General features: G+C 64.5%; 105 protein-coding genes (2 of these 105 running past the window's edge). 29 read left to right on the top strand and 76 right to left on the bottom strand.

Annotated features, from left to right (window positions below; translation table 11 throughout):
- The 14 genes from AB1384_00895 to AB1384_00830 all read right to left on the bottom strand — a co-directional run.
- Positions 1 to 550: the 5' portion of a 3-isopropylmalate dehydrogenase gene (locus AB1384_00895; protein ID MEW6552830.1), read on the bottom strand. The gene continues 509 nt to the left of window position 1, outside the view; only the first 550 of its 1,059 coding nucleotides appear in the window; its start codon is at positions 548 to 550; its stop codon lies off the left edge, out of view.
- An 82-nt stretch (positions 551 to 632) separates the two neighbouring features.
- Positions 633 to 1,133, bottom strand: a complete 501-nt coding sequence (locus tag AB1384_00890; protein MEW6552829.1) for a 3-isopropylmalate dehydratase small subunit — start codon at positions 1,131 to 1,133, stop codon at positions 633 to 635.
- A gap of 5 nt (positions 1,134 to 1,138) precedes the next feature.
- Entirely contained in the window at positions 1,139 to 2,407 is a 1,269-nt protein-coding gene (leuC, locus tag AB1384_00885; GenBank protein ID MEW6552828.1) for a 3-isopropylmalate dehydratase large subunit, read from the bottom strand.
- Between the two features lie 21 nt (positions 2,408 to 2,428).
- A complete protein-coding gene (locus tag AB1384_00880; protein ID MEW6552827.1) occupies positions 2,429 to 4,048 on the bottom strand; it encodes a 2-isopropylmalate synthase in 1,620 nt (539 codons plus the stop codon).
- Between the two features lie 73 nt (positions 4,049 to 4,121).
- Positions 4,122 to 5,702 carry a phosphoglycerate dehydrogenase gene (serA, locus tag AB1384_00875; GenBank protein MEW6552826.1) on the bottom strand — a complete coding sequence of 527 codons (1,581 nt, stop codon included), beginning with the start codon at positions 5,700 to 5,702 and terminating at the stop codon, positions 4,122 to 4,124.
- A 105-nt stretch (positions 5,703 to 5,807) separates the two neighbouring features.
- Positions 5,808 to 6,977, bottom strand: a complete 1,170-nt coding sequence (locus AB1384_00870) for an alanine--glyoxylate aminotransferase family protein (protein MEW6552825.1) — start codon at positions 6,975 to 6,977, stop codon at positions 5,808 to 5,810.
- A gap of 164 nt (positions 6,978 to 7,141) precedes the next feature.
- Complete coding sequence (gene ilvC / locus AB1384_00865; GenBank protein ID MEW6552824.1) at positions 7,142 to 8,137, bottom strand: ketol-acid reductoisomerase; 996 nt, start codon at positions 8,135 to 8,137, stop codon at positions 7,142 to 7,144.
- 152 nt (positions 8,138 to 8,289) lie between these two features.
- Positions 8,290 to 8,766 carry an acetolactate synthase small subunit gene (gene ilvN / locus AB1384_00860; protein MEW6552823.1) on the bottom strand — a complete coding sequence of 159 codons (477 nt, stop codon included), beginning with the start codon at positions 8,764 to 8,766 and terminating at the stop codon, positions 8,290 to 8,292.
- A 12-nt stretch (positions 8,767 to 8,778) separates the two neighbouring features.
- On the bottom strand, positions 8,779 to 10,536 hold the full coding sequence (gene ilvB / locus AB1384_00855; protein ID MEW6552822.1) for a biosynthetic-type acetolactate synthase large subunit: 1,758 nt from the start codon (positions 10,534 to 10,536) through the stop codon (positions 8,779 to 8,781).
- A gap of 10 nt (positions 10,537 to 10,546) precedes the next feature.
- Complete coding sequence (gene ilvD, locus AB1384_00850; protein MEW6552821.1) at positions 10,547 to 12,235, bottom strand: dihydroxy-acid dehydratase; 1,689 nt, start codon at positions 12,233 to 12,235, stop codon at positions 10,547 to 10,549.
- A 373-nt stretch (positions 12,236 to 12,608) separates the two neighbouring features.
- Entirely contained in the window at positions 12,609 to 15,614 is a 3,006-nt protein-coding gene (locus AB1384_00845) for a hypothetical protein (GenBank protein MEW6552820.1), read from the bottom strand.
- Positions 15,615 to 15,889: 275 nt separating this feature from the next.
- On the bottom strand, positions 15,890 to 16,891 hold the full coding sequence (locus tag AB1384_00840) for an isocitrate/isopropylmalate dehydrogenase family protein (protein ID MEW6552819.1): 1,002 nt from the start codon (positions 16,889 to 16,891) through the stop codon (positions 15,890 to 15,892).
- Positions 16,888 to 17,385: a 3-isopropylmalate dehydratase small subunit gene (locus AB1384_00835; GenBank protein MEW6552818.1), complete on the bottom strand. Its 498-nt coding sequence runs from the start codon at positions 17,383 to 17,385 to the stop codon at positions 16,888 to 16,890. The genes AB1384_00840 and AB1384_00835 overlap by 4 nt, the downstream gene beginning before the upstream one ends.
- 35 nt (positions 17,386 to 17,420) lie before the next feature.
- On the bottom strand, positions 17,421 to 18,674 hold the full coding sequence (locus tag AB1384_00830) for a 3-isopropylmalate dehydratase large subunit (GenBank protein MEW6552817.1): 1,254 nt from the start codon (positions 18,672 to 18,674) through the stop codon (positions 17,421 to 17,423).
- A 648-nt stretch (positions 18,675 to 19,322) separates the two neighbouring features.
- Between AB1384_00830 and lpdA the strand changes: the two genes are divergently transcribed.
- Complete coding sequence (gene lpdA, locus AB1384_00825) at positions 19,323 to 20,732, top strand: dihydrolipoyl dehydrogenase (GenBank protein ID MEW6552816.1); 1,410 nt, start codon at positions 19,323 to 19,325, stop codon at positions 20,730 to 20,732.
- Between the two features lie 74 nt (positions 20,733 to 20,806).
- Positions 20,807 to 21,187, top strand: coding sequence for a glycine cleavage system protein GcvH (gcvH, locus tag AB1384_00820; GenBank protein ID MEW6552815.1), 381 nt, complete (start codon positions 20,807 to 20,809; stop codon positions 21,185 to 21,187).
- A gap of 146 nt (positions 21,188 to 21,333) precedes the next feature.
- Here gcvH and AB1384_00815 read toward each other — a convergent pair whose 3' ends face one another.
- Genes AB1384_00815 through ligA form a run of 6 tightly spaced genes read right to left on the bottom strand, consistent with a single transcriptional unit; the run spans position 21,334 to position 28,303 of the window.
- Entirely contained in the window at positions 21,334 to 22,341 is a 1,008-nt protein-coding gene (locus AB1384_00815; protein MEW6552814.1) for a zinc ribbon domain-containing protein, read from the bottom strand.
- Positions 22,342 to 22,374: 33 nt separating this feature from the next.
- On the bottom strand, positions 22,375 to 23,832 hold the full coding sequence (gene gatB, locus AB1384_00810) for an Asp-tRNA(Asn)/Glu-tRNA(Gln) amidotransferase subunit GatB (protein ID MEW6552813.1): 1,458 nt from the start codon (positions 23,830 to 23,832) through the stop codon (positions 22,375 to 22,377).
- Positions 23,829 to 25,271, bottom strand: a complete 1,443-nt coding sequence (gatA, locus tag AB1384_00805; protein ID MEW6552812.1) for an Asp-tRNA(Asn)/Glu-tRNA(Gln) amidotransferase subunit GatA — start codon at positions 25,269 to 25,271, stop codon at positions 23,829 to 23,831. Before gatA ends, gatB begins: the two co-directional genes overlap by 4 nt.
- A 32-nt stretch (positions 25,272 to 25,303) precedes the next feature.
- A complete protein-coding gene (locus tag AB1384_00800; GenBank protein ID MEW6552811.1) occupies positions 25,304 to 25,981 on the bottom strand; it encodes a hypothetical protein in 678 nt (225 codons plus the stop codon).
- Between the two features lie 19 nt (positions 25,982 to 26,000).
- A complete protein-coding gene (gatC, locus tag AB1384_00795) occupies positions 26,001 to 26,282 on the bottom strand; it encodes an Asp-tRNA(Asn)/Glu-tRNA(Gln) amidotransferase subunit GatC (protein ID MEW6552810.1) in 282 nt (93 codons plus the stop codon).
- Positions 26,279 to 28,303 carry an NAD-dependent DNA ligase LigA gene (gene ligA / locus AB1384_00790; protein ID MEW6552809.1) on the bottom strand — a complete coding sequence of 675 codons (2,025 nt, stop codon included), beginning with the start codon at positions 28,301 to 28,303 and terminating at the stop codon, positions 26,279 to 26,281. Before ligA ends, gatC begins: the two co-directional genes overlap by 4 nt.
- A 351-nt stretch (positions 28,304 to 28,654) precedes the next feature.
- Here ligA and AB1384_00785 point away from each other — a divergent pair, with 351 nt between their 5' ends.
- Positions 28,655 to 29,992, top strand: coding sequence for a GAF domain-containing sensor histidine kinase (locus AB1384_00785; protein MEW6552808.1), 1,338 nt, complete (start codon positions 28,655 to 28,657; stop codon positions 29,990 to 29,992).
- Entirely contained in the window at positions 29,985 to 30,371 is a 387-nt protein-coding gene (locus AB1384_00780) for a response regulator (GenBank protein ID MEW6552807.1), read from the top strand. The genes AB1384_00785 and AB1384_00780 overlap by 8 nt, the downstream gene beginning before the upstream one ends.
- A gap of 217 nt (positions 30,372 to 30,588) precedes the next feature.
- Here the strand turns inward: AB1384_00780 and AB1384_00775 are convergent, their stop codons facing one another.
- The 34 genes from AB1384_00775 to AB1384_00610 all read right to left on the bottom strand — a co-directional run bounded on the left by AB1384_00775 (position 30,589) and on the right by AB1384_00610 (position 68,346).
- Complete coding sequence (locus tag AB1384_00775) at positions 30,589 to 31,320, bottom strand: UPF0280 family protein (protein MEW6552806.1); 732 nt, start codon at positions 31,318 to 31,320, stop codon at positions 30,589 to 30,591.
- 13 nt (positions 31,321 to 31,333) lie between these two features.
- Positions 31,334 to 31,798: a hypothetical protein gene (locus tag AB1384_00770; GenBank protein ID MEW6552805.1), complete on the bottom strand. Its 465-nt coding sequence runs from the start codon at positions 31,796 to 31,798 to the stop codon at positions 31,334 to 31,336.
- Positions 31,799 to 31,834: 36 nt separating this feature from the next.
- Positions 31,835 to 32,071, bottom strand: coding sequence for a hypothetical protein (locus tag AB1384_00765; GenBank protein ID MEW6552804.1), 237 nt, complete (start codon positions 32,069 to 32,071; stop codon positions 31,835 to 31,837).
- 60 nt (positions 32,072 to 32,131) lie between these two features.
- Complete coding sequence (locus AB1384_00760; GenBank protein ID MEW6552803.1) at positions 32,132 to 32,644, bottom strand: hypothetical protein; 513 nt, start codon at positions 32,642 to 32,644, stop codon at positions 32,132 to 32,134.
- Between the two features lie 90 nt (positions 32,645 to 32,734).
- Positions 32,735 to 34,873, bottom strand: coding sequence for a complex I subunit 5 family protein (locus AB1384_00755; GenBank protein ID MEW6552802.1), 2,139 nt, complete (start codon positions 34,871 to 34,873; stop codon positions 32,735 to 32,737).
- Positions 34,874 to 34,891: 18 nt separating this feature from the next.
- Positions 34,892 to 36,700, bottom strand: a complete 1,809-nt coding sequence (locus AB1384_00750; protein ID MEW6552801.1) for a proton-conducting transporter membrane subunit — start codon at positions 36,698 to 36,700, stop codon at positions 34,892 to 34,894.
- Between the two features lie 19 nt (positions 36,701 to 36,719).
- Positions 36,720 to 38,204, bottom strand: coding sequence for a monovalent cation/H+ antiporter subunit D family protein (locus AB1384_00745; protein ID MEW6552800.1), 1,485 nt, complete (start codon positions 38,202 to 38,204; stop codon positions 36,720 to 36,722).
- Positions 38,205 to 38,594, bottom strand: a complete 390-nt coding sequence (locus AB1384_00740) for a cation:proton antiporter subunit C (GenBank protein ID MEW6552799.1) — start codon at positions 38,592 to 38,594, stop codon at positions 38,205 to 38,207.
- A complete protein-coding gene (mbhE, locus tag AB1384_00735; GenBank protein MEW6552798.1) occupies positions 38,578 to 39,330 on the bottom strand; it encodes a hydrogen gas-evolving membrane-bound hydrogenase subunit E in 753 nt (250 codons plus the stop codon). Before mbhE ends, AB1384_00740 begins: the two co-directional genes overlap by 17 nt.
- Positions 39,327 to 39,581, bottom strand: a complete 255-nt coding sequence (locus AB1384_00730; protein MEW6552797.1) for a hydrogenase subunit MbhD domain-containing protein — start codon at positions 39,579 to 39,581, stop codon at positions 39,327 to 39,329. The genes mbhE and AB1384_00730 overlap by 4 nt, the downstream gene beginning before the upstream one ends.
- Entirely contained in the window at positions 39,565 to 39,894 is a 330-nt protein-coding gene (mnhG, locus tag AB1384_00725; protein ID MEW6552796.1) for a monovalent cation/H(+) antiporter subunit G, read from the bottom strand. The genes AB1384_00730 and mnhG overlap by 17 nt, the downstream gene beginning before the upstream one ends.
- Positions 39,895 to 40,167: a monovalent cation/H+ antiporter complex subunit F gene (locus AB1384_00720; protein ID MEW6552795.1), complete on the bottom strand. Its 273-nt coding sequence runs from the start codon at positions 40,165 to 40,167 to the stop codon at positions 39,895 to 39,897.
- On the bottom strand, positions 40,160 to 40,660 hold the full coding sequence (locus tag AB1384_00715; GenBank protein ID MEW6552794.1) for a Na+/H+ antiporter subunit E: 501 nt from the start codon (positions 40,658 to 40,660) through the stop codon (positions 40,160 to 40,162). The genes AB1384_00720 and AB1384_00715 overlap by 8 nt, the downstream gene beginning before the upstream one ends.
- Before the next feature lie 117 nt (positions 40,661 to 40,777).
- Positions 40,778 to 41,437: a DedA family protein gene (locus AB1384_00710; protein MEW6552793.1), complete on the bottom strand. Its 660-nt coding sequence runs from the start codon at positions 41,435 to 41,437 to the stop codon at positions 40,778 to 40,780.
- 21 nt (positions 41,438 to 41,458) lie between these two features.
- Positions 41,459 to 42,970, bottom strand: a complete 1,512-nt coding sequence (locus AB1384_00705; protein ID MEW6552792.1) for a long-chain fatty acid--CoA ligase — start codon at positions 42,968 to 42,970, stop codon at positions 41,459 to 41,461.
- A gap of 163 nt (positions 42,971 to 43,133) precedes the next feature.
- Positions 43,134 to 45,866, bottom strand: a complete 2,733-nt coding sequence (gene fdhF, locus AB1384_00700) for a formate dehydrogenase subunit alpha (protein MEW6552791.1) — start codon at positions 45,864 to 45,866, stop codon at positions 43,134 to 43,136.
- A 10-nt stretch (positions 45,867 to 45,876) separates the two neighbouring features.
- Positions 45,877 to 47,661 carry an NADH-quinone oxidoreductase subunit NuoF gene (gene nuoF, locus AB1384_00695; protein MEW6552790.1) on the bottom strand — a complete coding sequence of 595 codons (1,785 nt, stop codon included), beginning with the start codon at positions 47,659 to 47,661 and terminating at the stop codon, positions 45,877 to 45,879.
- Complete coding sequence (gene nuoE / locus AB1384_00690) at positions 47,658 to 48,179, bottom strand: NADH-quinone oxidoreductase subunit NuoE (protein MEW6552789.1); 522 nt, start codon at positions 48,177 to 48,179, stop codon at positions 47,658 to 47,660. The genes nuoF and nuoE overlap by 4 nt, the downstream gene beginning before the upstream one ends.
- 447 nt (positions 48,180 to 48,626) lie before the next feature.
- Positions 48,627 to 49,511, bottom strand: a complete 885-nt coding sequence (locus tag AB1384_00685) for a dihydropteroate synthase (GenBank protein ID MEW6552788.1) — start codon at positions 49,509 to 49,511, stop codon at positions 48,627 to 48,629.
- Positions 49,512 to 49,563: 52 nt separating this feature from the next.
- Entirely contained in the window at positions 49,564 to 50,460 is an 897-nt protein-coding gene (gene lipA, locus AB1384_00680; protein ID MEW6552787.1) for a lipoyl synthase, read from the bottom strand.
- A 30-nt stretch (positions 50,461 to 50,490) separates the two neighbouring features.
- A complete protein-coding gene (locus tag AB1384_00675) occupies positions 50,491 to 51,525 on the bottom strand; it encodes a methionine synthase (GenBank protein ID MEW6552786.1) in 1,035 nt (344 codons plus the stop codon).
- 285 nt (positions 51,526 to 51,810) lie between these two features.
- Positions 51,811 to 52,728 carry a methylenetetrahydrofolate reductase gene (locus AB1384_00670; GenBank protein MEW6552785.1) on the bottom strand — a complete coding sequence of 306 codons (918 nt, stop codon included), beginning with the start codon at positions 52,726 to 52,728 and terminating at the stop codon, positions 51,811 to 51,813.
- A 13-nt stretch (positions 52,729 to 52,741) separates the two neighbouring features.
- Positions 52,742 to 53,407 carry a methylenetetrahydrofolate reductase C-terminal domain-containing protein gene (locus AB1384_00665; protein ID MEW6552784.1) on the bottom strand — a complete coding sequence of 222 codons (666 nt, stop codon included), beginning with the start codon at positions 53,405 to 53,407 and terminating at the stop codon, positions 52,742 to 52,744.
- A gap of 125 nt (positions 53,408 to 53,532) precedes the next feature.
- The gene (gene acsC, locus AB1384_00660; GenBank protein ID MEW6552783.1) at positions 53,533 to 54,882 is read right to left on the bottom strand and encodes an acetyl-CoA decarbonylase/synthase complex subunit gamma; all 1,350 of its coding nucleotides are present in this window, start codon (positions 54,880 to 54,882) and stop codon (positions 53,533 to 53,535) included.
- 131 nt (positions 54,883 to 55,013) lie between these two features.
- Positions 55,014 to 57,197 carry an acetyl-CoA decarbonylase/synthase complex subunit alpha/beta gene (gene acsB / locus AB1384_00655; GenBank protein MEW6552782.1) on the bottom strand — a complete coding sequence of 728 codons (2,184 nt, stop codon included), beginning with the start codon at positions 57,195 to 57,197 and terminating at the stop codon, positions 55,014 to 55,016.
- The gene (cooS, locus tag AB1384_00650; protein MEW6552781.1) at positions 57,197 to 59,134 is read right to left on the bottom strand and encodes an anaerobic carbon-monoxide dehydrogenase catalytic subunit; all 1,938 of its coding nucleotides are present in this window, start codon (positions 59,132 to 59,134) and stop codon (positions 57,197 to 57,199) included. The genes acsB and cooS overlap by 1 nt, the downstream gene beginning before the upstream one ends.
- 64 nt (positions 59,135 to 59,198) lie before the next feature.
- Positions 59,199 to 60,140, bottom strand: a complete 942-nt coding sequence (locus AB1384_00645) for an acetyl-CoA decarbonylase/synthase complex subunit delta (protein ID MEW6552780.1) — start codon at positions 60,138 to 60,140, stop codon at positions 59,199 to 59,201.
- 78 nt (positions 60,141 to 60,218) lie between these two features.
- Complete coding sequence (locus AB1384_00640) at positions 60,219 to 61,157, bottom strand: tetrahydrofolate dehydrogenase/cyclohydrolase catalytic domain-containing protein (GenBank protein ID MEW6552779.1); 939 nt, start codon at positions 61,155 to 61,157, stop codon at positions 60,219 to 60,221.
- Between the two features lie 228 nt (positions 61,158 to 61,385).
- Positions 61,386 to 62,012 (bottom strand): cyclodeaminase/cyclohydrolase family protein, encoded by a 627-nt coding sequence (locus AB1384_00635; GenBank protein ID MEW6552778.1) that lies wholly within the window; start codon positions 62,010 to 62,012, stop codon positions 61,386 to 61,388.
- Positions 62,013 to 62,096: 84 nt separating this feature from the next.
- Entirely contained in the window at positions 62,097 to 62,870 is a 774-nt protein-coding gene (locus AB1384_00630) for an AAA family ATPase (GenBank protein ID MEW6552777.1), read from the bottom strand.
- A gap of 1 nt (position 62,871) precedes the next feature.
- Positions 62,872 to 64,860: an ASKHA domain-containing protein gene (locus tag AB1384_00625; protein ID MEW6552776.1), complete on the bottom strand. Its 1,989-nt coding sequence runs from the start codon at positions 64,858 to 64,860 to the stop codon at positions 62,872 to 62,874.
- Positions 64,861 to 64,962: 102 nt separating this feature from the next.
- Positions 64,963 to 66,666 carry a formate--tetrahydrofolate ligase gene (locus tag AB1384_00620; GenBank protein ID MEW6552775.1) on the bottom strand — a complete coding sequence of 568 codons (1,704 nt, stop codon included), beginning with the start codon at positions 66,664 to 66,666 and terminating at the stop codon, positions 64,963 to 64,965.
- 301 nt (positions 66,667 to 66,967) lie between these two features.
- Positions 66,968 to 67,246: a DUF2267 domain-containing protein gene (locus AB1384_00615; GenBank protein MEW6552774.1), complete on the bottom strand. Its 279-nt coding sequence runs from the start codon at positions 67,244 to 67,246 to the stop codon at positions 66,968 to 66,970.
- 455 nt (positions 67,247 to 67,701) lie between these two features.
- Positions 67,702 to 68,346 (bottom strand): alpha/beta fold hydrolase, encoded by a 645-nt coding sequence (locus tag AB1384_00610; protein ID MEW6552773.1) that lies wholly within the window; start codon positions 68,344 to 68,346, stop codon positions 67,702 to 67,704.
- A 277-nt stretch (positions 68,347 to 68,623) separates the two neighbouring features.
- Here AB1384_00610 and AB1384_00605 point away from each other — a divergent pair, with 277 nt between their 5' ends.
- The 8 genes from AB1384_00605 to AB1384_00570 all read left to right on the top strand — a co-directional run bounded on the left by AB1384_00605 (position 68,624) and on the right by AB1384_00570 (position 77,287).
- Positions 68,624 to 69,946, top strand: a complete 1,323-nt coding sequence (locus AB1384_00605; GenBank protein ID MEW6552772.1) for an NAD(P)/FAD-dependent oxidoreductase — start codon at positions 68,624 to 68,626, stop codon at positions 69,944 to 69,946.
- Between the two features lie 18 nt (positions 69,947 to 69,964).
- Positions 69,965 to 70,522, top strand: a complete 558-nt coding sequence (locus tag AB1384_00600) for a hydrolase (protein MEW6552771.1) — start codon at positions 69,965 to 69,967, stop codon at positions 70,520 to 70,522.
- Positions 70,519 to 70,683, top strand: coding sequence for a hypothetical protein (locus tag AB1384_00595; GenBank protein MEW6552770.1), 165 nt, complete (start codon positions 70,519 to 70,521; stop codon positions 70,681 to 70,683). The genes AB1384_00600 and AB1384_00595 overlap by 4 nt, the downstream gene beginning before the upstream one ends.
- A 13-nt stretch (positions 70,684 to 70,696) precedes the next feature.
- The gene (locus AB1384_00590; GenBank protein ID MEW6552769.1) at positions 70,697 to 71,506 is read left to right on the top strand and encodes a class I SAM-dependent methyltransferase; all 810 of its coding nucleotides are present in this window, start codon (positions 70,697 to 70,699) and stop codon (positions 71,504 to 71,506) included.
- A gap of 1 nt (position 71,507) precedes the next feature.
- Complete coding sequence (locus AB1384_00585) at positions 71,508 to 73,040, top strand: 1,4-alpha-glucan branching protein domain-containing protein (protein ID MEW6552768.1); 1,533 nt, start codon at positions 71,508 to 71,510, stop codon at positions 73,038 to 73,040.
- Positions 73,041 to 73,150: 110 nt separating this feature from the next.
- Positions 73,151 to 74,080 carry a class I SAM-dependent methyltransferase gene (locus AB1384_00580; GenBank protein ID MEW6552767.1) on the top strand — a complete coding sequence of 310 codons (930 nt, stop codon included), beginning with the start codon at positions 73,151 to 73,153 and terminating at the stop codon, positions 74,078 to 74,080.
- Between the two features lie 227 nt (positions 74,081 to 74,307).
- A complete protein-coding gene (locus AB1384_00575; GenBank protein ID MEW6552766.1) occupies positions 74,308 to 75,555 on the top strand; it encodes a glycosyltransferase family 4 protein in 1,248 nt (415 codons plus the stop codon).
- Between the two features lie 301 nt (positions 75,556 to 75,856).
- Positions 75,857 to 77,287 (top strand): CoA-binding protein, encoded by a 1,431-nt coding sequence (locus AB1384_00570; GenBank protein MEW6552765.1) that lies wholly within the window; start codon positions 75,857 to 75,859, stop codon positions 77,285 to 77,287.
- A 4-nt stretch (positions 77,288 to 77,291) separates the two neighbouring features.
- Here the strand turns inward: AB1384_00570 and AB1384_00565 are convergent, their stop codons facing one another.
- The 4 genes from AB1384_00565 to AB1384_00550 all read right to left on the bottom strand — a co-directional run bounded on the left by AB1384_00565 (position 77,292) and on the right by AB1384_00550 (position 81,748).
- On the bottom strand, positions 77,292 to 78,947 hold the full coding sequence (locus AB1384_00565) for an MFS transporter (GenBank protein MEW6552764.1): 1,656 nt from the start codon (positions 78,945 to 78,947) through the stop codon (positions 77,292 to 77,294).
- Positions 78,944 to 79,960, bottom strand: a complete 1,017-nt coding sequence (locus AB1384_00560) for a hypothetical protein (GenBank protein ID MEW6552763.1) — start codon at positions 79,958 to 79,960, stop codon at positions 78,944 to 78,946. Before AB1384_00560 ends, AB1384_00565 begins: the two co-directional genes overlap by 4 nt.
- Before the next feature lie 18 nt (positions 79,961 to 79,978).
- Positions 79,979 to 80,659 (bottom strand): acyltransferase, encoded by a 681-nt coding sequence (locus AB1384_00555; GenBank protein ID MEW6552762.1) that lies wholly within the window; start codon positions 80,657 to 80,659, stop codon positions 79,979 to 79,981.
- A gap of 177 nt (positions 80,660 to 80,836) precedes the next feature.
- Complete coding sequence (locus AB1384_00550; protein MEW6552761.1) at positions 80,837 to 81,748, bottom strand: methyltransferase domain-containing protein; 912 nt, start codon at positions 81,746 to 81,748, stop codon at positions 80,837 to 80,839.
- Positions 81,749 to 81,868: 120 nt separating this feature from the next.
- Here AB1384_00550 and AB1384_00545 point away from each other — a divergent pair, with 120 nt between their 5' ends.
- From AB1384_00545 to AB1384_00525, 5 genes are read left to right on the top strand one after another with little or no spacing between them, the layout of a single operon-like run.
- Positions 81,869 to 82,309, top strand: a complete 441-nt coding sequence (locus AB1384_00545) for a NusG domain II-containing protein (GenBank protein MEW6552760.1) — start codon at positions 81,869 to 81,871, stop codon at positions 82,307 to 82,309.
- Positions 82,293 to 82,859, top strand: a complete 567-nt coding sequence (locus AB1384_00540; protein MEW6552759.1) for a Gx transporter family protein — start codon at positions 82,293 to 82,295, stop codon at positions 82,857 to 82,859. Before AB1384_00545 ends, AB1384_00540 begins: the two co-directional genes overlap by 17 nt.
- 28 nt (positions 82,860 to 82,887) lie before the next feature.
- Positions 82,888 to 83,712, top strand: a complete 825-nt coding sequence (locus AB1384_00535) for an ATP-binding cassette domain-containing protein (protein MEW6552758.1) — start codon at positions 82,888 to 82,890, stop codon at positions 83,710 to 83,712.
- Entirely contained in the window at positions 83,697 to 84,551 is an 855-nt protein-coding gene (locus AB1384_00530) for an ATP-binding cassette domain-containing protein (GenBank protein ID MEW6552757.1), read from the top strand. The genes AB1384_00535 and AB1384_00530 overlap by 16 nt, the downstream gene beginning before the upstream one ends.
- Entirely contained in the window at positions 84,548 to 85,348 is an 801-nt protein-coding gene (locus tag AB1384_00525; protein MEW6552756.1) for an energy-coupling factor transporter transmembrane component T, read from the top strand. The genes AB1384_00530 and AB1384_00525 overlap by 4 nt, the downstream gene beginning before the upstream one ends.
- On the opposite strand, the gene AB1384_00520 is transcribed toward AB1384_00525, so the two are convergent.
- Positions 85,345 to 85,998, bottom strand: coding sequence for a DUF4234 domain-containing protein (locus AB1384_00520; GenBank protein MEW6552755.1), 654 nt, complete (start codon positions 85,996 to 85,998; stop codon positions 85,345 to 85,347). The genes AB1384_00525 and AB1384_00520 overlap by 4 nt on opposite strands.
- A 40-nt stretch (positions 85,999 to 86,038) precedes the next feature.
- Positions 86,039 to 86,509 (bottom strand): DUF2752 domain-containing protein, encoded by a 471-nt coding sequence (locus AB1384_00515; GenBank protein ID MEW6552754.1) that lies wholly within the window; start codon positions 86,507 to 86,509, stop codon positions 86,039 to 86,041.
- A 133-nt stretch (positions 86,510 to 86,642) separates the two neighbouring features.
- Between AB1384_00515 and AB1384_00510 the strand changes: the two genes are divergently transcribed.
- On the top strand, positions 86,643 to 86,984 hold the full coding sequence (locus tag AB1384_00510) for a prepilin-type N-terminal cleavage/methylation domain-containing protein (GenBank protein ID MEW6552753.1): 342 nt from the start codon (positions 86,643 to 86,645) through the stop codon (positions 86,982 to 86,984).
- Between the two features lie 26 nt (positions 86,985 to 87,010).
- Complete coding sequence (locus tag AB1384_00505) at positions 87,011 to 87,802, top strand: GGDEF domain-containing protein (GenBank protein ID MEW6552752.1); 792 nt, start codon at positions 87,011 to 87,013, stop codon at positions 87,800 to 87,802.
- Here the strand turns inward: AB1384_00505 and AB1384_00500 are convergent, their stop codons facing one another.
- Complete coding sequence (locus tag AB1384_00500; GenBank protein ID MEW6552751.1) at positions 87,803 to 88,252, bottom strand: SoxR reducing system RseC family protein; 450 nt, start codon at positions 88,250 to 88,252, stop codon at positions 87,803 to 87,805.
- A 177-nt stretch (positions 88,253 to 88,429) separates the two neighbouring features.
- Between AB1384_00500 and rsxC the strand changes: the two genes are divergently transcribed.
- The 6 genes from rsxC to AB1384_00470 are packed head-to-tail and all read left to right on the top strand — an operon-like array spanning position 88,430 to position 93,620.
- Positions 88,430 to 89,830, top strand: a complete 1,401-nt coding sequence (gene rsxC, locus AB1384_00495; protein ID MEW6552750.1) for an electron transport complex subunit RsxC — start codon at positions 88,430 to 88,432, stop codon at positions 89,828 to 89,830.
- Positions 89,820 to 90,881, top strand: a complete 1,062-nt coding sequence (locus AB1384_00490) for an RnfABCDGE type electron transport complex subunit D (protein MEW6552749.1) — start codon at positions 89,820 to 89,822, stop codon at positions 90,879 to 90,881. The genes rsxC and AB1384_00490 overlap by 11 nt, the downstream gene beginning before the upstream one ends.
- Complete coding sequence (locus AB1384_00485; protein MEW6552748.1) at positions 90,878 to 91,432, top strand: FMN-binding protein; 555 nt, start codon at positions 90,878 to 90,880, stop codon at positions 91,430 to 91,432. Before AB1384_00490 ends, AB1384_00485 begins: the two co-directional genes overlap by 4 nt.
- Before the next feature lie 19 nt (positions 91,433 to 91,451).
- On the top strand, positions 91,452 to 92,087 hold the full coding sequence (rsxE, locus tag AB1384_00480) for an electron transport complex subunit RsxE (GenBank protein ID MEW6552747.1): 636 nt from the start codon (positions 91,452 to 91,454) through the stop codon (positions 92,085 to 92,087).
- Positions 92,084 to 92,707 carry an Rnf-Nqr domain containing protein gene (locus tag AB1384_00475; protein MEW6552746.1) on the top strand — a complete coding sequence of 208 codons (624 nt, stop codon included), beginning with the start codon at positions 92,084 to 92,086 and terminating at the stop codon, positions 92,705 to 92,707. The genes rsxE and AB1384_00475 overlap by 4 nt, the downstream gene beginning before the upstream one ends.
- Positions 92,708 to 92,717: 10 nt before the next feature.
- The gene (locus tag AB1384_00470) at positions 92,718 to 93,620 is read left to right on the top strand and encodes an RnfABCDGE type electron transport complex subunit B (GenBank protein MEW6552745.1); all 903 of its coding nucleotides are present in this window, start codon (positions 92,718 to 92,720) and stop codon (positions 93,618 to 93,620) included.
- Positions 93,621 to 93,716: 96 nt separating this feature from the next.
- On the opposite strand, the gene AB1384_00465 is transcribed toward AB1384_00470, so the two are convergent.
- Positions 93,717 to 94,985 (bottom strand): hypothetical protein, encoded by a 1,269-nt coding sequence (locus AB1384_00465; protein MEW6552744.1) that lies wholly within the window; start codon positions 94,983 to 94,985, stop codon positions 93,717 to 93,719.
- A 91-nt stretch (positions 94,986 to 95,076) separates the two neighbouring features.
- Between AB1384_00465 and AB1384_00460 the strand changes: the two genes are divergently transcribed.
- Complete coding sequence (locus tag AB1384_00460) at positions 95,077 to 96,162, top strand: NAD(P)-binding protein (protein ID MEW6552743.1); 1,086 nt, start codon at positions 95,077 to 95,079, stop codon at positions 96,160 to 96,162.
- Between the two features lie 122 nt (positions 96,163 to 96,284).
- On the opposite strand, the gene AB1384_00455 is transcribed toward AB1384_00460, so the two are convergent.
- The 4 genes from AB1384_00455 to AB1384_00440 form a co-directional block, all read right to left on the bottom strand.
- Positions 96,285 to 97,085: a hypothetical protein gene (locus AB1384_00455; protein ID MEW6552742.1), complete on the bottom strand. Its 801-nt coding sequence runs from the start codon at positions 97,083 to 97,085 to the stop codon at positions 96,285 to 96,287.
- Between the two features lie 14 nt (positions 97,086 to 97,099).
- Positions 97,100 to 98,050, bottom strand: coding sequence for a glycyl-radical enzyme activating protein (locus AB1384_00450; GenBank protein ID MEW6552741.1), 951 nt, complete (start codon positions 98,048 to 98,050; stop codon positions 97,100 to 97,102).
- On the bottom strand, positions 98,040 to 100,439 hold the full coding sequence (locus AB1384_00445; GenBank protein ID MEW6552740.1) for a pyruvate formate lyase family protein: 2,400 nt from the start codon (positions 100,437 to 100,439) through the stop codon (positions 98,040 to 98,042). The genes AB1384_00450 and AB1384_00445 overlap by 11 nt, the downstream gene beginning before the upstream one ends.
- Positions 100,440 to 100,562: 123 nt before the next feature.
- Positions 100,563 to 101,639 (bottom strand): acyl-CoA dehydrogenase family protein, encoded by a 1,077-nt coding sequence (locus AB1384_00440; protein ID MEW6552739.1) that lies wholly within the window; start codon positions 101,637 to 101,639, stop codon positions 100,563 to 100,565.
- A 228-nt stretch (positions 101,640 to 101,867) separates the two neighbouring features.
- Here AB1384_00440 and AB1384_00435 point away from each other — a divergent pair, with 228 nt between their 5' ends.
- Positions 101,868 to 102,623, top strand: coding sequence for a hypothetical protein (locus AB1384_00435; protein MEW6552738.1), 756 nt, complete (start codon positions 101,868 to 101,870; stop codon positions 102,621 to 102,623).
- Between the two features lie 12 nt (positions 102,624 to 102,635).
- Here AB1384_00435 and AB1384_00430 read toward each other — a convergent pair whose 3' ends face one another.
- The 8 genes from AB1384_00430 to AB1384_00395 form a co-directional block, all read right to left on the bottom strand.
- Positions 102,636 to 104,120: a radical SAM protein gene (locus AB1384_00430; protein MEW6552737.1), complete on the bottom strand. Its 1,485-nt coding sequence runs from the start codon at positions 104,118 to 104,120 to the stop codon at positions 102,636 to 102,638.
- 30 nt (positions 104,121 to 104,150) lie between these two features.
- Positions 104,151 to 105,524, bottom strand: a complete 1,374-nt coding sequence (locus AB1384_00425; GenBank protein ID MEW6552736.1) for an FAD-dependent oxidoreductase — start codon at positions 105,522 to 105,524, stop codon at positions 104,151 to 104,153.
- Positions 105,525 to 105,649: 125 nt separating this feature from the next.
- A complete protein-coding gene (locus AB1384_00420; protein MEW6552735.1) occupies positions 105,650 to 105,928 on the bottom strand; it encodes a hypothetical protein in 279 nt (92 codons plus the stop codon).
- Between the two features lie 8 nt (positions 105,929 to 105,936).
- Positions 105,937 to 107,091: an acyl-CoA dehydrogenase family protein gene (locus tag AB1384_00415; GenBank protein ID MEW6552734.1), complete on the bottom strand. Its 1,155-nt coding sequence runs from the start codon at positions 107,089 to 107,091 to the stop codon at positions 105,937 to 105,939.
- 100 nt (positions 107,092 to 107,191) lie between these two features.
- Positions 107,192 to 108,334 (bottom strand): acyl-CoA dehydrogenase family protein, encoded by a 1,143-nt coding sequence (locus tag AB1384_00410; protein ID MEW6552733.1) that lies wholly within the window; start codon positions 108,332 to 108,334, stop codon positions 107,192 to 107,194.
- A 70-nt stretch (positions 108,335 to 108,404) separates the two neighbouring features.
- Positions 108,405 to 109,187, bottom strand: a complete 783-nt coding sequence (locus AB1384_00405; GenBank protein MEW6552732.1) for an enoyl-CoA hydratase-related protein — start codon at positions 109,185 to 109,187, stop codon at positions 108,405 to 108,407.
- Between the two features lie 59 nt (positions 109,188 to 109,246).
- Positions 109,247 to 110,185 carry an enoyl-CoA hydratase/isomerase family protein gene (locus AB1384_00400; protein ID MEW6552731.1) on the bottom strand — a complete coding sequence of 313 codons (939 nt, stop codon included), beginning with the start codon at positions 110,183 to 110,185 and terminating at the stop codon, positions 109,247 to 109,249.
- A gap of 33 nt (positions 110,186 to 110,218) precedes the next feature.
- Entirely contained in the window at positions 110,219 to 111,103 is an 885-nt protein-coding gene (locus AB1384_00395; protein MEW6552730.1) for a 3-hydroxyacyl-CoA dehydrogenase family protein, read from the bottom strand.
- A gap of 164 nt (positions 111,104 to 111,267) precedes the next feature.
- Here AB1384_00395 and AB1384_00390 point away from each other — a divergent pair, with 164 nt between their 5' ends.
- The gene (locus tag AB1384_00390) at positions 111,268 to 111,591 is read left to right on the top strand and encodes a hypothetical protein (protein MEW6552729.1); all 324 of its coding nucleotides are present in this window, start codon (positions 111,268 to 111,270) and stop codon (positions 111,589 to 111,591) included.
- Positions 111,592 to 111,596: 5 nt separating this feature from the next.
- Here the strand turns inward: AB1384_00390 and ade are convergent, their stop codons facing one another.
- Together ade and AB1384_00380 are read right to left on the bottom strand one after the other, a co-directional pair.
- Complete coding sequence (gene ade, locus AB1384_00385) at positions 111,597 to 113,297, bottom strand: adenine deaminase (protein ID MEW6552728.1); 1,701 nt, start codon at positions 113,295 to 113,297, stop codon at positions 111,597 to 111,599.
- Positions 113,298 to 113,334: 37 nt separating this feature from the next.
- Entirely contained in the window at positions 113,335 to 114,357 is a 1,023-nt protein-coding gene (locus tag AB1384_00380) for an alcohol dehydrogenase catalytic domain-containing protein (GenBank protein MEW6552727.1), read from the bottom strand.
- 190 nt (positions 114,358 to 114,547) lie between these two features.
- Here AB1384_00380 and AB1384_00375 point away from each other — a divergent pair, with 190 nt between their 5' ends.
- A protein-coding gene (locus AB1384_00375) for an amidohydrolase family protein (protein ID MEW6552726.1) crosses the window boundary here: on the top strand, positions 114,548 to 114,774 show its start. 706 nt of this gene lie beyond the right edge of the window; 227 of the gene's 933 nt are visible here — the first part of the coding sequence; the start codon lies at positions 114,548 to 114,550; its stop codon lies off the right edge, out of view.

The following is a 114,774-nucleotide window of genomic DNA, read 5'->3' as shown; positions in this document are numbered from 1 at the left end:
GGGTGAGCTTGCGCTCGCGGTCGCGGCGCCGGCAGTACTCGTAGGCGAAGCGCAGGCAACGCTCGACCCCCTTGCGCGTGTTTACGCTCTCCTGCACCGCCACCTCCTCAGGCGTTCCCTTGCGCAGGAACCCTCCGGTGCCGGCATAGAGGCCCTCGGTGTTCTCGCGAACCACCACGAAGTCGATGTCCTCCGGCCCCTTGTCCTTGAGGGGGGTGTCAACCCCGGGATATAGCTTCACCGGTCTCAGGTTGATGTACTGGTCCAGTGCGAAACGTATGTTGAGCAGGATGCCCTGCTCCAGGATGCCCGGCTTGACGTCGGGGTGGCCGATGGCGCCCAGGAAGATGGCGTCGAAGTCGCGCAGGCCGTCGAGCTCCTCGTCGGCGAGGACCATGCCCGTCTTCAGGTAACGGTCGCCGCCGTAATCGAAGAACTTCAAGTCGTAGTCGAACCCGGCCACATCCGCCACGGCCTCCAGGGCCTTTACGCCCTCCCTGGCCACCTCGGGCCCCGTGCCGTCGCCGGGGATTACCGCTATCTTGTACATCGTCTCACCTCGCGTCCCTCGTTTTATCGGTCTCTCTCCTGGCCCGCCCGGCCCGTGGACACCCTCACCCGCGCCGCCCTCATCAACCCTTGTTCTCCAGCCGCTCCCTCACGTAATCGACCAGCCCGCCCAGGGCGATTATCTCTCGCATGAACTCCGGAAAGGGCTGGGCCTCGAAGACCCTGCCGGTGGAGAGGTTCTCCACCGTGCCCCTCTCCAGGTCCACGCGCAGGCGATGCCCTTTTCCGATATCCCTCACCGCCTCCGGGCATTCCAGGATGGGCAGGCCAACGTTGATGGCGTTGCGGTAGAAGATCCTGGCGAAGGAGGAGGCGATGACGCACGACACCCCGCACCCCTTGATGGCCAGGGGAGCATGCTCCCGCGAGGAGCCGGAACCGAAGTTCTCCTCCGCCACGATGAAGTCTCCCGCCTTTACCCGTCCCGCGAACTTGGGATCCAGGTCTTCCAGGCAATGGGCGCCGAGCTCGGCGGGGTCGGTGAGGGTGAGGTAGCGGGCGGGGATGATCACGTCGGTGTCGACGTCGCGCCCGTAGCGCCAGGCCTTTCCCTCCAGGACCATGTCCGTCATCCTCCCATCACCTCCCTGGGGTCGGTGAGGCGCCCGGTCACCGCGGACGCCGCCGCCACGGCCGGGCCGCTGAGATACACCTCGCCCTCCTTGTGCCCCATGCGTCCCACGAAATTGCGGTTGGTGGTGGAGACCGCCCTCTCGCCCGCGGCGATGACTCCCATGTGGCCGCCCAGGCAAGGGCCGCAGGTGGGGGTGCTGACCACCGCCCCGGCCCTGATGAAGGTCTCCATCCAGCCGCGGCGGATCATCTCCAGCTTGATCTTCGGCGTGCCCGGGAAGATGATCGTCCTGACATGGGGATGCACCTCCCTGCCCTCAAGGATGCGGGCTGCGGTCTCTATGTCCTCCAGCCACCCGTTGGTACAGGAGCCGATGACCACCTGGTCGATCTTTACCTCTCCGGCCCGCGAGATGGGGCGCACGTTGGAAGGCAGGTGCGGGAAGGCCACCTGTGGCTCGAGGCGCTCAACGTCGAAGCATAGCTCCTGCGCGTACGCGGCGTCGGGGTCGCTCGCGAAGGCGCGGTAGTCGCGGCGCGCCCGCTTCTCCAACCAGGCGCGGGTCTTGGAGTCCACGGCGAAGATTCCGTTCTTGGCCCCCGCCTCCACGGCCATGTTTGCCATGGTGAACCTCCCCTCCATCGACAGCGAATCGATGGCCGGGCCGGTGAACTCCATGGCCCGGTAGCGCGCGCCGTCCACCCCGATGCTGCCGATGGTATGCAGGATGAGGTCTTTTCCGCCCACCCAGGGCTTGAGTTCTCCGGTGTAGGTCAGGCGCATGCTCTCGGGTACCCGCAGCCAGACCTCCCCCAGGGCCATGGCCATGGCCAGGTCCGTGGAGCCCATGCCGGTGGAGAAAGCCCCCAGCGCGCCGTAGGTGCAGGTATGTGAATCGGCACCCACGATGAGCTCGCCCGGGAGCACCAGGCCTTCCTCGGGCAGCAACACGTGCTCTATGCCTACCCTGCCCACCTCGTAGTAGTGCTCCAGCCCCTGCCGCCGCGCGAACTCCCTGATCCTGGCGCAGTTCTCGGCGGCGAGGATGTCCCTGGCCGGTGCGAAATGGTCGGGTACCAGCACCACCCTGGCGGTATCGAACACGCGCTCCGCCCCCATCTCGCGGAAGGCATCCAGGGCCAGGGGCGCGGTGATATCGTTGGCCAGGGCGAGGTCAACACGTGCGTTTATCAGCTCGCCGGGAAACACTTCGTCGCGCCCGGCGTGCCACGCGAGTATCTTCTCGGTGATGGTCTGTCCCATGTGGATCCACCCGGAAACGGTCTAGCCCTTGGCCCGCTTGGCGGCGGCCTTCTTGGCCGGGGCTTTCCTGGCTGGGGCTTTCTTGGCCGCACCGGAGGACTTGGCCTGCCGGGCCAGCTTCTTCTTCTCCATCAGGCCCTTCTGCACCGCCCGGTTGATGGCGTTGATGTAGGCGCGGGCGCTGGCCTCGATGATATCCGGGCTGACGCCGCGCCCCACCACCTCGTCTCCCTCTATCTCCAGCTTGACGGTTACGTCGCCCATGGCGTCCAGCCCCTTGGTGATGGCCTGCACCTGATAGGCCTTGAGTTTGGCCTTGATCTTGGTGGCCTTGAGGATGGCCCGGCATACGGCATCTACCTGTCCGTCGCCGGTGGAGGTGGCCTCGAAGCTCTTGCCCTCGCGCGACAGTTTAACCGCCGCGATGGGAACCGCCCCCGTGCCCGAGGAGGACTGCATGTACTCGAGCTGGAAGAGTTCCTCCAGGGTGCGGATCTCGTCAAGGGCGATGGCCTCCAGGTCCTTGACCGCCACCTCCTTCTTCTTGCCCGCCAGCTCCTTGAAGCGGATGAACGCCCGCTCCAGGCCCTTGTCGTCGAGGTAGAAGCCCATCTCCTCCAGCTTGGTCTTGAGGGCGTGCCGGCCGGAGTGCTTGCCCAGGTAGATCTCCGATTCCACCAAGCCCACGTCCTCGGGCTGCATGATCTCGTAGGTCTCGCGGTGCTTGAGCACCCCGTCCTGGTGGATGCCCGACTCGTGCGCGAAGGCGTTGTCCCCAACCACCGCCTTGTTGGGCTGGACGCTGTAGCCGGTGAGCATGGACACCAGGCGCGAGGCCTGGTAGATCTCCCGCGTCTTCACGCCGGTGGTCATGTCGGTGGCGTCCTTGCGGGTGTTGATGATCATCACGATCTCCTCGAGTGAGCAGTTGCCGGCGCGCTCCCCAAGGCCGTTGATGGCGCATTCTATCTGGCGCGCGCCCACGCGGGCCGCCGCCATGGAGTTGGCCACCGCAAGTCCCAGGTCGTTATGGCAGTGCACGCTGACGATGACATCCTCCGCCCCGGGGACGTTCTCGATGACCCCCCGCACCAGCGCGGCGAACTCGTCGGGTATGGCGTACCCCACAGTGTCCGGTATATTGATGGCCGTGGCCCCCGCCTTGATGGCCGCGGCGTACACCTCGTACAGGAACCGGGGATCGGAGCGGGTGGCGTCCATGGCCGAGAACTCCACGTTCTCCACGTACTTGCGGGCATAGGCGACGGCGTCCCTGGCCATCTCCAGCACCTGTTTCGGGCCCTTCTTGAGCTGGTACTTCATGTGGTACTCGGAGGTCGATACGAAGGTGTGGATGAGGGGGCGCTCCGCGAACATCAGGGCTTCCCAGGCCCAGTCGATGTCGTTGCGGTCGGTGCGGGCCAGGGCGCAGATGATGGGGCCCTTGACGTTCTTGGCGATGGACTTTACCGCCTCGAAGTCGGACGGGCTGGAGACGGGGAACCCGGCCTCGATGGCGTCCACCTCGAGGCGGGCCAGTTGCTCGGCGATCTCGACCTTCTCGCGCTGGTTCAGGCTGATCCCGGGCGCCTGCTCGCCGTCCCGCAGTGTGGTATCGAAGATGTATATCCTCTGCGTCATCGCTCCGTCCTTTCCGTATGGCTTCTTAACGCCGACCTGTCCCTGATTATACTGCCGTAAGCCCCCAAATCCCTTACCACAGGGTGATGAACCTGCTGTCGTTGACGTCGGGGATGGCGCGGATTTCCTCCATAACCTCTTCAGGAATGGGTATATCCACGTTGATGCCCATGACCGCCTCTCCGCCTATCTTGCGCCTGCCCACCTGCATGTGGGCGATGTTGATGCCGTTGTCCCCGAGGATGGTCCCGACTTTGCCGATCATGCCGGGGATATCGGCGTAACGGAAGAAGGCCATGTACTGCGAGGGGCCGAGGTCGATGTCGTACTCGTAGACGTGTACGAAGCGCTCCGCGTTGGAGAGGCCCACCAGGGTGCCCCCCACCGCCACCTCGTCGCCATCGCGGCGCCCGCGCACCATGATCAGGTTGACGTAATCGCGCGTCTGTTCGGACTTGGTCTCGCGCACGGCGATGCCCCGTTCCTTGGCGAAGAGAGGGGCGTTTACATAATTGACCGGCTCGAAGACGATCTTCTCGAAGAAGCCCTTGAGCACGGCCACTGTGAGCACTCCGGTCTCGTAGCCCGCCAGCCCCCCCAGGTACTCCACCTCTATCTCGCTCACGTGACCCTCAACCAGGTGGGTCAAGAGCAGGCCCAGCTTCTCCGCCAGCGGCATGAACATGCGCACCGATTCGTCCACCTCCGCCGGCACCGGCAGGTTGACCACGTTGGCTACGAAACCGCCCCTGAGGGCCTCGCTCACGAACTCGGCGATCATGGTCCCCGCGCGGTCCTGGGCCTCCTGGGTGGAGGCCCCCAGGTGGGGCGTGGCGATGACCTTGGGATGCCCGATGAGGGGGCACTCCGTCGCCGGTTCCTTCTCGAACACGTCCAGGGCGGCCGCGGCAACCTTGCCACCGTCCAGGGCCGCGTAGAGGGCGTCTTCGTCTACGATACCGCCCCGCGCCACGTTGAGCACTCGCACCCCGTCCTTCATCCTTGCGAACTCGGCCTCCCCCAGGAGGTGGTGGGTCTCCGGGGTCTTGGGCAGGTGGACGGTGATGAAATCCGCCTGGCCAAGCAGCTCGTCCATGGAGACCAGCTCTATCCCCAGTTTCTTCCCCTTTTCCTCGGAGACATACGGGTCGTAGGCGATGACCTGCATGCCGAAGGCCTGGCAGCGGTGGGCCACCAGGGTTCCGATGCGGCCCAGGCCGACGATGCCCATGACCTTGTGGAAGAGCTCCACGCCCTCGAACTGCTTGCGGTCCCAGCACTTCTCCCGCAGGGAAATCACGGCGTCGGGAATGTTGCGGCACATGGCCATGAGCAGGGCCATGGTCTGTTCAGCCGCGGAGATGATGTTGCTCTGGGGGGCGTTGATGACCATGATCCCGCGCTTGGTCGCGGCCTCGACGTCGATGTTGTCCACCCCCACCCCGGCGCGCCCGATCACCTTCATCCTGCTGGCGGCCGCTATGGCTTCGGCGTCGACCTTGGTGGCCGAGCGCACGATCAGTCCCTCATATTCGCCCAGGCGCCCCAGCATCTCCTCCCGGGACATTTCCGGAAGGAAATCCACCTCGAAATCCCTGCGCAGCAGCTCCACGCCGGCCGCCGCGATCTTCTCTTTCACCAGGATCCTGGCCAATTCCTCTTCCCCCCGTTCCCGTCGTTGCTTGTATACATATCCTAAACGGATGCGCAGCGGCGGCCCTTCCCTTCCACCGCCGCGGCGCCCGCCGCCTTCCGGTGCTCACTCCCCCGCTGAGGACGTCATCTCCAAGTATACCTTCTCCGCAGCCGCCACGCCCGAGCCCAGCTGGAAAGAAAAACCCAGGTCAGCCAGGGTCATCTCCAGGGCGGTTATGGCTACGGCCATGTCCAGGAAGTTGTAGTACCCCACGTGGCCGATGCGGAAGATCTTGCCTTTGAGTCTGTCCTGCCCCCCGGCGATGATCACGCCGTGCACGCGGTTCATGTGCTTGACGATGTCCCCCCCGCTGATGCCCTGCGGCGCCTTCACCGCCGTCACCGCATAGGCGCGCTCCAGTTCCTTGGGAAAGAGCTCCAACCCCATGGCATGCACCGCGGCCCGGGTGCACATGGCCAGGACACGGTGTCTCTCCCAGGCCTCCTCCAGGCCCTCCTCGAGCAGCAAGTCGACGGCAGTGGACATGGCCTTGACCAGGCTGACGGGCGGGGTGTAGGGCGACTCCGGGTTGTCGGAATCATACTTCTTACGCGCCTTCAGGAAGCAGAAGTAGTACGCCGGCGACTCGGCCTTTTTCACCAGTTCCCACGCCTTGGGGCTTACCGCGGCCACCGCCAGGCCGGGCGGGGTCATTAGGGCCTTCTGGGAGCCGGTGACCAGGACGTCGACGTTCCAGGCGTCGGTGCGCAGCTCCAGGGCGCCCGCGCCGCTGATGGAATCGACCACCAGGATGGCCGGCGTGTCTTTGACCACCTCTCCAATGGCCGCGATGTCGTTGACCACGCCGGTGGAGGTTTCGCTGTGGGTCACGAACACCCCCTTGATGTCCGGCTTCTCCTCCAGGTAACGCGCTATGACCGCCGGGTCGGCCGCTTCATCCCAGGGGTAATCGTAGGACTCCACCTCCAGCTTGAAGACCTTGGCTATCTCGCCGAAGCGCTGGCCGAATTTGCCTCCCGCCGCCACCAGTACGCGATCGCCGGGGCTGAAGCAGTTGGAGACCGCGCCCTCCATGGCCCCGGTCCCCGAGGCCGCGAAGGTGAGCACATCGCCTTCGGTCAAGAGGACCTTCTTCATCCCCTCCACCATGCGCACGAACAGCTCGGTATAGGCCGGAGTGCGGTGGTGGATGATGGGCTCGGCCTGGACCAGGCTCACCTGGTGTGGGATGGGCGTTGGTCCTGGCGTCATCAGGTATTCCTTGCGTATCATCAAGTACCTCCCTCCAGGAACCCTGCCGTTTTCAGAGTAACCTTCACCGCAATCGTCCTTTTCCTGGTAATCAGTACCGGCTATACAACGGCCGCGGGACACTCCGGTCCCCGCAACCTTAAACTACCACAAATCCGTGACGATTTCTCCCCCGCGGTTGGCGTTTACTCCTGCGGGAGCCAGCTCATCATGGAGCGCAGCTCGCGCCCCACCGACTCGATGAGGTGCTCAGCGTCCCGGCGGCGCAGGGCGTTGTAGGCCGGGCGCCCCGCCTGGTTTTCCAGGATCCATTCGCCCGCGAACTTCCCGCTCACGATCTCCTCGAGGATGTTGCGCATCTCCTGGCGCGTCTCCTCCGTTATGATGCGTCGGCCACGCGTGAGGTCGCCGTACTCGGCCGTGTCGCTGATGGAGTAGCGCATGTACGAGATGCCCCTCTCGTAGATGAGGTCCACGATGAGCTTGAGTTCGTGCAGGCACTCGAAGTAGGCGATCTCCGGCTGGTATCCCGCTTCGACCAGGGTGTCGAAACCGGCACGGACGAGTTCGGTGACCCCCCCGCAGAGCACGCACTGCTCGCCGAAAAGGTCGGTCTCCGTCTCCTCCTCGAAGGTGGTCCTGATCACGCCGGCACGGGTAGCCCCCAGGCCCCTGGCGTAGGCGAGGCCGGTGGCCAGCGCATTCCCCGTGTAGTCCTGGTGCACGGCTACCAGCGAGGGCACGCCGCTCCCTTCCTCGTACATGCGCCGCACGATGTGTCCGGGACCCTTGGGGGCGACCATGATCACGTCGATGTCGGAAGGCGGGATGATCTGGTTGAAGTGGATGTTGAAGCCGTGGGCGAAGAAGAGGGCGTTCCCCTTCGCGAGGCCCGGCCTGACGCTGTTTTCGTAGACCTCCTTCTGGAACTGGTCCGGCACCAGCATGACCACGATGTCTCCCGCCGCGGCGGCCTCGGCCAGCCCCAGCACCTCGAAACCGGCCTCCTTCGCCTTGGCGACGTCGGGGTCCGCCTCGCGCAGGCCTACAACCACCTTGACGCCGGAATCCCTCAGGTTGAGGGCATGGGCGTGTCCCTGGCTGCCATATCCGATCACGGCCACCGTCTTCCCGTTCAGCAGGGAGAGGTCCGCGTCTTTCTCGTAATATATCTCCGCCATTTCCATCTCCTCCTTTGATGAAGCCTCGGGGTCAGGCCCGGCTTCAGGCCTGAGCCACACATACGACAATATCAACTCGTCCAGGCAAACCTCTTTGCTTCCTTATCTCCTGCTTCCCTGCATCTACCCGGGCCTGAAGACGGGCCTGACCCCTATTTCCCCCGTGGAAGGGCCACCTTGCCCGTCCGCACCAGCTCCTTGATACCGTATGGTTTGACCAGGTCCTCGAAGGCCGCCAGTTTCGAGGCGTTGCCGGTGACCTCCACGGTGATGCTCTCACGCGATACATCGACTATGTTTCCCCGGAATATGTCCACGATCTCGATGACCTCGGATCGGTTCTCCGGGTCGGCCTTGATCTTGGCCATGATCATCTCCCTCGCCACCGAACTCTCGGGGTCGAGGTCGACGATCTCGATGACGTTGATGAGCTTATGCAGCTGCTTGCGCACCTGCTCCAGGGAGTGCTCCTCCACGTCCACCACGATGGTCATGCGCGAGATGTCCGGCCTCTGGGTGGTCCCCACCGCCAGGCTCTCGATGTTGAACCCCCGGCGGGAGAAGAGCTCCGCCACCCTCGCCAGCACTCCGGGCTTGTTCTCGACCAGAACCGAAAGCGTGTGTTTCATTCTCCATACCCCCTAGAGGAACGGCTCTTCGGCCTTCTCGGGGTGGATCTTCTCCACCGGGTAGAGCATGTCTCCGATCATGTCGTAGAGGGGAGCGCCCGGTGCGACCATGGGATAGACGTTCTCCTCCGGGTCCACGCGGAAGTCGATGAGCACCGGGCAGTCGCTCTCGATGGCCTCCACGACGGCCGCCTCCACCAGGGCAGGATCGGTCACCCGGATCCCCTTGGCCCCAAAGGCCTCCGCCAGGGCCACGAAATCCGGGCTCTCCTCTTCTCGCTCCAGGCAGGAGCAGGAATAGGTGCGGTTGTAGAACAGCTGCTGCCACTGGCGGACCATGCCCAGGTAACCGTTGTTGAGGATTGCCACCTTCACCGGCGTGCCCTCGAGCACCGCCGTGGCCATCTCCTGCATGGTCATCATGAAGCTGCCGTCCCCGGCGATGTCGAAGACCATGTCTTTGGGCCGTCCCATCTGGGCGCCGATGGAAGCGGGAAAACCGAACCCCATTGTCCCCAATCCCCCCGAGGTGACGAAGCGCCGCGGCTTCTCCATGGGGTAGTACTGCGCCGCCCACATCTGGTTCTGGCCCACCTCGGTGCAGATGATGGCGTCGCCCCCGGTCACCTCGTGGATCTTCTCCACCACGTACTGGGGTTTGAGGCCAGTATTGCGGTCGTAGGTCAGGGGGTACTTCTTCTTCCAGTCGTCCACCAGGGCGTTCCATTCGCGCCGGTCCGGTGTTTGCACCTCGGAGCCCATCTCGGTGATGGCCGCCTCCAGTTCCTTCAGTATCTGTTTCGCGTCGCCCACGATGGGGATGTGGGCGCGCACGTTCTTGCTTATCTCGGCGGGGTCTATATCGATATGGACCACCGTCGCCTTGGGGGCGAATTCCGAGAGTTTGCCGGTGATGCGGTCGTCGAAACGGGCTCCTACGGCGATGATGAGGTCGGTATCGCAGATGGCGTAGTTGGCGCAGCGGGTGCCGTGCATGCCCAGCATGCCCAGGGAGAGGCGGTGGCTCTCCGGGAAGGCGCCCTTGCCCATGAGGGTGTGGGTCACGTAGATCTTGTTGGACGTGGCCAGTCTCTTAAGCTCCGCCGTGGCCCCGGCGGTTATGGCGCCACCGCCCACGTAGATGACCGGACTGTGCGACTCGAGCACGGCGCGGGCGGCCATCTTGATCTGCTTCTTGTGCCCCTTGTAAGTCGGTTTGTACCCGCGCAGTTCGGGATGCTCGCGGCGCCGGTAATCCAGCTCGCCGCGGGAGACGTCCACCGGGAGGTCGATGACCACCGGTCCAGGCCTCCCGGTGCGCGCGATATAGAAGGCCTCCTGCACCACGTCGGGGATGTCGGCCGGGTCCTTGACCAGGTAGTTGTGCTTGGCTATGGGCAGGGTGATGCCGGTGGTGTCCGCCTCCTGAAAAGCGTCAGTGCCGATGAGGTTGGTGGCCACCTGTCCGGTTATGGCCACCATGGGCACGGAGTCCATGTAGGCGTTGGCGATGCCGGTCACCAGGTTGGTGGCGCCGGGGCCGGACGTGGACATGCATACCCCCACGCGGCCGGTGACCCGGGCATAGCCGTCGGCGGCATGGGCCGCTCCCTGTTCGTGGCGGGTGAGCACCTTGCGTATCTTGCTGGCCGCAAGCTCATCGAATACCGGTAGCATAACGCCCCCGGGGATGCCGAAGAGTATCTCCACGCCCTCGTCCTCGAGGCTCTTGACCAGCGCCCTCGCTCCCGTGACTTTCACCCTCACCACCTTCTCTTCCTTACTGACATTCCTCCAGCCTCAGCCGTACCGCCCCCCGGCTGGCGCTGGAGACGCGCAGCGCGTACTCCGCCAGCGCGCCCTCCGTCACCTTGGGGGCGGGCCGCTCCCATCCTTCCGCCCGGCGGCGCATCTCCGCCTCGTCCACCTCGAGCTCGATGCGCCGGCCCGGGATATCCAGTTCTATGGTGTCCCCCTCCCGGACCAGGGCGATGGGGCCGCCCTGCGCCGCCTCGGGGGAGATATGCCCTACCGCCGCCCCGCGCGAGCCTCCCGAGAAGCGGCCGTCGGTGATCAGCGCCACCTCGCCTGACATCCCCATGCCGGCCAGGGTTGCGGTGGGGTTGAGCATCTCGCGCATGCCGGGGCCGCCCCGCGGCCCCTCGTAGCGCACCACTATGACGTCGCCCGCGTTTATACGCCCAGCCAGCATGGCCTCCACCGCTTCCTCCTCGCCGTCGAAGACGCGTGCCGGGCCGCGGTGTCGCAGCAGGTTGTCCGGCACCGCGGACTGCTTGACCACCGCCCCCTCGGGGGCCAGGTTGCCCGCGAGGATGGCAAGCCCACCCGTGGGCATGTAGGGGTCGTCAACCGGCCGCAGCACCTCGGGGTCGAGGGTGGCCCTGCCCGCGATGATGTCCCCGATGCGGTCCGCTCCCACGCAGGGGGCGTCCAGGTCGATCAGCCCTTTCCGGGACAGCTCCCCCATTACCGCCGGTATGCCCCCGGCCTCGTGGAGGTCCTGCATGTGATGGCGCCCCTCCCCCGCGGGACTGATGCGCGCCAGGTTTGGCGTGGCGTCGCATATCTCCTGCATGGTCTCCAGGTCCAGCTCCAGGCCCGCCTCATAGGCGATGGCCAGGAGGTGGAGGACGGTGTTGGAGGAGCCGCCGATGGCCATGTCCACCGCGAGGGCGTTGCGCAGGGAGGCGGGGGTGATGATATCCCGCGGCCTGCGCCCCAGGCGCAGCATCTCCATGACCGCCATGCCCGCCTGCTTGGCCAGGCGCAGCCGCGCGGCGTGCACGGCGGGGATGGTGCCGTTGCCGGGAAGGCCCATGCCGATGGCCTCGGTGAGGCAGTTCATGGAGTTGGCGGTGAAGAGTCCGGCGCAGCTGCCGCAGCCGGGGCAGCCCTCGTCCTCGAGCTCGGCCAGCTCCTCCGGCTCCATGCGGCCCGCCTCCACCGCGCCCTGGGCCTCCATGACGGTGATGAAGTCCACGTCGCGGCCGCGGTGCCTGCCCGCGAGCATGGGCCCGCCGCTCACCACCACCGCCGGTATGTTCACCCGCGCCGCCGCCATGAGCATGCCGGGGTCGATCTTGTCGCAGTTGGTCACCAGTACCAGGGCGTCGAAGGCCTGGGCCCGGGCCATCATCTCCACGCTGTCCGCTATGTTCTCGCGCGAGGGCAGCGAGTAATGCATGCCCGCATGGCCCATGGCGATGCCGTCGCAGATGCCGATGACCCCGAACTGCATGGGGGTGCCGCCCGCCATGTACACGCCAGCTTTCACCGCGTCCGCGACCTGCTGCAGGTGGGTATGGCCGGGTATGACCTCATTGGCGGCGCAGGCGATCCCCACCCAGGGTTGCGCGATCTCGTGGTCGGTATAGCCGATGCCCTTGAGCAGGGAGCGGTGAGGGGCCCTCGCCAGGCCTTTCTTAGCGGAATCACTGATAAGTTCCATATTTTTCCTCCGGTATGACAAAGCAAACGATCGAAACCGCAGTTATAGACTGTATTATTTAGATTATATGGGTAACCGTCAAGCGAAAGTGGCGAAAATATCCTGGTAGATAGGGTTCCCTCCGGCCACCTGCCCGGGGAACTACCAGGTCGGTAATCGCGCATATTCACCCTGATGGAACGATGACCATGTCCGGGTGTCGCCTATATATAAACCCCCGCCCGAGACCCCGGGGATGGTCGGAGCGCTTCCATCTGCGCTGCTACCAGCCCGGCGAGCAAGGTGCTCGGAGGAGCTTGCGACGACGACGAGCCTTGTCGCCGGGCCTATGAAGCACTAGTGGAGCGAGGACCTCATACCCCGGGTCTCGGGCCTACGGCGCGTAGCCCACGACGTCGTGCCCGCCGGTCCAGCCGTAGGAGTCGAAGTACATGGGGCGCTCGCAGACCACCGGCTGGGTGGAGGTGACCTTGGCGGAGATGCTGAGGCCCGGTCCGGCACCGTACCCCTCCAGCCCGTTAACGTAGACGCTGGCGCGGGTGCTGGCTGCCACGCTGAAGGGGCCCCTCACGATGGGATCGGCGCCCATGGTGTAGTAGGTTATGGTGACGTCGGCCGCCTTCGTGCCCGGGTTCTGGATGCAGATCCACTCCTCGAAGCCGTCCCCGGTGTAGCCTTCGGCGAAGAACCAGGTGTCCGCGCCGGCGGTGGCCCCGATGACGCAGTGCCCCCCGGTCCAGGCGTGCGCGCCCATGCCGGAGTAGTCGAAGTACATGGGGCGCTCGGCGAGGAAGGTCTCGGAGCAGGTGAGCCGCACCGAGACGTCCACGCCGGGACCCACCCCGGCGGGCGCTGGGGCGTTCACGTACACCGTCGTCCGCCCTTCCGCGGGAACGGTGTAGGAGGCGCTCACTGGGCCTCCCTGCTCCGGGCCCAGCTGGTAGGTGGCCTGGACCGTGATGTCCGAGCCGTTCGGGTTCTGGATGGTCAGGTACTCGTCGAAGCCCGCCCCGGTGTAGCCCTCGGCGAAGAAGTACTCCGTCGCCAGCTCGGGTGCTCCCATGACGCAGTGGCCGCCGTTCCATCCCGGGGCGCCGTAGCCGGTGTAGTTGAAGTACATGGGTCTCTCCGCCACCACCGGGACGGTGGACTCCAGCTTGAGGGAGGTCTCGTAGCCCTCGCCCAGGAGCGTATTCGCAAGGAAGGTCTCGCGGGAGTGGGCGGGGACGGTGAGACCGTCCCTCACTATCTCCCCGGTCTGGGTCTGGAAGCGGAAGGTGAGGCCGGCGTCGGTGCCCCCGGGGTTGAGCACGCAGATGTACTCGTCGAAGCCCGCCCCGGTGTAGCCCTCGGCGAAGTACCAGGTGTCCGAGGGAGCGGTGGCCCCCACCACGTCGTGGCCACCCGTCCAGCGCTCACCCGCGCCGGTGTAGTCGAAGTACATGGGACGCTCGGCCACGAAGGGCGATCCCGAGGTACACCTGATGGAGACCTCCCGGCCCTGGCCCACCGCGCTGTTAACGCTTATGGTAACGCGGGAGCGCGCGGGCACGCCGTAGTTCTCGTCCTGGGTGGTGCCGTCCTTGAACATGTAGGTCACGTCGATGTCCACGAAATCGTCACCGGGGTTGCCCAGGCACAGGTATTCTATGAAGTCCGTCCCGGTGTAGCCCTCTGCGAAATAGAAGGTATATTCCTCCACGGTGAAGCCGGAGGCAAGTCTCCCTTCCTGGCCGTCCTGGTTCTGGACCACCACGTCCCAGGCGCCGGGCACGGCGCCGGTGAGGTCGAGGTCGCAGGTGATCCTGGCGTCCGATGCCACGCTCACGCCCGTGGCCGTGATGTCCGGCTGGCCGCTCCTCTCCAGACGCACCTCGGGCGCTCCCCCCACGTCGCTGAACCAGGCGCCCGCGAGGTCGCTCACGTGCACCGTCGTATCCCCCGTACCGCTCGCGGGGGTGATGCTTCCGACCACCGGGGCGGGGTTGGAGACCCGCTGGGCGTAGATGTCGAAGTCCGTCCCCGAGCGGGCGTCCTCCCAGGCGATGATGGCCCCTCCCGTGCCGTCACCGGCTACCTGGGGGGTCACCTGGTCGTTCGCCGCCGTGCTCACGGGCAGGCCGCCCACCGTCCAACGCGGCGTGCCCGTGGAGTCGATCCTCTGGGTGTAGACGTCGTAAAAACTCGCCGAACGCATGTCATCCCAGGTAAAGATAGCCCCGCCGGAACCGTCCGCGGTAATCTGGGGGTTCTCCTGGTTATTCGCCGCGGTGGATACGCCTTCGCCATTGACCGTCCACTGCGGCACGCCCGCGGAGTTCACCCTCTGGGCATAGACGTCGGTGCTGGTCGCCGGGCGGGAATCCTCCCAGGCGATGACGGCCCCGCCGGAACCGTCCGCGGTGATCTGGGGATCATCCTGGTCGTTCGCGGCGGTACACACAGCCACGCCGTCCGCCGTCCACTGCGGCGTGCCGGAGCCGTTTAATCTCTGGGCGTAAATATCGTCGAAAAAGCCGGAGCGTTTGTCATACCAGGTGATGATGGCTCCGTCCGAGCCGTCCGTTGTTATCTGGGGAGATTGCTGAAAATCCGCCGCCGTGCTCACGGCCACGCCGTCCGCCGTCCACTGCGGCGTTCCGGATGAGTTTATCCTGCGGGCGTAGATGTCGACGTTCCCCGCGCGCTGGTCAGCCCAGGTGATGATGGCCCCGCCAGCGCCGTCCGGGATCAGCTGGGGGTCATTCTGCCCGTTCGCCGCCGTGCATAAGGCCACGCCGTCCGCCGTCCATTGCGGCGTGCCGGAGGAGTTTATCCTGCGGGCGTAGATGTCATAACCGCCCGAGCGTGGGTCTTGCCAGGTGATGATGGCCCCGCCGGATCCGTCCGAGGTGATCTGGGGGTTATACTGGTCACCCGTGGCGCTGCACAAAGCCACTCCGTCCGCCGTCCACTGTGGCGTGCCGGAGGAGTCGAGCCGCTGGGCGTAGATGTCGTAGTTGCCTAAGCGTCTATCCATCCAGGTGATGATGGCCCCGCCCGAGCCGTCCGAGGTCAGCTGGGGGTTATTCTGGGTGTCTGTCGCGGTGCATGCGGCTACGCCTCCCGGCGTCCACCGCGGCACGCCGGAGACGTTCACCTTACGGGCGTAGATATCTCCCCCGGCTCCCGAGCGCAGATCCTCCCAGACGATGATAGCCCCGCCCGAGCCGTCGGGGATCACCTGGGGAGATTCCTGGAAGTCCGCTGCCGTACATACGGCCACGCCATTGGCGGTCCATCTGACCCCGGCGAGGCACAGCGGTGTGGCCAGCAGCAAAACCAGCAGTACGACCGCTGAGACACTGCTGGACCGGCGGACTCTACGTGACACCCTCATCGTCTTCTCCTTTCAAAGGATAGACCCTTCCTATCGTCTTCCCCGCTGTGGATGGTCTGATAGGATCCGGTAGCGTCATCTGGTTACGGTTCTCCGGACAGTGAAACGTCTCGTGGGTACGATCAGTGGCTCAACCATCCATATTGCTCCCAATGCTCTCAGGGTTAGATTATACATCCGATCAACGTGTCTGTGAGCAACCTGTTTCCCGGCTGTAACCTGCCCGCCCGGTTGCCGCCGGATCAGATGCCTTCGCGAGGACCAGAGGGTGGTTCTCAGGACTGGAGCCTGGCGATGATGGCGTCGGCCATCTCCGAGGTGCCGGCCTCGCCCCCCAGGTCGTAGGTGACCGTCTTCTTCTCCGCGATCACCGCCGTGGTGGCGTCGTAGATGCGCCGCGCCGCCTCCTCCTCCCCGATGTGGTGCAGCATGAGCACGCCGGTGAGGATCTGGGCGGTGGGGTTGACCTTGTTCATGCCGGTGTACTTGGGGGCGCTGCCGTGCACCGGTTCGAAGACCTGTATCCCCTCGCCGATATTGGCGCTGGGTGCGACCCCCAGGCCTCCCACCAGGCCGGCGCAGAGGTCGGAGATGATGTCGCCGTAGAGGTTGGGGAGCACCAGCACGTCGTAGATGTGGGGTTTCTGCACCAGCTGCATGGCCATGTTGTCCACGATGCGGTCCTCGAACTCGATGTCCGGGTAGTCGGTGGCGACGTAGCGCGCTACCTCCAGGAAGAGCCCGTCGGTGAACTTGAGGATGTTGGCCTTGTGCACCGCCGTGACCTTGTGCCTGCCCTCCCTGCGGGCATACTCGAAGGCGAAGCGGCATATGCGCTCGGAGGCCCCGCGGGTGATGAGCTTGATGCTCTCCGCGGTGTCCGCGTCCACCTGCCTCTCGATGCCGGCGTATAGGTCCTCGGTGTTCTCCCTCACCACCACCAGGTCGATATCCCGGTACGGCGACTTGACCCCCTCGATGCTCCTGGCGGGGCGCAGGTTGGCGTAGAGGTCCAGTTCCTTGCGCAGCGCCACGTTGATGCTGCGGAAACCAGAGCCCACGGGGGTGGTTATGGGGCCTTTCATGGCCACCCTGTTGGCGCGGATGGAGTCCAGCACGTGGGTGGGGAGAGGGGTGCCGTACTTCTCCATCACGCCGGCGCCCGCGTCCTGCACGTCCCAGGCGATCTCCACCCCCGCCGCCTCGATGATCCTGCGGCAGGCCTCGACGATATCCGGCCCTATGCCGTCGCCGGGTATCAGGGTGACAGTTCTCATAGCTCGAATCCTCCATGTCTCTTGAGGTACTCGGTAAGCCCGCCCTCGGTGAGGATGTCCATCATCACCGCGGGCAGCGGGGTTATCGCCATCTCCGTGCCCCGGGTCAGGTTGGCGACCCTGCCGCTGGCCAGGTCCACCTCCAGCTCGTCGCCGGCCTCGATGCCGGAGGTGTCGCATTCCACCGCCGGCAGCCCCTTGTTGATGGCGTTGCGGAAGAAGATGCGCGCGAAGGAACGGGCCAGCACGGCGCTGACGCCGGCGTGCTTGATGACCAGGGGCGCTTGCTCCCGCGACGAGCCGCAGCCGAAATTCCCGCCGGCCACGATGAAGTCACCCGGCTGCACCCGGGTGCTGAAGTCCGGGTCCACGTCCTCCATGCAGTGGCAGGCCAGTTCGTCCATGTCCAGCGTCTTGAACTTGTATTTGCCGGAGATTATGTAATCGGTGTTAACGTCGTCGCCGAAGATGTGTGCCCTGCCCCTGAGTACCATACCCTCGTCCATGTGCTGCGTCCTCTTTCCCTTCACTACAACATGCGGCGTGGATCGGTTATCTTTCCGGCCACCGCGCTCGCCGCCACCGTTGCCGGGCTGGCCAGGTAGATGAAGGCCTCGGCATTGCCCATACGCCCCTTGAAGTTGCGGTTGGCGGTGGAGATCACCCTCTCGCCGTCCGAGGGCACACCGTTGTGGGTGCCCACGCAGGGCCCGCAGCCCGGCGTGACGAAGACCGCTCCCGCCTCGATGAGCTGCTTCACGATCCCCTTCTCCATGGCGTCCAGGAACACCCGGCAGGAGGCGGGCGCCACGATGAGGCGCACCTCCGGGCTCACCCTGCGCCCGGCCAGGATGCGCGCCGCCACCTCCAGGTCCTCCAGGCGTCCGTTGGTACAGGTGCCGATGACCGCCTCCTGGACGGGGGTGCCCTCCACCTCCTCCACCGGCCTCACGCTGTCCACGCGGTGGGGCTCGGCCACCTGCGGCACCAGGCCCGAGAGGTCGAACTCCTCGGTCTTCTCGTAGGCGGCGTCCTGGTCGGGTGCCGCGGGCGTGAAGGGGCGTGAGACGCGGCCGGACACCCACTCCATGGTCTTGGCGTCGGCCTCCATGAGACCCGCCTTGGCCCCCATCTCCACCGCCATGTTGGAGATGGTGAAGCGGGCCTCCACGCTCAGCGCGCTGATGACCTCGCCACCGTACTCCACCGCCAGGTAGGTGGCGCCGTCGGCGGTGAGCTGACCGGCGAGGAAGAGGGCCACGTCCTTGGAGTAGACCCCCTCCTGCAGCTGCCCATGCAGCTCCAGGCGCAGGGTGGGCGGGACCTTGAACCACAGTCTGCCGGTGAGCATGGCCGCGGCCAGGTCGGTGGAGCCCACCCCGGTCGAGAAGGCGTTGATGGCCCCGTAGGTGGTGGTATGGGAGTCGGCGCCGATGACGATGTCACCGGGCGCCACGTGCCCCCGCTCGGGCAGCAGGCAGTGGCAGACGCCGCACCCTATGTCGTAAATGCCGATTTCCTGCTCCGCCGCGAAGGCGCGCATCATGGCGTGCAGGTTGGAGACGCCCTCCAGGGGGCTGGGGGAGCTGTGGTCTATGACCAGGGCCACCCGCGCCGGGTCGTTCACTTTATCCCCGCCCAGTTCGCGGAAGGCCTTGATGGCCAGGGGGGAGGTGCCGTCCTGGCCCATCATGAAATCGACCTCGGCGACCACCAGTTCTCCTGCCCGCACCTCGCGGCCGCAGTGGCTGGAGAACACCTTCTCCGCAATGGTCATCCCCATCGCCGCTCTCCTCGTCAGTCCTGATCCTTTCGCAACGGCTATCATTATCAACCACAGAACGGTCTTCGTAAAGAGAACGTCTGACCTGGAAGAACGAGGCTGCTATAACGTTTGGGGGCCTGAAGATCCAACGCTGATTCCAGGTAATGGGTTCAAGTCGCGTGGTTTCAGCTTGACCTCCGCATCAAGAAGACTCCTGGGGCATGAAACTCGAGACGCTGACCCCACCCTACGGGGAAAAGGCGGGGCGGGAAGACCCCCGTCCGAGAACCGGGGGTCGGTCCGGGCGAAGCATCTGCGCTGCCACCCGCCCTGCAAACCACCAGGCCGGCCATGGACCAGGATCCGTGCATAGTGATGATGACAGGGGTTGAATCGCGGCGGGTGTCGCCTATACAAGAAACCCATCCGAGAACAGTGGATCGGTCCGAGCTGGGCATCTGCGCTACCACCTGCCCGAGAACTGCCAGGTCGGTCTCCGTGAGGCTTTGCGGGCGGGACCGTTACCTGGAGGCTCGGGCTGGTCCAGCAAAAGGGGCGAGGACCGTTACCCTCGGTTCTCGGATAATGATAAAATATGCTGGATGTTCAAGGCCATCACGGGCGGCAAGCCCGCTGGAATCGCAGAACCGTTCGAAGGAGGATGTCATGGCAGCAGATTCGCAGAAAGCCAAGCTCGTGGTTATCGGAGCCGGACCCGGCGGCTACGTGGCCGCCATCAGGGCTGCCCAGCTGGGGAGCGGCGTGGTGCTGGTGGAGAAGAACCTCCTGGGGGGTACCTGCCTCAACTGGGGATGCATACCGACGAAAGCCCTCCTCGCCTGCGCCGAGGCACTGGAGACCATAAAAGAGGCGGAGGAGTACGGCATCAAGGTCTCGGACCCGGTGCCCGACCTCAAAGCCATGGTGGAGCGCAAGGAGAAGATCAGCGCGCAGCTGCGTAACGGCATCGCACAACTGCTCAAGGCGAACAAGGTGGAGTACATCCAGGGGACCGCGAGCCTGGAGTCGCCGACCCGGGTGAAGGTGGAGACGGAGGAGGGGGAGAAGGTCATCGAGACGGAGAAGGTCATCCTGGCTACCGGCTCTGAGCCCGCCCGGCTGCCCACCTTCGACTTCGACCAGCCGGCCATCCTCACCTCCACCGAGGGACTGGAGCTGACCGAGATCCCCAAGACCATGATCATCGTGGGCAGCGGCGTAGTGGGGTCGGAGTTCGCCACCATCTACAACGCCCTTGGCACCAAGGTCACCATGGTGGAGCTCATGGCGCGTATCCTTCCCACCGAGGACGACCGCGTCTCCCAGCAGATGAAGCGGATCCTGAACAAGAAGGGCATCGAGATACTCACCGAGACCACCATCGACGAGATGGTAGAGTACCGCCCGGACGGCGTGAAGGCCAAGCTCTCCACGGGTGATGTGCTGGAGGCGGACAAGCTCCTGGTGTCCATAGGGAGGTCGCTCAACTCGGCCGGCCTCGGCCTGGACGGGGTGGGCGTGGAGCTGGGCAAGCGCGGCGAGATCGTGGTCAACGAGCGCATGGAGACCAGCGCGCCGGGCGTGTACGCCATCGGCGATGTGGTAGGAGGCATCCTCCTGGCCCACGTGGCCTCCTTCGAGGGCATATGCGCCGCGGAGAACGCCATGGGCATGGACTCGGTCATGAACTACAACGTCGTCCCCGCCTGCATCTTCACGGAGCCGGAGATCGCCAGCGTCGGCCTTACCCCGGCCAAGGCGGAAGAGCAGGGCATCGAGACCCGCATCGGCCGCTTCATGTTCGGCGGCCTGGGCAAGGCCCTGGCCATGGGCAAGGGACAGGGCTTCATCCAGTTGGTGGTGGACGCGTCCTCCGATAAGATCATCGGCTGCCAGATCATGAGCGCCCACGCCTCCGACCTCATCCACGAGCTGGCCCTGGCCATCCAGATGGGCATCACCGCCAGCCAGATCGGGAGCACGGTGCACGCCCACCCCAGCCTGGCGGAAGCGGTGATGGAGGCGGCGGAGGCGGCCCACGACCGCGCCATCCACGCCGCCCCGGCTCGCAAGTAGCGCCCTGTGGCGCGTGCCGGGCGGTTGCGATATTATGTCATAGTCGTAAACGAGCTACGTGGAGGTGAAAGTAGATGTACCCTGATGACCTCAAGTATCACGCGGAGCACTGCTGGGCCAGGATCGACGGCAACATGGCCACCCTGGGGATAACCTATTACGCCCAGGACCAGTTGGGGGAGATCGTCTTTCTCGAGCTCCCCGAGAAGGGGACGGAAGTAGGGGCGGGCAAACCCTATGCCGAGATCGAGTCCGTGAAGTCGGTGTCCGACGTTTACAGCCCGGTTAACGGGGCCATCGTCGAGACCAATCAGGAAGTGGTCGAGGCCCCCGAGATCATAAACGAGGACTGCTACGAGGCGGGTTGGATGGTCAAGGTGGAGCTGGCGGAAGACTCCGGCGTTGACGACCTCATGGATGCCGCCGCTTACGAGAAGCTGGTATCCGAGTCCTGAGAAAAGACTGGACAGGTACGAAGAGGCGGGGACCTCTGGCCCCGCCTCTTTTTTATTTTATTCCCCCGGCGCCTGTCCTCCCGGGGCATGTGAAGGGGCGGGGGAACGCTCCCCCGCCCGCCGTGGACCACGGTCGCTCAAACGCCTCAGGCGCTGCTGCCGCTCTCCTCCGGCTGCGGGAGGTCCTGCATGAGCTGCTCCAGCTCCTCCAGCATCTGCTCGAGCTCCTCCGGGCTCATGTCCATGAGCTCTTCGAGGTCCATGCCCTCGGGCAGGTACTGCTCAAGGTCCTCGAGGTTGAAGTCCTCGAGGTTGAAGTCCTCCAGGTCCTCCATATCCAGGTCCTCGAAGTCCTCCAGGTCCATATCCTCGAAGTCGTCCATGTCGAAGTCCATGTCGCTCCCCATGGTCGTGCCCATGGGGTTCTCGGTGAGATACCAGCGGCCGCCGTCCTTGACCATGTTGAACTCCAGGGGGTCATCGGCGAGGTCGACCTCCTCCTCCATGCCGAACACGGTCATACTCGCGGTCCCGGCGGTGGTCACCACCGTCGCCTCGTCGCCCTGCTGCGAGGACACCTCCAGCTCGACGTCCTCGAACCTCACCTCCATCATCTCGAAAGCCATCTGGGTGAATTCCCTGACGTCCTCCTCGGTGAGCCCCAGTTCCTCCAAGAAGGGGTTGTTCTGCATCTCTTCGATGAAAAAATCCTCCTGGAAACAGGCCATGTAGGCGTCTATATCGCCCTGCTCCAGGGAGTCCATGTACTTCTGCGCCAGGGCCAGGGGGTCCCCGGTCCCTCCTCCGCTGCCGTCCCTCCACACGGCCAGCCACAGCACCAGGACCACGATGCCCGCGGCCACCAGGACTCCGCCGCAGATCCCCACGATGAGGGCGGCCTTGTTCTTCTTCGGGGCAGGCCCGGCCGCGTATGCCGGCTGCACCACGGCGCCCTCCACCCCGGCGGCGGGAGGCACGGGCGGTACCGGCGGCGCGCCCTCCACGGGCGGCGCGGGCTCCGCCGGTCCCGGCGGCGTGGCCGCTGCAGCGGCCGCGGATGCGTCTACGGCGGCACCGCAACCGGTGCAGAACGCCGCGCCCTCCTTCAGTGGCTTGCCGCAGTTCGCGCAGGTCTTTTCCGCTTCGTTATCCATGGCATACCTCCGGTCCTTCTTCTCGGTCGGCCTCTATGCCTCCCTTTCCAGGCGGTCGCGGAGCATTCCGTTTACCGCCTGGGGATTGGCGCGGCCCCTGGTCTTGCGCATCACCTGTCCCACCAGGAATCCGAGGGCCTTCTCCTTGCCCCTGCGAAAGTCTTCGACGCTGGCTGGGTTTTCCCTTATCGCCTCCTCTATGTGTCTGGCCAGCTCCTCCTCGTCGCTGATCTGGGTGATGCCCCTCTCCCGTACGATGGCCTCCGCGTCCCTGCCGCTCTGCAGCATCTCCTCGAAGACCGACTTGGCTATCTTGCCGCTAATGACACCCTTGCCGATGAGGGCCAGCATCGCCGCCAGTTGGGCGGGTGACACCCGCACCTCATCGATCTCCATGTTTTGAGCGTTGAGGTGGGCGGAAAGTTCCCCCATCATCCAGTTGCTGGCTGCCTTGGGGTCCGCCCCGGCACGCACCGTGTCCTCGAAGTAATCGCCCAGGGCCTTTGAGGAGGTCAGCAGGGACGCGTCGTGCTCTGGCAGGCCGAGGTCCTCGCGGAAACGCCGCCTCCGCTGTGCCGGTAGCTCGGGGAGAGCGCTCTCCACTTCGCCCACGAAAGCCCGGTCCAGCTCCAGCGGCACCAGGTCCGGCTCGGGGAAGTAACGGTAGTCGAAGGCGTACTCCTTGGTGCGCAGGGGCGTGGTCACGCCAGCGTCCGCGTCCCAGTGCCGTGTCTCCTGCACCACCTCGCCGCCCTGCGCGAGCACGCCCTCCTGGCGGCCTATCTCGTAGTCCAGGGCTCGGTACAGGGCCCGGAAGGAGTTCATGTTCTTCACCTCCGCCTTCACCCCGAATCCGTCCGAGCCGCGTGCGCGAAGGGAGATGTTGGCGTCGCAGCGCAGGCTCCCCTCCTCCATCCTGCAATCGGATATCTCCAGGTGCTCCATGATGCTCTTCAGCTCCTGCAGGAAGGCGCGGGCCTGCTCGGGGGTGCGGATATCGGGCTCACTGACGATCTCCAGCAGCGGGACCCCGGCGCGGTTGAAATCCTCGAGGCTGTATTCCGAGCCGTGGATCCTGCCGCTCTCACCGACATGCACGGTCTTGCCGGTATCCTCCTCCAGGTGCACGCGGGTGATGCCCACACGCACCGTCCCGTCCTCCATCTCCAGGTCGAGGTGGCCCCCGACCCCCAGCGGGAGGTCGTACTGGGATATCTGGAAGTTCTTGGGCATGTCGGGATAGAAATAGTTCTTGCGGTGGAAGATGCTGCGGGTGGCGATCTCGCAATGCAGCGCCAGGGCCAGGCGGGTGGCCAGCTCCACCGCCCTGCGGTTGAGCACCGGAAGCACCCCCGGCAAGCCCAGGCAGACCGGGCAGGTGCGGGAATTGGGCTCGCCCCCGAAGGAGGCGTCGCAGGCGCAGAACATCTTGGAGAGGGTCTTGAGCTCCGCGTGGATCTCCAGGCCTATAACCGCCTCGTATGCGCTCACGGCCCCACCCCCCTATCCGCCCCCGGCCGCTCCCGGAAATCGAGAGCTTCCTCCATGGCCCGGGCAGCGCGCAGGACGGTGGCTTCGCCCAGCACCCTGCCCATGATCTGCAGGCCCAGGGGGAGGCCGTCTTCCAGACCACAGGGGATGCTGATGGCCGGGATGCCGGCCAGGTTCACCGGGATGGTGCACACGTCCGAGAGATACATGGCCAGGGGGTCGTCCACCTTTTCGCCCAGGCCGAAGGCCGGGGTGGGCGATGTCGGGCTGACCAGGACATCGAACCGCGAATACGCGGCCTGGAAGTCCCTGACGATGAGCGTCCGCACCTTCTGGGCCTGGCCGTAATAGGCGTCGTAGTAGCCAGCCGAGAGGGCGTAGGTGCCCAGCATGATGCGCCTCTTCACCTCGGGCCCGAAGCCGGCGGCACGGGTGCGGCCGTACATCTCCATCATGTCGCCGCCCTCGACGCGCAGCCCGTAGCGGACGCCGTCGAAGCGGGCCAGGTTGGAGCTGGCCTCGGCCGGGGCGATGATATAGTAGGCGGAGAGGGCGTAGTCCAGGTTGGGCAGGGTGGCCTCCTCAACCTCTGCGCCCATCTCACCGAAGAGTCCGAGACATCTCTCCACCGCCGCCCTCACCCCCGGCGTCAGCCCTTCCTGCATGAGTTCCCTGGGGACGCCGACCTTGAGCCCCTTTATGTCCCCCTCCATCTCCGCGAGATAATCGGGTACGGGGGCGGCCAGAGAGGTGGAGTCCAGCGGGTCGTGGCCGGCCAGCTGCGAGAGGAGCAGGGCGCAGTCCCTGACGTCACGGGTTATCGGCCCCACCTGGTCCAGGGAGGAGGCGAAGGCGACCAGCCCGTAGCGGGAGACCAGGCCATAGGTGGGCTTCATCCCCACCAGGCCGCAGAAGGACGCGGGCTGGCGGATTGAGCCCCCGGTGTCCGAGCCCAGGGCCCAGACGGCCTCCCCCGCCGCCACCGCCGCGGCCGAGCCGCCGCTGGAGCCGCCGGGTACCCTGTCCAGGTCCCACGGGTTTCGGGTGGGCCCAAAGGCCGAGTTCTCGGTGGAGGAGCCCATGGCGAACTCGTCCATGTTGGCCTTGCCCACCATGACCATGCCCTCGGCATATAGCCTGCCGAGCACGGTGGCGTCGTATACGGGCACGTAGCCCTCGAGTATGCGCGAGCCGCAGGTCGTAGTCACACCCCGGGTGCAGAAGACGTCTTTCACCGCCATGGGGACGCCGGCTACGGCGCCCGTCCGGCCGCTTCCGTCGACGGCTTCCGCCGCCGCTCGTGCCTCCCGCGGCGTGAGGGTGATATAGGACCTCACCCTCTCCTCCACCTGCTCCAACCGGCCGAGCACGGATTCCAGGACCTCGGCGGCCTTGACCTCTCCCGCGGCGATCATCTCGCGCAGTTGCCATGCCTTCATGTCGTAGTACGGTTCCAACTCCTCCTGCTCCTTTATCTCCTCGTGGACTTGAACACGATGGGACCGCGCAAAGCCCACAGCAGCATCAACAGCCCCAACAGATAGCCGAGATATACGGCGCTCGTGGCGTAGCTGGTCGCCGCGCTTGGAACGTTCCTGGCCGCGCCGGCCACGAAGAGCACGGCCATGGCGGCTATCATCATCAGCGTCCTGCTCTTCTCCTTATCGCGGCCCTCGCGCCGCAGGGTTAGGTAGAGTATCACCGCGTAGACCAGCGAGAGTATGCCGTAGAACCAACCCACGGCCATGACGCACATGGCGGCCGGGTTCCAGGTGCGCATGACCCAGATATCCGCGTTTGACTCGAACATGCTCTGCCAGTTCACCATGATCACCGCCATGCCGAACTGGAGCGGGACCGACCAGAAGAGGACCGTGTAATCCGCCCGGGCGCTGAAGGAGCGGGCAAAGAGAAAGAGCAGGAAGGTAACGACCAGAAAGAGGATGCGCGCGACGGCCGTAAAGGAGAGGCTCACCGTCGCATCCCCTATCCACATGCCCGCCGCGGCGAACATGGCCGTCGCGGCGCTGAAGACGAGCCACACCAGCAGGAGCCGCGCCGGCTCGTCATAGTCATGGCCAGCTTCCCATATCCAGATGGCGATGCCCAGGAGCACCAGGGACGTGGCCAGCGCAAGGTAGGGACTCAATCCCGCCTCCTCCACCTCCTCACAGGATCTTCGGCACCACGAAATAGCCGCCCTCGGCGCGCGGAGCGGCGGAGAGCGCTTCCTCCTGGGTGAGGCAGGGGCGCACCACGTCATCGCGCATGACGTTCTTGAGCGGGATGGGATGGGAGGTGGGCTCCACCTCCCCGGTGTCCAGGGACCTTATCTTCTCCGCGTGCTCGAGCACCTGCCCCAGTTGCCGGGTGAACCTCTGCTTCTCCTCTTCCGAGAGGTCCAGCCGGGCCAGCCAGGCCACGTACTCCACGTCCTTGCTCTCGATCATCTCTCTCCTTTCACCGCCCCTCGGGCCCGCCCTTGCAGCATGGTTTCAAGCTCGCTCTCACCAATGATATTAACACCCAGCTCGCGGGCTTTGTCGTATTTGCTCCCCGGGTCGGAACCCGCGACCACGTAATCGGTCTTGCGGCTCACGCTGGAGGACACCCGCCCCCCCATCTCCTCGATGGCCCGGCGCGCCTCCTCCCTGGTCATGGACTCCAGGGTGCCGGTGAGAACGAACGTCTGGCCTTCGAGGGGGCGCGGGCCCTCGCGCACCTCCTCCGCCATGTTCACCCCCGCCTCCTTGAGTCTCTGGATGAGACGCAGGTTGCGGGGCTCTGCGAAAAAGGCCGTGACGCTGGCGGCGATGGTCGGGCCGACCTCGGCGATCTCCCGCAGCTCCTCCTCGCCGGCGGCCAGGAGCGCGTCCATGGCGCGGTAGCGCCCTGCCAGCACCTCCGCCACGTGGGAACCGACATGGCGGATGCCCAGGGCGAAGAGCAGTCTCGACAGCGGCCGCCCCTTGCTGGCGGCGATGGACTGCATCATGTTGGCCACCGCCTTGTCCTTGAAACCGGTGAGGGCGTAGAGCTGCTCCTCGCCGAGATAGTAGATGTCCTCGACGTTGCGCACGTACCCCTTCTCCATCAGCTCCGCGATGGTCGCGGGGCCGAGGCCCTCGATGTCCATGGCGCCGCGCGAGCCGAAATGCAGTACGCTCTCGAAGAGGCGGGCGGGGCAATCCACGTTGATACACCTCGCCACCGCCTCGCCCTCGGGCCGGTAGACCCGCCCCCCGCAGGCGGGACACTGCGCGGGCATGATGAAATCCCTCTCGGTGCCGTCCCTCAGCTCGGTGATGGGTTTTATCACCTCGGGGATGACATCCCCGGCCTTGTGCACCAGTACCGTATCGCCGATCATGATGCCCTTACGCCTGACTTCGTCCTCGTTGTGCAGGGTCGCGCGGGAGACGGTGGACCCCCCCACGAATACGGGTTCCAGGACCGCCGTCGGGGTGAGGGCGCCGGTGCGCCCCACGTTGATCTCGATGTCCAGGAGGCGGGTGGTCTTCTCCTCGGCGGGGAACTTGTAGGCCACCGCCCAGCGCGGCGCCTTGCTGGTGGCGCCGAGACGTTCGCGCAGGTCCAGGCGGTTCACCTTGATAACGGCCCCGTCCACCTCGTAGGGCAGCTCATCGCGTTTCTCCATCCATTCGCGGCAGAAGCCCTCGATCTCCGCGGCGTTCGCGGCGGTCCTCCACTGCTCACTGACGTGAAAACCCCAGGCCGCGATCTGCTCGAGCACCTCGCGGTGCGTGGACAGTCTCTTCCCCTCCATGTAACCGATCTCGTAGCAGATAAGGTCGAGGTTGCGCGACGCGGTCACGTGGGGATCGAGCTGGCGCAGCGACCCCGCCGCCGCGTTGCGGGGATTGGCGAAGGCGGGTTGCCCCAGTTCGTCGCGCTGGCGGTTGAGCTCTCGGAAGGACTCCTTGGGCATGAAGACCTCGCCCCTTATCTCCAGGTAGGGCACGGATCTCTCGTGCAGGAGGCGCAGGGGTAGGGCCTTTACGGTCTTGAGGTTCGCGGTGACGTCCTCGCCGGTGATCCCGTCCCCCCGGGTGGCGCCGCGCACAAGCACTCCGTCCTCGTAGGTCAGGGCGATGCCGGCACCGTCGATCTTGAGTTCACAGACGTAATCCGTCTCCCCTACCGCGTTCTCCACCCGGCGGATGAAGCCGGCCAGCTCGTCCGGGTCGAAGACGTTGTCGAGGCTCATCATGCGCGCCCGGTGTGGCACGGGCTGGAAGGCTTCCCCCGGTGGCGCCCCCACCCTCCTGGTCGGGGAATCCGCCGTCACCAGCTCGGGGAACTCCTCCTCGATGCGCATGAGTTCGCGCATCATGGTGTCGTATTCCTCGTCCGAGACCACGGGGTCATCGAGGACGTAATAGCGGTACGCGTGATAGTTAAGCTCCTCGCGCAGGTTCTCCGCTGCCGCGCGCGCCTCTTCCACATCCATGAGCGTGCTCTCCCGCGGGACCGTCGGGTGGCGCCACCGTCTGCGGACGCCGTTTTCCTCCTGTAATATATCAGACCGCGTTGAGGCAGTGTACCACACCCACGTTCTATGGAATGCACCGCTGAAGTGGCAGCGCCGCGACGGTGCCTTGCATGGATTAGTCCAAGCATGATGCGCCCACTAAGCTGTTCTCAGGTAATGTGAAGTGGGGTCAGGATAAATCCTGACCCCATTGTCCCAGGCCTGGCACGGGTACGTCCGGAGTCCAGTGCTAGAGCCGGGCATTTGTATTAATATAAGATAATCGCTGGAGCGGGGCAGCTGTCTTCATACCACGGGCAAGGTGATCATTTGCGGCACGAGATCATTCGCGAGATCGCCCTGGCGGTCACCGCGGCGGGCGGCGCGGACAACATCGTCCGCGCCTTGGTCGAGGCTACATCCCGGGGCATGGGCGCCAAGGGCTGCTCGCTGCACACCCTCAGCGGAGACGGCAGGGTCCTGCTGCCCCGCTTCAGCTGCGGCATAGACGAGAGCTGGGTGCGCCAGGGGCAGATACTGGCTGACGCGTCACTGCACCATGTACTCAAGGGAACTCCGCTCTTCGTCCTGAATGCGGCCAGCGATCCGCGCCTGAACCACAGGGAAGAGCTGCGGAGGGAGGGGGTCGTCTCCATCGTTTTCCTCCCCTTCGGCGAACCGAGACAGGTCAGGGGCATCATGTGTCTCTTCTTCGCCGAGGCCATGAGTTTTGACCGTGAGGACCTGGAGTTCCTCGAGTCCATAGCCGAGCTGAGTGGGAGTATCCTGCAGAGCGCGGAGACACGCGACCGGCTGGAGAGCGATGCCGACCAAGCCCGCCGCGACCTGGCCCGCATCCACGACGAGCGCCGCAATTTCCTCAGCTTCCTGTCCATGGTCGCCCACGACCTCAAGTCGCCCCTGGTGGCTGTGGAGGGTTACCTCAAGCTGCTTCTGCGCAAGGGCGCCGACTGCCTGGACGAGCGTATGGTCAAGGGCATCCACCGCAGCATCGAGCGCATGGACGGGATGATGGAACTCATCAGCGACCTCCTGGAGTTATCGCGCCTGGAGAGCGGCCAGGTGATCAAGGAACTCAAGCCCGTCTCCTGGGAGGAAGTGCTGAGCGCGGCCGTGGAGATGGCGCACGAACTCGCCTCGCCCAAGAGCATCACCGTGAACACGGAGATCCACCGGCCCCTGCCGGAGGTGTTCGCCTCCGACATCCGCCTGCAGCAGCTCATCCTCAACCTGGTCTCCAACTCGGTGCGCCATACCCCGCGCGGCGGCAGGATCACCATCCGCGCGCGGCGGCAGGATGACACGGTGACCGTCGCCGTGGAGGATGACGGATCGGGGGTCGCGCCCGAGCACCTCCCCCACGTCTTCGAGGAGTTCTACAGGGGCGATCTTGAATCACCCGAGGGGACGGGCCTGGGCCTGTCCATCTGCAAACGCATCGTCGCCATGCACCACGGCGACATCTTCCTCGAGAGCCCGGTGCCTTCCACGGGAAAAGGGACGCGGGTCTCGTTCACCATCCCCGTTGGGGTGACCTGCCTGCTCGAGGAGCGCTGGATGCTGGACGGAGATAGCACCGTGCGTTTCAGCACGGCGGTCGAGGAGAGGAAAGCCGGTAGCGGAGCACTGGAGGTAGACCATGGGTAGAAAGATACTGCTCGCCGACGACGATCCCGATGTGATAGAGGTACTCTCCATGCTCTTGGAGGACGAGGGGTATGAGACGGTGACGGCAAGGGACGGCGGCGAAGCACTGGAGAAGCTGCGCAGCGAAGGGCCGGACCTGGTCATCCTCGACCTGCTCATGCCGAATGTGGACGGTTTTGAGTTCTTTACGGCGCTTCGCGATCCGGCCTACGAGCCATGGGCGAATACTCCGGTCATCGTCCTCACCTCGGTACGGGAGGAAGTCAGCAGGCGCCGGTACGAGCTGGAGACGGGCAAGGCCATGGGCTACTCCGCCTACCTGGAGAAACCGGCTGAGCCGGATCTCCTGCTCGACACGGTGGCGTCGCTGCTCGCGTGAGAGAACGTCGACCCTGGAAGAACGCGGTTGCTATAACGTTTGGGGGTCTAAAGATCCAGCGCTGATCTTATGTAATGGGAAACGGGGCCAGTATAAATGCTGGCCCGCACCCTACGGGGAAAAGGCGGGGCGTGGCGTGAAGACCGGCGGATAGAAGATCGAGGCGTAAGTCTTATGTGATGAGAAACGATTTACGCGATGCATACTGTCGGGCGATTCAGGTATTTTCGAGTTCGATATCGCCACGGACGCCAAGGTGGTCGCCGATGATTACCAGGCAAGCGGTCACCCCGGCGATGGAAGCGACGGAGGCCAGTGCCTCCTCGATATGGCCGGCGTCCTTGGCGCGGTTGCCCAGGGCACTGGCGGCCGCGTCCGCCAGTGCCGCGTCCTCCGCCACCACCAGGGCCGAGTCGGCGCCCCCGGCGCTGTAGGACGGCCCCACCGTGGCGGACGAGGTGCAGATCCCCACTCCCCCGGGTGGTGTAGGCGACATCCTTATGGAGAGGCGGCCGCTCAGGGGCGATTCCCCCGCGAAGACGCCGATGCTCCGCTCCCGCGCCGAGCGCAGGTGGATGTCCCCGCCGTTCTCCACGATCACCTCGGTGGAGAAAACCGAGAGGTCCTCCGCCACCAGGTCGGCCAGGGCCCCCGCCACCGCCGCCATGGGCCCCACCCCCACCTTCGTGGCCGCCTCCGCCATAGCCCTCACCACCGGGGACGAACCGGGTGGCACCTCGTAGGGCCTGAAAGAGGTGCGAAAACGCGGCTGGCGCGCGATGAACTCCTCGAGGTCGCCGCGGTGCCTGAGCAGCGAAGAGCGCGCCTCGGCGGCGAGGTCGCGCTCGGCGAATATGAAGAGGTCGCTCTCCTTCACCACTACCCGGAAGGAAACAAGGCCTTCCGCACGCATGTTGTCGCGATAGAAACGGTGCAGGTAGCCCCCCATGAGCCGGGAGGGATCAGAACCCCGTCGATGCGGGGTAAGCCTGCAGGCCCAGGAGCATCCAGGAGATAAAGGCAACGTAGAGGATGATCCCCAGGGAGAAGAAGCACGCCTGCGCCAGGGTGAAGGCATAGGCGGCGTTAAAGGCCGGCTTGGCCTTCTTCACCTCTACCTGCCCGGCCTCCTCTCCGTCCTCGCCCTCTTCCCCTTCGGACACCGGCGCGGGGGACTTTTCCTTCACCTTGGCCGGCGCCTTCTCGGACTCCAGCTCGGGCGGGCTGATCAGGTTGGTCATCCCGATGATCGCGGAGATGGCCAGGGTTATCCAGGACGCGAACAGGAGGTAGCGCGTCCACTGGTTCGTATCGAACTGGTAGTTCAGGCCCCAGACGCTCGAGACGAGGGCTATCACCGTCAACGGGATGAGGATGACGGCCAGCGCCGTGAGCCACCGGGATGCAACGTTCAGCTTCTCTTCCATGCAATACCACCTTTCCTCTCCGGCCGCGCCGGCTCCTTAACCTTCACGACTCTCCCTGTCCTCCTCCCCCGACCGCTTCCTGGTCACCACCACCACGGTGACGATGGCGGCGATTATCACCAGCCAGATGGCGGCGATGATAACGATGAGGCGGAGGCTGCTGCCCCCTCCGTCCCCGACGTCGTCACCCTCCTGCGCCAGGGCCGGAGCGAGATTTCCCAATAACAATAGCACGGCCACGGCGAACACCAAAAGAGGTACGGCTCTTCTCATATCTCCCCCTGTCGTCGCACTCCGCCCGCCTGCCCAGGCGGGCCGCCTTCACCGTATTTCCTAAAGCAGGCTCACCACCAGCAGCGCTACCAGCACTATGGCGATGGCCAGCGCCCCCAGGGCGACATCGCGGTTCAGCCTTCTGGCCGCGTCGGGCAGCACGGCCCGCGTCTGCTTGCGCATGCTCCTCCAGTCCCTCTTCACCCTGACCCCAGCCTGCTTTTTCACCTTGGCGTAACGCCAGCCACCTTCGGCGAGGAACACCTCGAACCTCCTCGCGGCCCGGGTATACCAGTAGTCCACGCGAGTCTCCTTGGGCGGCTTGACGGACAGCCAGGACCAGAACCTCCTCGCGGCCCGGGTATACCAGTACTCCACCCTCGTCTCCCTCGGCAGCTTCGCGGCGCGGGGATCGAACTTGAAGAGCTTCAGCTCGAAGAGATCGGAGGAGGCGGCGTAGATGAGCACCGCGATCCCGGCCAGCGCGGCGACCATCACTGCATAAAAGTCCCTGGTGAGGCCGCCATCCGCGGCCATCACCACCCTTGCTCCCAGTACATGGAACAAGTTCATTTCCTCCATGCTCTCCCGATGCGTCCTCTTCGTCGCATTGCCATTCCCTGCTCTTTCACCCCCGTAAACGCCCGCTCATGCGCGGTGATGTCAAAGCAGCCTCATGATAAGAAAGACGGTGAGCGACACCGCGAGGACGAGGGCCCCCACCGCGATATCGCCCTGGTACTCCCTGACCCTCGGCAGCAGTTTCTCCCTCGCTTCGCCGGCCAGGGCGAGCGTGCCGTCTCTTATCCTCACGTAGGGCCGTTCCGTGATGGCGGGCACGATCACGTCCCTGACGCCGTGTACCGTCCCGGACGCGCCGCGCTTGAGCACGCCTATAACCCACGCCTTGACGGGAGCATATGTCCTCTGTCCCGCGAAGAGCATGGCCAGGGAGCCCTTCGCGCCCCGCACGTACCAGTAATCGACGCCCAGCCAGCGCGGCAGCCGCACCTGAAAGAGGTCCGGGCCCCGCCGTTTTCTTCCGAAAAGGTCCGGCCATGCCCCCAGGGCGAACACGGTGACCCCGATGGCCAGGGGGACGAATATCTCCTTGAGGTTTTCCCAGACGAAGATAGGGACCTCCGATACGTGGGCGGCCATGTGGGCATCGAACCCCGGCACCGTCTGCACCGTGGGCCCCACGAGCCTGGCCAGGATCACGCCCGGAAAGAGGCCGTTGAACAACACCCCCGCCGCCAGCAGCCCCGTGCCGGCCAGCATCCAGGCCGGCGCCTCCTCGACGTGCCCGAGATGGTGGGCATGCTCCGGGTCGGGGCGTCGGAAGAAGGTGTAGTAGGTCATCTTGGTGATATAGGCGATGGTCCCGCCACTGGTGATGATGAACATGATCTCCGCGGCCTTGACCCAACCCGCCGTGGCCAGCCCGGCGTGCAGCGCCACCTCATGCGACTCCAGCACGGCGTGGTGCAGCAGGGTCTTGGAGACGAACCCTCCCCACAGCGGGATGCCCATGATGCCCAGGGCGGCTATGCACCAGAAAACGGTGGTCAGGGGCATACGTCTCCACAGGCCCCCCAGCTTGAACATGTCCAGCTCATGGGCGCGAAAGAGGATGGATCCCGCGGCGAGGAAGAAGCAGCCCTTGAAGAAGGCGTGGTTGATGATGTGGTAAAGACTTCCCGCCATGCCCATGGCGCCCTCCGCGCCCAGGTAGGTCATGCAGCCGATGCCGAAGAGGATATATCCCATCTGGCTCACGCTGGAGTAAGCAAGGGTTCGCTTGATGTCGTTCTGCACCAGTGCCAGGAGCATGCCCACGAACATGGTGGCCACCGCGATCCACAAGATGGTGAAACCCAGCGCGCGCACGTCTCCGGCTATCCCGGCCGCCGCGTGTGCCGCCCCCTCCGCTGCGTGGCCGCCGCTCACCGCCTCCGCCTCCATGGGGGGCTGCTGGAAAAAGGTGAGGGCGGTGCGCAGGATGCCGTAGGCCCCGGCCTTGATCATCACCCCGGAGAGCAGGGCGCTGGCGGGCGAAGGCGCGGCGGGGTGGGCGTCGGGCAGCCAGATATGCAGGGGCACCATGCCCGCCTTGACCCCGAACCCGGCGATGAGGAAGGCAAGCGCGGCCACCTGGAAGGGCCCGTTCAGCCAGGCGCTGCCCGCCTCGGGCTTGAAGGCGACGGTCCCCGCTCCGCCCAGGTAGAAGAGTATCCCCCCGATGAGGCTCAGGCCCCCCACCACGGTCATGCAGATGTATTTCGCGGCCGCCGAACGCGCCTTTTCCGTCTCGGAGTGGATGACCAGCACGTATGCGAGAAAGCCCATGGCCTCGAAGAAGAGGTAGAGGCTGAAGAAGTCCTGCACCATGAAGACGCCAAGGGTCGCGGACTCGGTGAGCAGCATGAAGAAGAAGAAACGCGTGCGGCGCTGCTCGTGCTCCATGTAGCGGAAGGCGTGCAGGGAGGCGGCGAACCAAAGTATGGCGGCGAAGAAGACGAAGAACGCCCCGATGGCGTCCACCTCGAGGTTGCAGATGTAGCGGTCGCCGATGGCCATGATGTCCAGGTTGAAGTAGAGGGGTCCGTCGGAGAGCACCCTTGTGAGTATGAGCACCGCCGCGAACAGCGTCACGGCGGTGGTCACCACCGCGGCCCAGTTGCGCAGGCGCGCCCGCCTCTCCCCCGCCGCCGCTGCGAAGGCCGCCCCCAGCACGGGTAAGGCCATGGCCAGCAAGGGCAGCGCGGAGAACGCCAGTATCGCTACCTTCGTCTCGTGCAAGCTCTTACCTCATCGCAGTCATGGTCGGACCAGCAATGGTTTCTCCACCTCCACGTCCTCTCCGGACGTCACCTCAACGTTTCTGACCGTCGCCGAGCTGGCCGCGGACGTGCCTTCCTCCCCGGCCTCGATCTCGTAGGTCCCCTCCTCGACCTGCTCGAACTCGTACCGGCCGTCCCCGTCGCTGACGGCGGTCTCCACGACCTCGTCATCCAGCACTAGCCGGACGGCCACGTCGTCCGCGGCCGGATCGCTCGAGTCATACCTGCCGTTCTCGTTCTCGTCCACATAGACATGTCCGGATACCCTGCTGCCGTAGATGTCCTCCACAACTGGGTTGACCAGCGAATACGGGAACCCGGGCACCGTCACCCAGATCCCCACGATGATGGCCAGTGAGGCCAGGATGACCACCGGCACCACCAGCTTGTGGTCCGCCTCCTTGCCGAAGACCAGCTTGGGGCGGTGCTTCTCTCCGTGGCCCTCCTCCTCGTCACCCTCCCAGCGGAAGAAGGCGATGTAGATGATGGGCAGGAAATAGGCCGCGTTGAGGAGGGCACTCACCAGCAGCACGACCACGTACACCGGCAGGCCCGCCTCCAGGGCCCCGCTCCCAAGCAGCCACTTGGTGATGAAGCCCACCGACGGCGGGGTGCCCATCATGGCCAGGGCGCATACCGAGAAGCAGATCATGGTTATCGGTAATCTGTACCCCACCCCCTTCATCTCGCTGATGTTCTTCTTACCCGTCTTCACCAGGATGATCCCGGCGCAGAGAAAGAGGCATCCCTTCATGATGGCGTGGTGGGTGAGGTGCATGACACCCCCCAGGGCGCCGTCCTGGGCCAGCATGGCCAGTCCCAGGATGATGTAGGAGACCTGGCCGATACTTGAGTAGGCCAGCCGGCGCTTGAGGTTGTCCTGGGTGAGGGCGAACACCGACGCCACCACGATGGTGATGCAGGCGAGTACGGCCATGACGATGAACACGTCCAGTTCCCGCATGAGGTCCACCCCGAAGACGTTGAAGACCACGCGGATGATGCCGAAAGCGCCCGCCTTGAGGATGACGCCGGAGAGCAGGGCGCTGGCGGGCGACGGCGCGGCGGGGTGGGCGTCGGGCACCCAGCCGTGCAGCGGCATAATGGCCGCTTTAACCCCGAACCCCGCCAGGTAGGTGAAGAAGATGGCCATGAGGGCGGCGCGGCTAGCGAACTCCAGGCTGAGCACCCCGTACTGCCCGAAGCCCAGCTGGCCGTCTCCCCAGAAGTAGTGGGCCACGATGGCGAAGAAGAGCACGGTGCCCGCCGCCACCGCGTACACCAGGTACTTGTAGCCGGCCCGTCGGGCCATGGCCGTCTCCTCGTGGATGATGAGGGGGTAGGAGCCGAAGGTCATCATCTCGTAGAAGATGAAGTAGGTGAACATGTTGGCGGAGAAGGCGCAGCCCAGGATGAAGGACTCGCACAGGGCCATGAAGGCGAAGAAGCGGTTCTCCTTGTGGTCGATATAGGAGATGGAATAGAGGGTGGAGAGCATCCACAGGAAAGTGAGGATGAGCGAGAAATAATACCCCAGGGTGTCCACGGTGAGGCGCATCTCCAGGCCCTCAACCACGCTGGCCAGCTTGATGGTGTAGGTGTTGCCGTCCAGGATGCCGGGCAGCAGGGACAGCACCACCCCGAAGGTGGCCAGGGTTCCCAGGAAACAGATGGTTAATCGCAGCTGCTTGTTCCGCTTGGGCATGGCCAGGATGGCCAGCAGCGAGACCCAGGGCAGCAGCATGGCCACCAGTGGTACTACCGAGAAGTTGCTCGAGTCCGACATCGACTACCCCCTTCGTTTCTCACAGCAAGAATTCCGCCGCCTTGAGCAGCGATGGTATCACCAGATAAGAGAACACGCCGAAGAAGAGCGTGCCCAGCGAGAGTATCCAGACCGGCGAGAGCATGGAGGGCGCGGCGTCCTTGAACTCCCCCTCCCAGGCCCCCTCCTTGCCGGGCAGGAAGAACATGTAGATGATGACCCGGAAGCAGTACACCGCCGCCAGAATGCTTCCCGCCAGCAGGATGACGACATAGAGGTAATTGCCCCCCTCGATGTTTCCCAGGATCAGGTACCATTTGCTGATGAACCCGGCCGTGGGCGGGATACCCACCACCGAGAGGGCGGCCAGGGCGAAGGCGAAACAGGTCCAGGGCATCTGCCTCCATGCCCCCTTGAGGTCCTCGATGCGCCGGTAGCCCTTGACATAGATGAAGCTGCCGGCACAGAGGAAGAGGCAGGCCTTGGCAAGGCCGTGGTCCAGCATATGGTACATGGCCCCGGTGATCCCCTCGGCGGTCATGGCCGTGATTCCCAGGAAGATATAGCCGATATGGCTGATGGTGGAATAGGCGATCATCATCTTCAGGTCCTTCTGCAGGACGGCCATGATCCCCCCGAAGAGCACCGCCGCGGCCGCGAAGATGCCCGCGGCGTCCATGGTCCCCCCGATTAGGTTTTCCGCGCCGCTGGTGAAGACGGAGAAGCTTATGCGCAGTATGGCGAAGGCGCTCACCTCCACCAGCAGGCCGGAGAGGAGGGCGCTTATGGGCGACGGCGCGATGGAGTGGGCGTCGGGGAGCCACATGTGCAGGGGGAAGAGGGCCGCCTTCACCCCGAAGCCGATGACGAAGAGGATATAGGAGACGATGAGTACCTCTGTATATCCCGACTCCGCGATGCGCCGCGAGAGGTCGGCCATGTTCAGGGTCCCGGTGGCGGAATAGAGGAACCCTATTGCCAGCAGCACCATGATGGACGATGGCGCCCCCATGAGCAGGTATTTGAAGGCGGCGCGCACCGCGTTGCGGTTGCCGGTGATGGCCACCAGCGCGTAGGAGGAGAGCGCCAGGATCTCCATGAACACGAAGAGGTTGAAGATGTCCCCCGTGGCCGTGAACCCCAGCATGGCTCCGGACATGAGCAGGAAGAGGGTGTAGTAGGCGGTCTGCCGTCCCTCCGAGACCTCCGCGGCGATATAGCGCCTTGAATAGACCATGGACAGGAGGGTGATGCCGCAGACTATCAGCATGAGAAAAAGACCCATGAAGTCCACTCGGATCTCGATCCCCCAGGGCGGCTCCCAGTTCCCCAGGTGATAGCCGAGGTAACCTTCCGCGGGTATCTTGCCGATGAGCAGGACGCCCAGCACGCTCGATGCGGCAAGTGGCAGCGCCGCCGTCCAGGGCACCCACTTCGCGCGCAGGTAACCCATGAGCGGCATGAACACCGCGCCCAGCAGCGGAAGGGTGATCATGAGGATGGGAAAGTGTCGGTAGGCGCCCATCTATGCGGCCTCTCCCTTCCCCTCGCCTGCTTCGGCTTCCCCCTCGTCCCGGAAGAGCCGGTCCACGTCCAGGGTGCCGTACTGGCGGTAGAGCAGGATGACCAGCGCCAGGGCCAGGGCGGTGACGCTCACCGCCACCACGATGCCGGTGAGGATGAGGGCCTGGGGTATGGGGTTGACCATGCGGGAGGGGTCGGCGCCACCTACGCGGATCGGCGCGATGCCCCCGTCCAGGTATCCCAGGGAGATGTAGAAGAAGAACACGGCCGTCTCCATGATGTTCAGGCCGATGAGCTTCTTGATGATGTTGCGGCGCATGATGACCGTATAGAGGCCGATGCAGAATAGCAGCATGGCCGCGACGTAATGGTAGTTACGGAGCAGCTGCAATCTCCTCCTCCTCCCGTATCATGCTGAACAGGATGGAGATAAGCACCATGGCTCCGCCGAGGCCTATCCCTATCTCGACCAGGATGGTGAGCCAGACCACCACGGCAGGCTGAAGGCTGGACGAGATGTCCGGCCAGGCATAGGTGAGGAAGTTGCCTCCGCCTATCAGCCCGAGCACCCCCACGACAAAGAAGGCGATCACCGCCGAGCCCTCCAGGGGGGCGCGCACCTTCTGGGGGATACGCTCGGACGATGCGAAAAGCCCGAAGATGGTGGTGAAGATGATCATGCTCGCCCCTACGATGGCACCTCCCTGGAAGCCGCCACCCGGAGATACCTCCCCGTGCAGGATGGTGTAGATGGAGAAGAGGATGATGAAGGGCACCAGGAATGCCACCATGGTCTTGACGATGACCGAAGGCGGCACCCCGGAACGGTCGGTGTAGGCGTAGATCTTTCCCCGCTTCTCCCTGCCCAGCACGGCCAGGACCGCAGCCAGTGCGCAGAAGATCACCGACACCTCCCCCATGGTGTCGTAGCCCCGGTAGTTGAGGATGATGCCGGTGATGACGTTTTCCGTGTGCGTCTCCTCCTCCGCCCCCTCGAGGTAACGCTTGATCACCTCGCTGGAGTTCGTGGGGTTGTCCGCGTCTCCCATGGTTGGCATGCTGGCCACCACGTAGAGGAGGAGCGCGAAGAGCGCCGCGATGAAGATGAGCGCGGTGACCTTCTTCAATCCTCCTCCTCCTCCTCCCTGCGGCGCGTCTTGAAGATGGCCACCACGAAGAGCACCGTGGTCACGCCGGCACCCACGGCGGCCTCGGTCAGGGCCAGGTCCGGGGCCTGCAGGCGTTGCCACATCAGGGCCATGATCAGGCTGTACACCGAGAAGATGATCACCGCGGCCAGCAGGTCGCGCGCGAAGACCGCCAGCAGGGCGGTGGCCACCAGGAGCGTGATGAAGACGACGTTAAGCGCCGTGCCCATCGTCCACCCCCCCGCCGTCTTTCTTCCAGTATTCGATGCCTCTCTTGAGGGCGGAACGCCCGATGGCATGGCCGCAGGTGGCGCTGGACAGCAGCAGAAAAGCCGCGATGAGGACGAGCTTGAACATGTCCCAGGACCATCCGGCGTACACGGCCATGCCTATGATCACCGAGCAGGCCCCGAGGGTGTCGCATTTCGTAGAAGGATGCAGACGGGTGAAGATGTCCGGCATGCGCAGCAGCCCCGTGGTCCCCAGCAGGAAGAAGAAGGTGCCGATGCAGCAGAAGGCGGCCGCCACGATGTTCCTGGCCATCTACCTCATCTCCTCCCACCCTTCCGCCTCCAGGTAACGCGACAGGGCCACGGTCACCACGAAGAGGAGCAGGGCATAGACGATGGCCACGTCCAGGAAGAAGCTCTCGGCCTGGATAAAGGTGATCAATACCACCACCACCAGGGTCTTGGTGCCCACGATGTTCACGCCCAGCACGCGGTCCTGGGTGGTGGGACCTATGGCCGCGCGATAGAGGCAGATAACGGCGTTGAGGCTGAGGATAACGGCGATGACGGTGAGGAAGCTATCCATCTTTTTTCACCCCGAACAGCCATGCCACCATCTCCTCCAGGCCGGACAACCCCTCCTCGTGATAGGGGCAGAGGCAGTGGACTTTGAGCACGTCTTCGTCGAGGTCCACGGTGACCGTGCCGGGAGTGAGGGTGATGGAATCGGAGAAGACCGTGCGGGGAAGGTCGCCGGGCAGGAAGGTATGGTATTCGACGATCCTGGGGTCCACGGGCAGCCTGGGATCTATTATTATCTTTGCCACATCGTAGTTGGCCTTGATTATCTCCCAGATGAGCCTGAGGATGAACCAGGGGAGCCGGAGCAGTACCGTGGGCGTGATGTCGGGGTCAAGGGCTCTCCCCAGCAGGGCGACGGTAAGGGCGGCCACGAAGGCCGAGCAGACCGCCCCCAGGACGAGGTCGTATAGGACCGCCGTCGCGGTCAGCACCACCCAGAAAGCGAAAAGGATGATGCTGAGCAGGAGCTTACCCTTGAACGTATAGCCTCCAGCCAATGGCATCTCTCCCGAGAACGGCTGCGCCTACCCCTGACGAACAGCCTGGATGATCCGGAATTAGCGTGATTCTAGCATATGGCCGGAAGCGAAGTAAATTCGCTGCCCCGAGGACGTTCATGTTGACCGGGCGTCTCCGTCTCGCCGGCCCGCCTGCTCCCTCTTGCGGGAGCGTCGCCTGAAGAGGATGAAGACCGTTACGACCATGGCTATGACCGCCAGGGAACCCCAGCCCAGCCATCCGATGACCTTGTCGATGGTCTCCCAGTGCTCCCCGAAGAAATAGCCAAGGGCGCAGAAGATGCCCGACCACAGCATCACCCCCGGGAAATCGTAGGCCATGTACTTCCAGTGCGGCATGCCGCTGGTGCCGGCGGTGAGCGGTATGAAGGCATCGACGCCCGAGACCATGCGACCGAAGAGGACGGTGACGCCGCCATACCGGGCGAAGAACCGCTGGCTGGCCTCCAGTCCCCGCGGCGGTCTCGGCTTCTCCCCGTAACGCTCCATCACCCGGCGGCCCATCCTGCGGCCGATGAAGTAGCCCACGTTGTCGCCGAGGAGAGCGGCCACGACGCTGGTCACCCAGATCATATAGATGTTCAGATCACCCTGGGAGGCAAAGAAGCCACCGATGAGGATGACCGTCGTGCCGGGGGCTATCCACCCGGTGAGGAAGATGCTCTCAAGGAAGACACCGGCGAACACGATGGGATAGCCCCAGTTGGAGAAGAGGGGCATGAGCCAGTCCAGCAGCCGGTCTATCACGGAAGCCATCGGGCGATGCTTCCGGTAACCCTATTCCTCTTCCTCGATGAGGTCTTTCAGGATCTGCCCCGAGGGGTCCTTCTTGAAGGACCTGACAAAGACGATGAACTTGGGCGTCTTGTAGTAAGGGAGTTTCTCCTCGCAGAACTCCAGCACCTGCTCCTCGGTGAGGTTGGACCCCGGCTTCTGTTTCACGTAGGCCTTCACTTCCTCGCCCAGGTACTTGTTGGGGATACCCACCACCGCCGCCTCGGAGATGAGGGGATGGGAGGTGAGGACCTCCTCGATCTCACGGGGATAGATATTGAAGCCTCCGCGGATGATGAGGTCCTTCTTGCGTCCCACGATGAAGATGAAGCCGTCCTCGTCGATATAGACCATGTCGCCGGTGTGGAGCCAGCCGTCGCGCAGGACCTTCTCCGTCTCCTCCGGCTTGTTGTAATAGCCCTTCATTACGTTGGGGCCGCGCACTATCAGCTCCCCCACTTCGCCGTGGGCCAGTTCCCTGGCCTCCTCGTCTATGACCCTCAGCTCGACGCCCTCGGGCGGGACTCCGATGGAGCCGATCTTGTATGGCCCGTCCAGGGGCTGCATGGCTACCAGCGGCGCGGCCTCGGTGAGTCCGTATCCCTCGTAGATCCTCGATCCCAACTCGTTGTTCCAGCGGTCCATGACCTCGCGCGGGAAGGGGGCGCCCCCGGTAAACCACAGCCGTACCGAACCCAGGTCGTACTGGTAGATCAGGGGGTGGTTGAGGATATATACGAACATGGTCGGTACCCCGAAGAAGACCGTCACCTGCTCGTGCTGCAAGGCCTTGAGGACCTCGCCGGGGATGAAGGACTCGTGCAGGACCAGGCTCGCTCCAGCCTTGATGGCCGTGTTCATCACGCAGCTCTGCCCGTAGACCGCGAAGAAGGGGAGCACCGCCATGATCACGTCGTCGCTGCCGAGGTCGCACTGCCTGGAGAAGGCCTCCGTGTTCCAGTCAAGGTTGCGGTGGGTGAGCATGCATCCCCTTACCACCTTTGACGAAGTGGGGGCATAGAGAATCGCCGCCACATCGTCCTCGGCGCGGTCCGCCGCGTCCAGCTTGTCGGACTGTCCCTCCACCACCTTCTCGTACTGGATCACGCCCTCGAGTTCGGGTGCGTCCTTGACGATGATCCGGCCTATCTGCGAGCACATGGACGACTGCAGGTCCTTCACGAGGTCGTCGAACTCGAAGTTGGTGATGAGCGTTTCCACCATAGAATCGCACACGATCTTCTCAACCTCCTCGGCCAGGCACATGTAACACAACGGCACCACCGTGCCGCCCAGGGCGAGGATGGCATAGTAGGAGATGACGAACTCGGGTACGTTGCGGAGGAGGATCGCCACCTTGGAGTCCCGTTCCACGCCCAGCCCGCGCAGGCCGTTGGCCAGGCGGTTGGTGCGGGCGAGGAGTTCCCCGTAGGATATGGTGTCATGCCCGAAGAAAAGGGCTGTAGCCTCGGGGTTCTTCTCCGCCGTCCTCACGAGATTCTGGTATAGATTCATATAGCATCTCTCCCGTTTCCGCGATCCGCTACGGCCCCTTTACGGAACCGGAACCAGCCGGTAATCAGATCATTAGCCTGCCGCGCCCCAGTCCGCTACTATTCTACCATCGAAACAATCGCAGGTCAGCAAGATAGCCCTATTTGATCGCCGCCTGCCGGACTCACATCGTGCTTGTAGTGTATTCCAGGGCAGACATGGATTTCCCAGTCAGGATACGCACCGCCGCCACCTTGAATTCCGGGATCTTCGCCACGGGGTCCAGGGCGGGATTGGTCAGGGCATTGGCGGGCGATTCACCGAAATGGAAGGGGACGAAGACCACGCCCTCCCCCACCTTTCCTGTCACTTTTGCCTCGAGCTTGATGGCGCCCCGTCGCGACTGCACGGCCACCTCCTGGCCCTCCACGATCCCGAGCCTCTCGGCGTCGGCGGGGTTCACCCAGACCTGGTTGCGCGGCGCCAGCTCGTCCAGGGCTTTGACGCGTCGGGTCATGGTCCCGGTGTGATAGTGGGTGAGCAGCCTGCCGGTGGTCAGCACCAGCGGAAACTCGTCATCGGCCACCTCCGCCGGCGGCCTGTACTCCACGGGCTTGAAGAGGCCTTTGCCCCTGGTGAATTTGCCTATATGAAGGATGGGGGTCCCGGGGTGCCCCGCGTCCGGACAGGGCCACCTCAGCTCGCCCAGCTCGTCCAGCCTGGCGTAGGAGATGCCAGCGTATGACGGGGTGAGGGAGGCGATCTCCTCCATCACCCGCGGAGCCGAGACGTCGCCCATGTCGTAACCCAGCCGGGAGGCGATCTGGGCGATTATCCATGCGTCTTCCCTTGCCTCTCCCGGGGGTTCCACCGCCTTGCGCACCCTCTGCACGCGGCGGTCGGTGTTGGTGAAGGTCCCCTCTTTTTCCGCGAAGGAGGCGGCCGGCAGCACCACGTCAGCGTAGCGGGCGGTCTCGGTGAGGAAGATATCCTGCACCACCAGGAAGTCCACCTTCTCCAGCGCTTCCTTCAGGTGCTCCACGTCGGGGTCGGAGATGACCGGGTTCTCCCCCATTATATACAGGACATCGATGTCCCCCTTGTGGGCGCCGTCCATCATCTCCATCAGCGTCAGGCCGGGGTTGCCGGGTAGGTAACCCACGCCCCAGGCGGCCTCGAACTTGTCCCTGACCGCGGCATCGGAGACGGACTGGTAGCCGGTGATGACGTTGGGGAGACCACCCACGTCGCAGGCCCCCTGCACGTTGTTCTGCCCACGCAGCGGGTTGACGCCACCGCCTTCCTTGCCCAGGTTGCCCGTGAGCATGGCCAGGTTGGCCAGGCTTAGCACGTTGTCCACGCCGGTGGTGTGTTGGGTGATGCCCATGGCGTAGACGATGGCTGCGCTGTCGGCGCCGGCGAAAGTGCGGGCGGCGCGGCGGATGTCCTCGGCATCGACACCGCAGATCTCAGCGGCCCGCTCCGGCGCGTACTCCTCCACCACCTTCTTGAACTCCTCGAAACCCTCGGTGCGCTCGCGGATGAATCCTTCGTCCGCGAGGCCCTCCGCGAGGATGACGTTCATCATGCCGTTGAGAAGGGCCACGTCGGTGCCGGGCCTCTGCTGGATCCACTGCTCGGCATAGTAACAGAGGCGGATGTGGCGCGGCTCGGCCACGATGAGGCTGCAGCCGTTCTGCATCACCGCCTTCTTTATGCGCAGGCCGACGATGGGGTGCCCCTCGGTGGTGTTGGAGCCGATCACCAGGATGCAACCCGCTTTCTCCAGGTCCTCCATGGAGTTGGTCATGGCCCCGCTCCCGAAAGCTGTCGCCAGACCGGCGACGGTGGAGCTGTGTCATAACCGGGCGCAGTGGTCTACGTTGTTGGTGCCGACCACCGCGCGGGCCAGTTTCTGCAGCAGGTAGTTCTCCTCGTTGGTGCAGCGGGCCGAGGTCAGGAAGGCCACGGAGTCGGGCCCCTTGCCGTCCATGGCCTTTTCGATATGCTTGGCCACCGCCCCCAGGGCCTCCTCCCAGGTGGAGGGGACGAGCTCCCCGTCTTTCCTCACCAGGGGCACGGTAAGGCGGTCCTCGTGATGGACGAAGGGATAGCCGTAACGCCCCTTGACGCAGAGGTTTCCCTGGCCCGGTCCCACCATCACCGGCGATGATACCTCGACGATCTCTCCGTCGCGCACGTGCAGGTCCAGCTGGCAGCCGCATCCGCAGTAGGCGCAGGTGGTCCTGACCTTCCGCACCTGCCAGGAACGTCCCTTGCCCCTGGAGAGAACGGAGGTTATGGCGCCGGTGGGACAGGTGGACACGCACTGGCCGCAGAACTCGCAGGGCGATTTCTCCATCCCCACGTTGTAGGGGATCCCGGGCACTCCCTCGAAGCCGCGGTTGACGAAGTCGTACACTCCCACGCCCTGTACCTCGCGGCAGATGCGGATGCAGCGGCCGCACAGGATGCACTTGTCGTAGTCGCGCTCGATGAGCGGGTTGTCCGTGAGCACCTCGTAGTGGTGCTCCTCGCCCTTGAAGCGGGCGTCCTTGACGCCGTACTCGTAGGCCAGGTCCTGCAGCTCGCAGTCGCCGGTGCTCTCGCAGGTCATGCAGTCCTTGGGGTGGTCGGAGAGGATCAGCTCGAGGATGGTCTTGCGTATCCTCACCAGCTCCTCGGTGGCTGTACGCACGACCATACCGTCGGTTACCGTTGAATAACAGGCCGGGAGCAGTCCCCTGGCCCCTTCCACCTCCACCAGGCAGATGCGGCACGCCCCGTAGGGCTCCATGCGCTGCTCGTAGCAGAGGCTGGGGATGCGTATGCCGTTCTCCCTCGCCGCCTCCAGGATGGTGCGGTCGGAGGTGGTCACGATGTCCTTGCCGTCGATGCTCAGGTGTACCTGTTCCATTCCTGCCACCTCATTCCGCGTAGATGGCCTCTTCCGGGCAGCGGGAGAGGCATAACTTGCAGCGAATACATTTATCGGGATCTATGGAATGGGGCTCTTTCTTCTCCCCCGCAATCGCCTCCACCGGGCATATCTTGGCGCAGGCGCCGCACCCGGTGCAGGTGTCCTCCCGGATGCGCAGTGTGATGAGCGCCGGGCACACCCCGGCGGTGCATTTCTTGTTGAAGATATGGTCCTCGTACTCGTTGCGGAAGTACTTCATGGTGGTGAGCACGGGGTTGGGGGCGGTGCCGCCCAGGGCGCACAGGCTGGCGGCCTTGATGTCCGCGGCCAGGGTGCTCAGACGCTCCAGGTCATCCGGCTCGCCTTCCCCGCCGCAGATACGCGTAAGTATCTCCAGCATGCGCTTGGTCCCGATGCGGCACGGCACGCACTTGCCGCAGCTCTCCTCCTGGGTGAAGGAGAGGAAATAGCGGGCCAGGTCCACCATGCAGGTGGAGGAGTCGGCCACGATCATGCCGCCGGAGCCCATGATGGCCCCGGTGGCGGTGATGGCGTCGTAGTCCACCAGGGTGTCCAGGAGGCTGGCGGGAAGGCACCCCCCCGAGGGCCCTCCCATCTGCACCGCCTTGAACTCTTTTCCCGCCTGCACGCCCCCCCCGACGTCGAAGATGACCTGGCGCAGGGTGTAGCCCATGGGGACCTCGGCCAGGCCGCTGCGTCGCACCTTGCCGGCCAGGCAGAAGACCTTGGTCCCCTTGCTCTTCTCAGTGCCCACGGAGGCGTAGCGGTCGCCGCCGTTGGCGATGATCCAGGGGATGGCCGCCAGGGTCTCCACGTTGTTGATATTGGTGGGTTTGCCCCACAGGCCTTCGTTGGCCGGGAAGGGCGGCCGCGGGCGGGGCATGCCCCGCTTGCCCTCGATGGAGGCAATGAGGGCCGTCTCTTCGCCGCACACGAAGGCGCCGGCACCCTTTTTGATCTTGATGTCGAAATCCCAGTCGGTGCCGAAGATGCCTTTGCCCAGGTACCCCCACTCGCGGCAGGCTGCCAGTGCGATCTCCAGCCGCTTCAGGGCCAGCGGATACTCGGCGCGGCAGTAGATGTAGGCCTGGGTGGCCCCGATGGCGTATCCGGCGATGATCATGCCCTCGATCACCGCATGGGGGTCGCCCTCGAGCACGCTGCGGTCCATGAAGGCGCCCGGGTCGCCCTCGTCGGCGTTGCATACCAGGTACTTCTGGTCCCCGGCCGCCTTGCGCGCGAAGCCCCACTTGGTGCCGGTGGGAAAGCCGGCGCCGCCGCGGCCGCGGATGCCCGACCTCGCCACCTCGTCGATGGTGTCCTCCGGGGACATTGAGGTCAAGGCCTTGCGGGCCGCCTCGTATCCGCCGGCGGCTATGTACTCCTCCATGCTCTCGGGGTTTATGTTGCCGCAATTGCGCAGTACTATGCGGTGCTGGTTGGAGAGGAAATCGCCCTCCGCGGCCTCGGCGTCGTCCGAGCGCTGCACCACCCAGTCATCTATGACCTCGCCCCCCGCCACCGCCTCGAGCATTTGCGGGACGCGCTTGGCGGTGAGGTCCCCGTAGACGATGGACAGGCCCTCCGGGGTGGTCACCTCCACCACGGGTTCCCGGAAACACACGCCCATGCATCCCGCGATATCCAGGTAGGCCTGGTACTTGCCCGTTGCCAGCTCGTTTTCCAGGGCTTCCTTGACCGCCGCGGCCCCGGCGGCGATGCCGCAGGTGCCGTAGCCCAGCACCAGCTTGGTCTTGCCGCCCGCGCTCATTCTTCCGCCTCCCCGCCATCGCCCCGGTACTTCTTGAGCACCCTGCGGATATTGGCCGGCTTCAGCTTGCCGTGGGTGTCCTCGTCCACGATCATGATGGGCGACAGGGAACAGGCCCCCACGCACATCACCGACTCCACCGTGAACTTCATGTCCGGGGTGGTCTGGCCGTCCTTGATGCCCAGGAGGTTGGCGATCTCTTCCGAGATCAGCTCCGCTCCCGCCACGTGGCATGCCGTGCCGTGACAGACGCGGATGAGGTGCTCGCCGATGGGCTCCAACCTGAACTGGGTGTAGAAGGTTGCCACGCCATAGACCTGGCTCAACTGGTATCCCGCCCCCCTGGCCAGGGCCCGCATCACCTTTTCGTCCAGGTAGCCGTAGGCCTCCTGCGCGTCCTGGAGCATGGGGATGAGCGCGCCCTTCTCCCCGCTGTACCTCTCCAGGATGACCTGCAGGGGGGCCAGGTCGTCCGGGTCCGCGAAGCGTTTGCTGCACTCACAGGCTGCGTCGTTCATCTTATTCTCCCGTTTCCTCCCACTACGGTCTTCCCGTTTCCGCTCGTCCTGTTCCCCGCGGGGTGGGGTCGGGCGTTATGTCGCGAGCCGCAGGCGAGCGGTTGAAGGCCTGACTCCCGTTTCCAATTACATATACTCACGCCTCGCCCCGTAACCTGTCGGTCCGCGCACTCCGCTCCGCCTTTCCCGTAGGGTGCGGGCAAGCACTTATACCGGCCCCGGTCGCCATTGCCTATAACCCACGTCCGTTCCTTTCCCCGCAGGATGGGGTCAGGCCCACGTTATACGCTGCAGGTACAGGGGACGGATTCCAACCCTGCTTCCCAGCACTCAAACCTATAATGTGTGCCAAGAACGCTGTGAGGCTTGACCCCATTTCCCATTACCTGCCTCTCTTGTCACGGACTGTGACCCGACGGTCCCCTCAGGACCGACGTTACTCTTCTCCTACAGCTCCAGATATGAATGCGCGTACAGGGTCTCCTCCGTGAGCACTTTCCATGTCTTGAGCAGCTTGATGGTGAGGGGATCGCTCTCGTCCACCGCTTCCCCCTTCACGATCTTCTCGACGATCTGGTACTCCTCGTTCTTGTTCATGATACCCATGAGCTCTTCGTCATTGGGATCGACGATGGCCGCCGTCAGTCCCTTGGCCATGAGCACCGCGAGGAGGGTGCGGTTGATAAGGCTGCACAGGGCCTCGTCAGGCACGCCGTTGGAGACGTTGGAGAGCCCTACCACCGTGCCCGGAGGCGGGTCGAACTCCGCGAACACGCCCTGCAGCATGTCCATGGAATCGACCAGCGCATGCGTCTGGTCCTGGGTCACGCTGATGGGGAGGACGATGGGGTCGATGAGGATCTTCTCCATGGGGATGCCGTACTCCTGCGCGGCCATGAGGATGTTATAGGCCACCTCCACCCTCTCATCGGCGTCGCGGGGCACATTGCCCTGGGCGTTGAGGGTCAGTCCGACCACCCAGGCGTTGTGCTCGACGGCCATGGGCATCAGTTTCTCGATGCGCTCGGGCCCGGAGGAGATGGAGTTGATCATCACTTCTCCCTTGACCACCTCAAGGCCGGCCTTCATGGCATCGATGTTCATGGTGTCCAGGGCCAGGGGCAGGTTGGTGACCTCCTGCACCGCCTCTACCACGAACCGCATCTTCTCGGGGCCTTCCTTGGTGGCAGGACCCAGGTTTATGTCCAGCCAATTGGCCCCACCCTCGGCCTGCAGCAGGGCCATCTCCTGGATGGGTTTCTTGTCGCGGTCCTTGATAGCGGCCCCGATGGCCTTCATCATCACGTTGACCTTCTCGCCGATGATCAGCATTTCTTCCTCCTCCTTGGTTAACCCTTGGTCGGCGTTGCGACCCGCTTTTTTCCTACTTTTTCAAGAGCTCTCTCGCACGATACGAGCTGCGCACGAAAGGTCCGGAGGCGACCTGGCCTATCCCCGCCCCGGCCGCTTCGGCGCCCAGTTCATCGAATTCCAGCGGGGAGAGAAACCGGTCCACCCTTACCTGCCCGTTTGAGGGACGCAGGTACTGCCCGATGGTGAGCATATCACAGCCGGCGTCCGCCAGGTCGCGAAGGAGGCGGCCGAGCTGGTGCCGCGTTTCCCCCAGCCCTACCATTATCCCGCTCTTGGTGTTGCTCGCGGGCGCGATGCGCTTCGCCTCCCGCAGCAGTTCCAGCGAAGCGCCGTAGTCTGCCTGGGGCCGGACACGTGGGTACAGCTCTTCCACCGTCTCCAGGTTGTGGTTGAAGACGTCCGGCCCTTCGGCCAGCACCACCTTCAGGGCTTCGAGATCGCCTCGGAAATCGGGGGTCAGCACCTCCACCGAAGCCCCGGGAAGGCGCCGCCTTACCTCGCGCACGGCGGCGGCGAAGTGGCCGGCGCCCCCGTCCGGAAGGTCGTCCCTGGTCACGCTGGTCATCACCACGTGGCGCAGGCCCATGGAAGCTGCCGCCTCGGCCACCCGCTGCGGTTCCCCGGCGTCGACCTCGCCCGGCACGCCCTTGGCCACCGAACAGAAGGCGCAGTCACGCGTGCACACCTCGCCAAGGAGCATGAAGGTGGCGGTGCGGTTGGAGAAGCATTCCATGCGGTTGGGGCATTTCGCGCTCTCGCACACGGTATGCAGCCCCTTTTCCCTCAGGATACCGTCCACCTCGTGCAGGTTCCTGCCGGCATGGATCGGGCGGTGCAGCCAGCGCGGCATACGGACATCGTTATGCGGCTGCCTGCGGCTACCGGCCCTGCGTTCCGCGTCTCCCAAGTTCCATCTCCTCTTTCAGCCGTTGCGCCCTCATCCCCGCAACCTCTCAGAGAGCTGCGCGGTCAGGCTATACGCCCTCTCCGCCTGCGCCGGGGTCACGCCGTCCAGGCCGCAGGCGGGTGTGAACATGGCCCTTTCCAGCAGGAGGTCGCGCGGGACTCCCCTTGATACCAGCAGCCCAACGCCCGCCTCGAAACGGCGGGCGAGGCTCTCCCCGTCCTCCCCGTCGATCTCCTGGTTGTTCACTGCCAGGCCCCAGGCCAGCACGCCTCCACCCTCCAGGAAGGCGGCCACTTCCCCGGGGTACAGGGCCAGACTCTCCATGTAGCTGTAGGCGTCGAAGTTGACCACCCGCAGGCCGGCCTGGAAGAGCAGGCTCCAGTCGGTGTTGCCGCAGCAATGCGTGCCGGTGAGGCAGGTCAGCCCCTCCGCGCACTGCCGCAGGGAGTCCACGACCCGCTCCGGGCCCACGCTGACCAGCGCCGAACCCACGGAGACCAGGTAGGGCTCATCGAAGAAGATGAGCACCTCTTCCGAAGCCCCGGTCTCCCTCAGAAAACTCTCCATCCACCTCGCTTTGAGGTTCAGGAGCTTGACCATGGCCCCTGCGAGCTCATCGTTGTAGAGGATAGGCCGGTTGTTCTCGTCCATCACCGTGAGGCCGAAACTGATGGGGCCGGTGACCTGCCCTTTGAGCAGGGGATACACCTTCCCCTCCCGCTTGAGCATCTCCGCCATGGCGTACAGCCCTGCTGCGTACTCCTCCGACACCCTGAAGGGGTCCAGGTCTCCCTCGAGGTAGGCGCGGTAAACCTCCTCGATGCCAGGCAGCAGGTCGCCGGACGTGTCGCAGAACACCTTCCGCCTCTCCGTGTCGACCACGACGCCGGGGAGGCCTTCGCTGTATTGAGCGTACATGTTCTCCCTGAAATCGCGCCGCGGCAGCTGAGGCCAGGCCGGTGCCTCCCTGAGATAACGCAGGGTCATGCCGCAGGCCTCCTGCGGATCCGTGTAAGGAAGGCTGCCAATGGCCGTGGCCATCATGGAAGGTTTCCAGTTTCCCATAACCTACCACCAACGCCTCGATCTGTAACCCGCCGGTCTTCCCGCCCCGCTCCTTCTGTTCCCATAGGGTGGGGCCAGCATTAATACTGGCCCCAGTCGCCATTACTTAAGCCTACCGTACCGACCTGTAACCCGCTGGTCTGCTCACCCACGCCCGGTCTTTTCACCGTAGGTCGGGGCCAGCATTTATACTGGCCCCGATCGCCATTACATAAACCCAGCGTCAGGTCTGTTCGATCCTGTAGCGCTAGAGCATACCCGTGCTTCCAGGGCCAACGCTCTTCGTTACATCTTCGAGATGTCCACTCCGGCCTCATCCAGGATCTGGGGCACAACGCCCTCTTTCCCGATGGCCATGATGTGCACGCCGTCGCAGAGCTTCTCGTCGATGCACTGGCGGATCTGGCGGGCCATGATCCTGATGCCGGTGTTCAGCGCTTCGCCCTTGGGGGCGTCCGCCATCTCCTGCACCAGGTTATCGGGCACGAACACGCCGGGCACGTTGGCGTTCATGTACTTGATGGCGCCCATGCTGGTGAGCAGCACCAGTCCCGCGCAGATCTTGACCTTGTCGTCGATCTTGCGTGCTTTCTCCATGAAGCGCTTGAAGTTGTCCATGTCGTAGACGGCCTGGGTCTGGAACCACTGGGCTCCCGCCTCGATCTTCTTCGCGAACTTGAGCATCTGGGGCTCGATGGGATGCGCCTCGGGGGTGACGATGGCGCCCTTGTAGAACTCCACGCCGCCCTTCAACTCGTTGCCGCCGGAGTCCTTGCCCTCCTCCATGTTGCGGATGAGCTGCAGGAGCTGAACGCTCTCGCAGTCGAAGACCGCCTTGGCTTCCTTGTGGTCGCCGACCGGGACGGAGTCGCCGGTGAGGCAGAGCACGCTGCGCACGCCGCGCGTGTAGGCGAAGAGCAGGTCGGCCTCGATGGCCAGGCGGTTGCGGTCGCGGCAGGTCACCTGCAGGTTGGGTTCACCGCCATGCTCCAGGATGATCAGGGCGGTACCCAGGGACGGGTAACGCATCACTGAAGACTGGTTGTCGGTGATGTTCATGGCATGGACCTTGTCCTTGAGCAGATCGATGTGCTCGATCATCTCGTCGATGTCGGTGCCCTTGGGGGGGCCGATCTCCCCGCTGACCAGGAAGGTGCCGGACTCCATGATCTCCTTTATGCCCGGCTTGACATGCTTTTCCATGAGCATGGTCATCCTATTCACCCCCCTCGCCCTTTTTCTCGAATATGACCCTGCCCGGCTTCATGCTCGCCTGCCAGTTCTTGAGACCGTATATTCGCTGGAAGCGGTCCAGCTTGCCCATCTTCTCCAGCTGGTTATAGATGAGGGTCCAGCCGCAGTCCTTCTCCTTGTCGGTCTCGCACTTGCCCTCGTCGGTGCCGCCGCAGGGCCCGTTGAGGATGCCCTTGTGGCAGCGGGTCACGGGGCAGATGGCACCGAAGTCCTCGAGCACGCAGTCGCCGCACAGGGAGCACTTCTCGGTGAAGTTGCCCTGCCTGAGGATGTTGCCCAGGAAGACGGTGTTGTTTGCCGGGTGCACGCCCTTCTCGGTCGACTCGCGCACGGACTGGCAACCCGCCCCGCAGGTCATTACCAGGAAACCGTCGGCGGATTCCACCGCTTCCTTGTTCTCCCTGAACTTCCTCTTGGTGTTGAGCTCGTGGCATACTTCGTCATATACGATAGTGCCGGTGACCGTTTTGCCCTCCGCCTCGAGCTTGGTTTTCATCTCGGCTACCTGCTCCTCGCCGCCCGTCTCGCAGGTGGTGGAGCAGAGGCCGCAGCCGATGATGAATACCTTGTCCTCGCCCTCGAGTTGCTTTAATACCTCCTCGAACGGCTTCGATGTAGTGATGATCATCTCTTGCGTTCCTCCTCCGTACTGTGATCTTTACCGCGTCTATGGCACGGCGGCACCCGCTACAAGGCGCCCACTATCGCTCCGGGACACATCTCTTCGGGCCGCCGCCTGCTCTCCCGCTCCACCTACGTGGTCGAGAACTGGCGCAGAAAGGCGGGTATGTCCGCCGCTTCCCTGGTGCCGATGATGATCTCCCAATCCGGGAGCTCCTCCTCCAGCTCGCCCGAGATCTGGGCCACGTAACCAGGGATGATCAACTTGCGGTGTTTTACCTTGTCCGCGATGCCCGAAGTGTTGACGAACTTGGCGATGACCTCGGGGACGAACTTACCAGCCGCCCAGGCGGTGAGCACCGACTGCCCGTCCACGTCCACGATCCCCAGCCAGGCCGGGATCTTGCTCCCCTCGATCTCGCCGGAGACGATGAAGTAGGTGAGGGAGAAGTTCGTGGTCAACAGCACCGGGCTGTTCTCGTCCGGGGACCCGATCTCGTACCACTTGGAGTCCACGGCCATGGGGCGCTGGGGGTCGGTGAATACGTTGAGGCCCAGCACCAGCAGCGGGTACATCCTCCACTGCTCGGCATGGGAGAGCACCACGATGCCGCCGTACTTGCAGATGTACATGCCGGCCAAGGCGGTCTCGTAGAGCTCATCGTCCGTCTCCTCCACCGGGAAGGTGATGGTCGGGAAGCCGAAGGTCGCGAATTTGTCGTTGAGGGCCGCGCGGCGGATGGCCACCAGGTCCTTGAAGGTCTCCCCCGGCTTGCGCGGCGCGGGGTCGAGGACCAGGTCCTTGAGTCCCATACCCGTGAGCTTGTCCGAGAGCTCGGCCAGCTTGTCCAGGTCGGCCGCCTTTACCGCCAGGGGCAGGTCCTTCTCCTTGGCCAGCGCGCCCATGGCATCGGCGTTTGCCTCGGTGGCGGCATAGAGCAGCGGCCGGGAATCGCCCGCGGCCTCCACTCCGGCCTTCATGACCTCCACGTCCTCGGAGATGAGGATTAGGGGCTTGGCCGAAGCGCCCTTGACCTTCTCCACCAGGGCTTTGAACTTGCCGGCGTCGCCGGAAGCGGCCTTGAGTGCCAGGGCCCCTACCTTGAGAATGACGCCCACGCGCTCGTGCTCGCACTCGTTGGCCTGCTTCACGAGGGCATCGACCTTTGCATCGTCCATGTCGTCGCTTATCAGGACGCCCAAGACTGCGGGGTTGAAGAAGGTCTTCTCGTGGCGGAACAACACCAGCTCCTCTCCCACCTTGAAGGCCTCGTCCCCGCTTCCCACGGTGACCCCGCGGATAGGCGGGGCGCTGGCCTCGGCCAGCTCAGCTCGCACTTCGTCCGTAACGTAGGGACATTCGTCGAGCGCCGTCTGCCCCGCGGCCAGCTTCATGGCGAAAGCGAGACAGGTCGGGAAGCCGCATTCTTTGCAGTTGGTCTTGGGTAGCTTTTTGAAGATATCCAAGCCCGAAAGTCCCATGTCATAACTCCTTCCTACTTGTTCAGCGGTATTCCCACCTTGTTATTCCAGACGAGGGAGGGGTAGTCAGAGTGCCTGACCCCTGGGCTTGAAAAACCGGCCACTCCGACAATCCCCTCCCGCAATCTCTATCAGAACATGGGGTCCATGGTCAGGGCCGGATGCCCCTTCTCCTCCAGCCAGGGAAGGAGTTCCTCCTCCGTAGTGCCCACTTCCTCATCGGCGATCTTGTTGATGAAATCGGGGTCGCCTATGTCCTCGTCTTCGCAGCGCTTGGCGAGCTGCTCGGCCAGGGTCTCCTTGAGCGCCTTGGGCATCCACACCACCCGCTTGAAGCCTCCGTCCGCGGAGATGAACTTCTTGGAGGTGATGTAGACCTTGCCGATGCCGATAAATCCCGGCGTCACGTTGCCGCCGCCCACGGTGTTGGCCAGGGTAGAGAAGGGCATGCCGCAGGGGGTGTCCCCGGTGTGCTCGCGGTTTACGATCATCACGCCGTTGCACATGGGCAGGAAGGCCACGATGCACTCGAAGCACCCGCACGAGGTCATGGGGTCCTCCATCATCGTATACATGTACACCGACTCCACCACGGATCCCGACTTCTCCTTGACGAACTCGTTCACCGCCGGCCAGGCGCCCTTGACCTCGTCGACGCAGTCGCCCTTTTTCACCGGCTGGTTGGGCCCGGTGGGGTCGATCTCGTAGGCGGCCTTGCCGTCCAGCCAGTTGTAGGCACCGCACAGGCCCAGCCTCTGGGGCGAGATGATGCACACGTGGGTGGGTGCGAAGGACTGGCACAGGGTGCAGGAATAGAAGGTGTCCACGGACTCGTCGGTCATGCCCGCCGTCTTCTCGTCGCGGTAGCGGTAGGCCTGCCGGGCCGTGGCCTCCCACTTCTCCACGTCCTCGGGGTTGGTGTAGATGGTCACCTTCACCTTGTCCACGATGGACGGGAACTCGTTGATGAGCTTGGCATGGATGATCTCGCCGTAGTGGCGGATCTTGAACCCCTTGGACTGGGCCTTTTTGCTGATGCGAGTCCACACGATGTCGCGCTGGCCCATGTGCCAGATGCCCTCGGCGCCGTTGATGAGGTGGTGGATCTGGCGCTCCAGGATGGACTCGAAGTCCTCCTGCATCTTGCGCCCGGCCACCTCCACCACGATGCCCAGGGGAAGGGCGCTGCCCTCCTCCACGTCGTCGATCTCCGGGCCCACGACCTGGATGTCGTGGTCGTCGATCTCGTTGATCTCTCTCATCACCACGTACTCGAAGGCAGGGGTGATGTTCCCCCCGAACTGCAGGTACATATCGTCCTTGCGGATGACTTCGCCCTCGAAGGCGGGGCCATAGGCCATGGGGATTGGGATCTGGGCGATCTGGATCTTGAGGCCCCTGACCTCCACGCACTTCTGGACGATGTCCTCTTCCGGTATGTCCGATACCACGTGTTCGTAGGTGCAGATGCCCGTGGGGAGGATCTCCGGGATCTTGGTGTTTGCGATGGTGGGGAAGCCGTAGTTGATGGCCCCCGCCGCGTAGGCGTACTTCTGCTCGTCCACGTAGTCCAGCGCCAGCACGAAGGCGAAGATGCGGTTCTTGTTGTAGCGCAGGATCTTGCTGAAGTCGCCCGGCTGGGCGCCGCCGAAGGACATGGCCGCCCTGGCCGCGAAACCGAGGGAATAGACCGCCGAGGACATCTCCTTGCCGTAGGGCACGATGCGCGTGTCCCAACCCAGCTGGCGGTCCACCGACATGAGCTGCTCGGTGATGGTCTTGCCGTCGATGTGGCCGGACATCCACACGTACAGGTTCTTCTCCAGCAGTTCCACCACGATCTTATCGGCCATCTCCGCGCTTGAGGCCAGACCCACCAGGGCGCAGAACCCCGGGGCGCTGCCGTCCACGAACTCCACGCCACGCTCGCGCATGATCACGTCGTCCGCGGCCCCCAGCCATATGTCGTCCACCGGGGGGTTGGTCACGTACTTGCACCCCTCGATGATCTCCCCGGCGAAGAGGGTGGCGATACCCGCGTCCATGGTATGGCCCAGGTAGGGCACCCAGTGGCCCTGCCGCGGCACGGGGGGAAGGAGGTCCTTGGCCAGCTCCAGCGCCTTGGCCATGTCCTCCACCTTCTCCACCTTGTGACCGGAGAGGGCGTAGATGATGGGCAGGTAGTAGCCCGTATTGGGGAACTCAACCGCGGCGGTGGCGCCGGCCGCCTCGAGCGTCTCGTTGAACATGCGCTCGGCCTCGGCCACCTCCTTGTAGGCCCCCTTGATGGCTCCGGTTGCGATTATCCTACTCATTAGATCTCCAACTCCCTCCGCATTGCCATGTCGTAAAGCACCCTCTCGCGCTTGGCCGAGATGCCCAGCGCCTCGCGCTTGCCGTCGATGAGGCTCAGCAGCTTGCCTACCATCTTCTCCGGGTCCGCCTCGAAGTGCCAGCTGTTCTTGAAGATGTCGTTGTACTTCTCGAACAGGTGCTCGGTGACGTTCTTGCTGCCCAGGGTGGGCCAGCTGACGCCGAAGACGGTGGCGGCTCCGGAAGCCACGAAGTACTCCCCGATGGAGATGGCCTTCTCACTCATCCACTCCGGGGCACAGCCCGCGGCGGGGAGGTCGCTGATGTCGTCCCCCAGGCCTCCCTCGTTCACCATGGCGGTGAGAGCGATGAGGATGCGGCTGTTGTCCACGCAGGATCCGCAGTGCAGGACCGGCGGGATGCCCACCGCCTCGCAGACCTCCCACAGCCCCTGGGGGCAAATCTCGCGGGCCACCTCGGGGAGCATGAGGCCGGCCTTGGCCACCGACTGCGCGGCGCATCCGGTCATGACAACCAGGCAGCCGTTGGCGATGAGCTCGCGCACTACGCGCACGTGGATGTCGTCGTGCTTGACGCGGGGGTTGTTGCACCCCACAACGCCCACCACGCCCCGGATGCGGCCGTCGATGATGGCGTCGTTCAGAGGGCGGTAGGACGCGCGGAACTTCCCGCCCAGCATGTAATTGATGTATTCGTGGTTGAAGCCGGCGATGAGGGCTTCCTTCTTCTCCGGAATGACAACCTTGCCCCGGTTCTTGAAGTTGTCGATGGCCGAGGAGACGATCTCCTTGGCGATCTCCAGGGCGTGGTCCTCGTGGAACTCCACGTGGCGCGCGTATGGCATCTTGGCCTTGGGGGAGGTGGTTATGATATCGGTGTGGATGCAGTTGGCGATCTGCCCCACTCCCTGGTAGATGCACTGCACGTCCACAACCATGGCCTCCACCGCTCCCGTGAGCAAGGCCATCTCCTGCTGCAGCACGTTGCCGGCCACGGGGATTCCGTGGCGGGTGAGGATCTCGTTAGCGGTGCAGCATATGCCCGCCAGGTTGATCCCCTTGGCCCCCGCTTTCTCCGCCTTCTCCTGCATCTCCGGCAGGTTGGCGGCCAGCACGATCATCTCCGAGAGGATGGGCTCGTGTCCATGCACCAGGATGTTCACCTGGTCCTCCTCGAGCACCCCGAGGTCGATATTGGCCTCGATGGGCACCGGTGTCTCGAACATGATGTCCTGCAGCTCCGTCCCGATCATGGAGCCTCCCCAACCATCGGAAAGGGCGGCGCGGGCACATCCCAGCAGGATGTTCTCGTAGTCCTGGTCCACCCCCATGTGGGTGCGGTGCATGAGCTCGACCACCTCGCGGTCGATGCCCCGGGGGAAGATACCCAGGTTGCGCCAGATCTCCTTGCGCTTCTCGGGAGCACGCTGGGCAAAGGCCAGCTCGCCTTCCTGCTGCCCGAACATGGCCAGGCAGCGCTCTCCCACCTCCAGGGCGATTTCGTTTATCTCGCGGTCTCCGATCTCGATCTCCAGGTCCGCGGCCACCTCCAGCAGCTTGATGCGGTCCTTGACCCCGTAGTCGACGGCCTCGCCCTTGGCGGCCATGATCAGGGTCTCGGCCACGGCGCGGCCGTGGTCGGAGTGGGCCGATGCGCCTCCGGCCACCATGCGTGCGAAGTTGCGCGCCACGATGGTGTCCATGTTGGCGCCGCAGACCCCCCTGCTCTCGTCGGGTTTCTTGGGGTTGATGCGGCAGGGGCCCATGTTGCAGATGCGGCAGCAGCTCCCCGCCTCTCCGAAGGCGCATCCCTTCTGCTGCTGCACGCGGTCGAAGGCCGTCTCCTGCTCATCCTCCTTCGCTTTTCTGAGCATCTCCAGCGTGGTCTCACACGCTGACATCTCCTCGAATTCTGCCATTTCTGTACTTCCTCCTGTGGACTTTGTCTCAGGTCCTTCGTGAACCGGTTTTCTATATCAAAGCCTATCCTGACAGGTCGGCTATTAACTGCTTGACCATGCGTATGGACTCGGGGTGCCTGAGCACCAGGATGTCCGCCCCGGCCAGGAGCAGCGATACGGCGGTGAGGGTCTCCCACATGATGCCGCGCTTCTCCGGGTCCCCCCACTCCGGGTACTCTTCCTCCGACATCTTCGCTTCCTTGGTCTTCCAGGCCTGGAAGCCGATATTGGCCAGCATGGGCATCTGGGTCATGCCGTCGTCCTGCATGAGGGCGGCGATCTTCAGCCGCTCCATCACCGAATAGGTGTACTCCAGGCCGTAGCCCAGGGCGCCGGTGGTGGGGTCGATGACCAGGCTCTCCGCCTCCATGCCCAGGTTGGTGAGGAGTATGTTCAGCTGTTTTGCCAGGTTGACGTCGATGGGGGTCATGCCCGCCACCGTCTGCTTGTAACCAATGGCAGGGGCTCCCACCTTCTTGAAGTTTTCCTCCTTGGCCGGGCCGATGAGCAGATTCTTGCCCTCGGCCTTGGTGGCTATGACCTTGGCCAGCTCCGCGTCCTTGTCCAGGTCCTCGGTACCGTAGACGATAACCGGTACGTTGACGGCCTCCTCGACTTTGAGCACCGTCTCCGCCGCCGCATCCGGGGAGGCATCCGTGGCCTTGGGGTCGGTGGAGGCGAGCAGCAGGAATATGGCGTCGGCTCCCCACTCGTCCACGGCCTTCTTGGCCCAGGCCACGGGGTCGTCTTTCACGCTTCCCAGAGCCTTCTCCAGAGCGGGGATTAGCTCTCCCACTTCGTCGGACACCTCGGCGGCGACCATGGGCTTATTCGGCATCTCCCCTTCCCAGAGATGGAAGGGCAGGACGTTCTCCCCGCCTACCTTCTTGGCCTTGTCGCCAGCGCCCAACTCTACCTCGCGGACTTTGCCCTTGGCTGTCTCCGTCGGTAGATTGAATGCCATCTCATTTCTCCTTTCCGATATCTTTTTACCGCCGTTTAATATGATATTCTCTCGGCTTCCTGCCTGCGTTGTCTTTTATCATTCAAGCCCGTTCGCGATCCTGCAGGCGCGCAGGGCGTTCTTCATGAGCATGCGGTTGGTCACCGAGCCCACGCCGCCGGGGACGGGGGTGATGGCCTCGGTCATGTCCTTGACGGCATCGAAGGAGACGTCCCCTACCGTCTTAGTCTTGGGCTTGCCCTTGTCGTTGAGTACCGGCTCTCCCGCCTCGTCCAGCACCTTGACGCGGTTTATGCCCACGTCCACCACGATGGCTCCCTCCTTGACCTGGTCGGGCCCGATGAGGTCGGCTTTGCCCGCGGCCACGATGAGGATGTCCGCCTGTTTGGTGTGCTTCTCCAGGTTGCCCTTCATGGAGGTGAAGACGTGTACCACGGTGGTGGAAGCGTTGCGGTTGAGCATGAGGAAGGCCAGCGGCTTGCCCACGATGTTTGAGTGCCCGACCACGCATATCTCCGCGCCCTCGTAGAAATCCTTGGGGTCCATCTTCTTCACGTCACGGGCGTAGCGGTCGAGGATCTCCACCACCGCCGATGGCGTGGCGGGAGGGAAGGTGGGCTCGCCAAGGGCCAGCTTGCCCATGTTGAAGGGATGGAAGGTATCGATGTCTTTATTGACGTCGATGGAATTGATAACCGCGCTGTCGGATACGTGCTCCGGGAAGGGACGGAGGGGAAGGATGCCGCTCACCGTCTTGTCGGCGTTGAGCCGCTTGACGATCTCCACCACTTCATCCTCGCTCACGTCTGCCGGCGGGTTCTCATTGATGTAGCCGAACCCCGCCTCCTCGCAGAATTTCTCCACCTGCCCACGGTACATCTTGGCCCCGAAATCATCGCCCACCAGCAGGGTGGCGATACCGGGGGTGATGCCCTTGGCTTTCAGGGCTTCCGTTTCCGCGACGATCTCCTTCATCAGCTCGTCGCCGATGGCTACACAGTCGATGACCAAGGCCATATCCCTCGCTCCTTTCCTCGCCTCGCGCTCCTTCCAGCTCCATCGCGGTCTTCAACACGGCTCAGCTCTACCTGTTGCCCCAGGGTGTTTCAAACGAGGTCTTGGCGTGCGTTCCGTCCTGTCTCGTTCTCATCCCATTGCTGCAACGTCTTCTAGGTCGAGATAGCTTCGCTTCCTCGCCTTCGCTCCCGCTCCGGCTGCTCGCAGCGGGTCAGGCGCGTCCCGCGCCTAACCCAGTTTCTCATAAGTCATCTGCACTACGCGTTCGCGCAGGTCCGCCGCCTCCTCCAGGATCTCACGGATGCGGTCCCACCTGCTGTCCGAGAACCCCCGGTCTTCTATGCTGTTGACATTGATCTTCACGTTCAAGGCCGCGCTCTGCGCGGCGGCCTCGGCGAGCAGGACCGCAACCCCGGCATCGCTTACCGCCCCGACGTTGCCGATGAGGGCCGACGTCTCCGACAGGCGCGCCACCTCGAGGCATTTCTCGGCGATCTCGAAGGGAACCTCGGTGGCCAGTTTCAAGGCATCCTGGATACGGGCCGCCCTCTCCTCCTTCTCTTCCTCGCTCTCGCGAGGCAGCTTGAAGGCGGCGGATACGTCCGCGTAGACCTCGGTGTCCTTCTGTATCAGGCCCTGAAGGTCAGCGCGGAGTTTCTCTGAGGATTTCAGCAGCGCTTCCACCTGTTCCTGGACATCGGCATATTTCTCTTTGCCCAGGGTAAGGTTGGCGACCATCGAAACCAGGGCGGCTCCAAGAGCAGCGACCAGTGCGGAAACCGACCCGCCGCCTGGCTCCGGTGACCTGGAGGCGAGCTTGTCTAAAAATACGATCATGGGCTTCTCTACGTACATCGTCAGACCTCCCCGGTCCAGTCATAGATTATCTCATCATTTTGTTCATTGCGCCACAATAAATTCATATTATTAGGGGCACCGTTACCCGCCGCCAGCAGCGGTATTCACATAGGCGGAGAGTATCTCCTCCACCCCCTGTCGCGCCCTGCTACTCTCGGGTAGCTCCGAGAGGGCCTTGCCGGCCTCATCGTAGTCACGCAGGACCTCGTCATCGGGCACCGCCCCCGCGATTTCCAGATTGCCCGCCTCGGCGATGGCGCGCAGGTTGTCGGGGAGCCCGTTACGGACCCTGGAGACCACCAGGGCCATGCGCGCGATGTTCAACTTCAGTTCCCGGGCGAGGTCGCGGATACGCAGCGCGGTCTCGACCCCACGCACCGTGGGGTCGGAGGAGATGAACATGATGTCCACGCCGGTCGTGGTGCGCCGGGACAGGTGCTCCATGCCCGCCTCGTTGTCCATGACCACGTAATCGTAGTTGCCGGTCATGATATCGAGGTAGCGGCGGAAGATACTGTTGAGGTAGCAGTAGCATCCGGGGCCCTCCGGTCTGCCCATGGAGATGAGGTCGAAACCCTTCTCCTCCACCAGCGCCTGCTGCAGCAGCATCTCGACCCAGGTGTCCTTGGACATGCCCGCCGGCATGTTCTTGATGTTCTCGGTGAGATGCTCTCTAACGCCGCCTATGGTCTTCTCCGCCCGCGTGCCCAGGGCCAGGTCGAGGTTGGCGTTGGAATCGGCGTCCACCGCCAGGACCGGTTTTCCCGTGGCGCGCACCAGCCATCCCACGCTCAGCGCGGAAAAGGTCGTCTTTCCGGTGCCTCCCTTGCCCGCGACGGCTATAACGTATGACATGTCAGTTTCCTTTCCCTTCGCCGGCCCCGGCCTCCCTGGCCATGCGCTGTACCGAGCGGTATGACTCCAGTTTGTCCTTTACGGTCGGGAAGGCTTCCATGTTGGTATGCGGGAAGAACAGCGCCGACATGTAATGGTCCATGAAAGCCGGGTTCATGGACAGCTCCAGGTAGGTCATCTGGCGGGCGATGTCGTTGGCCTTCTCCATCATCTCCTTGGACAGGGCGGAAAGGTGCGCACCCAACAGGGACCCGTTGCCCACGAACTTGATCTTGTCGTATCCGATGTCCGGGAGGAGGCCGATGGTGACTGCCTTGTCGACCTCGAGATAGCGCCCGAAGGCCCCCGCGATGAGCAGTTCGTCGATCATGGTGGCGTCCATACCCATGGAGGAGAGCAGTATCTCGATGCCCGCGTAGACCGCCGCCTTGGCCCGCATGAGGTTGTCGATGTCAACGTCGGTGATGACGATATCCCGTCGGGTGGCGGAGTCGTCGGCCCATACCAGGACGTACTCGGCTCCGCCTTCTCTGCTGCGTACGCGTTCAGTGGGCAGGTCGGTGTTGATCTTGCCCTTCTCGTTCATGAGCCCGGTGAGGAACATCTCCGAGAGCAGGTCGATGAGACCGGAGCCGCAGATTCCGATGGGCTTCTTGTTGCCCACGGTGATGATCATGGGCTCGTAGCCCACCTTGTCGATGCGCACCTGCTCTATGGCCCCTCCGGTGGCGCGCATGCCGTGCTTCACGCCCCCACCCTCGAAGGCGGGCCCGGCGGAACAGGAACACGAGAGCAGCCACTCGCGGTTGCCCAGCACCATCTCCCCATTGGTGCCGATGTCGATATACAGGGTCATCTTGTCGGTGTTGAATACCCCGGAGGCCAGGATGCCCGCCACGATGTCGCCCCCGACGTAGCTCGCAACGCAGGGGAGCGGATAGAGGTAGACGCCGGCGGCGATGCGCAGCCCGATGTCCGAGCACTTGATCCAGGGGAAGATGGTCCCCGAGGGGATGTAGGGCTCTTCGCGGATGTATTTCGGGTTGAGCCCCAGGAGGAGGTGCATGATGGTGGTGTTGCCCGCCGCCACCACGTGGGTGATGTTGCAGTATTCGATGCCCGCTTGCTCCACCAGGTTCTTGATTAGGTTCCAGATGGTCCCCACCACCACCGACTGCAGTTTTGCCAGTCCGGTGCCGCGGGTGGCGTAGATGATGCGGGTAATCACGTCCTCGCCGAAGGCCACCTGCGCGTTGTAATCCGAGGCGCGCGCCGTAACCTCGCCGGTGCGCAGGTCGATGAGTTCCGCCGAGATGGTGGTGGTGCCCACGTCGATGGCGATGGCCGACTGCCGCTGCGTGGTGTCGTACTGCTCGATGCGCACGGCCCGCAGCTCGTCGCCGGAATCGAGCACGGTCACGGTGATGTCCCAGCTGCTCTGTCGGATCATGTTTGGGAGCCGCTGCAACACCGGATAATCCACCACCACGTCGCGCAGCCCCGCCTCCACGGCCAGGCCGCGCTTGATGCGCTCGGCGTCGCTGGCGTTGTCGTCCAGGGTGGGCTCGGCGAGGACAAGGTGCACCTTGCGGGTGGGAGGATCGAGCTCCCACTCGGGCAACCGCTCCTCCCAGTCCGCCGCGGCCAGCAGGTAGCCATGGGCGGGCGTGGGTTCCGCGCGCTCGAATATCCTCTTATCGCCGATGCGCGACTCCAGCGGCACCGTCACCTCGAGGTCACTCAGCACCCTGGTCTGGCAGGCCATGGCGTAACCCTTTGCGATGTCCACCTCGGTGAGCTTGGGGTTAGGGTCGCGCTCGACCTCCCCTTTCTCGATGACCACGCGGCATTTGCCGCAGGACCCGGAACCCCCGCAGGACGCGTTGATGTGCACATCGGCGTCCATGGCTGCCCTGAGGAGGTTGTCCCCTTTGGCCACAACGGTGTAGCGGTTGTCAGGCAGGAACAGGACCCTGCAATTGCCCTCCACTTACCAGCCTCCAGACCTCAACGTCTCTTCTCGGGTAGATGCCCCGGTCCCTCCTCGGACCGGGGCATCGCTTCCGACTTTCATGCTTGCGCGTCGCGCGACTCAGAACAACCCGAGGGTCTTTCCGCTCTCGTCGATATCGACGTCGACCGCCGCGGGACGGCTGGGCAGACCGGGCATGGTCCTCATGGCGCCGCACAGCGGGTAGAGGAACCCGGCGCCGATAGAAGGCCTGATATCCACCACCGGCAGGCGGTAGTCCTTGGGCACTCCCTTCAGGTTGGGGTCGTGGGACAGCGACAGGTGGGTCTTGGCCATGCAGATGGGCAGCTTGTCGTAGCCGGCCTCGGTGAACTGCTTGATCTTCTGCTCGGCCAGGGGGGTGTAGTCCACCCCGTCGGCGCCGTAGATCTTGGTCGCGATGGCCTCGATCTTCTCCTTGATGGGGGCGTCGTCGGCATAGAGGTACTTGAAGTCCTTGGGCATGTCGCACGCGGCCACGATGGCCTCCGCCGCCTCTTTGCCTCCCTCGCCGCCCTTGGCCCACACGTCGATGGGCACGCAGGCCGCTACGCCGGCTGCCTCAGCCAGCCTCTTGACCAGGGCGATCTCCGCGTCGGTGTCCGTGGTGCGCTGGTTGATGGTCACCACCACGGGGACGCCGAAGAGCTTCATGTTCTCGATCTGCTTGACCAGGTTGCCTGTCCCCTCCTCGAGGGCGGGCATGTTCTCCTTCTTCACCAGTTCCTCGTCAAGCTTCTTGCCCGGCCGGGCCTCGAAGGCGCCGCCGTGCATCTTGAGGGCACGGATGGTCGCGGTGATGACCACGCAGTCCGGGGTCACGCCGGAATAGCGGCACTTGATGTCCATCATCTTCTCCGCGCCCATGTCCGCGCCGAACCCGGATTCAGTCACCACGTAGTCGCCGCACTTCAGCGCCACGTAGTCAGCCACGATGGAGTTGTTGCCGTGGGCGATGTTGGCGAAGGGGCCGGCGTGCATGATGCAGGGGTTGTGCTCGAGGGTCTGGATGAGGTTGGGCTTGAGGGCCTCCTTCATGAGCACGGTCATGGCCCCCGCCGCCTTGAGGTCCTCGGCGGTCACCGGCTTGCCGTCGTAGGTATAGGCGACGACGATGCGCGAGAAGCGCTCCCTCAGGTCCTTGAGGCTGGTGGCCAGGGCCAGGATGGCCATGACTTCTGAGGCCACGGTGATGTCATAACCGGTCTGGCGTGCATAGCCGTTCTCCCGGCCGCCCAGGCCAATGACGATGTCGCGCAGGGCGCGGTCGCTGATGTCCACCACCCTCCTCCAGGAGATGGTGAGGGGGTCGATGTTCAGGGGGTTGCCCAGCAGGATGCTGGTGTCGATCATCGCCGCCAGCAGGTTGTTGGCGACGCCTACGGCGTGGATATCCCCGGTGAAATGGAGGTTGAGGTCCTCCATGGGAACCACTTGAGAGTAGCCGCCCCCGGCCGCGCCGCCCTTGATTCCGAAGACCGGCCCCAGGGAGGGCTCACGCAGCGCGAGCACCACGTTCTTTCCAATCTTTGCGAGCGATTCGGTCACGCCGATGGAGGTCACGGTCTTGCCCTCCCCCAGCGGGGTGGGGGTGATGGCGGTCACGTCGATATACTTGCCGTTGGGCTTGTCCTTAAGCCTGGCCAGGACGGCGTCAAAGTCGATCTTGGCCTTGTACTTTCCATAGAGATCGATCTCGTCGTCCTCCAGGCCCATCTTCCTGGCGATCTCGACGATTGGGAGTAGTTCCGCCGCTTGCGCGATTTCCAGATCACTCGGAACCATGCTGCAACTCCTTTCCTCTTTTTCCCGCGGGTAAACCCTTCTGGTTGCCTTCCTTGACTTTTCGCGGTCTCTATATACCGATTTTTGACATATATTAAACCGACGGCTCACCACCTCCGTAAGGAGGCTTCGGAGTCCCCGGTGAAGTCCTCATCGCGAGTGGTCGGTGCCTTATTATCCCCTCCGGCGCACCCAAAGTATTATATCCATTACCCCCCCATAATGCAAATAAGAACAGGCGGCCGGCAAATCGGATTTTCGCTGGTAGATGCGTTGTTTTATGCTACAAGGCCGCAACGGTTCAGCCATGGGTGATGGTGGGGGACTGGGCGGTCTCGCCCTCGCCGGAACCCTCGAAATAGATATCCTCCCTCTCGAGTATATCCGCCGGGTATGGATCAACCACCCTCCAGCCGCGTCGCAGGTCCTCGGGAAGCGATTCCTCCACCATCCCGGCCACGTTTTCCGCAAGCATGGTCTTGAGCAACCCCACTATCACCCTCACCGCGCTGTCCGCCTGCTTGAGGCTCTCCAGCCCCGCTTCGTCCCTGACCCTTGTCAACAGCTCCTTGCGGTCCATGGCGCTTCACCCCCCTGTTCCGGCATGTACAGCACCTATTTCTATTATCCCCACCTGGGACTTTGATTGAAACGTGGGGTAAAGGGCGGGTCACAGGTCGGGGCGCGGTTGATAGGTAATGTAAGGGTCAGACTTCTTGTTTGTTGCGTTCCACCAAAAGCTGCTACCTCTATCCAGGCAGCACGAATGCAAGAAACAAGACCCTCAGACGACGAGAGAGCGCCAACCCCGGAAGTTCGGGCTTGCCATACCGTTTGGTGATCGATAGATCCAACCTCTGGCTTATGTGACGGCGACTGGGGCCAGTATAAATGCTGGCCCACGGCGCTACGCATCGCTGGCCCCGGCATGCGGTCGAGGGCTCAGCCTTGACATTTCGCACCGCAGGCGCGAAACACAACGCATGAGCCTTTCCAGCGGGTTACGGAACGGACGGGGGTGGGCAGACAGAGGGGTTAGGACCAGTGTTGGGCGACGATGGCGGCGATCTCTTTTTCGCGACCGAAGAGGAAGTGGTCCGCACCCTCCAGGATGCGCAGATCCGCCCCCAGGCGCAAGGACAGTTCCCGCAGCTTCGTGAGGTCGTTGAACTGGTCGCGGGCGCCGCTGACGATGAGGGCATCCTGGGGCGGTAACGCGCCCTCCTCGTCCAGGAAATAAAAGAAGTCGAACCCCACCATGGGTGGGCTCACCAGGGCTATCCTGCTCGTCCGCCTTCCCCGCACCGCCCATCTCAGCCCTATCCAGGCACCGAACGACCATCCAGCCACGGCCGGGTCCGCACCGTCCAGGTCCGGCCTCTCGAGCAAGTAGCGGTAAGCCCCCTCTACATCCTCCACCTCGCAGATCCCTCCGGTGGACACGCCGCTCGAGAGCCCGACTCCACGGAAGTTGAAGCGCAGGCAGGCCCAGCCGCGGGAGACCAGGTCCTGGGCCATGGTCTCCAGCAGCGGTACGTACATTGAACCGCCGCCGATGGGATGGGGATGGCAGAGTATGCAGGCTGGAGGCATCTGCGCGTCCTCCGGCATCTCGAGGATGCCCTCGAGTCTTACGGGTTCCACGCAGTCCGCGTAAAAGCTCACCCTTTCCACTGACATGGGACTACCTCCTCGCAAGCGCGCAACGCGTTCATCATAAGGCAAACGCCCTACCGGTGCCACCGCCGGCCGTCACTTCGGCTCCAGGCCAGGCGGCATGATGATGGCGGTGGCGGGCGGGGTGGCGAGGGTGGGACGGCCGCGCCATACTTCGGACTTGGCCGGGCCTTTTGTGGTTTAATATTCTTCGAACAAATTCTCGCACGTAACTAGTCTTTCGTCCGCCAGATACGGGAACACCGGCACCGCGGGCGGCGGCTGAGGGAAAGGGAAGCTCATGGACTATGACGTCATCATCATCGGCGGAGGATACGCGGGGCTCTCGGCCGGCGCCATCCTGGCACACAAGGGGTACGAGGTGCTGCTGCTGGAGAAGTCCCGACACCTGGGGGGCCGTGCCAGCTACATGGAGAAGGACGGCTATACCGTGGAATACGGACTGCATGCCAACCGCTCCGCTTCCGACGGCGCCGCGGCCGCCGTCTTCCGCCGCCTGGGACGTGAGCTGGAGTTCATCGAGCCCGGTGAGCCGGAGCTGTGGCGGCAGGGGGAGTTCATCCCGCTGCCCAACAACGTCGGCAAGATCTTCAAGTCCCCCATGCTCCCCCTGCGGGCCAAGCTGAGCGCGGCGCGCTACCTGGTAAAGCTGGTCATGGGCAATCCAGCCAAGAAGAACCAGGTCTCCCTGGAGGACCTGACAGCGGGCTGCAAGTCCGAGGAGACCCTGGAGATCCTGCGCATCATCTCGGGGATCGGGATCATCGCCCCGGAACCGCGCTTCGCCTCCGCGGGAGAGCTGGCTGCCTACCTGAAGAAGGCCCTGCGTTCCAAGGTGAAGGTGGGCTATCCAAGGGGGGGCACCCCCAGCATCATCGCGGGCTTGCGCGAAGAGCTCGAGAAGAACGGACAGATCTTGACGGGCAGCAAGGTCACGCGGCTGATGCTAAAGAAGGGCCTGGTGAGCCAGGTCAAGACGGAGACCGCCATCTACACCGCCTATGCGGTGGTCAGCGCGATCCCGGTTCAGAACGTCCCCGACCTCTTCGGGGGAAAGGACCTGCCCATGAAGTTCGTCAAGAAAGCGCGGGAACTCGTCCCCACCGCCGGCATCTCCATGGATATCGGGCTCAAGGAGCCGGTCTCGGACAAGAGCGGCCTGCTGGTGACGTCGGAACCCCTGAGCATGGGCCAGTTCACCTCCAACATCGATCCCGGGATGGCCCCGGAAGGTCGTCAGCTCCTCTCCTGGTACTATCCTTTACCGCTGCCCTGGGTAAAGAACGAGGAGAAGATGGCGCGCGAGGAGGATCGTCTGCGTGCGCTGCTCGCGGAGATGTTCCCGGGCATCTGGGATGCACTGGACTGGGAGCGCACCTTGCGGCTGTCCATGGTGGACGGTTTCCTGCCGAGGCCCGGCCAGACGCGGGACGACCGGCCCGGTTTCACCATCCCATCGCTGGACAATTTCTTCCTCTGCGGCGACACCACCCGCGCGGAGGGGACGGGTGGCGACACCGCCTTCAACTCCGCCATCCACGTCTCCGGCCTGGTGGATGACTACCTCGAGGAGATCACCGAGAATGACGAGGACGAGGACTGAACCGAGAAAGGAGTCAGCATGGAAAGGCATCCCTCCCTGGCCAATGCCGACGACAGTATCCTGGTGGTCATCGACCCCCAGGAGAAACTGGTGAAGATGATCCATAACCGCGAGGAAGTGGTGGGGACCATCGCGCGCCTGCTCAGGTTCGCGGACATCTTCGGCATCCCGGTGGTGCTCACGGAGCACTACCCCCAGGGGTTGGGGTATACGGTTGAAGAGGTCAAGGAGGCCCTCACCATATACGAGCCGGTGATCAAGCGCATCTTCAGCTGCTTCGGCGTGCCGGAGTTCGCGGAGGCGCTGGCCGCCACGGGGAGGAAGCGCCTCCTGGTGACGGGCATAGAGACCCATATCTGCGTCAGTCAGACGGTGCATGACGCCATGCAGAGGGGTTACCGCGTGCAGGTGGTGGCAGACGGCACGGGCACGCGCAAGCGCGAGGACCACGAGACCGCCCTGGCCCGGATGTACGCCGAGGGGGCCGTTGTCACCACCTCGGAGTCGCTAATCTACGAAGTCCTCTACCGCGCCGATGGCCCGGAGTTCAAACAGGTACTCGAACTGGTGAAATGAACAGGATACGACTTTTCTACGCGGCCGGCGGCGGTTTCCTGGGCCTGGTCCTGGTCGGCGTGGGGTGGGGAGTTTCGAGCTACTATCTGGTGGTGGCGGGGACGGTGGTCATCGCCGCATCACTGGCCTGGATGACCATACCCATGCCCACCGTTTTCTGATATGGAGAGGAACTTGAGCGAAGATATAGACCTCTCGGACCTGCCGCAGGACTCCTACCCCGAACTCATCCTCACCGGGGAGCGGACGCTCCCCGGCATCCGGGAGGAGAACTACTGGTTCCAGCGCCACCTCGTCGCCTATGAGTTCCTGCTCGGACTGGCCGCCGGCAAGAGGGTGCTGGACCTGGGCAGCGGGGAAGGATACGGCACCGACCTGCTGGCCACACGTGCCGTCGAGGCGGTGGGGGTGGACCTGGCCCCGGAGGCCATCTACCACGCGCGCCGCACCTACCGGCGTCCGAACCTGCGCTTCGCCTACTCGGACCTTTACGACCTGGGGCTGGAGGACGCGTCATTCGACGTCGTATGCTCGCTGCAGGTGGTCGAGCACCTGCACCGGCCGGAGATCTTCATGCGCGAGGCGCGGCGCGTGCTGGCGCCCGGGGGACTCTGCGTCCTGACCACCCCCAACCGCCTGCTTATCTCACCCGGCCGTGATGAGCCGGTAAACCCTTTCCATATCGTCGAGTACGACTCCCGACAGTTCCTTGACTTCATGCGCAGCTTCTACCCCGACGTGGAAATGAAGGGTGTCTTCCACGCCCGCAGGCTTCGCCTGCATGACATGCTCTCCCGGCGCAACTTCTCCCAGTTCTGCCTGGACATGCCGCCACGTCTGGAACGCTGTTTCTACCGGCCCCTTTTTATCCCCTCCATCAATACGCGCGACTTCCGCATCACGGACACCGCGCTCGCTGAAGCCATCGACTTCATCGCCATCGGGACCAAACCCCGCGATCCCGCCGCGGCCGGGGAGAGCTGACATGGCTTCTCCCGCCATCGTCATCCTCCTGCACACCCACATGCCGTACGTACGCCGCAACGGCGACTGGCCCGTGGGCGAGGAGTGGCTGCTGGAGGCGTGGGCGGAGAGCTACCTGCCCATCTGGAAGATCGTCGAGGACCTGACCGCGGGGGTCCTTCCCGGCCGTCTCTGCCTCACTCTCACGCCCATCCTGGCCGAACAGCTGCAGGACGCGTATATGGAGGAGCGCCTCGACTGGTACCTCAAGAACAAGATCGAGCATACCCGGCTGGAGATGGAGCGCCTCGAGGCCATGGGCGACGAGCCCAGGAAAGCCCTTGCCGCCTATTTCGGCGACCTCTACCGCGGCCTACTCGCCGACTTCGATGCGCGTTTCCGCGGCAGGATGATGCGGGTACTCAGAAGCGGCATGGACGCGGGGGCCGTCGAGGTCCTCGCCAGCGCGGCCACCCATGCCCACCTGCCCTCCCTGGGCAGCCAGGGCTGCGTGAAGGCCCAGATAGAGATCGGCATCGAGAGTTACCGGCGCTGCTTTGGCCGCGACCCGCGGGGGTTCTGGCTGCCGGAGTGCTCGTACACCCCCGACCTCGATGGCGTCCTGGCCGCGTTCTCCCCGCCCCTGCAATACGTCGTCCTGGACTTCACCGCCCCCGACGCGACGGCCGCGGAGGCCCACACCTGGGAACCACGCCGCCTGGGTTCCACCCCATTGATGGCTCTGCTGCGTGACCGCACCGCCCATGAACTGGTGTGGACCTTGCGGGGTTACCCCTCGGGCGGCGACTACCGGGAGTTTGCCAAGCGCGATCACGACGGCTGGGGTTTCCAGTACTGGAGGGTCACCTCGGGTCATACTCCCCTGGATGAAAAGGATATCTATTACCCCGACAGGGCGGAGATGCAGGCACGGGAGCATGCCGGCGATTTCGCCGCGAGGCTGGAGCGGCGCGCGGCGGAGGCGATGGCCACCAGCGCGGGAACGGGCACCGCGCCGGTTCTCCTCGCCGCGTACGACACCGAGCTAATGGGCCACTGGTGGAAGGAGGGACCGTCCTGGCTGCGTGAGGTCCTGTCACGCCTCGGCGGTGCTGCCCTCCTCCCCCATCAGGTGGCGGAGGAGGCCGTGGCAGCGGAGCTGCCCGCCATCTCTCCCCCTATGACCGCCTGGAACGTGGACGGGACCTTCTCCACCTGGGTAAACCCCGGCACGGCGGCGATCTGGACCGAGACCCGTGCCATGGAGGAGGACCTCCTGCGGCGCATCGCGGGTGGCGGGAGCGGCGCGGAAGAAGGGCGGGCCCTGCTGCAGGCGGCCAGGGAGCTGCTCCTCGCAGAAGCCAGCGACTGGACCTTCATGATCACCCGGGACGCGGCCGCCTCCTACGCCCGCGACCGCTTCGAGGCCCACTGTTCCCGCTACCTCGCCATCACGGACATGCTTGACCGCGGCGGCATGGATATCCCGTCCCTTGCCTCCCTGGAGGACACGGACAACCCCTTCCCCTGGCTCTCCCTCCAATCCTGGCTTTAGCCCCTGTTTCCCGTTTCAGGCATTCAGCTTCGCCGCAAAATAATCGAAAAAGAAAGTGGGCGTGTCACAAGCCGTAAAAACGGCTTCAAGCGAACAAAGAGGTTGAGCCGATGTTCTCGGCCTTGCTCAGAACGGCCGCCTCAGCCCATGACGACGGGTCCATGGACGGAAGCCAGGGAGACACGACGTGGCCGGAATTCGAGGTGAGGGTAATGCGCCGCAGACATATGGTGGAACTGACTGATCAGCGCTGGTGCCCCCGGCTCTTTCGTGACATCGCTACGGATGTCTTGCGCTTCACCAGCGTTAAGACGAATATGTACGCCCCGATCCTGCCACGCCTGAAGGAGGTGCTACAGACCCTGGACTGCCACGATATCGTCGACCTCTGCTCGGGGGGAACGGGTCCCGTGCTCCTCATCCAGGAGCAGCTGAACGACCGCGAAGGCTATCCCGTGCGGGTGACCTTGAGCGACAAGTTCCCGCACCTGGAGGTCCTGGAGCAGGCCGCAAAGGGAGCGAGCTGCGAGGTTGACTTCATCGCGGAGCCGGTGGATGCCACCAGGGTGCCGGAGGATCTGCGGGGTTTTCGCACCCTGTTCGCTTCCTTTCATCACTTCAGGCCCGAGGATGCGCGCGGGATCCTGGAGGACGCCGCCCGCAGGGGGGAGGGGATCGGGGTCTTCGAGTTCACGGGGAGGAACCCCGGCATCTTTTTGATCATGCTCCTTTCCCCACTGTATCTCCTGCTGTTCATGCCCTTCATCAAACCCTTCAGCTGGCGGAGGATGTTCTGGACCTACATCGTCCCCCTCGCGCCGCTGGTCCTTATGTGGGAGGGACTGGCATCGAATATGCGCACCTACTCCGCGCAGGAGCTGCGGGAACTTGTCGGGGATATCGCGGAGAACGGTTACACCTGGGATATTGGGGCGGTGCGCGGCACCTGGGATCTGGGAAAGGTCCACGGTATCGGGCTGCACAAGATAACCTTTCTTCTCGGCTACCCGTCGAGACGGATGTACGGCGCATCTCACTAGACCGCCCCGGTTGATATGCAAGGATGACATTCATTTCCCATCACCCCCCTTCTCTGCTTCCCATCAGACCTCCCCCGGCCCGCCCCCGGCGCCCGGCCGGCGCCCGGCCGGTTGCCATCCACGTCGCGTTTTAATAGAATATTCGTGCTCGTCTTGACCTGGCAGGGAGTCAACCAAGAGAGATGCGGCGGCCGGAAAGGTCGCTTTGCTGTGCAGGAACGGGGTGGATGATGAACGTCGTGATCCTTTCCTGGGAGTATCCACCCAGGATCATCGGCGGACTGGGTACCCACGTACACCAGTTGGCGGTGAACCTGGCCCGCATGGGGACCAATATCCACGTGGTGACCAAGGACGCCCCGGACGCGCCCGACTTCGAGGTAGCGGAGGGCGTACAGATCCACCGCGTCCCCCTCTATGCGCCGGAGATACCCCAGGAGGAATGGGTGCCATGGACCCTGCAGTTCAACGTAGCCCTGCTGGAACGCGCTATCCCCCTCATCAACGACAGGATCGGCAAGGTCCACGTGCTCCACGCCCATGACTGGCTGGTGGCCCACGCGGCCATCGCCCTCAAGCACGCCTACCGCATCCCCCTCGTGGCCACCATCCACGCCACGGAATACGGGCGCCACCAGGGGTACATACCGGAGGGCATGTCGAGGATCATCCACCAGATCGAATGGTGGCTGACCTTCGAGAGCGTGCGCACCATTACCTGCAGCAACTACATGAAGGACGAGGTAAGACACATCTACGAGCTCCCGGAGGACAAGATCACCGTCATCCCCAACGGAATAGAATACGAACTCTTCCGCTGCGGCGCGGACACCGAGCGCATCCGCAGGCAGTTCGTGGAACCCGACTCGCGCATGATCTTCTTCGTAGGACGCCTGGTCTACGAGAAGGGCGTGCAGACGGTCATCGAGGCCATGCCCCGCGTGTTGCAGGAGTTCCCCGACCTGCGTTTCCTGGTGGCTGGCACCGGGCCCCACGTGAGGGCCCTGCAGGTGATGATCGACGAACTGGGCCTGGGCGAGAAGATCAGGCTCCTCGGCTTCGTGGACGCGAAGAAGCTGCCCATGTTCTACAAGTGCGCCGACATCACCGTCGTCCCCAGCATCTACGAGCCCTTCGGCATGGTGGTGCTCGAGGCCATGGTCGCGGGATGCCCGGTCATCGTGGCCGACACCGGCGGCCTCAAGGAGATCGTGGTCCACGAGGAGACCGGCCTCTGCTTCAAGCCCGGCAACCCCGAATCCCTGGCCCGGGCGATGATCCGGGTGTTGCGGGACGAGGGGCTGGCACAGCGCCTCACCAGCGACGCCCAGAAGTTCATCGGAGAGAAATATAACTGGGAGCGCATCGCCCGGCATACCATGGACATCTACCAGCGTTCGATCAAAGAGTACGAGTACCGGCCCCGCGTGCTCTCGGTCTGTCCCCCCATCCCCCAGCGCGCCGAAGGCAGTTAACGCACAGTTTTTCGCTCGATCATTCGATAGACTGTATCGCATAAGCGACAGCGGCACCCGGAGGGTGACGCGGCGGTGCCAGCCGCCCGGCGATTTCTGAATGGCCGGGCCTGGCACGTGTACGTTTCGATGGGAAGCCCGGAGGGTGACGCGGCGGTGCCCAGCCGCCCGGCGATTTCTGAATGGCCGGGCCTGGCACGTGTACGTTTCGATGGGAAGCCCGGAGGGTGACGCGGCGGTGCCCAGGCCTTGACGCTTCCGAGCGTCAAGGCCTGGCATGTGTACATCAGGATGTGAGAGTGTGAACACGGAGCTGAAACGAAGCCTCGACCGCGTTTTCTTCCCCGCTTCCGCCGCCATCGTGGGCGTCTCCGAGCGCATGGACAACCCGGGCACCCTCTTCCTGCGCGCCTTCAAGGACATGGGCTTCGGCGGCGCTCTCTATCCCGTCAACCCCCGCCACACGGAGATACTCGGGCTGCGCTGCTACCCGGACCTCGCTTCGCTGCCAGGCGGCACAGACCTGGTGATCCTCGCCGTCCCCCCCGCGGCCGTACCCTCGCTGGTACGCGACTGCGCCGCCACCGGCGTGGGCGGCTGCATCATCAACACCGCCGGATTCTCGGAGACGGGGCGCGCGGAAGGGCAGCGCCTCGAAGAGGAGATACTGCAGGCCTGCCGGGGCAGCGGCTTGAGGCTGGTGGGGCCCAACTGCATGGGAATCTACTCGGCGCGGGGCAAGATAGCCCTCTTCGCGGGCATGTTCTCCACGGAAGGCCGCGCCGGCATGATCTCCCAGAGCGGTTCCCTCTCGAGCATCACCTATGTCACAGCCCTGGAGCGCGGGGTCCTCTTCGACAAGATCGTCTCCAGCGGTAACGAACTCGACCTCAACTGCGCCGACTACCTGGAGTACATGGCCGCCGACCCGGGAACCGAAATGGTCCTGGCCTACCTGGAGGAGGTGCGAGATGCCCGCCGCTTCCTGGAGACGGCCGTATCCCTTCGCGGCGTGAAGCCGGTCATCGTGCTCAAGGCGGGGCTGACCGTGTCTGGCGGCAAGGCCGCCGCCAGCCATACCTCCGCCCTGGGGGGCAGCGCCGAGGTGTTCGAGGGGGCGGCGCGTCAGGCGGGGATGATCATGGCCAACGACCTGGCGCAGATGCTCGACTGCGCCGCCGCCCTGTATCACCTGCCCCCGTGCCGGGGCAGGAGGGTGGCCATAGTCAGCTCGCCGGGCGGCCTGGCCGTCAACTGCGCCGACGCGGTGGAAAGGCACGGCCTCGAGCTCGCGCCCCTCACGGTGGAAACCCGGGCCGCGCTGGCGGAGTTCCTGCCCGCCGAGGGCACCTCTTTCGGAAACCCCGTGGACCTGGGGTTCGGCGCGGTGGTCCCGGGCAATTACCTCAAGGCCCTCGAGATAATGGCGAACGATCCGACGGTGGACATCCTGATGACAGTGGGCACGGCTCCCGCCTCACGCGACGGGGACATCGGCCTTATCGCCGCCATCACCGGGGAGATGCTGGAGGCCCGCAACGCCGTCTCCAAGCCCCTGGTTTCGGTACTCTTCCCCAGCGCCTTCACCGCTCCCCACATGGCCAGGCTCCATGCCGCCGGCATCCCCTCCTACCCGACCCCCACCGCCGCCTGCTTCGCGCTCGATGCTTACCAGGGCTTTCATGCCGCCGCACGGGCCCGCGGCGCCTGGGACGGCGGAGGGCTGCCCTGAAAGGTCAGTGAGGGGCACGTACGGCAAGGCTCTCCTCGCGGTTTACCATCTTTCCTCCCGGCAGGATGAAAGACGAGAGAAACGCCAGGAAGGTGAAGAAAGCAGCGAAGGCCAGGGCGGTGCGGTTGGCCTTGGTGACCGCGTCGTGACTGATGCTGACGATCTCGGCGCTGATCTCCTGGGGGATATAGTCGGGCAACTCGGCGCCGCCCCCGAACTCCACGTTGGAGACCTGCTCGCTGATGGCCTCGTCGACCTGCGCCTTGAAAGGCTCGGGGATGACCGCGCTAGCCTGTACGCCGCTGCTCAGGCTGGCCGCGATGGAGGAGATGAGCACCGCGCCGATGACCGCCGTTCCCAGGGTCATGCCCAACTGCCGGAAGGTGTTGTTCACGCCCGAGGCCTCCCCGGCCTGCTGCACGGAGACGGCCGAAAGGGTCATATTCCCTATCTGCCCCATCATCAGGCCCATGCCCATCCCCACCAGGATGAGGCTGGGGATGAAATCGCTGGCGGTCGAGCCTACATCCCAGACGGCGATCTGAAGCGCGTATCCGCCGATGATGCTCAGCATCCCCGCCTGGATCATCAGCTTGGGCCCGACGCGGTTGGCCATCATGCCGGAGACGGGAGCGGCGATGAGGGAGGCGGCGGAAAGGGGGATTAGGGCGAGACCGGTATGAAAGGCGTCGTAGCCCCTCACCGCCTGCAGGAAGACCGGGAGCGAGAAGATGAGGCCGGCCTGTCCCAGGGCGACCAGTCCCACGACGCTCGTGCCCGAGACGAACTGCCGGTTGCGGAAGAGGTGGGTGGAGACCAGGGGGGTATGGCCACGCCGCTCCACCCTTCTCTCCCACAGTATGAACCCCGCCAGGATGGCGGCCCCCAGGACGATGGCGTAGAGGGATATGGAGATGGTGCCGAACGTCACCCAGCCGAAGAGGGAGAAGGGCTCCTTGGCCACGATCCAGCCGTAGGTCGACGACTCGATGATCCCGTAGACCAGGAAGAACATGCCGGAGGCGGAGAGGGCGACCCCCGGCCAGTCCAGCTCGGGTCGCTCCTCGCGGTCGCGCGACTCCTTGATCAGGAAGGCCCCGCCCAGGAGCACCGCGGCCACGAAGACGTTGATGCGGAAGGCCCAGCGCCAGCTGTAGGCGGTGGTTATATAGCCGCCCAGCAGCGGACCGATGGCGGTGGCGGCGCCGGCGACGCCCCCCCAGATGCCGAAGGCGATGGCGCGGTCGCGTCCCCGGTAGTGCGAGACCAGCAGGGACATGGTGGCCGGCATCATCAGGGCTGCGCCGATGCCCTCGATGATCGATTCTCCGACGATCATCACGGGCACGTTGGGGCTGATGGAGCAGACGTAGGAGCCCACGGCGAAGACCAGCGCCCCCAACATGAACATCTTCTTGCGCCCGAAGAGGTCTCCCATCCTGCCCCCGGTGATCATGAACGCCGCGATGGTCAGGGAGTAGGCCGTGATCACCCACTGGATCTTCTGGATGGTGGTATCCAGGTCCTGGATGATTGTGGACAGGGACACGTTGAGCAGGGTCATGTCGATGAGGATGATGGCAAGGGAGAGGCAGAGCACCGAGATAGGTGCCCACTTGCGCACCGCCTGCCAGCCCCGGATGCGCGTCTCCTCCATCATCCCGTCTTCTCGCGCAGCTGGCGGGCAGCCTCCTCCGGGGCGAGGATGGAGAGGCTCATACCGGTAGCCAGCTCGAAACCGGCGCTGACGATGATACGCGGGACCATCTCCACATGCCAGTGATAGTAGGGGTAGTCACCGCCGTCACAGGGCGCGCTGTGCAGCCAGAGGTTGTACGGTGGAGCGCCGAGGAGGGCGGAGAGGGCCTTGAGGGCGCGGGTGAGCGCGTCGGCCATGTCCGCGATCTCATCAACGCGGCAACCCGCGAAGTCCGGGTCGTGCCGGCGGGGGGTGAAACGCAACTCGAAGGGGGCACGGGCGGCGTAGGGCACCAGGACGGTCCAGCCCCCGTTCTCCAGCACCACCCGGCCGTCCTCGCGCGCTTCCTCGACCTCGAGGCAGAGAGGGCACCCCCTGCCGGAACGGCGCCGGGACTCCCGCAGCTCCCCGCTGATGGCCCGCGTTACCATGGGCAGCACGAAGACCTGGGTATGGGGATGGTCGAGTGAGGCCCCCGCTTCCCGCTTGTTGTTGATGATGATCTGCACCTGCTTTACCCTGGGCAGCGCCGCGAAATGGCGGTAGCGTTCCAGGTACGCCCCGAGCAGGCCGGCAGCCGCCTCCCCATCCATGTCGCCCAGGGAGAGAGTGTGGTCGGGAGAGTTGATGATCACCTCGTGATCGCCGTATGCCGGGAGTCCCACCCTGGTCCCCCGGCGCCAGCCCCGCGAGCCGGCCTCGGGCATGAACGCGGGATAGAGGTTGGGGACCACCCTCACCCTCCAACCGGGCGAATCCGGTGGGCCGCCCTCCCTGCCCACCGACCAGGTCTCCGGCGGGGTAAGCGATTCGTTGCCGGGACAGAAAGGGCACAGGGGCTCCCCGGCCGCCTGTCCCGGGACGGCGCCGGGCCGGCGCGAACGCCCCACCGCCAGTATGGACCAGGTGCCGGTGACCGCGTCCCGCCTTATCTCTGGAAGCGGCATCCCGCCATCGCCTGAGTTCCCGGCCATGATCACCTCACTCCCAAACTATGTAACGGGACGCGGTCTCCACCCCAGCACCCTGGCAGGCACGCCGCCCACCACGGCATAGGGAGGCACGTCGCGGTTTACCAGGCTCATGGCCCCGATCACGGAACCCCGGCCCACGGTGACCCCGCGCAGGATGGATGCCTTCTCGCCCACCCATATATCTCCCTCGAGCCGGATGGGCTTTTTGGTGATGCCCTGGGAGCGGATGGCGATTACCGGATCCCAGTAGTTGTGGTCGAAATCCACGATATACACGGAGTCCGCGAAGAGGCATTCCGGACCGATATAGACCCCGGCGTAGCAGTTTACGGTGTTGTCGGTGCCGAAGATGGTGTTGTCGCCGACATATAGCTCGCCCTCGTGGCAGCGCAAAGCGTTGTTGGTGCCGATCCACACCCAGCGACCGATGCGGATGGTGGCCCCTTTTTTCACCACCACCTGGTAGCGGCGCGGCAGGAAGATAAACCCCTCCGTCTTCACCCGCGGGTGCAGGACCTTGAAGCGGAGGAACCTGTAGAGCCAGCGCCAGTAGCGAGGGCCGTACATGCGCCTCTTGCGCACGAAGCGGACGGTGCTAACCACCCAGGCCCAGCCGCGCGGTCTTTCCCTGGGAGTGCCGTATGCCGGTCCGGCCCCCTTTTCGACTTCCCGCAGGGCTTCGACCATCCCGTTCTTCATCATCGCCCTTCCATCCAGGCCAGCGCCGCCGCCGGTAACGGCCGGGCATCGCGACGCTTTATCTGCCGGCCTCTCTTTCCGCTGACCGCCGCGCCATTTTCCTCCCGGCAAGCCGGACGGAGACATGACGATGCGGGGAGCCGGCTGTCCCGCTTATACCATCGCGCACGAACAGCCTTATTTTTCCAGGTAAACGATGAGATTGTAAAACCAGCCGCGCGGCAGGTACGGGTAGAGCTTCTGGTCCCAGGCCCGCACGCGCTTGTAGGTGTTATACGCTCCCCACCGCCAACGGTCGGTGATGTTCTCCTCGCTCACGCTGCCTTCCACGGTACGGATCATCCAGCCGATGAAGCTGGAGATGAGCTCCTCCGACTCGAAGCGCACGCGCGAGAACCCCGCCCTGCGGGCGCGGTCGCAGAGCTCGCTGGGGCGGAAATTGTGGATGTCCACCATGAACTCCAGCTCCTGCAGCTCGTGGTCTTCTAGTGAACCACAGGCGTCGTAACGTCGCAGCGTGATCTTCTTCTTGCCCAGGCGGCCGCCGAGGAGCGCGTACCAGCGCACCGCGAAGGAAGCCAGGGCCTTCGCGATCCTAGCCAGGCGGTGGCCGACCACCGTGGGCTCGCCCGCCACCACGCACCTGCCGCCGGGCTTGAGCACTCGCTGTATCTCCCGGAAAGACGCATCGAGGTCGGGCAGGTGGTGCAGGACGGCATGGCCTATGACCAGGTCGAAGGAGGCGTCATCGTATGGCAGTCTCTCGGCGTCCGCCTGCTGCAAGTGGACATCGATACCCAGATTGTCGGCGTTGTCCTGGCAGACGTCCAGCATGCCCTGGGAGATATCGCAGCCCCAGGCCTCGGTGAGCACGCCGGCCAGTCCCAGGTTGAGCATGGCATAGCCGGTCCCGCAACCGATCTCCATGACGCGGATATCGCGGGGAAACGGCTCCCCCAGCCCGAGCTCGAACTTGGAGAGAACGAACTCCGCCATGTCGTCATCGAAACGTATGGCCCACTTCTTGTCGTAATCGCGGCTGGTCTCGTCGTGGAAGACCAGGTTCGCTTCCTTGATATCCATAGCCATGATTATATGCACGGGGCACGCCGGTGGAAAGACCGCTCCGGACGGGCCGCACTTCTCGCCGCAGAACCTTACCCTTAATATATATTGAAAGGACGACGAGCGAGCCAGGAGGAGCATGGCATGGCGGCAGGCAGGGATACGGGCGTTTTCCCCGGGGTAGCGGCGGGGCGGCGGCCCGCGCCGGGGCGCTGGTGGGCCCCTGGTGACGTCATACTGGTGCTCGCCGTGATCGCGTTGAGCGTCTTCCTCATCGCGCAGGGCGTGGCCGGGGCCGGCACTGGTTCCCGCCTGGAGATAAGGGTGACCGCGGGCGGCAAGGAGGTCCTGACCCGCCCCCTGGACGGCGGCCCGGTAAGACTGACCGTCGAGGGTTTCAGCGGGGAGAGCTACCTGGAGGTCGCGGACGGCAGGGCACGCATGGTGGACTCCGCCTGCCCCGACAAGCTCTGCGTGAAGACGGGGTGGATATCCAGCCCCGGAGAGAGCATCGTCTGCCTCCCCAACCGGGTGGTTATCGAGGTGGTCAGCGGCGATGGAGGGCCGGATGTGGTCAACCAGTGACCTCCGCACGACGGGGCCCGTCTTTCCCCCCGCCGACCGTCGCGCCTACCTGGTGAGCCGCATCGGCCTGCTGGTGGCCCTGGGCCTGGTCCTGCAGATCATCGAGGGCACCATCCCTCCCGTCCTCCCCCTGCCCGGGGCCAAGCTGGGCCTGGCCAACCTGGCCACGGTCATCGCCCTGGTCACCTTGGGGCCGTGGGAGGCCCTGGTGGTCACGGTGCTGCGCTGCCTTCTGGGGGGACTGCTGCGGGGCAGCTTCATCGGTCTCACCCTCAGCCTCACTGCGGGGACGGCGGCCACCCTGGTCATGGCGGCCCTCTTCCGCCTCGGCCCCCGCACCCTCAGCCTAACCGGGGTGAGCATCGCGGGGGCGGTCACCCATAACGCGGTGCAGCTCGCGGTGGCCATGTGGCTGGTGGGTTTTCCGGGCCTTAAGTACTACCTCCCCTATCTGCTGCTCATAGCCCTGCCTACCGGCTTCTTCATCGGCCTGGCGGCGCGCAGGCTGGTCCTGTCCCTCGGCAGAGATGATTACGGGGGGGTGGTCTGAGCTGGAGGCGCCCACGGCTGTAGATGCGGTGGTATCCTGCAGGGAGGTCGCTTTCTCTTACCCGGGCCGGGAGGACACACCCGCGCTCGAGGACGTCTCCTTCGACATAAAGCAGGGCGAGTTCGTCGCGCTGGCGGGGCTCAACGGCTCCGGGAAGTCCACGCTGTGCCGGCTGCTCAACGCCCTCCTCCTGCCCACGCGGGGAAAGGTCTTCTCCTGCGGCCTCGACACCGCCCTGCCCGAGAACCTCGCCGGCATACGCAGCGGGGTGGGACTGGTCATGCAGAACCCCGACAACCAGATCGTAGGCCCAACGGTCGAGGACGACGTGGCCTTCGGCCCCGAGAACTTCGCACTGCCGCCGGAAGAGATTCACTCCCGCATCGATGAGTCCCTGCGGGCCATGGACCTCTCGGCACTGCGCGGACGCGAGCCCCATCTCCTCTCCGCCGGCGAGAAGAAACGCCTGGCGGTGGCGGCGGTGCTGGCCATGCGGCCCCGCGTCCTGGTCTCCGACGAGTCCACTTCCATGCTGGACCCGCCCACCCGCACCGAGACGCTGGCCCTCTACGCGGAGCTGCGTGAGAGGCTGGGCGTCGCCATCGTCCATGCCACCCACCATCCGGAGGAGGTCCTCGCGGCGGACCGCGTGCTACTGCTGTCGGACGGCCGCCTCGCATTCGCCGGTGACCCATACGACCTCTTCCGCGACGCCGGTCTCTGCCGGAAGTACGGGCTGCGCCCTCCTGCCCTTTACCTGCTGGCGCAGGAGATGGAGCGAAGGGGGCGCCCCCTGGGGCGCACGGCGCTGGGAGCTAAGGAGGTGGCGGACCGGCTATGGGCATCTCGCTGAACGGCGTCGGCTTCACCTACCTGCCCGGCACCCCCATGTCCAAGGAGGTGCTGAAGTCCATCGATATCGAGCTGCGGGAGGGGGAGGTGCTGTGCCTGGTGGGGAAGACGGGGGCGGGAAAGTCCACCCTCCTCTCCGTCATGTGCGGCATGCTGCGCCCCACTTGCGGAGCGGTCGCCCTGGACGGGGAGGTCATCTCCGACCGGGCCGGAATGAGCGCCCTGAGGACCGCCGCCGGCGTGGTGTTGCAGTATTCGGAGAAGCAGCTCTTCGCGGAGACGGTGGAGAAAGACGTGGCCTTCGGTCCGCGCAACCGCGGCCTGCACGGCGAGGAGCTGGCGACGGCGGTGCGCGAGGCGCTGATGCTGGTTGGGCTGGACCCCGGGGGGTATTCCCCGCGCTCCCCCTTCTCGCTCAGCGACGGCGAGATGCGCCGCTGCGCCCTTGCCGGGGTGCTGTCCATGCGCCCCCGCTACCTGCTCCTGGACGAGCCCTCTTCCGGCCTTGACCTGCCCGGCCGCGAGCTTCTCTACGGTGCCCTGGCGGAACAGCGCGAGCGAGGCGTGGGCGTCCTGGTGGTCACCCACGACTGGGAAGAGGTGGAGCTGCTGGCGGACCGGGTCGCCGTGCTCTCGGGCGGAGAGGTCCCGCTGCAGGGGGAGAAGGAGGAGGTGCTCACCGCCGTGGAGGAGCTGGAGGCGGCGGGGCTGCGGCCGCCCCCCCTGGTGGCGGTCCTCGCCGAGCTGCGCGGGCACGGCATCGACATCCCGGCCTGCCTCCCCTCTCCCGGGGAGGCCGCCGAAATCATCTGCCGTGCCCTTGGTGAGGCGCCGTCATGAGGGACCTCAACCGCATCAGCCTGGGGCAGCACTATCCCATCGCCTCCCCCGTCCACGACCTGGACGCGCGCGTCAAGACCGCCTGCGCCCTGGCCCTCATCATCGGGGCCTTCGTAACCGACAGCGCCGCGGGGGTGCTTGCCCTCTTCCTCGCCGCGCTGCTGGTGGTGCTCGCGGCCAAGCTCCCCCCGCTGCAGGTGCTGGCGGCCCTGCGTTCCGTCTTCATCCTGCTCTTGATCACCGCGCTGGCGCAACTCCTCTTCTCCCCCGGGCGCACGCTGTGGGAATTGGGGCCCATCACCATCACCAACACCGGGGTGCAGAATGGTATCCTCTATTCCCTGCGCCTGGCCATGGCGGTAATCGTCATGTGCGTGCTCACCATGACCACCAACCCGGTGGAGCTGCTGGTGGGGCTGGAAGGCCTCATGTCCCCTTTGCGCCCGCTGCGCTTCCCCGTGCAGGAGACTGCGATGATCCTCACCATGGCCCTGCGCTTCCTGCCGGTCATGCTCAGCCGCGCCGGCGAGATCGCACGGGTCCAGGAGGCACGCGGGGCCGATTTCTCCAGCGGCAGGTTGCTGCGGCGGGCGCGCTCGCTGCTCCCCCTGTTCGTGCCGCTCTTCGGCGGTTGCTTCCGCGACGCGGAGGAACTTGGAACGGCCCTCGCCTCTCGGGGGTACCGCGGGGGCAGGGGCCGTTCCCGTTATCGCGCCGGGCACTTCGGGGCCGGCGAGCTGGTCGCGCTGCTGGCGGTAACCGCGGCCATAGCGCTCGCGGTATGGCTGCCGGTCTAGCGCAGGGCCGTGAGGAGGAAGTCCTCCCAGGGCACCTGGGCCAGGAAATGCTCGTTGAAGTCCTTGATCATCACGTACATCCAGTAGATGCCGTATATGCCGCAGGTGATTATGGAGAGCAGCAGGAAGGTCACGAACTCCCTCTGAGGGACGGTGGGGACCGCCTGGCCTGCCTGTCCCGCCAGTCCCAGTTTGGCCAGGGCTCCGCTCATCACGGTGAAGAACTGCGCCTCCACCACGTCGTGTTCCACGTAGTCCTTCATGAGCAGGTAGTAGATGATGAAGTAGCCGATGCCGGTAAAGATGCAGATGAGCAGCCAGATCGCCGCTCCCCTCTCCGCCGACATGGTGGCCATCCTCATGCGTATCTGTTCCAGCTGTGCGAGCTCGGCCGCGATGGCGCCCTCCCTCCCCTGCGCCCTGGCCTTTAGCTGGGCAATGGAGGCGTCCGCCACTGCCGCCATGCGCTGGAAATGCTCGTCCCTCCTCTGCACCAGCTTGTAGAGGATGTATAAGCCGTAGATGCCGCAGGTGATGATGGAGAGAATAATCGCCGTGCCCGGGTCGGTGATGAAGTCGGTGCTGGCCCTGGCCGCGACGTTGTACTCCAGCGCCGTGCCGGCCTGCACGGGGTACTGGGCTCCCTCCATGCCGCCTCCTTTCGCTCTCTTTCCCCCGTGGGGACCATACTTACAGGTTGTTCCCGAAGAATACCAGGCGGGCGATCCAGGCCGCCGACAGCAGAACCAGCGTGCCACAGCCGATGTATCTCCACGCCCGTTTGCCGGGGCGGGGCAGAAAGCGGCGGGACAGCACGGATTCCGCTGCCATTGTCAGGCCGACCGCCAGGGCCAGGAAGAACAGGGGCGGGCCCAGGAGGTGGAACCTGAAGGCCTCTCCCATGCGCCCGTGGGCGGTGGCTGCAAGACTGCGGGTCATGCCACAGAGAAGGCAGGGGATGCCGGTAAGGCGGTGGAAGAGGCAGGGGGGCATCAGCGACCCCGCCAGGCCCTCCACGTAAGGATAGACGAAAGCGCCCGCGACCAGGAGAAGAGCGGCCGCGAGGAATTCAGTCTCGCGGGAGAACCCCCTGCCGCGCCAGGGTGTCGCCGCTGAAGCCTGCAGTACCGCCTGTCCGCTTTCCTTCTCGCCTGTCGCCATGCCACCTTCCTCCCGTACCTTCCTCGACTAATTATACCCCGGCAGGGGACTGTTTCCTTTTAAATGCCCGCTGTCAAGTATTGTACGCCGGGGGCCGATTGCGGAGATATAAGGCGACTGCGTGGAGGTGCTCATGGCGCGGTTTGGCAGGCTGGGGCGGGACGAAGGTTTTACGCTGATGGAACTGATGATGGTCATCGCCATCATCGGGGTCCTGGTCGGCATCGCAGTCGCCTCCTACGCCATCTCGGTGAGCACCAGCAAGAAGACGGCCTGCAAGGCCAACCTCAGGACCGTCGAGGAGCAGATAGTCGTCTACCACACCCACCACGATGCGTATCCCCCCACGCTGCAGGACCTTGTCCCCGACCTTATCGAGAACGATGGTTCCCTGTACTGCCCGGAATCGGGGGAAGCGTACCTTTACGACGACTCCAGCGGCGACGTGTCCTGTCCTTATCATAAGGACTTGTGACGGAGAGGACGGGAGGGAGACACTATATGAAATACGCGAGGTTCGAACGCATAGTGGTCCTGGTCATCACCATCGCCATCGCGGTGATGGCCGCGGCGATGCTGGTGCAGAAGACGGACGGAGTCGAGGTCTTCGGCCACGTATTGATGCTCGTGGTTATCGTGTGCAGCCTCTACTGGGGCAAACGCGGTGCCCTGATAAGCTTCAGCGCCTGCTTCCTCTCCTACGCCGCCGCCCGCCTCATCTGGGTCGGCGACTTCGGCTACGGTACCGCGGTCCAGCTCATCGTCGCGAAGTTCCTCGTCTACGGCATCCTGGCCCTGCTCTGTTCCTACATGCGCACCCAGTTCAGATACTTTTTCGTGAAGCTGGAACGCCAGGACCTCATCGACGATGAGACCCAGATCGGCAACGAGCGCTTTCTCGTCCAGGAGCTGACCTCCCGCATCGACGAGAACGACCGCTATGCCATACCCTTCTCTCTACTGGAGTTCTCCCTCGACGAAGATTTCGTCAGCGGCATGCGGAGCAAGGGCGTGAGCGTCATGCGCGACCTCAGCACCTCCGTGCTCAAGAGCGATACCCGCTCCGTGGACGAACTCGCCCGGGCCAAGAGCGACTTCATGGTCATCCTGCCCAGCGTGGGCAGGGCAGGAGCGGAGGTCTGCGGAAGACGCCTGGAGGAGAAGATGCGCAAGTACCTGGAGCACAACAGCGGCGATGCGGACGCCGCGACCCTCCTGAGCGTGTCCATCTTCGAGTACCCCGAGGACAAGGCCGAGGTCGACGCGATCCTCGGGCGGTATGAGGTCGATTGATCAAAGGACGTAGCCTTGTCCGTCGCTATCCTCGGTCGGGGCTAACACCTCGACGATAACGGGGGACAACCCCAGGCGGTCCGCGAGCTTGGCCCCCACCCAGAGAGAGACCAGGCCGCAGAGTACGGCCGCCACGGTGCCTGCCGCCGTGCCGTCTCCCCCGCTGGCCAGGGAGAAGACGGCAGCCACGGCGAAATAGGCCGCCGCCATCACCAGCAGCGGCAGCCCGAACACGGTGAGGTAGGAGAAAGCGAGCCTGTGCGAGGGCACCTTGAGCAACACCTCGTCGCCGACGCTGACGCCCAGCCGGTCCACGGCGCTGAACTCCATGGTGTGTTCGCGGTCGCGCGCGAGCAAGCCGCAGCCGCCGCACTCGGCGCAGTTCACCCGCGCCACGCGCACCAGCGCCCGCTTGCCTTCCTTCTCCATGACCCTGGCCCGACAGTCCATGCCTTAAGTCTACTCCACTATAACGGGTTCCATTGAATATCTTTTCGGATATCCATGATTTATTTTTCGAATCTCCTGGACATTCCTGCTGAACAGGGTATATATTCTTACTGGTTTTCGTGGGCCTAAAGTCGTAGAATGTGTGAATGCATCCGCCGCTGAACAGAAGGCACGGGAATGAGTATCGCAACGCGGCTGTTCGACAGGGTGAGGGGCGGCGTACACCCCCCTACTTATAAGGACCTCACCGCCACCGAGCCCATCCGGGAGGCACAAGCCCCATCCACGGTCGTGATCCCCATGCGTCAGCATGTCGGAGCCCCCTGCACGCCGGTGGTGAAGAAAGGGAGCGAGGTCCGGGTGGGGACGCTCATCGGCGATTCCGAGGCCTACGTCTCCGCCCCCATCCACTCCAGCGTGTCCGGAAAGGTCATCCAGGTGGCGCCCCAGGCCCACCCGGCCGGCGGAGACGTGCTCGCGGTGATCATCGAGAGCGACGGAGAGTACCGGCCTGAGCCGGCCCTGTCCGTGCCGGAGCCATGGGAGAACCTGGAGCCCAGGGAGATACACCGTGCCGTCCGCGACGCCGGCATTGTCGGCCTGGGGGGAGCGGCCTTCCCCACCCACGTGAAGCTCAATCCCCCGCACGACTATCCCATCGACACCGTCATCCTCAACGGGGCCGAGTGCGAGCCCTTCCTCACCTCCGACTACCGCCTCATGCTGGAACAGCCGGAGGCGGTGCTCGAGGGCCTGCTCGTCATCATGAAGGCGGTGGGCGCGCCCAGGGGCATCGTCGCTATCGAGGACAACAAGCCCCAGGCCATAAAGTCGATGTCCGCCGTGACCCGGGGCGGGGGTATCGAGGTGTCCTCCCTGAAGACCAGGTACCCGCAGGGGGCCGAGAAAGTCCTCATCGACAGCCTGCTCAAGCGGGAAGTGCCCTCCGGGGGCCTGCCCATGCACGTGGGGGTGGTGGTGCAGAACGTTGGGACGGCCCACGCCATCGCCAGGTATTTCTCCACCGGTATGCCGCTGGTGAAGCGGGTGGTCACGGTGACCGGCTCCATCGTGCGCGAACCGTCGAACCTCATGGTCCCCATCGGGACCTCTTTCGCCGCCGCCGCCGAGGCATGCGGCGGCTTCACCGAGCCCCCCGGCAAGGTGCTCATGGGGGGACCCATGATGGGGCTTGCCCAGTACACCCTGGAGGTGCCAGTGATCAAGGGCACGTCGGGCATCCTGGCTCTCTCCCTGAAGGAGACGGCCTATATCGTCCCCGGCGAGCCCGTGTGCATACGCTGCGGGCGCTGTGTCGACGCCTGCCCCATGGGCCTCATCCCCACCTACCTGGCCGCCTATGCCTACAACGAGAAGTGGGACTCCCTGCAGCGCCTGAACATCCAGGACTGCTTCGAGTGCGGCTGCTGCGCCTATGCCTGCCCCACCAGGAACCCCCTGGTGCAGCTGATCAAGACCGGCAAGGTGGAACTGGCGCGCCGTAAGACGCGCATGGAGAGCCGCGCGGCCGAACTGGCCGCGGCGGCCCCGGGCGAGGAGGGCGGAAATGGAGAATAACCTCATCGTCTCCGCCTCTCCCCACATCAGGGCCAGCGTGAGCACGCGCAGGATCATGCTGCACGTCGTCGTGGCCCTGCTGCCCGTCACCGTCTACAGCGTGGTCATCCACGGGCTCTCCGCGGTCTGGGTGCTCATCGCTTCCATCGCCGGGGCCCTCCTAGGCGAGCTGGTCATGGAGAAGGGACGCCGCCTGCCGGTGACCCTGGACGACTGCAGCGCCCTGCTCACCGGCCTTCTGCTGGCCCTGACCCTGCCCCCTATGCTGCCATGGTGGATCGCCCTGGTCGGTGGACTGGCGGCCACCATCCTTGGCAAGCAGATGTTCGGGGGCATCGGCCACAACCTCTTCAACCCCGCCCTGGTGGGTCGCGCGGTGGTCTTCGTCTCCTGGCCCGGTTACTTCGTGGCCGGTTACGCCAAGTCGGCCGCCATCGGCATCGCCAACACCGCGTCACACAAGGCGATCCAGACGGCGGTGGAAGTCGCCAGCGGTGCCAGCCCCCTTGCCGCCATGAAACTGGTGTATGACCCCACCACCAGCCCCACCGGCCTGCGCGGGGTACCCCAGGGGTTGGCCGGGTCCTCTTATTACAGGCCGCTGCTCTTCGCCAACCCCTGGGGTTGCCTGGGAGAGGTCTCGGCCCTGCTGCTCATCTTGGGCGGCATCTACCTGGTGGCCACGCGGGTCATCGACTGGCGCATCCCCGTCATCTATGTGGGGTCCGTGGTCGTGCTCACGATCGTCATCGGACGTGATCCCCTCTTCTATATGCTGGCAGGGGGATTGCTCATCGGGGCCATCTTCATGGCCACCGATTACACCACCAGCCCCCTGGCGCGCAACGGCAAAGTCGTATACGCCCTGGGCCTGGGGCTGGTGACCTGGCTGCTGCGCGGCTGGTCAAACAACCCCGAGGGCGTGATGTTCGCCATCCTCTTCATGAACGCCCTGGTGCCCCTCATAGACCGTTATATCCTCCCGAGCCGATACGGCAAGGTGAAGGAGAAGAAGGGGGAGAAAGAGGCCGGGGAGGTGGTGCCTGGATGATGAAGTCCCTCCTCAACCTGGGCTCCCGGCTCATGCTCGTCTGCCTGGTCGCCGCCGTCGGGCTCGGGTTCACCTATTCCCTGGTAGAGGAGAACATCGCCGAACAGGAACTGAAGAAGCGCGCGGAGGCGGCCACGGTGGTCCTGGAGCCCATCGGCGCCACCCCCCAGGAGTCCCCCGAGCTCACCGCTGAGCTGCAGGGAGACTTCCCGGACCTCATCAGCGTGTTCGAGGGCATGGATGAAGACGGCGAGGTCATCGGATACGCCTTCGTGCTCAAGAGCAAGGGATACAACTTCATCACCATGGCGGTGGGGGTGGACGCGGAGGGGAAGGTCACGGGTATAGAGGTGATAACCAACGAGGAGACGCCGGGGCTGGGTGCGCCCGCTGCCGAGAACCCCGATTTCCTGGGGCAGTTCACGGGCAAGGGCCCGGAACCCCTGGTGCTCAAGCAGGACATCGACGGGGTGACCAGCGCCACCTACACCTCGCGGGGCATCACCAACGGGGTGAACATGGCCCTGGAGATGTGGGAGTCGCTGCAATGACGGCGGAGGCGTGATGATGATGGAGAAGAAACGGACCAATTTCGGCGAGTTCATCAAGGGGTTCATCCGCGTCAACCCCCTGCTGGTGCTCATGGTGGGCCTCTGTTCCGCCCTGGCCATCTCCACCCGGGTTGAGAGCTGCATCTTCATGGGGCTGGCGGTGATCTTCGTGCTCACCTGCTCCAACGTCATCATCTCCCTCATCCGCAAGCTAATCCCCGACCAGATCCGCATCCCCATCTATATCGTGGTCATCGCATCCTTCGTGACCATCGTGGACCTCACCCTCAAGACCATGCCCGCCATCTACGAGCGCCTGGGGGTATGGATACCGCTAATCGTGGTCAACTGCATCATCCTGGCGCGGGCCGAGGGCTACGCCTCCGACGCCAGGGTGTCCCACGCCTTCATGGACGGCCTGGGCATCGGGCTGGGCTACACCTGCGTCCTGCTGATCATGAGCGTCTTCCGGGAGCTCTTCGGCACGGGTGAGATCGTGATGTTCAACACCACCATCGTCAGCCTCGGCAGCAAGAGCATGCCGACCATCCTCATCCTTTTTCCGGGGGCATTCATCACCTTCGCCATGCTCCTGGCTCTGCTGCAGTGGCACCAGCAGCGCAAGAAGCCGGAGGCAAAGGAGGGACCGGAATGAACGAGGCCTGGAGGTTCTTCCTCCTTTTCTTCGGCGCCGCCATCGTAGCCAACATCCTGCTCATCCGCTTCATCGCCCTCTGCCCCTTCTTCGGGGTCTCGAACAGCCTGGAAACCTCCCTGGGTATGAGCATCTCGGTCATCTTCGTCATGGTCATGGCCACCTCGGTGAGCTGGGTGGCCTGGAACTACGTCCTGGAGCCGCTAGGGGTGGGGGAGTTCCTCTACATCCCCACCTTCATCCTCATCATCGCCAGCCTGGTGCAGTTCGTGGAGATGGTGATCAAGAAGACCAGCCCGCCCCTCTACCGCGCCATGGGCATCTACCTGCCCCTCATCACCACCAACTGCGCGGTGCTGGCCGCGGCCACGGAGAGCGTGAAGCCGGGGTTCTTCACCAAGCTCAATATCCCCTACAATTACGGGTTCCTGGAATCCGTGGTCTATACCCTGGGCGTGGCGGTGGGGTTCTCCCTGGTGCTGATCATATTCGCCGCCCTGCGCGAGCGGCTGGACATGGCGCCGGTGCCCAAATTCTTCCGGGGCGTGCCCATCGCCTTCGTCGCCGCCGCCCTCTTCTCCCTGGCCTTCATGGGCTTCGCCGGCATGTTCGGACTGTGAGGAGCTGCTGATGGACTGGTCACTGGTGTGGAAAGCGGCCATCGCCCTGGCGGGCTTCGGCGCGCTCCTGGGCGCCATCCTGGCCATCGCCTACACGCGTTTCTACGTGGAGGTCGACCCGCGCGTTGAGGAAGTGCTGGATGCCCTACCCGGCTCCAACTGCGGCGCCTGCGGCCTGCCGGGTTGCGAACCGGCGGCCGAAGCCGTGGTCAAGGGGGCCGCACCGGTGGATATCTGCCGGGCCGGGGGGCCGGACACAGCCGCCCAAGTGGCGAGGATCATGGGGGTAGAGCTGGAATATGCCGTTCCCATGAAGGCCCACATCCACTGCCGTGGCGGCGCGACCCTTTCCCCCATCCGGGCCATCTACCAGGGGGTCAACTCCTGCCGGGCCGCGGAGACGGCCGCGGGAGGGGGCAAGGCCTGCCCCTTCGGCTGCCTGTGCCTGGAGGACTGCGCCAGGGTCTGCCCGGTGAGCGCCATCACCTTCGACGAGGACTGTATCCGCCGCGTCAACGTAAAGAAGTGCACCGGCTGCGGCCTTTGCGCCGACGTCTGCCCCCGCGACCTCATCGAGATGATCCCCGCGGACGCCACCGTCTTCGTCCGCTGCAAGTCGCAGTACACCGGCAAGAAGGCCCTGAGCGTCTGCAAGGTGGCGTGCATCGGGTGCAAGCGGTGCGAGAAGGCCTGCCCCGAGGACGCCATCCACGTGGAGAACGGCTTCGCCGCCATAGACTACGACAAGTGCACGAACTGCGGCGAGTGCGCCATGGTCTGCCCCACCGACACCATCCAGGTGTGGGTGTCGGACGCGTCCCACCCCGAGGGAGGCGAGTTCGTGGTCCCCGCGGACAAGAAAAAACGCGGCGCCTCCGTGGAGGAAGAGGAGTCCGCAGGCAAGGCCGGATAAACGGCCTCAGCCAGAGAGCAGCGACGCCATATGCTATCGGTCCCGGTCCTGAAAACCGCCAAGGTGCACCCTCAGCTCCCACATGCAGCGCGGATATCAATCCCCCCGTAACCAGCCCAGGGTGGGACCCAGGAAGGGATATCTCTCCGGCAGCGCCGTGAAGTCCGGCCCGCGCAGGGCCCCGCGCTCCCTGGCCCAGGGGAGCAGGTTGTCATAGGCGATCTCCACCCCCGGGGGAGAGGCCAGGCCGAGCTGCCCCTCCAGGGAAGACACCAGCCGCATCACGAACCCCTCGAAGAGGGCCCGGGTCTCTTCGGCGTCCCCTGCCAGCTCGCCGGGGAGATAGATCCCCATGAGGCGCGGCGCCCGCAGGATGACGATGACGGGGTCGTAGACCAGGGCGTAGAACTTGCGCCTGAAGCGGGTGACGTGGAAACCGCTCTGGGGCAGGTAACACCCCATCTCCTCGCGCCCGCCGCGCGGGCAGGGCGGGAAGACCTTTTCCACCTCGGACCGTACCGCCTCCTCCAGCACCTCCACCGTCCTGTCCCAGGCCTCACCCGCGTCCAGGGAGAGCTCGCAGAAGAGCGACCCGCGCAGCGGAGGGTCGGCATCGAGGGTCTCCACCTCGATGGGGTGCAGGAAACAGGTGAGCCCCCGGGCGGAATAGGCATCGTAGGACTTGTCCCCCAGGCCGGCCAGACGGTAAGCGGAATCGTGGTCCATGCGCAGCACGCGGGCCCGAAACCGCACCTTTCCCCGCAACGCCTGTGAAGGCGGCGGCAGAAGAAGGGGCAGGCGCATGAAGTCGCGCGTAAACACGTCGCGCACGTGGGCGGGGAAGTCGGGGCGGTCGAACGCCGTCTTGTCCGGCTGATAGAGGAAGGCGATGCTTGAGCCGTCGGCCAGCGGGGGCATTACGCTCACGGGCAGGTAGTGCGGTGAGGCCGCGGGGGGGCTCTCACCCCGCCGCAGGGCGGCCCTCATCTCCCCCAGGACATAGGCGGGATAGAAAGCGCGGGGCTGGTAGATCGCGGTGAAGTGACTGGCCACCGCCTCCCCCTCCACCTCGTCGCCGGCGCGGATGGATTCCGCCAGGATGCCCGCCTTGATGCCCGCCACGTCCATCCCGGAGAACGCCTTGTTCCTGCCCCTCGATTCCAGGGCCCGCCGGTGCTCGGAGAGGGCGAAGCAGAAGGAGAACTTCGATATCTCCTCCGCCAGCCTTCTCTCCTCCCGTTGCCGCGGGACCTGGTAGCGCTCTTCCTCCAAAGTCTCTTCCTCTCCGCAGGGTCTCTGCTCCACCGCGTCCATTATATCGTCAACACCGTCGGGGGGCGTTGCCGCCCGCCAGGCCGTGTTCATAAAATGCGCCCGTGGTTTCCGGAAAAAATGGTACTATATGTTCGGCACTCGAACGGAAGCCTGGGAGGGGGCGACCGGAAGGAGGACTAAGTTGTCGCGGAACGGAGAGGTAACCATCTACGGGGCGGGCATGTCCGGCCTCATCGCCGCCATCGACCTGGCGAAGCACGGCTACGGCGTGGTGGTGCACGACCGCGAGAAGGGGTTCGGAGGCGACTCCGTCTATAACCCCTCCACCCACACCACCGGCATCGACGTGGAGCGCACGTCGCAGTACCTGGACATCGACATCTCGCCCGCCTTTCACCCCCTGCGGCGGTGCCCCTTCTACTTCCACGATACGGTGTTAAACCCGCCCCTGGAAGTCATGGACATGTACACGGTGGAACGCGGCAACCGGCCCACCAGCCTGGATTCCCTCCTCTACACACAGGCGCAGGGCCTGGGGGTGCGCTTCGAGTTCGACTCGCCCCTGCGCAAGGAGGACCTGGGCGGTCTGCCGGAGAACACCATCATCGCCTGCGGGCTCACGCCCAGCGCATACGAGATGCTGGACATCCCCTACCTGCGCTGGTACGGCTGGATCTCGCGCGGTGAGATCGGCTTCAGCGACATCTCCTGGATATGGGTGGACGAGGTCATCAGCGAGTACGGTTACCTGAGCAGCTGCAACAACTACTACTTCAACCTGCTCTTCTCCATCCGACACATCGACCGCGCGGCCCTGGAGAAGTACAAGGAATTCATGGTGCGCCGCGAGGGCGTGGAGCACGACAACTGGGATTACGTCTCCGGCGCGGTGCCCCTGGCCAGCCCGGACAACCCGCGCCTCTTCCATAACGGCAGCATCATGTGCGGCACCATCAGCGGCGCCATGGACCCCTTCTTCTGGTTCGGTATCCTGGGTGCCCTGGTGACCGGCAAGGTGGCCGCCATGGCCGTGTACGACCGTGCCGGTGCGGTGAAGGATTTCGAGCGCTTCAACCGCGGCTACCGCCTGGGCTATCTCTTCAAGAACAACGTCTGGTACAAGATGCGGCCTCATGTGGGCCTGATGGAGCGGCAGATACGGCTGGCGGGACCGCAGCGCCTCACCAGGATCATCGAGATGGCCTTGAAGCGGGGCTCCAAGTTCCCCTTCAACCTGCCGGGCTTCAGCCAGCTCGGCAATTATTAGGGTCAGGTCTTGGATCTTGGATACCGCGGTATATCAACGGTTTTCACCTGATTAATGCCTCTGTACGCAGCACTTTTGCAGCATATTCCATATTATGGAATCCAAAATCCAAGACCTGACCCCTAGACGGTGGGGATGAGGTCGCCGGCCAGGGGCGGCATGGCGTTGTATACCTCGTTCACCCGGAAGAGCAGGGCGCTGGAGTTGAGCGGCGCCAATTCCCCCTTGACCTTGTAGCTCTTGACGTCGAAGGTGAGCACGCACAGCGCGGCCGGACAGGGCACCCGCACCTGAGCCAGCTCGCGGTTGTACTTCGTCATCTGCAACACGAAGGCGCCCTTGCCCGCGGCGGCGGCGGCCATCACCGGATAGATGCGCGGATAGCCGTCGTCTCCCACCACCGCCAGGGCCTTGACCGAGGTGAGCCGGGTGAACTTCTCCTTGACCATAGCGGGCACGGCCGCTTTCCCGCCTCCATCCTTCGCGCGGTGCATGCGGGCGCGCAGGAAATCGAAGGGGACCGCGAGCATGGAAGCGCCTCCCGCCGGAGATACATCGCGTACGTCGATGACCCCCGCCGACCTCATGCCGGAGTACGCGTTGTAGCGCATGAGGTTGGAGGCGTCCAGGGCTTCCTTGTAGGGACCCGTCTTCTCGAACCCCACGAAGTCGCCGGTGAGGGTGGCCATGCGCAGCTTCTGATTGACCACCGCGGCGGCCACGTGGGAGTTGCCCTCCAGGTACTCCTTGCTCTTCCACATCAGGAACTCCCCGAAGATGAGGCGGTCCCTGCGGCCATCGGGCGGTGGCTGCAGGGTGACGATGAGCGCCACGTTGGGTCTTCCCTCGGAATCGACGGTCGCCAGGAACTTGGCTGCCATCTCCTCCGCGAACAGGTCGCTTACCTCCTGCGGAAGTTCCATCCCCCGACCTCCCTCTAAGTCTTGGCCCTCGCGGTGGCCCCGGACCAGCGTACCACGCTCACTCCCTCGTCCTCCGCCGCCTCCGTCAATGCTACCATCTTCTCCTCCGCTAGCAAGCCCTCCCCCGCCAGGGGGAAGGCCATGCCCAGGCGGGCGTACTTGGCCTCACAGGTGTTGTTGAAGGCCAGCAGGTCATACCGCTCCACAACCGGCAGGTCCTCCCGGATGAAGCGGGCCACGGCACGCACGTTCTCCTCCGCGTCGGTGTAACCGGGTATCACCGGCGTGCGCACCCACATGGGCACGCCCTTCGCGGCTATGAGGCGCGCGCTCTCGAGCACGCGCTCGAGGGGGATGCCGGTGTGCTCGCTGTGCGCCACCGCATCCATGGTCTTGAGGTCGAAGAGGACCAGGTCCGCCAGGTCGACCAGGGGCCCCAGCCGGTCCCATCCCACGCCTCCACAGGTGTCCAGCGCCAGGTGTACTCCCGTCTCCTTGAGGATCTCCATGAGCGCCAGGGAGAACTCGAACTGCAGAGCCGGCTCTCCCCCGGACAGGGTCACCCCGCCCCCCGACTTCTCGTAGAAGACCATGTCACGCAGGGCCTCGGCGGCCACGTCATCGACACTCCTCTCCCTGCCGATGACCTCGAGGGCGGCGGCGGGACAGGCGTCGGCGCACTTGCCGCAGGCGTCGCAGAGGCCACGGTCTATGATCATCCCTTGCGGGGTGAGGGTCAGTGCGTCCATGGGACAGGCCGCGAGGCAGTCCCGGGCCCCGATGCAACGCACGTCGTACCAGACCAGTTCCGGCCGGATAGAAAGCCCTTCAGGGTTGTGGCACCAGGGGCAGCGCATCGGGCAACCCTTCAGGAACACGGTGCTGCGTATACCCGGCCCGTCTTCGGTTGAGTAGCGCTGCAGGTTGAAGACGGTGCCGCGCACGGAGTCGCGCTTAGAGGTCATGTGACTCCCTGGCGATGATCTCGTCCTGCATCTCCTTGCCCAGCATCACGAAGTAGGCGTTGTAACCCGTCACCCTCACCAGCAGGTTGCGGTACTCGTCCGGCCTGCGCTGCGCCTCACGCAGGGTCTCGGGGTCGATGACGTTGATCTGCAGCGCGGTGCCGCCCTTCTCCCCGTAGGCCCGCAGGAAGGCCATGAGCTTGGAGACGTGCTCCGAGTCCCGCAACAGGGATGGGCTGAAGCTCATGGTGTGCGAGGAGCCGTTGGGCGCCGTCTCCAGCCCCATCTTGCCCACCGAGAGGATCTCGGCCGTGGGGCCGTGGCGGTCCGCGCCGTCCACCGGCCCGATGGCGTTGGAGAGGAAGGTGCCCTTCTTCCTACCGTCCGGGGTGGCGGCCGTGAAGGGAGCGAAGGCGATCCAGTAGTTCCAGGAGAGATAACCGGCGCGGTAACGCCTGCCGGTAGCGGGAGAGACGTGCCCAGTGACGGCGCGCGTCCAGGCCTGCGAGAGGTCGCGCGCCACCTCGTCGGCGTAGTCGTCGTCGTTGCCGTACTTGGGCGCCTTGTTGATGAGGGTATGGCGCAGGGGCTCGAACCCCTCATAGTCCTCGTGCAGGGCTTTTACCAGGTCCGACATGGCTACCTTGCCATCCTCATACACCAGTTTCTTCACCGCCGCCAGGGAATCGGCCGCGGTGGCGAAGGCCACTCCCTCCACGGTGATGTAGCCATGGCGGGCGCCGCCCTGGGTCACGTCCCTGCCCTTCTCGGCACAGCCGCCCACCAGGGTGGAGAGGTAGGGCGTGGGCTCGAAGGCGGCCCGGATGCGGTCGGCCTCGTCGCTGATGGCCAGCATGTGGCCGATGAGTGCTTTTAGCTGGGTATCGAAGGCGGCCTTGAACTCCTCCCAGGAAGCGAAGTCCTCGGGCTTCCCGGTGTCGGGCCCCAGGCGCTTACCGGTGGCCGCGTCGCGGCCGCGGTTGAAGACCAGTTCCACCGCCTTGGCCAAGTTGAAGTTGACGTCCACCGTGCCCGAGCGGTCATCGCCCTGCAGGGTGTTCTCCAGGCACCCCACCGGCGCATAATCCCACAAGCGGTCCTCGGGCAGGCCCTGCCAGGCCAGGCCGCGGATGGAGCTCTCGTCGAAGTTCATGAGGAAGGGCGATCCCTGTGCCTCGGAAACCATCTCCGCCACCCGGCGCAGCAACGGCTCGGGGGTGCCGGCGTGCAGCCTGATGTTGGGTTTGGGCTCGAGCATGTTCATGTCCTCGATGACGTCGAGGATGAGCCAGGTAAGGCGGTTGGAAGCGTCGTTGCCCTCGGCATCGATGCCCCCGATGGTGACCAGCTGACCGAAGCCGGAGTTGATCCCCTGGTTGGTCATGACGCGGCACTGAAAATCGTAGGCGTAGTTGTGCTTGATCCAGTAGCACTCGAGCAGCTCCCTTGCCCACGCCTCGTCGATCCTGCCCGAGTCCATGTCTGCCTCGAAGTACGGGTTCAGGTACTGGTCGATACGGCCATGGGACAGCCCCGCGCCGGGATACGATTCCGCCGCCATGATCAGCATGTGGGTGAGCCACAGCGATTGCAGCGCCTCGTGGAAGGTCTCGGCGGGCTCCCATGGCACCTTGCGGCAGATACGGGCTATCTCGCGCAGCTCCTCTGCGCGCGCCGCGTCCTCTTCAACGGCGGCCAGCCTCTCGGCCTCATCGGCATAGCGCGCAGCCACGCCGCGGGCGGCCTCGCAGCAGACCATGAGGGCGCGCAGGAAGTCTTTCTTCTCCGGGTCCGTGGTCTCCGCCTCGAGGCGCTCGTGCTCCGCGTATATGCCCGCGAAACCCTCCCGCAGTACGCGGGGGTAATCCGGGATGAGATGGCCGGGGACCGCCCCGGCGTTGCCGATGCCCAGCTCGTTTATCTCCGCCCCCTTCTTCCACCAGCGGTCCACGTCCCTGGACCAGCGCTTGCTCTCCCTGCGGTCGTGGCATTTGGAGAGAGCGGTGTTGAAATGACCTCCAACTATGAGTTCCCCCTCCAGGATCTGCACCGGGAGATATCCCTCGCAGACCTCCTTGAAGAAGAGGGCGCGGCGCATGACCAGCGACTGGTCCCAGAAACCCCGTGGCAGTACCACCTCGCGCGCCATCACCCGCAGCGACTCCGAGAAGGCGCCCATGAACGGCACCAGCTCCGGGATGATGCCCCAGTTCACGGGCGACCACACCACGTCCCAGTCCGTGCCGGTGGTGAAGGGCATGACCTCGTTGCGGAAATAGGGGCGGTCCGCGATGTGGTAGTACTCCTCGCGCAACCTGCTCACGCGCGGCGAGAGCCTGTCCGAAGCGTTCCAGATCTCCTGGGGCTTTATGACCTCGGTGTCCCTCATCTTCTCACCCACCTCCCAGCTACCGGACCTTATCCGATCCGGCACTCTCCCGCGTTGATATATCAACTAAATACTAAGTTGCTAACACGCTCCGCGTGAATGATCCCCGTCACCGCTCCATATCTAGAGGATCTTCTGGAACTGCCAGTCCAGCAGGGAGCTGCCCACCTCCAGCAGGCGCAGGTCCCTATCCATGGCAGCGGTGATCTCGTCCACCTTCAGCCCGGCATCGCGGACGATGACGCGTATGGAGTAGACCCAATCCGAAAGGGCCTTGCCGAAGAAGAGCAGCAGCTCCATACGCTCCCTGCCGTTCTCGGTCTCCCCGAAGGTCAGCTCCAGCAGGCGTCCGCTCAGAACCCGGTAGGCGGTCAGCTCCACTTTTCTCTGGGCCAGGAGCACCCTCAGGTCCGGCGAAATATCCGCCGGTTCCAGGCTGGAGACCAGCAGGTGATGCCAGCGCTCCATATAAGAGATGATAACGGGGATGAGCACCGCTCTCTCCCAGAGGAAGAGGGAGCGGGAAATGCGCTCGTGTCCCCAACCTTCCTGCCCGATCATTTGGTCCTCGGGTACCCTCGCCCCGTCCAGGATGACTTTGCCGTGTGGCGAAGTCTGGAGATAGCCCAGCTCGATCTCCTCTACTTCTATCCCCTGTGCCCGTTCCACCAGGAATGCGGAGAGGCCTTCCTTGCCCGCATCCGGAGCGGTGGAGGCGATGACCAGGAAGACATCCGCCACCGGCGCATTGGTCACCGGCCCTTTGGCCCCCTGCATCCTGTATCCGTCGCGTTCTTTCACCGCCGTGGCGGTCATGCGCGAGGGGTTCCCGCCGCTTCCGGGCTCCGATATGGCGGCCGCCCCGATGCGTTCGCCGCGGCAGATGGAGGGCAGGAAACGTTCCTTGAGGGCGCGGGAGCCGAAGACCTGCAGGGGATAGGCGCAGAGCATGACGTGGTCCACGAGGCTCAGGGCGAGACCGAGGTCGAGTCCTTCCCCGGCCAGCAGGGCCACGCTTTCCACGAAATCCGCAATCTCTCCTCCCCCACCGCCGTATTCCTTGTCGATGATGAGGCCGACGAATCCGAGGTCGGCCAGGTCCCTCCACAGGGAACGGTCGAACCTGTCCTTGCCGCTCCTGGCATCAATGGTTGATAATACGTTGTTGCGCGCGAAAGTGCGCAGTTCCTTAGCGTTCATGTCAGCCCACCTTTCGCGTATATTCTCTTCGCCGCTTTTACACAATTCGCTGTTTCAACAGGTCATTCCCATCATATCCCCAGGGATTGGATGACCGCAATTAAGCAAAGCGCATGCCGTGATCTATTGATCATCTATAGCGTAATAAAAACGCCGGATGATAGATGGTGTCACCCTTTTGAAAAGGCTATAATCCAGTCAGAAAGATGGTACTCGATGGGGTGAAATATGGGGTTGAGGCCTCTATTGTCATTAGCGTTAATTGTCATATTTATTGCCACGCCGCTTCTTGCTTCGTGTCAGCCGCAGGAGCTCGACGCCAAACAGATACTGGAGAGGACCAGGGAGGCGGTGGAGGACATAGGCTCATACCGTGAAATAGTCTACTACCATGAGACCTCAGCCTCGGAGGATATCCGGTCTATACGGATCATAGAATGTGATGACTTGAACACCACCGAACGCATATATATTAAGAATGCGCAGATGGATACCTTCATGCTATCAACCGAGAAAGTGTCCTGCGATAACCTCATGTACACCAGGGACCTGCTTGCGGATGGCACGTGGAGGGCAGGGGCCCGTGATGCGAGGGGGGTCATGCATCCATCACGCAGGCTTTCGCAGATCGTGGATAGCTTCTTGATGAGTGCCGAGATCGATTGCCTTGCCGCAGAACAGCTGCAAGGCACAGACGTATACCGCCTTCATCTCGTCCCCATGCATTCCGGCTTCTTTCAAACGGACGGCGAGATCTCTAGCAAGGATCTTTGGATAAACAAGGATACCTTCTACCCGGTCCGCCTCGAGATGCTGGTAACGTACCCGTATAGACAAGGGAGAGAGGTCAAAGACATATCCATGATAAACGAGTACTTCGCTATAGTTCCCCATCTGATCCCGTCCGTCCTGCCGGGACAGCGGCGTCCTGTCGTTGCGGTCACCGTCATGCGTGGACTGACGGCCCACTCGAGCAGAGCATGATGAGATGCATGATCAGCTGCGGATGGCGTCGTTGAGCTGCTCGGTGTACTCGATGAGCTCGCGCATGGAGCCGAACTCCTCGCTGGCGAAGCAGAACTCCTCCGACCAACGGTTGAGGCGCATGCTCTCCCGCTCCTCCGCGGAGAAGGTACGCAGGAAGGTCTGGTACAGCTCGGTTCCCCGGAAGACCACCAGGGGGAAGAAGGTGGCCTCCCGGATGCCTTCTTCGCGCAGGGTCTCCACGGTGCGCTCCAGGGAGGCGCGGCTCTCGCCGGGAAGGCCGGCGATGAAGGTGAGGATGGGGTTGAGCCCACATGCGCGCGCCGCCCGTACCGCCCCTAGTATCTCCTCCCGCGTGGTCCGCTTCTTCACTACTTCCTTGAGGATGCGGTCGTCCAGGGACTCCGCGCCCAGGGCCACGCTGCCGAAGCCGCTGTCCCGCAGGCCCTCCAGCACCTCCGGGGTGAGGGAGTCGGCCCGGGTCTGGATATGGTATGTGTATGGAACCTCCTTCACCGTGGACAGCAGCGAGCGCAGGCGGGGCCGGTTGAGGGCGAAGGTGGCGTCGCCGAAGTAGAACGACCGCTCGCCCGCGGTGAAATTCTCCCAGCAGTAGTCCAGCACCTCGCGCACGTAGGCCGGGGAATGGTAGCGCACCTTCCGCTTCCAGACCGCGGGGTCGAGGCAGAACGTGCACTCCTCGGGGCAGCCGCGCGAGGTGAGGAAGCCGCTGCCCGGGATGTAGTCGTCCAGGGGATTGAGTGCCTTGAGCAGGCGGTGGCGCTCCTTGATCCTGAACTCCTCCGCCACGGTGTAGATATGGGGGAAGACGTCCAGGTCGCGCTCGCGCTCGCGGTCGGGATTGTGGACGGTCCCGCCGCCGCCATCCCGCCAGGTGAGGCCGGATATGGACGAGAAGTCCTCTTCCCCCCGCCCCAGGGCCCGCAGCAGCTCCAGGGCCGTCCACTCCCCCTCGCCGCGCACCACGAAATCGGCCGCTCCGTCCTCCATGATCTCACGCGGGTGCATGGTGGAATAGACGCCGCCAGCCACCAGCCTCACCCCGGGCGCCAGCTCCTTGATGCGCTTCAGCAGCTCCCGCGCGTGCAGGGCGACGTAGTAGATGGAGATGGGAAAGAGCACCACCTCGGGTTGCGCGCGCGCCAGGGACTTCTCCAGGTTCTCGCGCATCAGGCGCAGGGCGTCCTCCCCGCCGATGGGCGCGGTGGAGAGGGCCCCGCCGGGCAGCCCTTCCTCAACCTCCCGGAACATTGACTCGTCCTCAAAGACGTCGGCCATGAGGTTGATGACCTCGAGGTCCACCCCCCGGCCCTTGAGGAAGGAGGCCACGTACATGGCGCCGTACTCCGGCACCAGCAGCGCCTTGTTGCGGATGGCCCAGTAGCGCGCCTGGAAGAGGGGCCAGGGCTTGGTCTCCATGAGGCCGAAGCCCCAGGCGTCGGAGATTATCGCCGCCTTGGGCAACCTCTCAGCCATGTATCGGTCACCCGCCCCTTCCTTCTCCCGTCAACCCAGTATGCGCTCAACGCAGAGGATGGCCGAGCGGGACGCGCCCTCGATGGCCAGCCCCCGGCCCAGGTAGGTGTCGCCCGCGAAGAAGAGGCCTTCCACCGCCGGCGCCTGCACGTCCGGTTTGAAGTCGCCCGTGAGTCCCGGCTTGCGGGCCAGGCCGTCGCAGCCGGTGGTGAAATAAGGCAGGGCGAACTCCACGTCCTCCTCCGAGAAGGAGTACAGTTCCTTCACGTCCTCCCAGTGCTGCTCCATGAGGCGCGCCAGGTTGAACTTGTCCTCCAGTTCCCACGGTTCCGCCACGTTGTCGGTGACCAGAAGGTAACGGTCGGGCGGCGCCACGCCGGGGTCGAAGGCGGTGGGGGTGAAGGCCTGCAGGGGCAGCCCGGTGCGCGGCGACTTGAGGACGGACATGAAGACCTGGCGCTCGTAGAGGGGACGCCGGGTGGCGATGATGTAGCCCAGCAGGCCGGTCCGCTCCCCGCGGATGTCCTCGATGCGCTTGAGCCACCACCCCGGAAGGGGCGAGTAGCGGCGGTCGAAGTCCAGTACCTTGTCCAGGTGCCAGATGGGCAGTGCCAGGACAACAAGCGGCGCCGATATGAAGTCGGTTGAGATGAAGCGCCACTCCTTCGCGATGGGGTTGCCGCCCTTGCGGGCAACCTTGACCCCAACCGCCTTGTTGCCCTCGAAGACCACCTGCTCCACCCGGGCCCCCAGTTCCAGCCTCCCTCCCAGCTCCTGGAAGGCCTCCACCAGGGGGTCGATGATGCCCGCCATGCCTCCCCTGGGGTAGGCGGCGATGAGCACCGCCCTGCCCTTGGCCAGCGCCTCCCTGGCGATGTAGAGGCATTCCCCCGCCGACTGCTCGCGCACGTCCGGTATGGTGGTCATGATCATGGTCATGTTCTCCCATACCTCGCGCAGGTTGCCCTGCATCCCCTTCAGGTCCAGCCATTCGCTCATTGAGCGGCTGTCCCACTCCTTGAAGTAGGCCTCGTCCAGGGCGGCGATGCCTATCATCAGCTCGATGAAGCTCTGCTTCTCCTCGTCGGTCAGCTGGATATAGGTCTGCATGTCGTGCCAGGCCCCGTTCTCGTAGAGGTCGAGGGTGACCGAGAAACCGGCCCACTCGAACTCCTTGCCCACGCGTGCACCCAGCTCGTGGCAGAATCCCTTCTTGCCCATCTCGACCATGTGCAAGCCGATATCCGTCCTGTACCCGCCGGGCAAATCGTAGGACTGCATGCGCCCTCCCGCCCTGGGGTACATCTCCAGGAGCAGCGTCTTCTTGCCGGACTGCTGCAGCTGCGAGGCCACGCCAAGCCCGGCGATGCCCGCTCCAACCACTATCGCGTCGTAATCGCTCATCCCGCCTCCCAACCGATCGAACCCCTCCCAGGAATGCGTGTATCCGTGTCGTGGTACCGGCGCCAGCCGCATACCGCCTTGCTTTCCGCCTGACCGCGCCGCGCCGTCGTGCGCCCCTGCGCGCTCTACCCTCCCGCCATGCGGGAGAGGATGAAGATCTCGTCCCCCTCCCGCAGTTCCTCGCCGTCCTCCGCGAAGGGGGTGCCCTTCCGCCCGGCCTTGATCAGGGGGTTGAAGCGTTCCTCGTCCGCGTCCCACATGTTCCCGGGCAGTCGCGACGCGAACTCCCTGCCGATGAGCCGGAGGAGGTCGCCCACGCGCGAACCCTCCGGCATATCGTATTCCCTCTCCTTCACACCGACATGGTGCCTGACGATGCCGGTGAAGCGTACCTGTATCCGCATGTTCCTCTCTAGAACTTGCCCATGAGCAGGCGGCTGATGATCATCTTCTGGATCTCGGAGGTGCCGGCCCCGATGGTGCCCAGCTTGGCGTCGCGCAGGGTGCGCTCCACCGGGTACTCGCGGATGTAGCCGTAGCCTCCGAAGATCTGCACCGCCTCGTTGGCGACTTTGACCGCGTTCTCGGTGACGCTGAGCTTGCACACGCAGGCCTCCAGCATCGCCGGGATGCCCTGGTCCTTCATCCAGGCCACGCGGTAGACGAGCAGGCGCGAGGCATCGAGCAGGCACTTCATCTCCGCGATCTTGAAGGCCACCGCCTGGAACTTGCCGATGGGGCGGCCGAACTGCTGCCTCTCCTTGGCGTATTCGATGCAGCGGTTGATGTTACATTCCATGCCGCCCACCGCCGGCGCCACCATGATGGCCCGCTCCCACTCCAGGGTGGCCTTGCCCACCCCGTAGAAGCCCTCCCCCTCGGCCCCGAGCAGGGCCGAGGCGGGAACGCGGCAGTCGTTGAAGGCCAGTTCGGCCGTGGGCGAGGTGCGGTTCCCCATCTTGTCCAGCTCGCGGCTGACCTCGAAGCCGGGTGTCTCGCGGTCCACGATGAAGGTGCTGATGCCGGCGGCGCCCTTCTCCTTGTCGGTGACCGCTACCACAATGCACAGGTCGCAGATGGGGCCGTTGGTGATGAACATCTTGGAGCCGTTGATGACGTAATCGTCGCCGTCGCGCGCCGCGGTGGTCTTCACCGAGGCGGCGTCGGAGCCCGCGTCTGGCTCGGTGAGGCCGAAGCAGCTGATCCACTCACCGGTGCTCATCTTCGTGAGGTACTTCTTCTTCTGCTCTTCCGTCCCCATCTCCCAGATGGGGACGCCTCCGATGATGGTATGGGCGCCCCAGGATAGCGACACCCCCGCGTCCCCGCCCCCGGCGCAGAAAGCGTCCATGGCGATGGCGGTGTCCAGGGCCCCGGCGTCGGAGCCGCCGTACTCCTCGGGATAGGGCAGGCCCAAAAGGCCCATGTTCCCCATCTTTTTCCAGCCGTCCCAGAAGAACTCGCTGTTGCGGTCGTACTCCTCGGTGAAGGGCGCGATCTCCTTCTCCGCGAAGTCCTTTACCTCCTTGAAGAACGCCTGCTGTTCCTGAGAGAGCTCAAAGTCCATTTCCAACCTCCTCTTGACTCATCCGATCCTCTGAAGAGAACCCTCCCTCTGCTTGACTCCATATAAGCCGCCGCCCCCGGGCGCGGTGGCGCCGTTTCCGTCAGCGGCCCAGCAATGCCCGGGCCATGACCACCCGCTGGATCTGGTTGGTGCCGTCCCAGATCTGGTTGATCTTGGCGTCACGCATATACTTCTCCACCGGGTAGTCGCGCATGTAACCGTAACCTCCGAAGACCTGCACCACGTCGGTGGTGACGCGCATGGCCATGTCCGAGCAGAAGGTCTTGGCGAAGGCCGCCTGGTTGGAGAAGGGCATCTTCTCCGTCTCCATCCATGCCGCCTTCATATACATCAGCCGGCCCGCCTCGATGTCCATGGACATGTCCGCCAGCATGAACTGTACGGCCTGGTTCTCCGCGATGGGCTTGCCGAATTGCACCCTCTCCCTGGCGTATACCACCGCCGCCTCCATGGCGGCCCGCGCTATGCCCACCGAGTTGCAGGCCACGCTCACCCTCGCCTTGTCCAGGGTGATCATGGCGATCTTGAACCCCTTGCCCTCCTCGCCCAGGAGGTCGGCTGCGGGCACCCGGCAGTCGGAGAGGATGACCTCCGAGGTCACCGAGGCGCGCACCCCCATCTTGCGCTCTTTCTTGCCCCCGCTGATGCCTGGGTTGTCCCCGCTCACCAGGAAGCACGACAGCCCGCGCACCCCTTGCGAGGGGTCGGTGGAGGCGAACACCGCCGTGAGGTCGGCGATGCCCCCGTTAGAGATGAAGCACTTGGTGCCGCTCAAGACGTAGTCGTCGCCATCGCGCACCGCGGTGGTCTTGACGCCCGCCGCGTCCGAGCCGGCGCCGGGCTCGGTGAGGGCCATGGCCGCGAGGGACGGGCGCGAGGTCAGGTCCCCGAGGTATTTGCTCTTCTGCTCCTCCGTGCCCGCCACCAGCAGCGGGGTGGTGCCCAGGTTGTTCGCGCCGAGGATGGTGGCGAAACCGCAGCACCCCCAGGCTATCTCCTCTCCCACGATGCACGCGGTGAGGAAATCCATGCCCTGGCCGCCATACTCCTCCGGGACGTAGAGGTAGGTGAGGCCCGCCGCGAAAGCCTTCTCTATGAAATGCTCGGGGTACTTCTCCTCCTCGTCGTAGTCGGCGGCGATGGGGCGTATCTCTTTCTCGGTGAATTCGTGGGCCACCTTCTGGATGGCCTTCTGTTCGTCGCTCAGCTCAAACGAGATCACTCTCTGTTACCTCCCTGCTCTGGATATCGGAACGCGGTGTGGGCGGAGCCCCGGTGCGGCCGGCGCCCGCTCATCTGCCCTTGAAATCCGCCTTGCGCTTCTCCTTGAAGGCCGCCATGCCCTCCTTCTGGTCATCGGTGGAGAAGAGCAGGGAGAAGCACTTGCGCTCCAGGGACAGCCCGGAGTATAGGTCGGTGTTGAGGCCGTCGTTCACGCAGGCCTTGGCGCAGGCCAGCGCCACCGCGCCGTTGCGGATGCAGCGGCGGGCCAGCTTCTTCGCCTCCTCCATGAGGTCCGCCACGGGCACCACCCGGTTCACCAGCCCCATCTCCCGGCAGGCCTCCGCCTTGAAGAAGTCCCCGCTGAAGATGAACTCCTTGGCCCGGTTCGGCCCGATGAGCCGGGGGAGCCGCTGCGTCCCACCCGCGCCGGGGATGATGCCCAGGGTGATCTCCGGCATGCCGAAGACCGCCGTCTCGGAGGCCACGATCATATCGCAGACCAGGGCCAGCTCGGTGCCGCCGCCCAGGGCGTAACCGCTGACCGCGGCGATGACCGGCTTGGGGATGCGTTCGATCTTCTCGAACCCGGAGAGGTCGGCGCCGTAGGCGGTGAGCATGTCGGGCGCGTACTTCCCGGACATCTCCTTGATGTCCCCGCCGGCGGCGAAGTCACCCTCTCCCCCGGTGACGATGACCGCCCTCACCGCATCGTCCCTGGCCAGCATGTCGGCCGCGACGCCCAGCTCGGCGATGAGTTCCAGGTTGAGCGCGTTCTTCGCCTCGGGGCGGTTGAGGCGCAGGGTAGCGATGCCCTCCCCGTCCGTCTCAACCACCAGATACTTGAACTCCATGCGTCCTCCTCGTCTATCCTCGCCCCCTCCCAGGGGAAAACCCTACCTTGCCGCCGCTCTCACTCGAAGATGTCCTCGTCGTAGTCGTCATCCGGGGGCTGCGCCGGCGGCGCCACCTCTTCCACAGCGAGCGTCTCCGGCCCTTCTTCCTCCGCCTCCGCCCGCGGGGATTCATCTCCTGGTTGCGGCGCCTCCGCCGGTCCGTCCGCCTCCGCGACCGTCACCTCTTCCTGCGGGCCCGGCGTGGTGAAGCGCCTCAGCGCGGCCGCCGGCTCCCCGCTGGCGAAACAGGTGGTGAAGCACTCCGTCTCATATTCCAGGCCGCGGCCCAGGTCCATGTCCAGCGCGTGGTTGATGCAGCGCTTGGCCTGGTAGAGTGCGATCCTGCCCCCCGCGGCGATCTTCTCGGCCATCTCCTGTACCGTATCCGCCAGCTCCATGTCGGAAACGGCCTCGTTGACGAGGCCCCACTCCACCGCCAGCGCGGCATCAAGGATCCTGCCGCTGAAGATCATGTCCCGGGCTCGCCGCAGGCCGACCACTCGCGCCAGCCTCTGGGTACCGCCCCCGCATGGGATCATCCCCAGGCGCGCCTCGGGGAAGGCGAAGCGCGCCCCCTCTGAAGCCACTGCCAGGTCGCAGGCGAGGCAGATCTCCAGCCCCGCTCCCATGGCCACCCCGCCCACGGCGGCGATGGTCGGCAGCGAGAGCTCGGCGATGCGTCCGGTGAGCATCTGGATCTCGCGAGAACGTCGGCGGGCCGCCATGGCATTGGCCTGCTCCAGGCCCGCCATGTCCATGCCCGCACAGAAGGCGTCACCCTGCCCCGTTAACACCAGCACCCGGACCTCAGGATCGGCCTCCACCTTCGCCAGTTGGGCCCACATGGCCCGCACCATCTGCGGCGAGAGCGCGTTCATGCGCTCGGGGCGGGAGAAGACGATCCAGCCCGCCACTCCCCTTCTCTCGAAGAGGACGGTATCGCTGTCCTCAGCCATGACTTTCCTTTCCCGCTCTCCGCGGCCCGCCGCTTACAGTTTCCAGTAGCTCTCCTGTTTGCCGCTGGAGTAGTCGTAGTAGCCCTTGCCCGTCTTCCTGCCCAGGAGCCCCGCTGCCACCATGCGCCGCATGAGCGGCGGGGGATAGAACTTGGTATCGCCTGTATCGTTGTATATGGCCGCGCTCGCGTTCATGAGCACGTCGATACCGGTCATGTCCGCCAGCTCCAGGGGGCCCATGGGAAGGTTGTAGCCCAGGCGCATGGCCTTGTCGATGTCTTCCGGCGATGCTACTCCCGCCTCGAGCATACGCGCGGCTTCGCAGCCCATGGGCAGGTAGAGTCGGTTGGCGATGAATCCGGCGTGGTCTTTCAGCACCCTTACCGTCTCCTTGCCCACCGATTGTGCCCATGCCTCCGCCGCCTCCACGGTCTCGTCCGAGGTCTGCAGGCCACGGATGATCTCGCACAGGCGCATGAGGGGGACGGGGCTGAAGAAATGGGTGCCCACCACCTTGTCCGGCCGCGCCGTGGCCGCGGCGATGGAGGAGATGGGTATGGCCGAGGTGTTCGAGGCCAGGATGGTGTGGGCGGGGCAGACCTCGTCCAGTTTCCCGAAGACCTCCTTCTTGACGTCGAGGTTCTCGAAGACCGCCTCGACCACGATGTCGGCGTCGGCGGCGTCCGCCAGGTCGGTGGTGGTGGAGAGGTTGGCCAGGGCGGCGTCGTGCTGCTCCTGGGATATCTTCTCCTTGGAGAGGAACTTGCCAAGGGACCCCTTGATGGCCTCCAGGCCCTTGGCGGTGAACTCCTCCTTGATGTCATGCATCTTCACCTTATAGCCTGCCGCGGCGGAGACCTGGGCGATGCCGCCACCCATGAGCCCCGAACCGACCACGAACACGTTCTTGATCTCCATGCTGACCTCCTGATGTTCCGACAACCTGTCGTATTTCGCCCGATAAGCCTGATTAACTGGGTTTTAACCTTCGCCAAGCTACCGCGCCAACGGCGCCAAAATTATATCACGAAAGGGCGTGGTGGATGTACACATGATGGGGGCGCCTATGGTAGCCTGAGACCATGGAACACGAAGGACCGTTCGGCGAGAGCATCCCCGTCATCGACGACGTGCTGGACGTGGTGAAGACGGCGCGTTACCAGTTCGGCACCCTGGCGCACATGGGCGATGACCTGGAACACTCCGTGGTCGGACTGCGGGAGCAGCTCGGGGGGATACTCTCGTTCTTCTCCCGGCGCCGGAACGTCATGTATACGGCGGCCGCGGTCATCGCGGCGGCCGTGCTCCTGGATTACGCGCGCGGATGGACGAGCGCGTTCAGGATCCGTTACAGCTTCGTCTGGCCCTACCTGCCGCACGTGCAGGTCAAGCACCATCTCCGCTGATACCGTCACGCGAAGAGGGGCACGTGCGAGAAGCTCCCCACGTCGAAGAGGCCTTTGTCGGTCATCTTCAGTTCCGGGATTACCGGCAGCGCCATGAAGGCCAGCGCCATGAAGGGGTCGGGGAGGGAGCAGCCCAGCCTCAGGGCGGCCCCCTGCAGCAGCCGGACGCGTTCCTTCACCTCTCCCAGGGGCAGAGTCGACATCAGGCCAGCCACGTCAAGGGGCAGGTCCGCCAGCACCTCGCCGCCGCGCACCACCGCCTGGCCGCCGCCCATCCCCTCCACCGCCCTGGCCGCGGCGAGGATATCCCCGTCGGAAGCCCCCACCACCACGAGGTTATGGGAGTCGTGCGCCACCGTGGACGCCAGGGCTCCCTCCCGCAATCCGAAGCCGCAGATGAAGCCCACCCCCACGTTTCCACTGCCGCGATGGCGCTCGAAGACGCATATCTTAAGGAGGTCGCGCGAGACGTCACACACCACCAGGCCGTCCTTCACCTTGGGCTTCTCCGTGAGCCTCGAGGTCACGATCTGGTCCGGGATGACCCCGATGACCAGCATCTCGCCGTCCTGCGCCCTCACCTCGATCCCCGCCATCTTCTCCCAGGCGATGTTCATGGCTCCAGGAGCGGGCGGTCCGGGCTTGACGTCGATAAGGAATTCGCCGTTCTCGGCCACTTTTTCGCCGCCCTTGAACACTTGCAGGACCCTGAAGGTCTCCAGGTCCTCCACAACCACCAGGTCGGCCCGCCACCCCGGGACGATGCCTCCCCTGGCATGCAGGCCGAAGCGGAGTGCCGGGTTGATGGTGACCATGCGCAGCGCGGTCATGGGGTCGAGCCCCAGGCCCACCGCCTTGCGCAGGATGAAGTCCATGTGCCCCTCTTCCATCAGGTCCCTGGGCTGGCGGTCGTCATCCACGAAGATGCAGCGCCACGCGCTGGTGATGCCGACGACGGGCAGCAGGTCCGCCAGGTTACGGGCGGTGGAGCCCTCACGGATGTAGATGAACATCCCCTTGGCCAGTTTCTCCGCCGCCTCCTCCTCCCGTACACACTCGTGGTCCGACTCCACGCCGGCCGCGATATAGGCGTCGAGTTCACGTCCCGACAGCCCCGGCGCGTGGCCGTCGATGGGCAGGCCCCGGCAGGCATCTATCTTCGCCAGCACCGACGGGTCGGCATGGATGACCCCGGGGAAGTTCATGACCTCACCCAGCCCGATGACCGCCTCCTCGGACAGGAGGGGGACGAGGTCGGCGGCCTCCAGGGAAGCCCCGGCGGTCTCCATGGGCGTGGCCGGGACGCAAGAGGGCAGCATCACAAAGACATCGAGGGGGAGCCCTTCTGCCAGGCGCATCATGTATCGGATCCCCTCGATGCCCAAAACGTTAGCGATCTCGTGATAGTCGGTCACCACCGCGGTCGTGCCGGCCGGCACCACCGCCCGCGCGTATTCGGGGAGGCCGACCATGGAGGACTCGATATGGACATGCCCGTCGATAAAGCCGGGGCACAGATAGGCTCCCCCCAGGTCCACCTTCTCCCTCGCCGGACGTTCGCCGAAGCCGGCGATCATGCCGTCGCTGATTGCGACCGATCCCTCCTCCACCACGCCCTCGAACACATCGACTATCCTGGCCCCGGTGAGCAGGAGGTCCGCCTCCGCCTCACCCCGCGCCGCCGCCAGAAAATCGCCCATGGCCATATGCAGGCTCCCTTCCGTCGTGTTTTCGCGCCGGCCGTCAGATGACCGGCTCTTCCTCGAGCTCCCCCGGCTGCCTGAGTCCCTCCGCGGGATATGTCTTCATCTCCAGGATGACCTTGAGCGACTCGTCCCGCATGGCGTATTCGAAGGCCTGCAGCCCCATCTCCAGCGGGAACCTGCGGTCGATGAGTTCCTGCACGTTCACCAGACCGCGCAGCAGGGCGCGGATGGCCGGTTCGAAGGGACCGCAGCGCGAGCCGACGATCCGGATCTCGTCCACGACCAGCGACGAGATGTCCACGTTGATCGACTCCGCATAGGTGCTCTTCTGCACGATGGTCCCGGTGGGGTCCACCAGGGACCTGGCGAGGTCGAAGCCCTCCGGACTGCCCGTGGATTCGACCACCACGTCGAACCTTTCCCCGAGGTCGAGGTCCTGCCGCATCACCGTCCTTATGCCCAGGCGGTCCAGGATCTTGAGCTTGTGCTCGTAGCGGCCCACCGCCAGCAGGGCACACCCGTTCAGGCGCATCACCTGCGCCGCCATGATCCCCAGCTTGCCGTCCCCGAGCACGGCCACCCGGTGCCGCGGGCTGATATGCACCTGCTCCGTGATGCGGAAACAGGCGGCCAGGGGCTCGACGAACACTGCGGAATACAGCGGCAGGGTGTCGGGGACGACGGTGAGGTTGGCGACGGGCAGGGTCATGAACTCGGCGAAGGCCCCGTCGCGGCCGCTGATGCCGAGGGTAGTGCGGCCGCGGCAGTGGTTCCCCTTCCCTTCCAGGCATAGGGGACAGATACCGCAGGGGCAGTTTATCTCCCCCACCACCCGCTTGCCCACCAGGTCGGGGTCATCGGCCCTGGACACCACGCCCACGAACTCGTGCCCCGGCACACCCTTGAAGTCCATATAGCCGCGGGCGATCTCCTTGTCGGTGTTGCAGATACCGGCGGCCATGACTTTTATCAGCGCCTCGCCCGCTCCTGGTTCGGGCACGGGCAGGTCGTCCCTGAGCTTCAGCTCACCGTCGTAGTACAAGCCGAGCATCGCCTTCATCTCCTCTCCCCCGGCCGCTTTCCATTCTCTCTATCGATGCCTCGCCCGTTTTGCTTGACCGCTCTACCCATAATATATCCCCAGGAGGCGCGCACTTGGAACCCGGACGCCCTTCCTGAGCGATGCGGATGAGCTTATACTGGCGGTGAGGGCTTCCGGCGGTTCGCGAGAGTGAAAGGGGTGTTCCGAGATGATCATCGACAGCCACGTGCACCTGGTGGGAGAGGGCTGGCACGACCGCAGCTTCTTCCTCGGCCAGGCGAAAATGGTCACGGCCATGATGGGCAAGGCCACCGGGGAGCGTCCGGACGCGGACCCCATCGTCGACAGCCTCCTCCCCAACCTCGCCGACACCACGGGCGAGAAACTCATCGCCGTCATGGACGCCGCCGGGGTGGAAATGAGCTGCGTCTTCGC

The organism is Actinomycetota bacterium, from assembly GCA_040757835.1.
GTDB lineage: Bacteria > Actinomycetota > Geothermincolia > Geothermincolales > RBG-13-55-18 > SURF-21.
The sequence above is the reverse complement of the archived record's forward strand: the minus strand, read 5'-3'. Positions and strand labels throughout refer to the sequence as shown.

Bases quoted from the DNA above. Each gene is read 5' to 3' on its own strand.
- AB1384_00890 (MEW6552829.1), bottom strand. From the start codon at position 1,133: ATGGTCCTGGAGGGAAAGGCCTGGCGCTACGGGCGCGACGTCGACACC.
- leuC (MEW6552828.1), bottom strand. From the start codon at position 2,407: ATGGGACAGACCATCACCGAGAAGATACTCGCGTGGCACGCCGGGCGC.
- AB1384_00880 (MEW6552827.1), bottom strand. From the start codon at position 4,048: ATGACGCAGAGGATATACATCTTCGATACCACACTGCGGGACGGCGAG.
- AB1384_00870 (MEW6552825.1), bottom strand. From the start codon at position 6,977: ATGATACGCAAGGAATACCTGATGACGCCAGGACCAACGCCCATCCCA.
- ilvC (MEW6552824.1), bottom strand. From the start codon at position 8,137: ATGGCGGAGATATATTACGAGAAAGACGCGGACCTCTCCCTGCTGAAC.
- ilvN (MEW6552823.1), bottom strand. From the start codon at position 8,766: ATGAAACACACGCTTTCGGTTCTGGTCGAGAACAAGCCCGGAGTGCTG.
- ilvD (MEW6552821.1), bottom strand. From the start codon at position 12,235: ATGGAACTTATCAGTGATTCCGCTAAGAAAGGCCTGGCGAGGGCCCCT.
- AB1384_00845 (MEW6552820.1), bottom strand. From the start codon at position 15,614: ATGAGGGTGTCACGTAGAGTCCGCCGGTCCAGCAGTGTCTCAGCGGTC.
- AB1384_00840 (MEW6552819.1), bottom strand. From the start codon at position 16,891: ATGAGAACTGTCACCCTGATACCCGGCGACGGCATAGGGCCGGATATC.
- AB1384_00835 (MEW6552818.1), bottom strand. From the start codon at position 17,385: ATGGTACTCAGGGGCAGGGCACACATCTTCGGCGACGACGTTAACACC.
- AB1384_00830 (MEW6552817.1), bottom strand. From the start codon at position 18,674: ATGGGGATGACCATTGCGGAGAAGGTGTTCTCCAGCCACTGCGGCCGC.
- lpdA (MEW6552816.1), top strand. From the start codon at position 19,323: ATGGCAGCAGATTCGCAGAAAGCCAAGCTCGTGGTTATCGGAGCCGGA.
- gcvH (MEW6552815.1), top strand. From the start codon at position 20,807: ATGTACCCTGATGACCTCAAGTATCACGCGGAGCACTGCTGGGCCAGG.
- AB1384_00815 (MEW6552814.1), bottom strand. From the start codon at position 22,341: ATGGATAACGAAGCGGAAAAGACCTGCGCGAACTGCGGCAAGCCACTG.
- gatA (MEW6552812.1), bottom strand. From the start codon at position 25,271: ATGAAGGCATGGCAACTGCGCGAGATGATCGCCGCGGGAGAGGTCAAG.
- gatC (MEW6552810.1), bottom strand. From the start codon at position 26,282: ATGATCGAGAGCAAGGACGTGGAGTACGTGGCCTGGCTGGCCCGGCTG.
- ligA (MEW6552809.1), bottom strand. From the start codon at position 28,303: ATGGATGTGGAAGAGGCGCGCGCGGCAGCGGAGAACCTGCGCGAGGAG.
- AB1384_00780 (MEW6552807.1), top strand. From the start codon at position 29,985: ATGGGTAGAAAGATACTGCTCGCCGACGACGATCCCGATGTGATAGAG.
- AB1384_00775 (MEW6552806.1), bottom strand. From the start codon at position 31,320: ATGGGGGGCTACCTGCACCGTTTCTATCGCGACAACATGCGTGCGGAA.
- AB1384_00770 (MEW6552805.1), bottom strand. From the start codon at position 31,798: ATGGAAGAGAAGCTGAACGTTGCATCCCGGTGGCTCACGGCGCTGGCC.
- AB1384_00765 (MEW6552804.1), bottom strand. From the start codon at position 32,071: ATGAGAAGAGCCGTACCTCTTTTGGTGTTCGCCGTGGCCGTGCTATTG.
- AB1384_00760 (MEW6552803.1), bottom strand. From the start codon at position 32,644: ATGAACTTGTTCCATGTACTGGGAGCAAGGGTGGTGATGGCCGCGGAT.
- AB1384_00750 (MEW6552801.1), bottom strand. From the start codon at position 36,700: ATGTCGGACTCGAGCAACTTCTCGGTAGTACCACTGGTGGCCATGCTG.
- AB1384_00745 (MEW6552800.1), bottom strand. From the start codon at position 38,204: ATGGGCGCCTACCGACACTTTCCCATCCTCATGATCACCCTTCCGCTG.
- AB1384_00730 (MEW6552797.1), bottom strand. From the start codon at position 39,581: ATGGGCACGGCGCTTAACGTCGTCTTCATCACGCTCCTGGTGGCCACC.
- mnhG (MEW6552796.1), bottom strand. From the start codon at position 39,894: ATGGCCAGGAACATCGTGGCGGCCGCCTTCTGCTGCATCGGCACCTTC.
- AB1384_00720 (MEW6552795.1), bottom strand. From the start codon at position 40,167: ATGGATAGCTTCCTCACCGTCATCGCCGTTATCCTCAGCCTCAACGCC.
- AB1384_00710 (MEW6552793.1), bottom strand. From the start codon at position 41,437: ATGGCTTCCGTGATAGACCGGCTGCTGGACTGGCTCATGCCCCTCTTC.
- AB1384_00705 (MEW6552792.1), bottom strand. From the start codon at position 42,970: ATGAATCTATACCAGAATCTCGTGAGGACGGCGGAGAAGAACCCCGAG.
- nuoF (MEW6552790.1), bottom strand. From the start codon at position 47,661: ATGAGCGCGGGCGGCAAGACCAAGCTGGTGCTGGGCTACGGCACCTGC.
- nuoE (MEW6552789.1), bottom strand. From the start codon at position 48,179: ATGAACGACGCAGCCTGTGAGTGCAGCAAACGCTTCGCGGACCCGGAC.
- AB1384_00685 (MEW6552788.1), bottom strand. From the start codon at position 49,511: ATGCTGATCATCGGCGAGAAGGTCAACGTGATGATGAAGGCCATCGGG.
- AB1384_00675 (MEW6552786.1), bottom strand. From the start codon at position 51,525: ATGGGAAACTGGAAACCTTCCATGATGGCCACGGCCATTGGCAGCCTT.
- AB1384_00670 (MEW6552785.1), bottom strand. From the start codon at position 52,728: ATGGAAAAGCATGTCAAGCCGGGCATAAAGGAGATCATGGAGTCCGGC.
- AB1384_00665 (MEW6552784.1), bottom strand. From the start codon at position 53,407: ATGATCATCACTACATCGAAGCCGTTCGAGGAGGTATTAAAGCAACTC.
- acsC (MEW6552783.1), bottom strand. From the start codon at position 54,882: ATGGGACTTTCGGGCTTGGATATCTTCAAAAAGCTACCCAAGACCAAC.
- acsB (MEW6552782.1), bottom strand. From the start codon at position 57,197: ATGAGTAGGATAATCGCAACCGGAGCCATCAAGGGGGCCTACAAGGAG.
- cooS (MEW6552781.1), bottom strand. From the start codon at position 59,134: ATGGCAGAATTCGAGGAGATGTCAGCGTGTGAGACCACGCTGGAGATG.
- AB1384_00645 (MEW6552780.1), bottom strand. From the start codon at position 60,140: ATGGCATTCAATCTACCGACGGAGACAGCCAAGGGCAAAGTCCGCGAG.
- AB1384_00640 (MEW6552779.1), bottom strand. From the start codon at position 61,157: ATGGCCTTGGTCATCGACTGTGTAGCCATCGGCGACGAGCTGATGAAG.
- AB1384_00635 (MEW6552778.1), bottom strand. From the start codon at position 62,012: ATGTACGTAGAGAAGCCCATGATCGTATTTTTAGACAAGCTCGCCTCC.
- AB1384_00630 (MEW6552777.1), bottom strand. From the start codon at position 62,870: ATGTCATACGTTATAGCCGTCGCGGGCAAGGGAGGCACCGGAAAGACG.
- AB1384_00620 (MEW6552775.1), bottom strand. From the start codon at position 66,666: ATGGTTCCGAGTGATCTGGAAATCGCGCAAGCGGCGGAACTACTCCCA.
- AB1384_00615 (MEW6552774.1), bottom strand. From the start codon at position 67,246: ATGGACCGCAAGGAGCTGTTGACAAGGGTCAGGGACGAAGCGGGGCTG.
- AB1384_00610 (MEW6552773.1), bottom strand. From the start codon at position 68,346: ATGTCAGTGGAAAGGGTGAGCTTTTACGCGGACTGCGTGGAACCCGTA.
- AB1384_00605 (MEW6552772.1), top strand. From the start codon at position 68,624: ATGGACTATGACGTCATCATCATCGGCGGAGGATACGCGGGGCTCTCG.
- AB1384_00600 (MEW6552771.1), top strand. From the start codon at position 69,965: ATGGAAAGGCATCCCTCCCTGGCCAATGCCGACGACAGTATCCTGGTG.
- AB1384_00595 (MEW6552770.1), top strand. From the start codon at position 70,519: ATGAACAGGATACGACTTTTCTACGCGGCCGGCGGCGGTTTCCTGGGC.
- AB1384_00585 (MEW6552768.1), top strand. From the start codon at position 71,508: ATGGCTTCTCCCGCCATCGTCATCCTCCTGCACACCCACATGCCGTAC.
- AB1384_00580 (MEW6552767.1), top strand. From the start codon at position 73,151: ATGTTCTCGGCCTTGCTCAGAACGGCCGCCTCAGCCCATGACGACGGG.
- AB1384_00575 (MEW6552766.1), top strand. From the start codon at position 74,308: ATGATGAACGTCGTGATCCTTTCCTGGGAGTATCCACCCAGGATCATC.
- AB1384_00565 (MEW6552764.1), bottom strand. From the start codon at position 78,947: ATGATGGAGGAGACGCGCATCCGGGGCTGGCAGGCGGTGCGCAAGTGG.
- AB1384_00560 (MEW6552763.1), bottom strand. From the start codon at position 79,960: ATGGCCGGGAACTCAGGCGATGGCGGGATGCCGCTTCCAGAGATAAGG.
- AB1384_00555 (MEW6552762.1), bottom strand. From the start codon at position 80,659: ATGAAGAACGGGATGGTCGAAGCCCTGCGGGAAGTCGAAAAGGGGGCC.
- AB1384_00550 (MEW6552761.1), bottom strand. From the start codon at position 81,748: ATGGCTATGGATATCAAGGAAGCGAACCTGGTCTTCCACGACGAGACC.
- AB1384_00545 (MEW6552760.1), top strand. From the start codon at position 81,869: ATGGCGGCAGGCAGGGATACGGGCGTTTTCCCCGGGGTAGCGGCGGGG.
- AB1384_00540 (MEW6552759.1), top strand. From the start codon at position 82,293: ATGTGGTCAACCAGTGACCTCCGCACGACGGGGCCCGTCTTTCCCCCC.
- AB1384_00530 (MEW6552757.1), top strand. From the start codon at position 83,697: ATGGGCATCTCGCTGAACGGCGTCGGCTTCACCTACCTGCCCGGCACC.
- AB1384_00525 (MEW6552756.1), top strand. From the start codon at position 84,548: ATGAGGGACCTCAACCGCATCAGCCTGGGGCAGCACTATCCCATCGCC.
- AB1384_00520 (MEW6552755.1), bottom strand. From the start codon at position 85,998: ATGGAGGGAGCCCAGTACCCCGTGCAGGCCGGCACGGCGCTGGAGTAC.
- AB1384_00515 (MEW6552754.1), bottom strand. From the start codon at position 86,509: ATGGCGACAGGCGAGAAGGAAAGCGGACAGGCGGTACTGCAGGCTTCA.
- AB1384_00510 (MEW6552753.1), top strand. From the start codon at position 86,643: ATGGCGCGGTTTGGCAGGCTGGGGCGGGACGAAGGTTTTACGCTGATG.
- AB1384_00505 (MEW6552752.1), top strand. From the start codon at position 87,011: ATGAAATACGCGAGGTTCGAACGCATAGTGGTCCTGGTCATCACCATC.
- AB1384_00500 (MEW6552751.1), bottom strand. From the start codon at position 88,252: ATGGACTGTCGGGCCAGGGTCATGGAGAAGGAAGGCAAGCGGGCGCTG.
- rsxC (MEW6552750.1), top strand. From the start codon at position 88,430: ATGAGTATCGCAACGCGGCTGTTCGACAGGGTGAGGGGCGGCGTACAC.
- AB1384_00490 (MEW6552749.1), top strand. From the start codon at position 89,820: ATGGAGAATAACCTCATCGTCTCCGCCTCTCCCCACATCAGGGCCAGC.
- AB1384_00485 (MEW6552748.1), top strand. From the start codon at position 90,878: ATGATGAAGTCCCTCCTCAACCTGGGCTCCCGGCTCATGCTCGTCTGC.
- rsxE (MEW6552747.1), top strand. From the start codon at position 91,452: ATGGAGAAGAAACGGACCAATTTCGGCGAGTTCATCAAGGGGTTCATC.
- AB1384_00475 (MEW6552746.1), top strand. From the start codon at position 92,084: ATGAACGAGGCCTGGAGGTTCTTCCTCCTTTTCTTCGGCGCCGCCATC.
- AB1384_00470 (MEW6552745.1), top strand. From the start codon at position 92,718: ATGGACTGGTCACTGGTGTGGAAAGCGGCCATCGCCCTGGCGGGCTTC.
- AB1384_00465 (MEW6552744.1), bottom strand. From the start codon at position 94,985: ATGAACACGGCCTGGCGGGCGGCAACGCCCCCCGACGGTGTTGACGAT.
- AB1384_00455 (MEW6552742.1), bottom strand. From the start codon at position 97,085: ATGGAACTTCCGCAGGAGGTAAGCGACCTGTTCGCGGAGGAGATGGCA.
- AB1384_00450 (MEW6552741.1), bottom strand. From the start codon at position 98,050: ATGACCTCTAAGCGCGACTCCGTGCGCGGCACCGTCTTCAACCTGCAG.
- AB1384_00445 (MEW6552740.1), bottom strand. From the start codon at position 100,439: ATGAGGGACACCGAGGTCATAAAGCCCCAGGAGATCTGGAACGCTTCG.
- AB1384_00440 (MEW6552739.1), bottom strand. From the start codon at position 101,639: ATGAACGCTAAGGAACTGCGCACTTTCGCGCGCAACAACGTATTATCA.
- AB1384_00435 (MEW6552738.1), top strand. From the start codon at position 101,868: ATGGGGTTGAGGCCTCTATTGTCATTAGCGTTAATTGTCATATTTATT.
- AB1384_00430 (MEW6552737.1), bottom strand. From the start codon at position 104,120: ATGGCTGAGAGGTTGCCCAAGGCGGCGATAATCTCCGACGCCTGGGGC.
- AB1384_00425 (MEW6552736.1), bottom strand. From the start codon at position 105,524: ATGAGCGATTACGACGCGATAGTGGTTGGAGCGGGCATCGCCGGGCTT.
- AB1384_00420 (MEW6552735.1), bottom strand. From the start codon at position 105,928: ATGCGGATACAGGTACGCTTCACCGGCATCGTCAGGCACCATGTCGGT.
- AB1384_00415 (MEW6552734.1), bottom strand. From the start codon at position 107,091: ATGGACTTTGAGCTCTCTCAGGAACAGCAGGCGTTCTTCAAGGAGGTA.
- AB1384_00405 (MEW6552732.1), bottom strand. From the start codon at position 109,187: ATGGAGTTCAAGTATCTGGTGGTTGAGACGGACGGGGAGGGCATCGCT.
- AB1384_00400 (MEW6552731.1), bottom strand. From the start codon at position 110,185: ATGGCTGAGGACAGCGATACCGTCCTCTTCGAGAGAAGGGGAGTGGCG.
- AB1384_00395 (MEW6552730.1), bottom strand. From the start codon at position 111,103: ATGGAGATCAAGAACGTGTTCGTGGTCGGTTCGGGGCTCATGGGTGGC.
- AB1384_00390 (MEW6552729.1), top strand. From the start codon at position 111,268: ATGGAACACGAAGGACCGTTCGGCGAGAGCATCCCCGTCATCGACGAC.
- ade (MEW6552728.1), bottom strand. From the start codon at position 113,297: ATGGCCATGGGCGATTTTCTGGCGGCGGCGCGGGGTGAGGCGGAGGCG.
- AB1384_00380 (MEW6552727.1), bottom strand. From the start codon at position 114,357: ATGAAGGCGATGCTCGGCTTGTACTACGACGGTGAGCTGAAGCTCAGG.